General features: G+C 33.8%; 119 protein-coding genes, 4 tRNA genes, 1 pseudogene and 1 riboswitch (1 of these 125 only partly in view). Of the genes and pseudogenes, 75 read left to right on the forward strand and 49 right to left on the reverse strand.

Going from position 1 to position 114219, the window contains the following annotated elements:
• Window positions 1-606: 606 nt before the first annotated feature.
• The 11 genes from thrS to ACNQGG_RS12995 all read left to right on the forward strand — a co-directional run bounded on the left by thrS (window position 607) and on the right by ACNQGG_RS12995 (window position 10402).
• Entirely contained in the window at window positions 607-2553 is a 1947-nt protein-coding gene (gene thrS / locus ACNQGG_RS12945) for a threonine--tRNA ligase (RefSeq protein ID WP_417964605.1), read from the forward strand.
• A gap of 16 nt (window positions 2554-2569) precedes the next feature.
• Window positions 2570-3127: a translation initiation factor IF-3 gene (gene infC / locus ACNQGG_RS12950; protein ID WP_417964806.1), complete on the forward strand. Its 558-nt coding sequence runs from the start codon at window positions 2570-2572 to the stop codon at window positions 3125-3127.
• Between the two features lie 97 nt (window positions 3128-3224).
• The gene (gene rpmI, locus ACNQGG_RS12955) at window positions 3225-3422 is read left to right on the forward strand and encodes a 50S ribosomal protein L35 (protein ID WP_022827375.1); all 198 of its coding nucleotides are present in this window, start codon (window positions 3225-3227) and stop codon (window positions 3420-3422) included.
• A 102-nt stretch (window positions 3423-3524) separates the two neighbouring features.
• Window positions 3525-3869, forward strand: a complete 345-nt coding sequence (rplT, locus tag ACNQGG_RS12960; RefSeq protein WP_039109227.1) for a 50S ribosomal protein L20 — start codon at window positions 3525-3527, stop codon at window positions 3867-3869.
• 206 nt (window positions 3870-4075) lie between these two features.
• Entirely contained in the window at window positions 4076-5752 is a 1677-nt protein-coding gene (locus tag ACNQGG_RS12965; protein WP_417964608.1) for a tetratricopeptide repeat-containing sensor histidine kinase, read from the forward strand.
• Window positions 5753-6482: 730 nt separating this feature from the next.
• Window positions 6483-6701, forward strand: coding sequence for a hypothetical protein (locus ACNQGG_RS12970; protein ID WP_417964610.1), 219 nt, complete (start codon window positions 6483-6485; stop codon window positions 6699-6701).
• 121 nt (window positions 6702-6822) lie between these two features.
• Complete coding sequence (locus ACNQGG_RS12975; RefSeq protein WP_417964612.1) at window positions 6823-7110, forward strand: sensor histidine kinase; 288 nt, start codon at window positions 6823-6825, stop codon at window positions 7108-7110.
• A gap of 79 nt (window positions 7111-7189) precedes the next feature.
• On the forward strand, window positions 7190-7858 hold the full coding sequence (locus ACNQGG_RS12980; RefSeq protein ID WP_417964614.1) for a DNA-binding transcriptional response regulator: 669 nt from the start codon (window positions 7190-7192) through the stop codon (window positions 7856-7858).
• 212 nt (window positions 7859-8070) lie between these two features.
• Entirely contained in the window at window positions 8071-8358 is a 288-nt protein-coding gene (locus ACNQGG_RS12985) for a hypothetical protein (protein WP_417964616.1), read from the forward strand.
• Window positions 8359-8525: 167 nt separating this feature from the next.
• The gene (locus ACNQGG_RS12990) at window positions 8526-8825 is read left to right on the forward strand and encodes a hypothetical protein (protein WP_417964618.1); all 300 of its coding nucleotides are present in this window, start codon (window positions 8526-8528) and stop codon (window positions 8823-8825) included.
• A gap of 725 nt (window positions 8826-9550) precedes the next feature.
• Window positions 9551-10402, forward strand: coding sequence for an endonuclease/exonuclease/phosphatase family protein (locus ACNQGG_RS12995; RefSeq protein WP_417964620.1), 852 nt, complete (start codon window positions 9551-9553; stop codon window positions 10400-10402).
• Here ACNQGG_RS12995 and ACNQGG_RS13000 read toward each other — a convergent pair.
• Window positions 10345-11187 carry an isoaspartyl peptidase/L-asparaginase gene (locus ACNQGG_RS13000; RefSeq protein ID WP_417964622.1) on the reverse strand — a complete coding sequence of 281 codons (843 nt, stop codon included), beginning with the start codon at window positions 11185-11187 and terminating at the stop codon, window positions 10345-10347. The genes ACNQGG_RS12995 and ACNQGG_RS13000 overlap by 58 nt on opposite strands.
• Before the next feature lie 69 nt (window positions 11188-11256).
• Window positions 11257-12129 (reverse strand): cyanophycinase, encoded by an 873-nt coding sequence (locus ACNQGG_RS13005; protein WP_417964624.1) that lies wholly within the window; start codon window positions 12127-12129, stop codon window positions 11257-11259.
• A gap of 263 nt (window positions 12130-12392) precedes the next feature.
• Between ACNQGG_RS13005 and cphA the strand changes: the two genes are divergently transcribed.
• Together cphA and ACNQGG_RS13015 are read left to right on the forward strand one after the other, a co-directional pair.
• Entirely contained in the window at window positions 12393-15017 is a 2625-nt protein-coding gene (cphA, locus tag ACNQGG_RS13010; protein ID WP_417964626.1) for a cyanophycin synthetase, read from the forward strand.
• A 446-nt stretch (window positions 15018-15463) separates the two neighbouring features.
• Window positions 15464-16423: a TerC family protein gene (locus ACNQGG_RS13015; RefSeq protein ID WP_417964628.1), complete on the forward strand. Its 960-nt coding sequence runs from the start codon at window positions 15464-15466 to the stop codon at window positions 16421-16423.
• Between the two features lie 76 nt (window positions 16424-16499).
• On the opposite strand, the gene ACNQGG_RS13020 is transcribed toward ACNQGG_RS13015, so the two are convergent.
• Window positions 16500-16994 carry a hypothetical protein gene (locus ACNQGG_RS13020; RefSeq protein WP_417964630.1) on the reverse strand — a complete coding sequence of 165 codons (495 nt, stop codon included), beginning with the start codon at window positions 16992-16994 and terminating at the stop codon, window positions 16500-16502.
• A gap of 702 nt (window positions 16995-17696) precedes the next feature.
• Between ACNQGG_RS13020 and ACNQGG_RS13025 the strand changes: the two genes are divergently transcribed.
• Window positions 17697-18092: a ribosomal maturation YjgA family protein gene (locus ACNQGG_RS13025; RefSeq protein WP_417964632.1), complete on the forward strand. Its 396-nt coding sequence runs from the start codon at window positions 17697-17699 to the stop codon at window positions 18090-18092.
• 86 nt (window positions 18093-18178) lie between these two features.
• Here the strand turns inward: ACNQGG_RS13025 and ACNQGG_RS13030 are convergent, their stop codons facing one another.
• Window positions 18179-19000, reverse strand: coding sequence for a nuclear transport factor 2-like protein (locus tag ACNQGG_RS13030; protein WP_417964634.1), 822 nt, complete (start codon window positions 18998-19000; stop codon window positions 18179-18181).
• A 538-nt stretch (window positions 19001-19538) separates the two neighbouring features.
• Here ACNQGG_RS13030 and ACNQGG_RS13035 point away from each other — a divergent pair.
• The 8 genes from ACNQGG_RS13035 (at window position 19539) to ACNQGG_RS13070 (ending at window position 24351) form a co-directional block, all read left to right on the forward strand.
• Complete coding sequence (locus ACNQGG_RS13035) at window positions 19539-20042, forward strand: SRPBCC family protein (RefSeq protein WP_417964636.1); 504 nt, start codon at window positions 19539-19541, stop codon at window positions 20040-20042.
• 1 nt (window position 20043) lies between these two features.
• Window positions 20044-20328, forward strand: a complete 285-nt coding sequence (locus tag ACNQGG_RS13040) for a hypothetical protein (RefSeq protein WP_417964638.1) — start codon at window positions 20044-20046, stop codon at window positions 20326-20328.
• 49 nt (window positions 20329-20377) lie between these two features.
• On the forward strand, window positions 20378-20770 hold the full coding sequence (locus ACNQGG_RS13045) for a cation transporting ATPase C-terminal domain-containing protein (protein ID WP_417964640.1): 393 nt from the start codon (window positions 20378-20380) through the stop codon (window positions 20768-20770).
• A 90-nt stretch (window positions 20771-20860) separates the two neighbouring features.
• Entirely contained in the window at window positions 20861-21145 is a 285-nt protein-coding gene (locus ACNQGG_RS13050; RefSeq protein WP_417964642.1) for a rhodanese-like domain-containing protein, read from the forward strand.
• A 1-nt stretch (window position 21146) separates the two neighbouring features.
• Window positions 21147-21467 carry a rhodanese-like domain-containing protein gene (locus ACNQGG_RS13055; RefSeq protein ID WP_417964644.1) on the forward strand — a complete coding sequence of 107 codons (321 nt, stop codon included), beginning with the start codon at window positions 21147-21149 and terminating at the stop codon, window positions 21465-21467.
• A 213-nt stretch (window positions 21468-21680) separates the two neighbouring features.
• Window positions 21681-22250 (forward strand): YciE/YciF ferroxidase family protein, encoded by a 570-nt coding sequence (locus tag ACNQGG_RS13060; protein ID WP_416857744.1) that lies wholly within the window; start codon window positions 21681-21683, stop codon window positions 22248-22250.
• Between the two features lie 213 nt (window positions 22251-22463).
• Window positions 22464-23315 carry a transketolase gene (locus ACNQGG_RS13065; protein ID WP_416849972.1) on the forward strand — a complete coding sequence of 284 codons (852 nt, stop codon included), beginning with the start codon at window positions 22464-22466 and terminating at the stop codon, window positions 23313-23315.
• Between the two features lie 82 nt (window positions 23316-23397).
• Window positions 23398-24351 carry a transketolase family protein gene (locus ACNQGG_RS13070; protein ID WP_416857743.1) on the forward strand — a complete coding sequence of 318 codons (954 nt, stop codon included), beginning with the start codon at window positions 23398-23400 and terminating at the stop codon, window positions 24349-24351.
• A 71-nt stretch (window positions 24352-24422) separates the two neighbouring features.
• On the opposite strand, the gene ACNQGG_RS13075 is transcribed toward ACNQGG_RS13070, so the two are convergent.
• Window positions 24423-25409 (reverse strand): FKBP-type peptidyl-prolyl cis-trans isomerase, encoded by a 987-nt coding sequence (locus tag ACNQGG_RS13075; RefSeq protein WP_417964647.1) that lies wholly within the window; start codon window positions 25407-25409, stop codon window positions 24423-24425.
• Window positions 25410-25487: 78 nt separating this feature from the next.
• Between ACNQGG_RS13075 and ACNQGG_RS13080 the strand changes: the two genes are divergently transcribed.
• Together ACNQGG_RS13080 and ACNQGG_RS13085 are read left to right on the forward strand one after the other, a co-directional pair.
• Entirely contained in the window at window positions 25488-25877 is a 390-nt protein-coding gene (locus ACNQGG_RS13080) for an RNA-binding S4 domain-containing protein (protein ID WP_417964649.1), read from the forward strand.
• A 60-nt stretch (window positions 25878-25937) separates the two neighbouring features.
• Window positions 25938-26438 (forward strand): phosphoribosyltransferase family protein, encoded by a 501-nt coding sequence (locus tag ACNQGG_RS13085; RefSeq protein WP_417964651.1) that lies wholly within the window; start codon window positions 25938-25940, stop codon window positions 26436-26438.
• On the opposite strand, the gene ACNQGG_RS13090 is transcribed toward ACNQGG_RS13085, so the two are convergent.
• Entirely contained in the window at window positions 26430-26948 is a 519-nt protein-coding gene (locus ACNQGG_RS13090; protein ID WP_417964653.1) for a shikimate kinase, read from the reverse strand. The two genes, ACNQGG_RS13085 and ACNQGG_RS13090, sit on opposite strands and share 9 nt — an antisense overlap.
• Window positions 26949-27075: 127 nt before the next feature.
• Between ACNQGG_RS13090 and ACNQGG_RS13095 the strand changes: the two genes are divergently transcribed.
• From ACNQGG_RS13095 to ACNQGG_RS13105, 3 genes are all read left to right on the forward strand, one after another.
• Window positions 27076-27148: transfer RNA gene (locus ACNQGG_RS13095), tRNA-Lys, on the forward strand.
• A 37-nt stretch (window positions 27149-27185) separates the two neighbouring features.
• Window positions 27186-27258, forward strand: a tRNA-Lys gene (locus ACNQGG_RS13100).
• A 42-nt stretch (window positions 27259-27300) separates the two neighbouring features.
• Window positions 27301-27383 (forward strand) — tRNA-Leu (locus ACNQGG_RS13105).
• 639 nt (window positions 27384-28022) lie between these two features.
• Here ACNQGG_RS13105 and ACNQGG_RS13110 read toward each other — a convergent pair.
• Genes ACNQGG_RS13110 through ACNQGG_RS13125 form a run of 4 tightly spaced genes read right to left on the reverse strand, consistent with a single transcriptional unit; the run spans window position 28023 to window position 30056 of the window.
• Window positions 28023-28556 (reverse strand): DUF4252 domain-containing protein, encoded by a 534-nt coding sequence (locus ACNQGG_RS13110; RefSeq protein WP_417964655.1) that lies wholly within the window; start codon window positions 28554-28556, stop codon window positions 28023-28025.
• Between the two features lies 1 nt (window position 28557).
• The gene (locus ACNQGG_RS13115) at window positions 28558-29085 is read right to left on the reverse strand and encodes a DUF4252 domain-containing protein (protein ID WP_417964657.1); all 528 of its coding nucleotides are present in this window, start codon (window positions 29083-29085) and stop codon (window positions 28558-28560) included.
• A 13-nt stretch (window positions 29086-29098) separates the two neighbouring features.
• Window positions 29099-29560 (reverse strand): hypothetical protein, encoded by a 462-nt coding sequence (locus ACNQGG_RS13120; RefSeq protein ID WP_417964658.1) that lies wholly within the window; start codon window positions 29558-29560, stop codon window positions 29099-29101.
• The gene (locus tag ACNQGG_RS13125; RefSeq protein WP_417964660.1) at window positions 29547-30056 is read right to left on the reverse strand and encodes an RNA polymerase sigma factor; all 510 of its coding nucleotides are present in this window, start codon (window positions 30054-30056) and stop codon (window positions 29547-29549) included. Before ACNQGG_RS13125 ends, ACNQGG_RS13120 begins: the two co-directional genes overlap by 14 nt.
• Before the next feature lie 125 nt (window positions 30057-30181).
• Between ACNQGG_RS13125 and ACNQGG_RS13130 the strand changes: the two genes are divergently transcribed.
• Both ACNQGG_RS13130 and ACNQGG_RS13135 read left to right on the forward strand, forming a co-directional pair.
• Window positions 30182-31627, forward strand: a complete 1446-nt coding sequence (locus tag ACNQGG_RS13130; RefSeq protein WP_417964662.1) for a S41 family peptidase — start codon at window positions 30182-30184, stop codon at window positions 31625-31627.
• A 64-nt stretch (window positions 31628-31691) separates the two neighbouring features.
• Window positions 31692-32306 carry an N-acetylmuramoyl-L-alanine amidase family protein gene (locus tag ACNQGG_RS13135; RefSeq protein ID WP_417964664.1) on the forward strand — a complete coding sequence of 205 codons (615 nt, stop codon included), beginning with the start codon at window positions 31692-31694 and terminating at the stop codon, window positions 32304-32306.
• A 72-nt stretch (window positions 32307-32378) separates the two neighbouring features.
• Here ACNQGG_RS13135 and ACNQGG_RS13140 read toward each other — a convergent pair whose 3' ends face one another.
• The 7 genes from ACNQGG_RS13140 to ACNQGG_RS13170 all read right to left on the reverse strand — a co-directional run bounded on the left by ACNQGG_RS13140 (window position 32379) and on the right by ACNQGG_RS13170 (window position 39343).
• Window positions 32379-34289: a TonB-dependent receptor plug domain-containing protein gene (locus tag ACNQGG_RS13140; protein ID WP_417964666.1), complete on the reverse strand. Its 1911-nt coding sequence runs from the start codon at window positions 34287-34289 to the stop codon at window positions 32379-32381.
• Window positions 34290-34365: 76 nt separating this feature from the next.
• Window positions 34366-34618: riboswitch (cobalamin riboswitch) on the reverse strand.
• Window positions 34619-34664: 46 nt separating this feature from the next.
• The gene (gene cobC / locus ACNQGG_RS13145; protein ID WP_417964668.1) at window positions 34665-35201 is read right to left on the reverse strand and encodes an alpha-ribazole phosphatase; all 537 of its coding nucleotides are present in this window, start codon (window positions 35199-35201) and stop codon (window positions 34665-34667) included.
• Window positions 35186-35992, reverse strand: coding sequence for an adenosylcobinamide-GDP ribazoletransferase (locus ACNQGG_RS13150; protein WP_417964670.1), 807 nt, complete (start codon window positions 35990-35992; stop codon window positions 35186-35188). Before ACNQGG_RS13150 ends, cobC begins: the two co-directional genes overlap by 16 nt.
• A 79-nt stretch (window positions 35993-36071) precedes the next feature.
• Window positions 36072-37748, reverse strand: a complete 1677-nt coding sequence (cobT, locus tag ACNQGG_RS13155; RefSeq protein ID WP_417964672.1) for a nicotinate-nucleotide--dimethylbenzimidazole phosphoribosyltransferase — start codon at window positions 37746-37748, stop codon at window positions 36072-36074.
• 135 nt (window positions 37749-37883) lie between these two features.
• Window positions 37884-38528: a Dph6-related ATP pyrophosphatase gene (locus ACNQGG_RS13160; RefSeq protein WP_417964674.1), complete on the reverse strand. Its 645-nt coding sequence runs from the start codon at window positions 38526-38528 to the stop codon at window positions 37884-37886.
• A gap of 90 nt (window positions 38529-38618) precedes the next feature.
• Window positions 38619-39134: a bifunctional adenosylcobinamide kinase/adenosylcobinamide-phosphate guanylyltransferase gene (gene cobU / locus ACNQGG_RS13165; protein WP_417964676.1), complete on the reverse strand. Its 516-nt coding sequence runs from the start codon at window positions 39132-39134 to the stop codon at window positions 38619-38621.
• Window positions 39135-39136: 2 nt separating this feature from the next.
• Window positions 39137-39343, reverse strand: coding sequence for a DUF5522 domain-containing protein (locus ACNQGG_RS13170; protein WP_417964808.1), 207 nt, complete (start codon window positions 39341-39343; stop codon window positions 39137-39139).
• Between ACNQGG_RS13170 and ACNQGG_RS13175 the strand changes: the two genes are divergently transcribed.
• From ACNQGG_RS13175 to ACNQGG_RS13195, 5 genes are all read left to right on the forward strand, one after another.
• A complete protein-coding gene (locus tag ACNQGG_RS13175) occupies window positions 39261-39521 on the forward strand; it encodes a hypothetical protein (protein ID WP_417964814.1) in 261 nt (86 codons plus the stop codon). The genes ACNQGG_RS13170 and ACNQGG_RS13175 overlap by 83 nt on opposite strands.
• A gap of 90 nt (window positions 39522-39611) precedes the next feature.
• Window positions 39612-40754, forward strand: a complete 1143-nt coding sequence (locus ACNQGG_RS13180) for an ABC transporter substrate-binding protein (protein WP_417964678.1) — start codon at window positions 39612-39614, stop codon at window positions 40752-40754.
• Window position 40755: 1 nt separating this feature from the next.
• The gene (locus ACNQGG_RS13185) at window positions 40756-41787 is read left to right on the forward strand and encodes an iron chelate uptake ABC transporter family permease subunit (protein ID WP_417964680.1); all 1032 of its coding nucleotides are present in this window, start codon (window positions 40756-40758) and stop codon (window positions 41785-41787) included.
• Window positions 41787-42569 (forward strand): ABC transporter ATP-binding protein, encoded by a 783-nt coding sequence (locus ACNQGG_RS13190; protein ID WP_417964682.1) that lies wholly within the window; start codon window positions 41787-41789, stop codon window positions 42567-42569. The genes ACNQGG_RS13185 and ACNQGG_RS13190 overlap by 1 nt, the downstream gene beginning before the upstream one ends.
• Before the next feature lie 282 nt (window positions 42570-42851).
• Window positions 42852-43706 carry a hypothetical protein gene (locus tag ACNQGG_RS13195; RefSeq protein ID WP_417964684.1) on the forward strand — a complete coding sequence of 285 codons (855 nt, stop codon included), beginning with the start codon at window positions 42852-42854 and terminating at the stop codon, window positions 43704-43706.
• Window positions 43707-43773: 67 nt separating this feature from the next.
• Here ACNQGG_RS13195 and ACNQGG_RS13200 read toward each other — a convergent pair whose 3' ends face one another.
• The 3 genes from ACNQGG_RS13200 to ACNQGG_RS13210 all read right to left on the reverse strand — a co-directional run bounded on the left by ACNQGG_RS13200 (window position 43774) and on the right by ACNQGG_RS13210 (window position 46554).
• Window positions 43774-45384: a class I SAM-dependent methyltransferase gene (locus ACNQGG_RS13200; RefSeq protein ID WP_417964686.1), complete on the reverse strand. Its 1611-nt coding sequence runs from the start codon at window positions 45382-45384 to the stop codon at window positions 43774-43776.
• Window positions 45385-45496: 112 nt separating this feature from the next.
• On the reverse strand, window positions 45497-45952 hold the full coding sequence (locus tag ACNQGG_RS13205) for a tRNA (cytidine(34)-2'-O)-methyltransferase (RefSeq protein ID WP_417964688.1): 456 nt from the start codon (window positions 45950-45952) through the stop codon (window positions 45497-45499).
• A 26-nt stretch (window positions 45953-45978) separates the two neighbouring features.
• Entirely contained in the window at window positions 45979-46554 is a 576-nt protein-coding gene (locus ACNQGG_RS13210) for a pseudouridine synthase (protein ID WP_417964690.1), read from the reverse strand.
• Between the two features lie 171 nt (window positions 46555-46725).
• Here ACNQGG_RS13210 and ACNQGG_RS13215 point away from each other — a divergent pair, with 171 nt between their 5' ends.
• Entirely contained in the window at window positions 46726-47091 is a 366-nt protein-coding gene (locus ACNQGG_RS13215; protein WP_417964692.1) for a hypothetical protein, read from the forward strand.
• Between the two features lie 33 nt (window positions 47092-47124).
• Here ACNQGG_RS13215 and ACNQGG_RS13220 read toward each other — a convergent pair whose 3' ends face one another.
• Entirely contained in the window at window positions 47125-47766 is a 642-nt protein-coding gene (locus ACNQGG_RS13220) for a Pr6Pr family membrane protein (protein WP_417964694.1), read from the reverse strand.
• 136 nt (window positions 47767-47902) lie between these two features.
• Here ACNQGG_RS13220 and ACNQGG_RS13225 point away from each other — a divergent pair, with 136 nt between their 5' ends.
• From ACNQGG_RS13225 to ACNQGG_RS13240, 4 genes are all read left to right on the forward strand, one after another.
• Entirely contained in the window at window positions 47903-49282 is a 1380-nt protein-coding gene (locus ACNQGG_RS13225; RefSeq protein ID WP_417964696.1) for a DNA recombination protein RmuC, read from the forward strand.
• Complete coding sequence (locus tag ACNQGG_RS13230; protein ID WP_417964698.1) at window positions 49279-49644, forward strand: 6-phosphogluconate dehydrogenase; 366 nt, start codon at window positions 49279-49281, stop codon at window positions 49642-49644. The genes ACNQGG_RS13225 and ACNQGG_RS13230 overlap by 4 nt, the downstream gene beginning before the upstream one ends.
• A 4-nt stretch (window positions 49645-49648) precedes the next feature.
• Entirely contained in the window at window positions 49649-50197 is a 549-nt protein-coding gene (locus ACNQGG_RS13235; protein ID WP_417964700.1) for an acyl-CoA thioesterase, read from the forward strand.
• A gap of 186 nt (window positions 50198-50383) precedes the next feature.
• Window positions 50384-50923, forward strand: coding sequence for a YceI family protein (locus tag ACNQGG_RS13240; RefSeq protein WP_417964702.1), 540 nt, complete (start codon window positions 50384-50386; stop codon window positions 50921-50923).
• A gap of 2 nt (window positions 50924-50925) precedes the next feature.
• On the opposite strand, the gene ACNQGG_RS13245 is transcribed toward ACNQGG_RS13240, so the two are convergent.
• Complete coding sequence (locus tag ACNQGG_RS13245) at window positions 50926-51840, reverse strand: TIGR01777 family oxidoreductase (protein WP_417964704.1); 915 nt, start codon at window positions 51838-51840, stop codon at window positions 50926-50928.
• 119 nt (window positions 51841-51959) lie between these two features.
• On the opposite strand from ACNQGG_RS13245, the gene ACNQGG_RS13250 reads away from it, so the two are divergent.
• The 9 genes from ACNQGG_RS13250 to ACNQGG_RS13290 all read left to right on the forward strand — a co-directional run bounded on the left by ACNQGG_RS13250 (window position 51960) and on the right by ACNQGG_RS13290 (window position 60107).
• Window positions 51960-52619 carry a TetR family transcriptional regulator C-terminal domain-containing protein gene (locus tag ACNQGG_RS13250; RefSeq protein WP_417964706.1) on the forward strand — a complete coding sequence of 220 codons (660 nt, stop codon included), beginning with the start codon at window positions 51960-51962 and terminating at the stop codon, window positions 52617-52619.
• Entirely contained in the window at window positions 52619-53926 is a 1308-nt protein-coding gene (locus ACNQGG_RS13255; RefSeq protein WP_417964708.1) for an ABC1 kinase family protein, read from the forward strand. The genes ACNQGG_RS13250 and ACNQGG_RS13255 overlap by 1 nt, the downstream gene beginning before the upstream one ends.
• Window positions 53926-54060, forward strand: a complete 135-nt coding sequence (locus ACNQGG_RS13260; RefSeq protein ID WP_082014130.1) for a DUF2256 domain-containing protein — start codon at window positions 53926-53928, stop codon at window positions 54058-54060. Before ACNQGG_RS13255 ends, ACNQGG_RS13260 begins: the two co-directional genes overlap by 1 nt.
• A complete protein-coding gene (locus tag ACNQGG_RS13265; protein WP_417964710.1) occupies window positions 54036-55340 on the forward strand; it encodes a DASH family cryptochrome in 1305 nt (434 codons plus the stop codon). Before ACNQGG_RS13260 ends, ACNQGG_RS13265 begins: the two co-directional genes overlap by 25 nt.
• Before the next feature lie 7 nt (window positions 55341-55347).
• Entirely contained in the window at window positions 55348-56832 is a 1485-nt protein-coding gene (locus tag ACNQGG_RS13270; protein ID WP_417964712.1) for a cryptochrome/deoxyribodipyrimidine photo-lyase family protein, read from the forward strand.
• Between the two features lie 54 nt (window positions 56833-56886).
• A complete protein-coding gene (locus ACNQGG_RS13275) occupies window positions 56887-57171 on the forward strand; it encodes a TIGR03643 family protein (protein WP_255409053.1) in 285 nt (94 codons plus the stop codon).
• 53 nt (window positions 57172-57224) lie between these two features.
• The gene (locus ACNQGG_RS13280; RefSeq protein WP_417964714.1) at window positions 57225-57908 is read left to right on the forward strand and encodes an SDR family NAD(P)-dependent oxidoreductase; all 684 of its coding nucleotides are present in this window, start codon (window positions 57225-57227) and stop codon (window positions 57906-57908) included.
• 41 nt (window positions 57909-57949) lie between these two features.
• On the forward strand, window positions 57950-58561 hold the full coding sequence (folE, locus tag ACNQGG_RS13285; protein WP_417964716.1) for a GTP cyclohydrolase I FolE: 612 nt from the start codon (window positions 57950-57952) through the stop codon (window positions 58559-58561).
• Between the two features lie 127 nt (window positions 58562-58688).
• A complete protein-coding gene (locus ACNQGG_RS13290; RefSeq protein ID WP_417964718.1) occupies window positions 58689-60107 on the forward strand; it encodes an SDR family oxidoreductase in 1419 nt (472 codons plus the stop codon).
• 83 nt (window positions 60108-60190) lie between these two features.
• On the opposite strand, the gene ACNQGG_RS13295 is transcribed toward ACNQGG_RS13290, so the two are convergent.
• From ACNQGG_RS13295 to ACNQGG_RS13325, 7 genes are all read right to left on the reverse strand, one after another.
• Window positions 60191-61486, reverse strand: a complete 1296-nt coding sequence (locus ACNQGG_RS13295) for a cryptochrome/photolyase family protein (RefSeq protein ID WP_417964720.1) — start codon at window positions 61484-61486, stop codon at window positions 60191-60193.
• Entirely contained in the window at window positions 61486-61947 is a 462-nt protein-coding gene (locus ACNQGG_RS13300; protein WP_416857686.1) for an SRPBCC family protein, read from the reverse strand. The genes ACNQGG_RS13295 and ACNQGG_RS13300 overlap by 1 nt, the downstream gene beginning before the upstream one ends.
• Window positions 61948-62108: 161 nt before the next feature.
• A complete protein-coding gene (locus ACNQGG_RS13305) occupies window positions 62109-62549 on the reverse strand; it encodes a sterol desaturase family protein (protein WP_282718092.1) in 441 nt (146 codons plus the stop codon).
• 47 nt (window positions 62550-62596) lie between these two features.
• Window positions 62597-63436, reverse strand: coding sequence for a phytoene/squalene synthase family protein (locus ACNQGG_RS13310; RefSeq protein WP_416857685.1), 840 nt, complete (start codon window positions 63434-63436; stop codon window positions 62597-62599).
• A gap of 2 nt (window positions 63437-63438) precedes the next feature.
• The gene (locus tag ACNQGG_RS13315; protein ID WP_417964723.1) at window positions 63439-64908 is read right to left on the reverse strand and encodes a phytoene desaturase family protein; all 1470 of its coding nucleotides are present in this window, start codon (window positions 64906-64908) and stop codon (window positions 63439-63441) included.
• A 36-nt stretch (window positions 64909-64944) separates the two neighbouring features.
• Entirely contained in the window at window positions 64945-65841 is an 897-nt protein-coding gene (locus ACNQGG_RS13320) for a MerR family transcriptional regulator (protein WP_417964725.1), read from the reverse strand.
• Between the two features lie 74 nt (window positions 65842-65915).
• Window positions 65916-66878, reverse strand: a complete 963-nt coding sequence (locus ACNQGG_RS13325) for an ion channel (RefSeq protein ID WP_417964727.1) — start codon at window positions 66876-66878, stop codon at window positions 65916-65918.
• A 518-nt stretch (window positions 66879-67396) separates the two neighbouring features.
• Between ACNQGG_RS13325 and ACNQGG_RS13330 the strand changes: the two genes are divergently transcribed.
• The 8 genes from ACNQGG_RS13330 to ACNQGG_RS13365 all read left to right on the forward strand — a co-directional run bounded on the left by ACNQGG_RS13330 (window position 67397) and on the right by ACNQGG_RS13365 (window position 74724).
• Entirely contained in the window at window positions 67397-68032 is a 636-nt protein-coding gene (locus ACNQGG_RS13330) for a phosphoribosyltransferase (protein ID WP_417964729.1), read from the forward strand.
• 39 nt (window positions 68033-68071) lie between these two features.
• The gene (locus tag ACNQGG_RS13335; RefSeq protein ID WP_417964731.1) at window positions 68072-68716 is read left to right on the forward strand and encodes a dienelactone hydrolase family protein; all 645 of its coding nucleotides are present in this window, start codon (window positions 68072-68074) and stop codon (window positions 68714-68716) included.
• A 529-nt stretch (window positions 68717-69245) separates the two neighbouring features.
• Window positions 69246-69854, forward strand: a complete 609-nt coding sequence (locus ACNQGG_RS13340) for a YkgJ family cysteine cluster protein (protein WP_417964733.1) — start codon at window positions 69246-69248, stop codon at window positions 69852-69854.
• Between the two features lie 79 nt (window positions 69855-69933).
• Window positions 69934-70827, forward strand: a complete 894-nt coding sequence (locus ACNQGG_RS13345) for a dienelactone hydrolase family protein (RefSeq protein ID WP_417964735.1) — start codon at window positions 69934-69936, stop codon at window positions 70825-70827.
• A 143-nt stretch (window positions 70828-70970) separates the two neighbouring features.
• Window positions 70971-72077: a Gfo/Idh/MocA family protein gene (locus ACNQGG_RS13350; protein WP_417964737.1), complete on the forward strand. Its 1107-nt coding sequence runs from the start codon at window positions 70971-70973 to the stop codon at window positions 72075-72077.
• 105 nt (window positions 72078-72182) lie between these two features.
• Window positions 72183-72356 (forward strand): dienelactone hydrolase family protein, encoded by a 174-nt coding sequence (locus ACNQGG_RS13355; protein WP_417964739.1) that lies wholly within the window; start codon window positions 72183-72185, stop codon window positions 72354-72356.
• 383 nt (window positions 72357-72739) lie between these two features.
• Window positions 72740-73108 (forward strand): lipocalin family protein, encoded by a 369-nt coding sequence (locus ACNQGG_RS13360; RefSeq protein ID WP_417964741.1) that lies wholly within the window; start codon window positions 72740-72742, stop codon window positions 73106-73108.
• Window positions 73109-73494: 386 nt separating this feature from the next.
• Complete coding sequence (locus ACNQGG_RS13365; RefSeq protein ID WP_417964743.1) at window positions 73495-74724, forward strand: ATP-binding protein; 1230 nt, start codon at window positions 73495-73497, stop codon at window positions 74722-74724.
• Between the two features lie 212 nt (window positions 74725-74936).
• Here ACNQGG_RS13365 and carB read toward each other — a convergent pair whose 3' ends face one another.
• Both carB and rpmH read right to left on the reverse strand, forming a co-directional pair.
• On the reverse strand, window positions 74937-77789 hold the full coding sequence (carB, locus tag ACNQGG_RS13370) for a carbamoyl-phosphate synthase large subunit (protein ID WP_417964745.1): 2853 nt from the start codon (window positions 77787-77789) through the stop codon (window positions 74937-74939).
• Between the two features lie 165 nt (window positions 77790-77954).
• Window positions 77955-78116, reverse strand: a complete 162-nt coding sequence (gene rpmH, locus ACNQGG_RS13375; RefSeq protein ID WP_007136275.1) for a 50S ribosomal protein L34 — start codon at window positions 78114-78116, stop codon at window positions 77955-77957.
• Between the two features lie 165 nt (window positions 78117-78281).
• On the opposite strand from rpmH, the gene ACNQGG_RS13380 reads away from it, so the two are divergent.
• Window positions 78282-78797, forward strand: a complete 516-nt coding sequence (locus tag ACNQGG_RS13380; protein WP_143387941.1) for a DUF2892 domain-containing protein — start codon at window positions 78282-78284, stop codon at window positions 78795-78797.
• A 202-nt stretch (window positions 78798-78999) separates the two neighbouring features.
• Here ACNQGG_RS13380 and ACNQGG_RS13385 read toward each other — a convergent pair.
• Together ACNQGG_RS13385 and ACNQGG_RS13390 are read right to left on the reverse strand one after the other, a co-directional pair.
• Window positions 79000-79891 (reverse strand): annotated as a pseudogene (locus tag ACNQGG_RS13385) (lytic transglycosylase domain-containing protein).
• Window positions 79892-79918: 27 nt separating this feature from the next.
• Window positions 79919-80602 carry an alpha/beta hydrolase family protein gene (locus ACNQGG_RS13390; RefSeq protein WP_417964748.1) on the reverse strand — a complete coding sequence of 228 codons (684 nt, stop codon included), beginning with the start codon at window positions 80600-80602 and terminating at the stop codon, window positions 79919-79921.
• Window positions 80603-80715: 113 nt separating this feature from the next.
• Between ACNQGG_RS13390 and ACNQGG_RS13395 the strand changes: the two genes are divergently transcribed.
• Together ACNQGG_RS13395 and ACNQGG_RS13400 are read left to right on the forward strand one after the other, a co-directional pair.
• Complete coding sequence (locus ACNQGG_RS13395; RefSeq protein ID WP_417964750.1) at window positions 80716-81438, forward strand: pirin family protein; 723 nt, start codon at window positions 80716-80718, stop codon at window positions 81436-81438.
• Between the two features lie 24 nt (window positions 81439-81462).
• Window positions 81463-81747, forward strand: coding sequence for a GNAT family N-acetyltransferase (locus tag ACNQGG_RS13400; RefSeq protein WP_417964810.1), 285 nt, complete (start codon window positions 81463-81465; stop codon window positions 81745-81747).
• 130 nt (window positions 81748-81877) lie between these two features.
• Here the strand turns inward: ACNQGG_RS13400 and ACNQGG_RS13405 are convergent, their stop codons facing one another.
• The 3 genes from ACNQGG_RS13405 to ACNQGG_RS13415 all read right to left on the reverse strand — a co-directional run bounded on the left by ACNQGG_RS13405 (window position 81878) and on the right by ACNQGG_RS13415 (window position 85355).
• Window positions 81878-83515, reverse strand: coding sequence for an ABC-F family ATP-binding cassette domain-containing protein (locus tag ACNQGG_RS13405; protein ID WP_417964752.1), 1638 nt, complete (start codon window positions 83513-83515; stop codon window positions 81878-81880).
• A gap of 239 nt (window positions 83516-83754) precedes the next feature.
• Complete coding sequence (locus ACNQGG_RS13410; protein WP_417964754.1) at window positions 83755-84930, reverse strand: GlmU family protein; 1176 nt, start codon at window positions 84928-84930, stop codon at window positions 83755-83757.
• 173 nt (window positions 84931-85103) lie between these two features.
• Window positions 85104-85355 carry a type B 50S ribosomal protein L31 gene (locus ACNQGG_RS13415; RefSeq protein ID WP_039109118.1) on the reverse strand — a complete coding sequence of 84 codons (252 nt, stop codon included), beginning with the start codon at window positions 85353-85355 and terminating at the stop codon, window positions 85104-85106.
• A gap of 241 nt (window positions 85356-85596) precedes the next feature.
• Here ACNQGG_RS13415 and ACNQGG_RS13420 point away from each other — a divergent pair, with 241 nt between their 5' ends.
• The 5 genes from ACNQGG_RS13420 to ACNQGG_RS13440 all read left to right on the forward strand — a co-directional run bounded on the left by ACNQGG_RS13420 (window position 85597) and on the right by ACNQGG_RS13440 (window position 91667).
• Window positions 85597-86130 carry a DUF4199 domain-containing protein gene (locus ACNQGG_RS13420; protein ID WP_417964756.1) on the forward strand — a complete coding sequence of 178 codons (534 nt, stop codon included), beginning with the start codon at window positions 85597-85599 and terminating at the stop codon, window positions 86128-86130.
• A 9-nt stretch (window positions 86131-86139) separates the two neighbouring features.
• Window positions 86140-87099, forward strand: a complete 960-nt coding sequence (locus ACNQGG_RS13425) for a glycosyltransferase family 2 protein (RefSeq protein WP_417964758.1) — start codon at window positions 86140-86142, stop codon at window positions 87097-87099.
• Between the two features lie 259 nt (window positions 87100-87358).
• On the forward strand, window positions 87359-89086 hold the full coding sequence (locus ACNQGG_RS13430) for a phospho-sugar mutase (protein WP_417964760.1): 1728 nt from the start codon (window positions 87359-87361) through the stop codon (window positions 89084-89086).
• Window positions 89086-90915, forward strand: a complete 1830-nt coding sequence (locus tag ACNQGG_RS13435; RefSeq protein WP_417964762.1) for an ABC transporter ATP-binding protein — start codon at window positions 89086-89088, stop codon at window positions 90913-90915. Before ACNQGG_RS13430 ends, ACNQGG_RS13435 begins: the two co-directional genes overlap by 1 nt.
• Before the next feature lie 50 nt (window positions 90916-90965).
• A complete protein-coding gene (locus ACNQGG_RS13440) occupies window positions 90966-91667 on the forward strand; it encodes a hypothetical protein (protein ID WP_417964764.1) in 702 nt (233 codons plus the stop codon).
• A gap of 3 nt (window positions 91668-91670) precedes the next feature.
• On the opposite strand, the gene ACNQGG_RS13445 is transcribed toward ACNQGG_RS13440, so the two are convergent.
• From ACNQGG_RS13445 to ACNQGG_RS13455, 3 genes are all read right to left on the reverse strand, one after another.
• Window positions 91671-92390 carry a hypothetical protein gene (locus ACNQGG_RS13445; RefSeq protein WP_417964766.1) on the reverse strand — a complete coding sequence of 240 codons (720 nt, stop codon included), beginning with the start codon at window positions 92388-92390 and terminating at the stop codon, window positions 91671-91673.
• A 127-nt stretch (window positions 92391-92517) separates the two neighbouring features.
• A complete protein-coding gene (locus tag ACNQGG_RS13450; RefSeq protein WP_417964768.1) occupies window positions 92518-94986 on the reverse strand; it encodes a TonB-dependent receptor plug domain-containing protein in 2469 nt (822 codons plus the stop codon).
• A gap of 12 nt (window positions 94987-94998) precedes the next feature.
• Window positions 94999-96696: a M23 family metallopeptidase gene (locus tag ACNQGG_RS13455; protein ID WP_417964770.1), complete on the reverse strand. Its 1698-nt coding sequence runs from the start codon at window positions 96694-96696 to the stop codon at window positions 94999-95001.
• Window positions 96697-96875: 179 nt separating this feature from the next.
• Here ACNQGG_RS13455 and ACNQGG_RS13460 point away from each other — a divergent pair, with 179 nt between their 5' ends.
• The 3 genes from ACNQGG_RS13460 (at window position 96876) to rny (ending at window position 99242) form a co-directional block, all read left to right on the forward strand.
• Entirely contained in the window at window positions 96876-97166 is a 291-nt protein-coding gene (locus tag ACNQGG_RS13460) for a hypothetical protein (protein ID WP_417964772.1), read from the forward strand.
• Between the two features lie 8 nt (window positions 97167-97174).
• The gene (locus ACNQGG_RS13465) at window positions 97175-97468 is read left to right on the forward strand and encodes a cell division protein ZapA (RefSeq protein ID WP_035667727.1); all 294 of its coding nucleotides are present in this window, start codon (window positions 97175-97177) and stop codon (window positions 97466-97468) included.
• Window positions 97469-97676: 208 nt separating this feature from the next.
• Window positions 97677-99242, forward strand: coding sequence for a ribonuclease Y (rny, locus tag ACNQGG_RS13470; protein WP_417964774.1), 1566 nt, complete (start codon window positions 97677-97679; stop codon window positions 99240-99242).
• Between the two features lie 103 nt (window positions 99243-99345).
• On the opposite strand, the gene xerD is transcribed toward rny, so the two are convergent.
• The 3 genes from xerD to ACNQGG_RS13485 form a co-directional block, all read right to left on the reverse strand.
• Complete coding sequence (gene xerD, locus ACNQGG_RS13475; RefSeq protein ID WP_417964812.1) at window positions 99346-100254, reverse strand: site-specific tyrosine recombinase XerD; 909 nt, start codon at window positions 100252-100254, stop codon at window positions 99346-99348.
• 74 nt (window positions 100255-100328) lie between these two features.
• Window positions 100329-100925, reverse strand: coding sequence for an OmpA family protein (locus ACNQGG_RS13480; RefSeq protein ID WP_417964775.1), 597 nt, complete (start codon window positions 100923-100925; stop codon window positions 100329-100331).
• Between the two features lie 175 nt (window positions 100926-101100).
• Window positions 101101-101691: a porin family protein gene (locus tag ACNQGG_RS13485; RefSeq protein ID WP_417964777.1), complete on the reverse strand. Its 591-nt coding sequence runs from the start codon at window positions 101689-101691 to the stop codon at window positions 101101-101103.
• Window positions 101692-102017: 326 nt separating this feature from the next.
• Here ACNQGG_RS13485 and ACNQGG_RS13490 point away from each other — a divergent pair, with 326 nt between their 5' ends.
• On the forward strand, window positions 102018-102581 hold the full coding sequence (locus tag ACNQGG_RS13490) for a porin family protein (RefSeq protein WP_417964779.1): 564 nt from the start codon (window positions 102018-102020) through the stop codon (window positions 102579-102581).
• A 74-nt stretch (window positions 102582-102655) separates the two neighbouring features.
• On the forward strand, window positions 102656-103069 hold the full coding sequence (gene aroQ, locus ACNQGG_RS13495; protein WP_417964780.1) for a type II 3-dehydroquinate dehydratase: 414 nt from the start codon (window positions 102656-102658) through the stop codon (window positions 103067-103069).
• A 69-nt stretch (window positions 103070-103138) separates the two neighbouring features.
• On the opposite strand, the gene ACNQGG_RS13500 is transcribed toward aroQ, so the two are convergent.
• The 4 genes from ACNQGG_RS13500 to ACNQGG_RS13515 all read right to left on the reverse strand — a co-directional run bounded on the left by ACNQGG_RS13500 (window position 103139) and on the right by ACNQGG_RS13515 (window position 106648).
• A complete protein-coding gene (locus ACNQGG_RS13500; RefSeq protein ID WP_417964781.1) occupies window positions 103139-104023 on the reverse strand; it encodes a cation diffusion facilitator family transporter in 885 nt (294 codons plus the stop codon).
• Between the two features lie 112 nt (window positions 104024-104135).
• The gene (gene murA, locus ACNQGG_RS13505) at window positions 104136-105446 is read right to left on the reverse strand and encodes a UDP-N-acetylglucosamine 1-carboxyvinyltransferase (protein WP_417964783.1); all 1311 of its coding nucleotides are present in this window, start codon (window positions 105444-105446) and stop codon (window positions 104136-104138) included.
• Window positions 105447-105548: 102 nt separating this feature from the next.
• On the reverse strand, window positions 105549-106268 hold the full coding sequence (locus ACNQGG_RS13510; protein ID WP_417964785.1) for a DUF4290 domain-containing protein: 720 nt from the start codon (window positions 106266-106268) through the stop codon (window positions 105549-105551).
• Window positions 106269-106351: 83 nt separating this feature from the next.
• Window positions 106352-106648 carry a DUF493 family protein gene (locus ACNQGG_RS13515; RefSeq protein WP_417964787.1) on the reverse strand — a complete coding sequence of 99 codons (297 nt, stop codon included), beginning with the start codon at window positions 106646-106648 and terminating at the stop codon, window positions 106352-106354.
• Between the two features lie 148 nt (window positions 106649-106796).
• On the opposite strand from ACNQGG_RS13515, the gene ACNQGG_RS13520 reads away from it, so the two are divergent.
• From ACNQGG_RS13520 to ACNQGG_RS13540, 5 genes are all read left to right on the forward strand, one after another.
• Window positions 106797-107336: an AAA family ATPase gene (locus ACNQGG_RS13520; RefSeq protein ID WP_417964789.1), complete on the forward strand. Its 540-nt coding sequence runs from the start codon at window positions 106797-106799 to the stop codon at window positions 107334-107336.
• Between the two features lie 83 nt (window positions 107337-107419).
• Window positions 107420-109315, forward strand: coding sequence for a RecQ family ATP-dependent DNA helicase (locus ACNQGG_RS13525; RefSeq protein WP_417964791.1), 1896 nt, complete (start codon window positions 107420-107422; stop codon window positions 109313-109315).
• On the forward strand, window positions 109315-110262 hold the full coding sequence (gene fmt, locus ACNQGG_RS13530) for a methionyl-tRNA formyltransferase (protein ID WP_417964793.1): 948 nt from the start codon (window positions 109315-109317) through the stop codon (window positions 110260-110262). The genes ACNQGG_RS13525 and fmt overlap by 1 nt, the downstream gene beginning before the upstream one ends.
• A gap of 179 nt (window positions 110263-110441) precedes the next feature.
• Window positions 110442-110714, forward strand: a complete 273-nt coding sequence (locus ACNQGG_RS13535; protein ID WP_035667751.1) for an HU family DNA-binding protein — start codon at window positions 110442-110444, stop codon at window positions 110712-110714.
• 118 nt (window positions 110715-110832) lie between these two features.
• On the forward strand, window positions 110833-111393 hold the full coding sequence (locus ACNQGG_RS13540; protein WP_417964795.1) for a YqgE/AlgH family protein: 561 nt from the start codon (window positions 110833-110835) through the stop codon (window positions 111391-111393).
• Here the strand turns inward: ACNQGG_RS13540 and ACNQGG_RS13545 are convergent.
• Window positions 111390-112229 carry an aminotransferase class IV gene (locus ACNQGG_RS13545; protein ID WP_417964797.1) on the reverse strand — a complete coding sequence of 280 codons (840 nt, stop codon included), beginning with the start codon at window positions 112227-112229 and terminating at the stop codon, window positions 111390-111392. The genes ACNQGG_RS13540 and ACNQGG_RS13545 overlap by 4 nt on opposite strands.
• A gap of 54 nt (window positions 112230-112283) precedes the next feature.
• On the reverse strand, window positions 112284-112676 hold the full coding sequence (locus ACNQGG_RS13550) for an START-like domain-containing protein (protein WP_143387973.1): 393 nt from the start codon (window positions 112674-112676) through the stop codon (window positions 112284-112286).
• Window positions 112677-112830: 154 nt separating this feature from the next.
• On the opposite strand from ACNQGG_RS13550, the gene ACNQGG_RS13555 reads away from it, so the two are divergent.
• Window positions 112831-112907 (forward strand) — tRNA-Met (locus tag ACNQGG_RS13555).
• A 100-nt stretch (window positions 112908-113007) separates the two neighbouring features.
• Here the strand turns inward: ACNQGG_RS13555 and ACNQGG_RS13560 are convergent.
• Window positions 113008-114219, reverse strand: partial view of a tyrosine-type recombinase/integrase gene (locus ACNQGG_RS13560; RefSeq protein WP_417964799.1) — the 3' portion only. Its footprint extends 42 nt past the window's final position; only the last 1212 of its 1254 coding nucleotides appear in the window; its start codon lies beyond the right edge, outside the window; its stop codon occupies window positions 113008-113010.

The following is a 114219-nucleotide window of genomic DNA, read 5'->3' on the forward strand; positions in this document are numbered from 1 at the left end:
AGCTTTTCTAAATCTTTTTTAGAAAATAAATTTTCTAGTTTGATTCGTACTACTTGCCAGTTTATAAAAGAACGTCTGCGTTGTTGCGGGTGCAAAAGTAGCCCCTTTATTCGCTTTAACAAGCTTTTTTAAACCTTTTTTTTGACGTTTCTTTAACTTAAACTTTAACTCGCTGGAAACATGCGCCTTGAAACGAAACTATTTTCCTCTACCCTCCCGATGCTTCGGGACTATCCAAAGGAAAGGGTGACTAAATGGATAAGATTAGTGACAATGATTATATATTTAGGTAATGAATACTACGCACATGTGAAAGCTACAGTCCTATATATAAGATAGCAAATGAATAATTTATCCTTTGTCAAAATCATAAAGTCGATGTAACATGACACCATAGCCCCGATAAAAGCGGCATCCTTTGTGTTTTTCCTTTAAAACACAAAGATATAGCGGATAGCGGGAAATAGCTCCTAAACAAAACACTCCCCCTATACCTATATATAAGGACTGTGATTTTGTTTTTACACCTATATAGTAACAAACCTTACATATATATTGTATGTATTTTTGTAATCGTCTATATTTGCATTCTTAAAATAATAAACAATGATTAAGATTACTTTGCCCGACGGGTCAGTTAAAGAGTTTGCTCCAGGGTTAACACCTATGGATGTTGCTAAAAGCATTAGCGAAGGATTTGCCAGAAATGTGATTTCGGCTTCTTTTGATGGCACAACAGTTGAAACCACAACTCCTTTGACTACGGATGGCAGTCTTATATTATACACCTGGAATGACGCTGATGGAAAGAAAGCTTTTTGGCATTCGACTTCACACGTGATGGCGCAGGTTCTTGAGGAATTGTACCCAGGGATCAAATTAACTCTTGGACCAGCAATATCTAATGGGTTTTATTATGATGTAGATTTTGAAGATCAGAAAATTACAGATGCTGACTTTAAAAAAATTGAAGATCGGGTTCTTGAAATATCAAGAGGCAAGCATGAATTCAAATTACGTCCGGTGACTAAAGCTGAAGCTTTAGAACTATATAAAGACAACGTTTACAAAACAGAATTAATTACCAATCTTGAGGACGGAACGATTACGTTTTGCGATCATGATACGTTTACTGATTTATGTCGTGGTGGCCATATTCCAAATACAGGAATCATCAAAGCGATGAAAATCATGAGTGTTGCCGGTGCTTACTGGCGTGGCGACGAGAAAAACAAACAGTTGACTCGTGTTTACGGAACTTCGTTTCCTAAGCAGAAGGATTTGACTGAATACCTAGAATTACTGGAAGAAGCAAAACGCCGTGACCATAGAAAACTGGGTAAAGAATTGGAGTTGTTTGCTTTTTCGCAAAAAGTAGGTGCAGGATTGCCATTGTGGTTACCGAAAGGTGCTGCTCTGAGAGACCGTTTAGAACAGTTTTTGAAAAAAGCGCAGAAAAGAGGTGGCTACGAGCAAGTGGTTACGCCGCATATTGGACAAAAAGAACTGTATGTAACTTCAGGACATTATGCAAAATACGGCGCTGATAGCTTTCAACCTATAAGCACTCCGGCCGAAGGGGAAGAGTTTTTATTAAAACCAATGAACTGCCCTCATCACTGTGAAATCTACAATGTACGTCCTTGGTCATACAAAGATCTACCGAAGCGTTATGCTGAATTTGGTACCGTTTACAGATACGAACAAAGTGGTGAATTACATGGTTTAACCCGTGTAAGAGGATTTACTCAGGATGATGCGCATATCTTTTGTACTCCGGAACAACTGGATGAAGAGTTTAAGAAAGTAATTGACTTGGTACTGTATGTATTTGGTTCATTAGGATTTGAAAACTTTACCGCTCAGATTTCTTTAAGAGATAAAGAGAATAGAGACAAGTATATAGGTAGTGATGAAAATTGGGAAAAAGCGGAAAATGCGATTATCAATGCCGCAAAAGACAAAAATCTAGACACTGTAGTAGAATATGGCGAAGCTGCTTTCTATGGTCCAAAATTGGATTTCATGGTAAAAGATGCTTTGGGAAGACAATGGCAATTAGGGACTATTCAGGTAGATTACAACCTACCGGAACGTTTTGACTTGACCTATAAAGGTTCTGACAATGAATTACACAGACCGGTGATGATTCACAGAGCTCCTTTTGGATCGATGGAACGATTTATCGCTATCTTACTGGAACATACTGCAGGAAATTTCCCTCTTTGGTTAATGCCGGAACAAGCTATTATATTGTCTTTGAGTGAGAAATATGAAATATATGCGAAAAAAGTTTTAGATTTGCTAGAAAATCACGAAATTCGCGCCCTCGTTGATAATAGAAACGAGACAATTGGCAAGAAAATTAGAGATGCCGAAATGCAAAAAACCCCGTTTATGTTGATCGTAGGTGAGGAGGAAGAGAAAAATGGGACTATATCAATCCGTCGTCATGGACAGGAAGGAAAAGGAAATATCAGCGTTACAATAGAAGAATTTGTTGCTATTGTAAACGAAGAAATCAATAAAACATTAAAAGTATTTACAGTTTAACTTAAATTATAAAGTCATAGCAATAAGAAGCAACAGAGGTTACCAACCTCGCGTAGAAAAAAAAGATGCACACAGAATAAACAATCTTATTCGTGGTATACAAGAAGTAAGACTTGTAGGAGAGAATATTGAACCAGGAGTTTTTAAACTTTCAGAAGCTTTAAGATTAGCGGATCAATTTGAATTAGATTTAGTAGAGATTTCTCCTAATGCAGAACCACCGGTTTGCAAAATCATGGATTACAAGAAATTTGTTTACGAACAAAAGAAACGTGATAAAATCTTAAAAGCGAAATCTACACAAGTTGTTGTGAAAGAAATCCGTTTTGGTCCTCAAACCGATGAGCATGATTATGAGTTTAAGAGAAAGAACGCTGAAAAATTCTTAAAGGAAGGAGCGAAATTGAAAGCTTTTGTTTTCTTTAAAGGACGTTCTATTATCTATAAAGATCAAGGTCAAATCTTATTGTTGAGATTAGCTACAGATTTGGAAGAGTTTGGTAAAGTGGAAGCAATGCCAGTTCTGGAGGGAAAAAGAATGATTATGTTCATTGCTCCTAAGAAAAAGAAGTAAACAGTTGGCAGTTTTCAGTTTTCAGACTTTAACCTGAAAACCGAGACTGGAAACTAAAAAATAAGTAAGTAAGAATAAATTAAAACACTAGGAAAAAATGCCTAAAATGAAAACCAAATCTAGCGCCAAGAAACGTTTCAAAGTTACTGGTTCTGGAAAGATTAAAAGAAAGCATGCTTTTAAAAGTCACATCTTGACTAAAAAATCTAAAAAACGTAAATTAGCCTTGACACACTCTGCGCTAGTTCACAAAACAGATATGAAAAGCATCAAACAACAATTAAGAATTATCTAATAATTCTTTAGGTTAAAACAATTTAAAAAATAACCTTGGAGTATGGCTTTTAAGTTCTCTTGATTTAATTCGGGACGCCTGCTACAAAAAAACAATACAATTATGCCAAGATCGGTAAATTCAGTTGCTAAAAGAGCAAGAAGAAAAAAAATAATGAAGCAAGCCAAAGGTTTCTTTGGTAGACGTAAAAACGTTTGGACAGTTGCTAAGAATGCGGTAGAGAAAGCAATGTGCTACGCTTACCGTGACAGAAAAGTGAATAAAAGAAATTTCCGTGCATTATGGATTCAACGTATCAACGCTGGAGCTAGATTGGAAGGAATGTCTTATTCTCAATTCATGGGTAAAGTAAAAAAGCAAAATATCGAATTGAACCGTAAAGTTCTTGCAGATTTAGCTATGAACCACCCAGAAGCTTTCAAAGCAATACTTAATAAAGTAAAATAAACGTTTTATCAACTCAATTTAGATTACTTACTTATATAGAAACCTCAATCGAAAGATTGGGGTTTTTTATTTTTAAATGGTATTTAAATCATCTATAGAAAATAAAAAAATATACTAATCTTATCCTTTTGTATTGTAATTAATTTCTGTACTTTCGGTATATGATACTCAAAAAACTACATTTTCCGATTTATATTATGTTATTGATGTTACTTTTTTTTTCGCAATCATGTGAGAAAAAAAAGCAAAAAAATCCTAAGAAAAAATCCGATGTTACGGAGATTAACAGATTCTTAGCAATAGGCCACAAACATTTTGAAAATGAAGAATTTGACAGTTCTTACTATTATTATAACAAAGCTAAATACGCTGCCGAAATAAAAAAAGATACTTCGAGAATTATTCATTCAATAGCTTGGTTGGCTGAAATCCAAAGATTTCTAACAGATTATTCCAATAGTGAAGCCACTGCTGTAGAGGCATTACCTTTTTTAGAAAACAATGAAAAATATCCCAATGGCAGATGGAATATCTACAACACACTAGGAAACAACTACTTATACACATACGATAACAAAAACGCCCTTTATTATTTCAATAAAGCACTGAATTTAAAAACAGACCCAATTGAAAAGGCTAATATGAAAAATAATATTGCCTTTGTCTATATGGAACAAAACAAACACCAAGATGCCATCCAGATTCTTTCCCCTTTAATATTAAAAAAAGAAGTCTTAGATGATGCAGAAGCTTACTCTAGAATACTGGATAATTTAGGGTATTGTTATTATAAAACTGGAAACCCAAAATCACTTTACTACCTAAATCAATCCAAAAAAATAAAAATCCAAAAAAATGATGACCGAGGGCTTATTGGGAGTTACTATTATCTTTCTCAATATTATAAAAAAACAAATCCAAAATTAGCTACTGAATACGCCCAATTGTCCTATCAAAAAGCAACCAAAGTCAATGCTATAAATGATCGCTTAGAGTGTCTAGAATTGTTAATACAAAACAGTACCGGAAATAAATCGAAAGAATTTGCAACACTCTACCTAAAAGTAAATGATAGTATAAATAAAGTAAGGATAAAAGCCAAGAATCAATTTGCTAAAATCAGATATGATTCCACTAGAGAAAAGGATGAGAATGTTAAACTAAAAGCACAAACTGTGCTTCAACAAGAACAACAACATAATAGTAATCTACTATTATATTTCGTAGTTGGTATTATTATTTTGATAAGTATTTTAATCTCTAATTTTCTTGTTGCCAAAAACAAAAGAGAAAAAATAAAAAGCTCTTACAATACCGAGATACGGATTGCTAAAAAATTACATGATGAATTGGCCAATGACGTTTTTCAAACCATGGCTTTTGCTGAAACACACGATTTATCTACTACTCAAAATAAAGAAATATTACTGAATAATCTAGAAACCATTTATTCCAGAACACGAAACATTTCTAAAGAAAATAGCACTATAGAAGCTGGACCAATGTTTCTATTCAGCCTAAAAGAAATGATGTCCGGCTTTAATAACGTTGAAGTGAACATCCTAACAAATGGTATAGATACAATCAATTGGACTACTTTAGAAAACAATAAAAAAATCACTGTTTACCGTGTACTTCAAGAATTACTTGTCAATATGAAAAAGCATAGTCAAAGCAGTTTAGTAGTAATCTCTTTCAAAAAAAATGAAGGAAAATTACAAATAGAATATAGTGATAACGGAGTTGGAGCTACATCTGAAAAATTAACCTCAAAAAATGGATTACAGAATGTAGAAAATCGCATCAAGTCCATAAAAGGAACTATTACATTTTACACTAAATCGAACAAAGGATTCAAAGTAAGTTTTATGTTTCCAATATAGCAAAAGTCTTAAACTTAATAAAATCTTAGTCCCCAAAGTATATTGCTTCGGCTATTATTTATGTATCTATTTTTTAATAATATACTGAGAAATTGGCTTTAATGTTTTCTCTGTTTCTGGATACAGCCCGAGATGATTGAAATATTCATAATTTCCATCAGACGAAGTGGAAACAACTCCAAACAATAATAAACAACAAATAGCTGCTGACCCAGACAGTGATCCAATTGATGGTCAAATGGTCAAACTCCGATTAGTCCTCCAAAACCAAAATAAAATGTTAATTCGAATGTCTCTATATTTTAATTAATATCTGTATTTTTGGGAAATGATTCTTAAAAGGTTCCATTTTCCCAATTTACATTTTATTACTAGTGCAATTATTTGCACTCCAATCCTGCAAAAAAGAACAGCAAAATATTCCAAAATCTAAAGTTAATACCGATTATGCAAAGCATTTAACGCTCCCTGAAAACTATTTTGAAAATAAAAAAAACGATAGTGTCTTCTATTACTATAATAAAATCTAATTCTGATGTTTCAACAAATAATGAAAAGATAATTTATTCATTATTAAAAATGGCAATCATTCAACAAAATGAAGGTGATCATTCGAGTAGTGAAACTACAGCCACTAAAATTTTACTGATAATTCGAAAAAACACAAACCAGCTTATAAATGTGCCGTTTTTAATTTTTTAGGGATTAATTATGAGAACTTATATGAATTATGACAATACTAATTTATTTTTACAATCAAGCCTATAAACAAGCCGATAATCAATTACAGAAAGTAGTTCTTAAAAACAATATTGCAGTGTTATACATGAATAAAGAAGATTATCAACATGCTATACAAATTCTTTCCCCTTTAGCACTAAATAAAGATATTCTAAACGGTGCCGAAAACAAAGCCAGAGCATTCGATAATTTAGGCTATTGTTATTAAAATTGGTAATCCAAAAAGCCTTGACTTTTTTAATCAATCTTTGAAAATAAGAAAACAGATAAAAGACAGCTTTGGAGTAATGGCCTAGACACGCTCCCTTTTTATATCTAACTTGAAAGAAATGATATCCGGATTCAATGCTAATGCATTTAATATATTTACTAATGGAATTGATACTATCAATTGGACAACTATTGACAATCATAAAAAAATAACTGTTTACCGACTGCTGCAAGAATTACTTGTCAATATGAAAAAGCACAGCCAATGTAGCATCGTCAAACTAACTTTCAAAAAAAATGAAAATAAATTACAAATAGATTACACTGATAACGGCGTTGGAGCAACATTTGGTAAAAAAATTCAAGAAATGGACTACGGAATGTGGAAAACCGTATTGAGGCTATAAAAGGAACTATTACTTTTGATACTAGATCCAACAAAGGATTCAAAGTAAGTTTTCATTTTTCCAATATAATAATACCCATATGTTCCGTAAAGTTTTAGTTGCCGAAGATTTAGACAGTATCAGCATGACAGTTGTTCAAGCACTTGAAGAACTTTCTGTTGTAGAAATCCACCATGCAAAATACTGTGATGATGCTTTTTTGAAAATAAAAAAAGCCCTTCAAGATGAAGAACCTTTTGATTTACTGATAAGTGATTTATCATTTAAACCCGACCATAGAGAAAACAGACTCTCTACAGGTGAGGAGTTAATTGATGCTGTGAAAAAAATACAGACAAACATCAAAACGATAATATTTTCTATTGAAGATAAATCTTTTAGAATAAAATCTCTTTTTAATAATTCTGGAATCAATGCCTACGTATCTAAAGGACGTAATAGTATTCCTCAACTCAAAAATGCTGTTCAAAACATATTTAACAATGATGAGAAAATCATTTCTGCTGACTTGTCTCATTTATTAAGAGACAAGTCAATCTTGGAAATCGAAGCCTATGACATTTCTCTCTTGAAATTTTTATCAAAAGGATTAATTCTAGACGAAATAGCATTGGAATTTAAAAAATCTGGAATCATTCCCAATGGCAGTAGCAGTATAGAGAAACGAATAAATAAACTTAAAATATACTTCAAGGCCAGTAACAATGTACATCTCATTTCCATAACCAAAGATTTAGGATTAGTATAATCTTTCCGTTGCACTCTACAAAAGGAACAAAAATTCTATCGCTAGCTCAACTAATTTTCACTAATTAATTTGAACAATTAGTAATTCCGAATCGTAGGAACTGAATATTTCATCAACTTTTTTTTAAAATAACCATCCCTTTTACGGTTTCCCGTAAAGAATTAATTTTTATTAGAATTATGTTTGGCCTGTTTAACTTTAAAATTTAAAAAATGGCCAATTTTACAACTGAAGACTTAGCATTTACAGGATATTCACAAACAGTCGAGGAAATAAATAATATCAATCAAATTGAAATTTATGATGCTATATATGTAGATAAATCCGAAGAATCTGAAGTAGTTCATTTTTGTAATCAGTTTTTAGAAAAATATAAAGTCCCTCAAACAAAGGCAAGTTTTCAAAGAGTCGAAAGTTTTTTACAACACTCTATTTTAGAACATCAAATTTATCGAGAAGAATTATTAGACTGGATTGCGAGCAACTGGATTAAATTATAATTAATCTTTTATTTCTATGAATTGATTTAGAATGATTAATTCAGATTAACTTTCAATCTTGATTTACATTTTTTCCAGCTTTACGGTTTTCTGTAAGCATGTAATTTTAATTCCGTTTAATTTTTTTTAATAAAAGTAAAATCTAATTTCATCAAAACAAACAAGCCATGATAAAAACAGATGCTGCATTAAATGAAATGCTAAAAAAGGAGAATTCAATCATAAATTACAAATGGGTCAAAAGAGTTGACGATTACTCAAATTATGCCAAAGAATATATTACACATTATAAAAAATCACTCAAGGGAGATTCAATTTCATTATCAAAATATCCATACATGAAAATAAAATGGGAAGCTTTAGGCCTGAAACTGGAGAAAGTCCAAAAAAAGGGACTCTTGACAAATCAGCAAATAAAAAAAGTAACGAAAATTCAGATGAAAATAGTACGTACTTGTTACAACTAAATATCCAATATCAAAACTCCGAATGAAAAAAATTTTACTAATAGGAATTATCATACTCTTCACACTTTCTCCTTGTTCTCCAAAAAAAGTAAAGAAACAACAACGAGTATACTACAATACCTATAATTATAAATATGATGATGAAATAATCAATAGAGACTCTATAAAGTAGATTATCTTAATCGAAAACTATAATTTAGTTATGCTTTGTCACAAATTAAAAATACGAATTTGAAATTTTATTGGAATAAAATATTTGTTCTCGTATCCCAATTTTTACAAGAATGGAGCTTAAAAAAAAAAATTATCAAAAATGAGGTTTTCCGTAAAGAAACTATTTTTAATGAAGCTAAGTTTGGAAGCAATTAAAATCCAAACTTATGAAACCTTTATTTTTTTTAAATTTTAATTTATTCCTTTTAGCACAATTAGCAATACTATTTATTGGTACTATTTGTATCATTTATTTAGTATATAAAATCTGGCAAAAAAGATAAGAATGCGGAAACCCATAAAAAATTGATTTTTAATGGATGTAGGTTTGGGTCAAACTAATTAATATCAAAAATATTATAGAACTAATTATTCAACTCAAATCATTGGCCGACAAAATTAATTTCTGATTTAAAACTAAATACTTCTTAATTTTATCAAGTTTTGAATAACCGATTTTAAATAAAAACACTATTTTGGCTAAAATCAATATTTTGTATTCCATATATTAAATGAAATCCTTCCTTTACCTCCTATTTCTTCTTATTGCTTCAGTTACTTTCTCCCAAACTAAACTCCTGTCCTGGAATCTAGAAAACTTTGGTAAATCAAAATCTAAAGAAACCATAAATTATATTGCAAATTCGCTGCAGGAATATGATCTTATTGCCATTCAGGAAGTGGTAGCAGGTTATGGCGGAGCTCAAGCTGTGGCAAAACTGGCAGATGAACTCAATCGCAAAGGAGCCAAATGGGATTATGTGATTAGTGACCCAACCAGCAGTAATGTTTATAAAACAGAACGCTACGCTTTTATCTGGAAAACAGCCAAGTTAAAGAAAATTGGGAGAGCGTGGCTCGAGAAAAAGTACCATTTGGAGATTGACAGAGAACCTTATTTCTGTACGTTTCAATATGAAAAAAAACAGTTTACTGTGGCTAATTTCCATGCTATAACCAAAAATAAACAACCTGAAACCGAGATTAAATATTTCAAATTTTTACCGGAAGAATATCCTACTTTGAATTTAATTTTTGTAGGGGATTTCAATTGTCCGCAATCACATACGGTTTTCAATCCCTTGAAAAAAATGGGATATCAATCTGTTTTGGTTGACCAAAAAACATCCCTGAAACAAGAATGTAAAAAGGATAAATGCCTTGCGTCAGAATTTGACAATATGTATTTCAAAACTTCGAAAATCAAAACAATAGATTCTGGAATTATTCCTTTTTACAAAAACTTCAATTCACTAAAACAAGCCCGAATAATATCCGATCACATCCCTATTTGGTTTGAATTAAATCATTCAAAAACTTCAAAATTTTCGCCATCAAAACTAGCAAAAACCATACTGGGATAAGAATCCTGATGAAACATATTTCCTTCGCTATCAATAGCAATCGCACCGGCAAAACCATCATAAGGTTTTAATTCGTTGAACGTTTTAGTAAAGGCTTCTTGCAATGTAAAGCCGTCAGTAACCCGAGTGACAATTTTAGCAGCAGTTGCATTACTTACAATATCCTCACCTACTCCAGTCAAACTCACACCACAAAATGCATTGGCATAATTTCCTGCTACAGTTGCCGAATCAGAAATGCGTCCCGGAATTTCAAAACCTTTTCCTCCTGTTGAAGTAGCCACAGCAATTTTTTTGTTTTGATCTAAAGCTACACAACCCACCGTTCCTGTCCCCAGTGCTTTCAGTTTTGCTTCATATTCAGCTCGTCGTTGTGGAATTTCGGTTGAAAAAGATTCGAAACCATGTTGTCGCGCAAAATTAATTGCTCCGCTACCACCTAAAACCCTATCGTCATACTGCATCAATATTTGTGCAACCTGAACAGGATTTTTCACTTCTTCGATATTGATAACACCACTCATTTTCTGAGTTTCACCGTCCATTACCGCAGCGCTCATTCTAATTTTTCCATCACTTTGTATCTGGGAACCAATTCCTGCATTAAATAATTCATCATCTTCCAAAAGGGAAACTGCATAAACAACGGTTTCTAATGCTGAATGTGTTTTTAAAAATGCATAGGAATCTTTTACAATTCGCTCAAGCGCATTTTGCTTGGCAACTTTTGTTTCGTGATTAGTAGAAGATTCTGAGAAAAAACCGCCGTGTATGATTAGTTTCATGGTATGGATATTGAGTACTGGGGATTGAATATTGGGACTAAAGCCTAAAATCAATTACCAAAACCTGAATTACAAGTAATGAGAAGATTGTATATGCATTAAATGCGTTTCTAGATTATAGGTGTCAAATTTGCTCATGACATGTGTCACCAAATGTGAAATTGAAATGGGTTGTCCTAATTCTACTTTCGTCAAATTAGTATCTTTTATTTCTCGACCATCAACCAAAATAACTAATCCGGAACCAATAGCTTCCATCTGAGTATTATTGGTAATCAACAATCCAGTATCTTCTCCAAGCCCTATTCCCAGTACTCTGGGATTCCCTACAACTGCTTGAAAAAGTCGGCCAATTCGTCCGCGTTGTACAAAATGGGTATCGATTATAACACCGTCTATTAAACCCAATCCGCTAGAAATTTTTACCTCCCCTTTGAGTAAAGCTTCAGAGCTGCTGCCTTGATATATCATATTATTAGAAGCTGCCGCCGCTCCTGCAGAAGTTCCTGCATAAATAAACTCTTCATTATGGTATTTGTCCAATAAAATGTCATGAAACGGTGTACCACCAAGAATGGAAGTCAATCGCAATTGATCGCCCCCGGTAAACATCACGATATCAGCGGCTTTTAATCGTGCTAAAACGGTTTCATCGGCAGCTTGTTCGCGTCTTTCTATAGTAAGTATATCCACATTTTTAGCATTCAAATACTCAAATGCTTTGACATATTCTGGTCCAATTTCTCTTGGAATTACGGATGCTGTTGTAATAACTTCTATTCGGGAGTTCTCTTTAAGTTTTGATTCGTTTAGTATCCTTTTTAAAATCCCAGTTTCAAAAAAGTTTAAATTGCTAGTTGCATTTTTATCTAAATCGGTTTCAGTAAAACTTCCTTTATCTACCGCACCTCCTATTATTATTAGTTTTCCTAGTATATTCATTTTGTAAAAATAACCAAAAAGATAAAAAAAGCCAGTGATGTAGCCTTTTTTTTTAAATTATAACAAACGGAATAATTATTGTTTATTTTTAAAGAAATAAATTTTGATTCCCATTTTTAAAAAGCTACTTTAGTTGCATTCTGTACTTTTTAAAAAAAAACTCGATCTAAATACCTGCCTTTTTTTCAAAGTTAGAATCTATCAATTTAAAATCAACCCATTACTCATCCATTTTTTAGTTCAAAAAATAACATTTCCGTTTTATGAAAATAATTAAAGTACAAGCCCTTCGTGGACCCAATATTTGGAGTATCCAAAGAAAAAAATTAATCCAAATGCGATTGGATTTGGAGGAAATGGAACAATTTCCAACTAATAAAATAGAAGGATTTAGAGCACGTATTGAAGCCATGTTTCCTACAATGATTGAACATCGCTGTTCTGAAGGTTGTCGTGGCGGTTTTTTTTCCAGAGTGGAACGCGGTACTTGGATGGGACATGTAATTGAGCATATTGCACTTGAAATTCAATCCTTAGCGGGAATGGAAACGGGCTTTGGAAGAACCAGAGAAACCAAAACTCCAGGGACTTATAATGTAGTATTCAGTTATACTGAAGAAAATGTTGGTCTTTTCGCAGCTGAATCTTCTGTTGCAATTGCCGAAGCCTTAATCGCAGGAACAGATTACGATTTGAATGCCGACTTACAAAAAATGCGTGAAATACGGGAACGTGTTCGACTTGGACCCAGTACAGGAAGTATCGTAGAAGAAGCCGTTTCCAGAAATATTCCCTGGATAAGACTGGGAACAAATTCCTTAGTTCAACTAGGGTACGGAATTAATCAAATGCGTTTTCAAGCAACAATCACTTGTAAAACCAGTAGTATTGCTGTAGATATAGCGTGCAACAAAGAGCTTACTAAAAAAATGCTGGACATGGCTTCGATTCCAGTTGCTAATGGAAGTATTTGCACTGACGAAGAAGGATTGGCTGAAACTATTAAAAAAATTGGTTATCCTATCGTACTAAAACCTTTGGATGGAAATCATGGAAAAGGCGCTTCAATCAATGTTACCAATTGGGAAGATGCCGTTTCAGGCTTGGTATTTGCACAGCACTATGGCAAACGTGTTATCGTAGAAAAATTTATTACCGGTTTCGACTTTAGAATATTAGTGATTGATAATAAATTAGTAGCTGCCGCAAAACGTGTTCCCGCTCACGTAATAGGAAATGGAAAATATAACATTCAGCAATTAATTGACACTACAAATCTGGATCCCAGAAGAGGGTATGGCCATGAAAATGTATTAACCCAAATAGATGTAGACAGAGACACCGAAGATTTATTAGAAAAATTAGGCTATACATTAGAAACCATTCCGAGAATTGGCGAAATCGTATTCCTAAAATCTACAGCCAATTTAAGCACTGGCGGAACTTCAGTAGATGTTACCGATATGATGCACCCAGAAAATATTTTTCTTGCCGAAAGAATTTCTAGAGTAATTGGATTGGACGTTTGTGGTGTTGATATTATGGCCGAGAATTTAACGCAACCGTTAAAAGAAAATGGTGGTGTAATACTGGAAGTCAATGCAGCACCCGGTTTTAGAATGCATCTTGCTCCTTCTGAAGGATTGCCCAGAAACGTGGCTTCTCCAGTTATTGACATGTTATATCCTCCGGGTAAATCCTTTCGTATTCCTATAATTGCGGTTACGGGAACCAATGGTAAAACCACAACTACCCGACTTTTGGCACATATTGTGAAAAATAATGGTTTCAAAGTGGGATTCACCACATCGGATGGGATTTATATTCAAAATCACATGATGGAAAAAGGCGATACTACCGGACCGCTAAGTGCCGAATATGTTTTGAGAGATCCAACGGTGGAATTTGCAGTTTTAGAAACCGCTCGAGGTGGAATTCTTCGTTCTGGTTTGGGTTTTAGCCGTTGCGATATTGGAATTATTACCAATATTCAGGAAGATCATTTGGGTTTAAGTGATATCCATTCTCTTGAGGATTTAGCCCGAGTTAAAGCAACAGTTGTGAAAAGTATCAAGAAAGACGGTTGGGCCGTTTTGAATGGAGACGATGAACATTGCATCAAAATAGGTAAAGATCTTAATTGTAATGTCGCTTATTTCAGTTTGAGTGAAGACGGTGATTTCATTAAAAAACTTTGCGCCGAAGGAAAAACGGTTGCCGTATATGAAAATGGGTATATTACCATCAAAAAAGGAGAATGGAAAATTCGCATCGAACGCGCCACTCACGTTCCTTTAACATTGGGCGGAAAAGCAAAATTCATGATTGCCAATGTACTTGCGGCCACTTTAGCGAGTTATTTATGGGGTTTTAAAACCGAAGATATTAGCTTGTCCTTACAGACTTTTATTCCAAGTGCGGCACAAACTCCGGGGCGTATGAATATTTTTGAGTTCAAAAAATTCAAGGTATTGATTGATTTTGCCCATAATCCATCCGGTTACAAAGGAGTGGAAGAATATTTGCAAAGTGTCGATGCGACCAAGAAAATTGGAATTATTGCAGGTGTCGGGGACCGTCGTGATGAAGATATTAAAGAATGTGCTTTTATAGCAGCCCGAATGTTCGACCACATTATCATTCGACAAGAAAAATACCTGAGAGGAAGAACCGAAGAGGAAATTATTGATTTAATCCTCGAAGGAATTAAAAATTCAGGCAAAATAGTTACTTATGAAATTATTCCTAAAGAAACCGAAGCAATAAAACACGCCATAAATTGTGCCGAAGAAGGAAGCTTTATTACCGCATTAAGTGATGTGGTAACTAATGCTATCGATATTGTACAGGAATATTTAGATAAAGAAAACGAACACGGAAGCGTTTAGAGAGGGTTGATATAAAGAAGGAGCCGAGAAATAGAGCAATATAGCATGGCATTACCAATATGTAAACGCAAAGTACAATAGAATTTTCGCAGTCAACTTAAAAAGAATACTCAAATAATATAGGAAAATGAAAGCTACATACGCAGTACACAGGATGAGCCTATAAAGTCAAAAATCGACTCATATAACCTATAATAAAAAACAATTATAAAAATAAAACGCTTATAACGGATCTTTAAATCCTGTTATAAGCGTTTTATTTATGGTCTAAAAGTGCCTCTAATCAAAATAAGAGATGTTTTTCAGAGGCCTCCTTTTCAAACATCCCCTTTTTTTTAGGATTAACTCGGAATATATTTTTCAACCACAACTTTGTTTAAAATAAGGTTCGAACTTAAAAAATCAAAAAGTATCTTTACAAAAACGTAAAATTAATAATTTAACATATGATAGTCTGGATTTTATTTTTAACTGCCATCTTCCTTTTTCTTGCACTTGATTTAGGTGTTTTCAATAAAACGCCACATATTATTAGCTCTAAAGAAGCAGGTAAATGGACTGCTATCTGGGTAACTTTATCTTTTTTATTTTCCGCAGTTATCTATTGGTTGTATGGCAATAATTATATTTCGAATCCGGATGGATTGAAACCAGCTGCAGCGTCAATAAAATTTATTACGGGATATTTAATAGAACTATCATTAAGCATAGATAATATATTTGTAATTGCTATTATTTTTTCTTCTTTTAAAATACCGCGAAAATACCAACATCGAGTTTTGTTTTGGGGAATTCTAGGTGCTATTGTTTTTAGAGGTCTAATGATCTATTTTGGCGTTTTACTTATCAATAAATTTTCGTGGACAACCTATATTTTTGGAATATTCCTGATATATACTGCAATGCGAATGCTGTTTACTGGTGAAGATGAAAAATTTGAACCCAAAAAATCTTTTGTATACAAAACGTTACGAAAAATCATACCGATCACTAGTCATATCGATGAAGAACATTTCTTCGTAAAAAGACGGCATATTACTGCTGCAACACCCCTTTTTGTCGCATTGGTAATTATTGAAGTTATGGATGTTGTTTTTGCACTTGATAGCGTTCCTGCAATTTTAGCTATCACAAACGATCCTTTTTTAGTTTTTAGTTCGAATATTTTTGCCATATTAGGCTTGCGTTCCATGTATTTCTTTTTGGCTAATATGTTAGAAAAATTTGCCCATTTAGAATATAGTCTTATTGCCATTTTAACTTTTGTGGGACTCAAAATGTTACTTCACGATTTTATCGAAATCCCAGAATGGGTATCATTAGCTTTTATAGCTGTTTCGCTTTTGGCTGGAATTATTGTATCTATAAAAATGAGTAAAGAAGAAGTTACTGAAGAAAATAGTTAATCTGCATATATCATAAAAATAAAAGCATAAAAAAAGGAAATCTTACGATTTCCTTTTTTTATTTATACTTCTAAAATTACATTTGAATTTTTTGAATTTGACTTTCATTTAGTTTTAAAGTCGACATCACCGCCTCAAAACTATTTTTATTGATTGAAGTGGCATAACCTGCAGGTACAATCACAATTCTTAAGACCTGATTCAATCTAAAATCCGTAGAAACTGTTTGCAAATTATTACCAATCATAAATACATTTACATCTCTTGTGGTATGATCTTGGTCATACCCAAAATCTAAAGTCCCGTCACTAAAATAATGAGTTTCAGGCAATAATTTCCAAATGTCATTACCTTGTGAAGTACCGGATAATCGGTATACTAATACTACATCCGAAGAATAAATCGGATAATTAAACGTGATTAATTTACTGTAGTCATTCGTTGAAGTAAACGAAGCATTAACTTCAAATACTTCACTAGTCGTGTTATCTACAATAGGTCCATCGTTTACGGTGCAACTCTGTAAACTAAATAATCCTACAATGGCTAAAAGGGTAAATATCTTTTTCATGTTTTTAAAATTTAAATGGTTAATTTTATTTTCTATATTCATGAATTGTGCCAAACTTTATTTTTGAAAAAAAATGTAGCTTTTAAATTAGAAAAACAACTAAAACTTTATGTTAATGCTGGGCTGTAAGCCAATAGGAAGGTTTATAGAACAGTCCAGTAGATAAGGGGAATGTCATCCCTTACCGCTCACAGAGCCGTATATGGACCTCTCGATTCATACGACTCATATTATGCAGTGGATTTAGTCTTTATTATTAGACCAATTAACCTAGCTCCCAATGATAAAATAAGTTTGGATAGGATTTTGCAATTTGTCGAAGCCATTCAACAGCTTTGATTTTGCTTCCTTTTAAACTTTTGCGTTTGTTTGTTATCCATTTTATCATTCCATGATGCAGATAATAAAAGAGAGGAAATGAACTCCTCTTACTTATATTAGCTAAATAATACATCCAGCCTAGCAACTTGTAATTCAGCAAATTAGCTAAATTTTGTATTGTTCGTTGGGTTTTATTATGAAAATTTAATTTTCAGAGCTCCCCAGTTATGCGTACTTTAGATTTTCGACTCATTTTGTAATCAAACTGTAGAAAATTTCCTCCAGATTTTAACTTTTTCATTATAGGTTGAAAAAATAAATTTTAATTTAATCCCAAACTTCGCCAAGCTTTCGACGATAGACAAAACCTAAATCAACACTATGCTAACATTCAACAAAAATTACTTTGGCTTTGCAGTTTTATTTTTTTTCATTGAGGTTTTGATAGCGATTTTTATCAATGATAGCTTTGTCAGACCATATCTCGGAGATGTTTTGGTTGTTATTTTAATCTATTGCTTTTTAAAATCTTTTCTCAAATTACCTGTTTTAACGGTTGCGTTATTTGTATTGATTTTCTCTTTCACTATAGAATTTTTTCAATTTTTAAATATTGTCGAAAAGCTACATTTAGAAAAGTCAAAAATTGCCAGAACGGTTATCGGAACTTCATTTTCCTGGATTGATTTACTGACTTATATTGCGGGAATTGCAATCATAATTGCGGTCGAAAAGTATGGACTTAAAAAAGAAGAAGTAGAAAACACACGTTTGTGACAAAAATAGCCTACATAAAAACGTCCTAAAATAAGTTGCGTTTTGATCCACTTGTTTTAGGACGTTATACTTAAAAATTAATTTCTTTATTCCATCAATTTTTCGCTGTAATACGCTATCTCAGAAGTTATTTTACCTTTATCATTAAAATTATCAATGAAAAATATTGGCAAAACAATTTTCTTTTTATCTGATTTTCTCGTTAATCTAAAATTCCACCACGACTGCACCGCCATTGCATCACCCATTTCGTAATGCAAATAATCAGGATATCCAACCATGTCAATACTCGTTAGGTCAAATTTATCAAAAAGCTTTTGATCGTTTGCTTTTTGTTCCGCTAATGTTATGCTTTTACCTACAGGTGAATTGATGTCCATAAAAGTTGCTTTTTCATCATAAAAACTATAGGCTTTATCAAAGTCTTTATTTTCAAAAGCGTAAATCATTTTTCTGACAATATTAATATTTTCATGATGATTATAGATTACGCCATTTTCTCTATCATTAAAACTACTGCCTATTTCATCAAAAATACTATTATTTGCATATTTAATAATTGTTTTAATTTTATTGTTTTTATCAACTACAAACAACCGATGCAAAGGCATATCAATTTTCACTCCCGTTTTGCTATGTACTCCTTTTAATTCTTCCCACGTTTGAACCCAGACTACATCTTTATTATTATCCTCTTTATATTCTAAAGCATCCGGATAAGCGCCTAGAGATCTTTTGATACTTAAATAATCAACATTATCTTTCCAAAACTTTACTTCATTCAAAAAAGAAGCTTTGTCACTCCCTTTATCATCTTTATTAGAACTCGTACCATTATGCGAATTAAAATCATCAGCTAAAAAGCTTGCTACTTTATCAGCGTCACCATTTACATAAGCTTGTGTCATGGCTTCTACTGCAGTAATTGCGGGATGCTCTACATAATAGTCCCATTAGTCTTTTTTTGTGCGAAAGTGATGCAAGTAGCAATCAGCAATGCAATTGAGAAAAATTTTTTCATGTTAAGTATTTTTTAGTTAATAAGATATTAAATTTAACAAAAAATACTGATTTACAGATTATTACACTACTTTTTTTTTCTTTAGTTTAAATTAAGAAGCTTTCTAATTATAATTTTTTCACGCCCATTTTGGAATCAATTTTAAACCAATCAATTCTTTATTTATATTTATTACAGTAGTATTCTTTTTCCCATTTTTCTTTTTTAACTCATTTTATCCCGTTTTCCATCATCACATAGTCTTTCATTTTCATCATTTTGGAAACGGATAATCCATACAGTACTTACTATCAGATTACACCAGTGAAATACAGTTCTTGTTTTTGTAATTATAAAACAGCACATAACCATTTAATTACCAAATTATTGAATACATTTTATTTAACTTTATGTGTTATATCCGTAAACAATTAAAAATTATAAAAATGGAAACAACGAATCAATCAATAGCAACCACTGAATCCAATAACCAAAAACTCTTAATCGTAAGAGAATTTGACGCACTCCTAGAGCTTGTTTGGAAAGCTTGGACAGATCATGAAAATTTTATGAAATGGTGGGGACCCAAAAATTTTACTTGTCCGGTCTGTGAAATAGATTTTAAAGTTGGAGGCAAATATCTTAATTGCATGCGATCTTCTGAGGGTCAGGAATTTTGGGGCACTGGAACCTACATCGAAATTGTTCCTTTGGAGCGAATTGTTTACACGGATTCATTTGCAGATGAGAAAGGGAATGTCGTTTCGGGGACACATTATGGCATGGAAGGTTTCCCGTTGGAATTGCTTGTAACAGTTTCATTCGAAGAACATGAAAACAAAACAAGAATGACACTTACTCATAAAGGAATTCCATCAAGAAAAATAACCGATTTAACCAATATCAGCTGGAACGAATCTTTTGACAAGCTTGCGGAAAGTTTAAAATGAATTGCTCTCGGCAAAAGCAAAATCTATTTGGCGTATCGCCTTGGAAGTAGTGAAAGAACCCTTGTTCCTTTTATTGATTAGCTGTGGCGTACTTTATTTTTTATTGGGCAATTACAGAGAAGGCATTATTCTACTTTCTGCGATTTTCGTTATTATTTTCATCTCTTTTTACCAATATCAGAAAACCGAAAAAGCACTTTTTATGGAATTGATAAATGATCCCGTTTATTCCATTGCATTCGAATCAGAGCAAGAAGAAAAAGAAATCATGCAGCGTCCTCCATGAGATCCAAACGAACAGTTTTTTTGGCTGAAGAAAGATTATACTGAGTGTCATGCAAGGCTTTTTATTGTTGGCTATGTTTTTTTCGGTTTATTTATTTTCCAAATTCCAAGAATATCCAGAAGGAGAAATAAGAGCTATTATTTTTTCGGCACTACTGCTTGGAAATATTTTTATCATTTTGACCAATATTTCAAAAACAAGAAATATTATCTTCGTAATAACCGAAAGAAATCCGGTTACAATCCCCATTCTCTTAACCGCCATCATAATGTTGCTGCTGATTATTTCGATTCCGTCGTTACGCCAGACTTTTAATTTTGAAGTAACGAATTACAATCATTTTATGCCTTCTTTTTTAGGAGCAATTGCTATCCTTATCGTTCTTGAAACCATAAAATATTTTAAAAACAGAAGCCGACAAAATAAAGAATCCCTTGTGTAACAAAAGGCACTGTGCAGCACTTATTGTTGCTTTACTTTTGTACAACAATTTAGTTAAAAGCTATTTAACTATTAATTAAAAAATATAAAAATGAGCTTAGAAAAAACAATCAAAGAAAAACAGGGAACAATCGTAGATGTGCGTTCCCCTTCTGAATTTATGGGTGGCCATGTAGCCGATTCCATTAATATTCCACTGAATGAAATTCCGCAAAGAATAGAAGAATTACAAAATCTTAAAGGACCATTAGTACTTTGTTGTGCATCGGGAAACCGAAGCGGACAAGCACAACTCTTTCTGACTGAACATGGAATCGAATGTTACAATGGCGTTTCCTGGTTAGATGTAAATTATCATCAATCTCAAATTAAATAAAATGATTAACACACTCAAAAATTTATTTGGATTTGGTCCAAAAGTAAACTACTCCGATTTAGTAAAACAAGGAACTATTATTCTGGATGTTCGAAGCAAAGGAGAATATTCAGGGGGACACATAAAAGGTTCCCTAAATATTCCGGTTGATACTTTAAGTAACAATCTATTTAAATTGAAAGACAGAAACCAACCCATAATCACTTGTTGTGCGTCAGGTATGCGAAGTGCTTCCGCAAAAAGCATTTTGAAATCAAATGGATTTACCAAAGTCTACAATGGTGGCGGTTGGAGTAGTCTTCAAAATAAAATTAGTCACTAAATTAAAAGCATAAACAGCAAAGAACCAGCCGAAACAGTACGTTAAATTTTGGAAAAAATCATACTATTCGTATTTACAATTAGTTAATTAACAATTGATTCGATGATAGTTTGTTTAATTTTATAGTATTAAAAAAGCAAGTAATCAGTTTGTAAGATACAGGCAACAAATTTAATAGTACTTGCAACAATTAATCTTAAAAAAACAACTATTATGAGACCTGAAAGTAGTAAAAACGAACCTTTTAAAGGAGCTGTTCAAGCAAAATCAAACGCAGCACATGGATTGAGAGATTTATTTGAAGTTGGATTGAAAGACATTTATTGGGCTGAAAAAGTATTGACCAAAACGTTGCCAAAAATGGTAAAAAATGCTTCATCGCCAGAATTAGTTAACTCATTAAAAAACCAGTTAAGTGAGACACAAGAACACGTTTCCCGTCTGGAAAAAATATTTGAAGTAACTGGTATTGCACCTACAGCAAAAAAATGCGATGCCATGCAAGGTATATTAAAAGAGACCAATGGTCTTATCAGAGAAACCGATATTGGTATGGTACGTGATGCTGGGCTTATTGCAGCAGATCAAAAAGTAAAACATTACGAAATTGCAACCTATGGCACTTTACATGCTTTTGCAAAAACGCTAGGTGAAAATAAAGCGGCTGAATTATTGGCTATGAATCTTCATGAAGAGAAAAAAACTGACGCTGCCTTAACCGTAATTGCTTTATCTGCTATCAATAGAGAAGCTTATAGAGCTGATTCAATTACAAATACTTAGAATGTAATTTCATTGGAGAACTGTAATTTCTTACCGTTTCTCTATTTAATATAAAGCCTGCAAATGCGGGCTTTTTTATGGATTAGTATCCTCTAAATTAGTAATTCAGATTATCACAAACCGTAATCTATTGTACATTAAATATTCAAAAAAACGTTTGCTGTAACCCTAAATAAAAATTACATTTGCAGCAGTTTAACTTTTACACACAAAATGAAGCCTAACACACAACAATTAAACGATTTAACTATCCAAGTCAGAAGAGATATTCTTCGAATGGTTCACGCTGTAAACTCAGGTCACCCGGGAGGTTCTCTAGGTTGTACTGAATTTCTTGTAACCCTGTACCAAAATTTGATGGAACGCAAAGAAGGATTTGATATGGACGGAATTGGAGAAGATCTTTTCTTCCTTTCAAACGGACATATATCTCCAGTATTCTATAGCGTTTTAGCTAGAAGTGGGTATTTTCCAGTATCGGAACTAGCAACTTTCCGTTTAATCAATTCAAGATTACAAGGACACCCAACTACTCATGACGGTTTACCTGGAGTACGTATTGCATCTGGTTCTCTTGGACAAGGACTATCTGTAGCGATTGGTGCTGCACAAGCAAAAAAATTAAATGGTGACAACCATATTGTTTACACGCTTCATGGTGATGGTGAATTACAAGAAGGTCAAAACTGGGAAGCAATTATGTATGCTTCTGCAAAAAAAGTAGACAATCTTATCGCAACAATCGACCTTAACGGAAAACAAATTGACGGTACTACAGATGAAGTTTTATGTATGGGAAGTATCCGTGCTAAGTTTGAAGCTTTTGATTGGGATGTTTTGGAAATTGAAAAAGGAAATGACATCGAAGCTATTTTAGCAGGAATGACAGATGCTAAATCAAGAACTGGAAAAGGAAAACCGGTTTGTGTATTGTTGCATACTGAAATGGGGAATGGTGTAGATTTTATGATGTACAGTCATGCGTGGCATGGTAAAGCGCCAAATGACGCACAACTGGAAAATGCTTTAGGTCAAAACTATTCAGAAGACGAAACTGACTACTAGAATTAAGATTGAAGATTAACAATTTCTGATTGCAGAATTTTTTAATCTTTTCAATTTTTTAATCTTTCAATTAAAAAGAATAATGAAAAAATATACAAATACAGGAAGTAAGGATACACGTTCAGGTTTTGGAGCGGCAATGACGGAATTAGGTCAAACCAATGAAAATGTTGTGGCACTTTGTGCCGATTTAATTGGTTCATTAAAATTTGATGATTTCAAGAAAAATCACCCAGAGCGTTTTTTCCAAATTGGAATTGCAGAAGCAAACATGATTGGAATTGCAGCGGGTTTAACTATTGGAGGAAAAATTCCTTTCACAGGAACTTTCGCTAACTTTTCTACAGGAAGAGTTTACGATCAAATTCGTCAATCCGTTGCGTATTCTGAGAAAAACGTGAAAATTTGTGCTTCACATGCCGGATTAACTTTAGGGGAAGACGGTGCAACACACCAAATCCTTGAAGACATCGGATTAATGAAAATGTTACCCGGAATGACAGTAATCAATACGTGTGATTACAATCAAACTAAAGCAGCTACATTAGCAATTGCTGATTACCATGGCCCAGTTTACTTGCGTTTTGGTCGTCCGGTTGTTCCTAACTTTATGCCATCTGACGAGCCTTTCGTAGTTGGAAAAGCTATTGTTTTAAGCGAAGGTTCTGATGTGACTATTCTTGCTACAGGACATTTAGTTTGGGAAGCTCTTATTGCTGCTGAAGCATTAGAAGCAAAAGGGATTTCGGCTGAAGTAATCAATATTCACACCATCAAACCATTGGATGAAGAAGCGATTTTGAAATCATTGGCAAAAACAAAATGTATCGTTACTGCTGAAGAACATAATATTCTTGGTGGTCTCGGCGAAAGCGTTTCTAGAGTATTGGCATTAAACAGTCCAGCTCCACAAGAGTTTGTCGCAGTAAATGACAGTTTTGGAGAATCTGGAACACCAGCGCAACTAATGGATAAATACAAATTGAACAATCAAGCGATTGTTGAAGCTGTAGAAAGAGTTATTAAAAGAAAATAATTTACTTTATTTCTGAACATAAAAAAAATCCCATTCTGACGAATGGGATTTCTCATTTAGTGTCGGTTTTATTATTGACATGCTTTATCTAAATGCTTTTTGATTCTTGCAGGATTAGTAGTGTTACCACTACAGCTTGGAATATCTGCAAATGGATAAGACAATCCAGTCGCTGGATTTTTAATTTCTAGTTTAGTAGTATAATTATCGCCATCATCATCTACATCTACAAAATTAGGAATCCCATCTTTATCTGTATCATCAGGATTATCAACTCCTGTTGCCAATATACGCATGTAGCCATCTCCATTTAAATCCTCTTGGTAAGAGGGAATACCATCTGCATCCTGGTCTAATCTATTCATTTCATACAATTTGAAATTAAATACTAAAGGAGCATAAGAAGGAATAATTCCGCTTCCTGAAGCATAATAAGCTAATCCCGAAGGAATGAACATTACACCTGCCCCAAAACCGTTATGAGTTACTGTTCCGTCAGCATTAGAGCTATAGGTTCCCGTTTTGAATTGTGGAAATATTTCTCCCCATCCTGTGATAGTACTTAATAAACTAAAAAAAGATTGAGGATACTTAACTTCCTCAAATGGCGTTGTTGATAGAGTTGTAACCCCTGATACGGTTGTGCGAGATAAATATTCTCCTTTATATGACGCTAACACTGCATCTACATTACAAGGTGATGCCCCTACTCCTTCTCTAAGCACTAAATAATACAATTTATAGGTTATATTATGAAGACTTACATCTCTGCTCAAAAGCTTAGGAAAAGTGGCTTGATCTTTATAAGACCAAATTGATTTTTGAGTTCCTCCAGTCGGTATCGTTGTAATGGTTACATCTTGATCGTCTGCAAATCCAGGATGATCTATAACGGTTATATAACTTGTTTTTAAATAGTCTTCAATGTCAGTATTATCGGCGGCATATTGTACTGCATAATCTCTAAGTGGCTCAACTGTAGGGGTATCATTCTTCGAACATGAAAATAAAGAGATTGTTGTAATTAATAAAATAAAATAATACTTAAATTTGTTCATTATAGCTAATTTTTAAGTGCGCAAGATACAATATTGATTTATTTTTGTAAACTATTTAACTCCGATTTTAGAAAATTTATGAGAATAGACAAATATTTATGGTGCGTCCGATACTATAAAACGAGAAACATGGTAACTGAGGCTTGTAAAAAAAATCATGTTACAGTAAATGGGCAGGTTGCCAAGCCTTCAAAGGAGGTTTTTCCTACCGATAAAATTACGTTCCGGAAAGATCAAATCACCCAAATCATCACCGTTTTAGACATTCCTGAAAATCGTGTCGGGGCTAAATTGGTCGATATTTATAGAAGAAATGATACCCCGGCAGAAGCCTATCAACATTTAGAACTGTTGAAATTATCCAAAGAGCACTATCGAAAAAACGGAACAGGAAGACCAACCAAAAAAGACCGAAGAGATATTGATGAATTTGGAAATGAGATTAAAGATGATGACAATCTAGATTAAAAAAAAGGCTCTCTAATCCAAACCATATATCTCTAAACTTTAAACTTTTAAACAAAAACAATGAGCAAAAATATCATCTTAACAAATCAGGAAATTGAGCATAAAATAAAAAGAATTGCATACCAAATCTACGAAACCTTTGTAGATGAAGAAGAAATTGTTATTGCTGGAATTGCCACTAACGGTTTTACTTTTGCAAAAAAAATAGCTTTAGCCCTGGAAACAATTTCTCCTCTTAAAGTTTCACTTTGCGAAGTGCAAATCAACAAGCAAAATCCCGAATTACCAATTCACACCTCCCTAGCAAAAGAACAGTACGCAAATAAAGGCTTAGTCCTTGTTGATGATGTACTGAGCTCTGGCACGACATTGATCTATGCAGTGAGGCATTTTATTGACGTTCCTTTAAAAAAGTTCAAAACAGCAGTCCTTGTAGACAGAAACCACAAGAAGTACCCTGTAAAAGCCGATTTTAAAGGAATCTCATTATCCACTTCCCTACTGGAACACGTGCAAGTTGTTTTTGATGAAAATGGAGACAATTACGCCTATTTAAGCTAGAATAGCAACTATATCCATAACCGTCTCGTCGATTGTCTTATCATCAACAATTACCTTATGCTGCGCATGGTTGTAATAAAAACTTCTGTCAAAGAGATGTTTTGCAATAAACTCTTTCATCTCTTCGTCGCTTTTATCGGCAATAAGAGGTCGTTTAGTTTTATTATGAGCCAATCTATCGAATAAGGTCTCTATTGAAGCTTTGAGATAAACAGATACCACACTATCACCTTTTAACAACTCATGATTATTTGCATAGCAAGGTGTTCCTCCACCCAAACCTATAATTAAGTTTTCGGGGGAGTTCAATAATTCGATGAAAACCTCGTGTTCTAGTTTTCTAAAATAAATTTCACCGTGCTTTTCGAAAATGTCATTAATTGACAAATTTACTTTCTCTTCGATCTTTTTATCTAAATCCACAAAAGGAATTTCGATATTTTTTGACAGCTTATTGGCAATTGTGGACTTACCACAACCCATATAACCTAATAATATAATTTTTTTCATCTGAATAAAACCTTACAAATTAAGGTGTTGAGTAATTTTGTTAAAAAAAGACAAATTTATAATAAAATTGCTTGGAAAACTCCAAAATAAGTCCTTATATTTGCACCCGCATTCAAGGAAAGAATTTGACTCGATAGCTCAGTTGGTAGAGCACATCACTTTTAATGATGGGGTCCTGGGTTCGAGCCCCAGTCGGGTCACAAATTTGTGATCAACACATAATTTTCTTGAAGCATTGACTCGATAGCTCAGTTGGTAGAGCACATCACTTTTAATGATGGGGTCCTGGGTTCGAGCCCCAGTCGGGTCACTAAAGGTCGAGTAATTTATTACTTGACCTTTTCTTTTTTAAGGCCACGTGGAGAAACGGTAGACTTGCCAGCTTGAGGGGCTGGTGCTCGCAAGGGCGTGTGGGTTCAAATCCCACCGTGGTCACTTTATGGGACAAAGAAGAAAAATTCTTCCTTGTCCCATTTTTATTTAAGGGTATTCGACTGTTGATTATAACAAACACAAAAGCTTCAAAAATAATCAAGTTCACTTGAGATTATTTTTGAAGCTTTTGTGTTTTCAAAGCGGAGCTTTATTGGAAAAGTTTAAGTAGACCTCATCGCGACAATTAATTTGTGTCGTCTAACAAGTTAAAAAATATTTTAACCTTATTACCAAATCATTTTAAAGCGTCCCACCGAGTCTAAATAAGAAGTGCAATACTATTAAAACTCCTATCGACAAACTCGCTGTTGTAATAAAAAAAGCCCCTAGATAGAAAAATAACGTATTATTTTTATTTTCTTTTTTCATTGGTTTTGTTTATTTAGTTTCTTTGGTCAGTTAACTATTCTTTTACAGTATTAAACCCTCTCAACTTTTCCATTTGAAGGCATTTCTATTCCAAAGTAACAAGTATTAAATCGTTTCCACAATACCAACTTCTAGTGATTTTTTGATTTACCACATTTAATGAATAATGAGAAGATTACAACCTAAATAGCATTAGAAACGCTTTTAATTCAAACGAAAAAACGCCCCAATAATAAAATTATCAGGGCGCTTTCTATTTAATCCAAACACTTATTTCATTAATTGCTGCAAAGGTTTGAGTTGTTCTAAATCAATATTTGATTTTTGCAACACGCTTATCATAGCCATGATATTCGTAGGATTCATATCTTTTCCTAAAACACGAACAATAGCAAAACCAGTTTCTTTTTTATTGGCAAAAAAAACAAACTCTTCAATGTGCTCATCGGAGCCAACATAACTTACAGAAGCACCATCTTTTCCCGAACCAAATTTCATCAGCTGCTGGTACTTTTTATCCTTTAAAATCAAATTGACTTTAGCACGCTCCACTTCAAATTGCACCTTGTTGGAATCATTGAGCTTAAAAGCCAGAACATTCATCTTATCAAAAGATTGCAAAGCTATTTTTTGTTCCAATGTCAATCTCGTTTGATCTACATTCAATATTTCCGGAGAAACATCCAAAGCCAAAAAATTCTTGTTTTCAGTGTTTTCTACGAAGTATTTCTGCAAGGTAGGTTCTTGATTGCAACTGAACAAAAACAAGCTAAAAAGCAGTGCAATACAATAAACAGCTTTCATTTTACTTTTTACCTTTTGTTGCTTTCTTCAAATCGTCACCACCAGGAATTCGCATTTTGTCCGTAAGTATCGAAATTTCACTCAAATCAAAATCACCGGTTAAGGACATTAAAACCGTATCGTCATTTTTAACACCTTCAATAAACATTAACAACTCTCTTATTTGAGAATCTTTTGCTCCTGATTTTACTAAAATTTTAATATTTTTTCCGCTGTCATTTACACGCATCAATTCTTCAAGACCTGCCGTTTTTATGTATTTATCAGCAGCAACTTTCATTTCACCTTCCACTCTGGTGCTTTTTGTAGTAAAGACTTTTAAGTTGTCTAATTTTTTTATTAAATTAAGGTATTGCTGCGTTTCTCTATCGGAAGCATCCACTTTTACTTTGCTCATTAAATCAAACATTTTTTTATTGACTATGATCGAAGTAACATCGTCTTGTCCGTCGAATTTATCGAAGGCTGCTTGCGCGAAAAATGGACTTGAAACTAATACTGCTACTACTGTTATTAAAAACTTCTTCATTTTTTTATATTTATTATTGTTTAAAAATTAATTCTTTTGACTCTTGATATTCTCTAATATAATATACACTTTCTATGCCAACATTTACATGATTTGATAATAATGCCAATGCTTTTTGAGTTTCTCTAAGAGCATCTTCAGGATCATCATACGTTCCTAAATCATGTTTCTCATTTACATTCTCATAATCATAAAACACATACGTCCCAATTCCTAACAAAACAACTACAGAAGCCGCAATAGATAACCACACCACATAATGTTTTTTATCCCGAGGCCTCGGGAGTCGCGGAATTTCTTGCTTTAACATTTGCTCTTTTGGGAGAGAGAAATATCCAAACATAGGCTTGTATTGTTCTAAATGCTGCGCAACATGCAGCGAAGAAAAATAATTACGTAATTCATTTTCTTCGGCAATACTGGTTTCTCCCTGAAAGTATTTTTCTAAAAGTATTTCTATTTTATTTAATTCCATAGCTGTGCGTTTTTGTCATGCTTTCTCTTATCGTTTTCCTAGCTCTTGAAAGCGCTACGCGAATAGCAGTTTCATTCATGTTTACTATTTCCGCAATTGCAGCAAATTCATAATGTTCAATATCCCGCATTTGTATTAATAATCGTTGTTGTTCAGGCAATTGGTTTATTATTTTTTCAACCCAATTCAGGCTATCAATATCTTCTACTTTTTTATCCAAACTAGCTTGGCTATCCGTAAAATTATTGTGAACTATTTTCATATTCCTTGCTCTTTTAGATTTCAACTGATCCAAACAATAATTTTTTGTTATTGTCATTGCAAAAGCTTCGACACTATTAAAATCTTCTAAATTTTTATTTTTACTCCATAATTCAACCCAGACTTCCTGAGTTGCATCTTCTGCCTCTTCAGTACTTATGAGCAGTCGCTTAGCCAGCCGAAAGACTTTGTCTTTGAATGGTGAGATTAGCAGCACAAACTCATTTTGGTTCATAAGGAGTATTTAATAAAGTGGTTATAGAATCAAGACGATTCATATTTCTTTTTGTTACAAAAAAACTATAAATAAAAACTAAAGTTAGTATTTTTACGTTTATAAAAGATATTGAAACCCAAAACATGAAAAAAACATACCTACTTTCGCTTTTATTCCTTCTATCTGTTTTTACTTTCCAAAGTTGTCAAGACAATGACGATGTAGCTGCTCCTACAAACTTAGACATTCAGGATTTCATTTGGAAAGGCTTAAATCAATACTATTTATGGCAAGCTGACGTACCTAACTTAGCTGATGACCGATTTGCAAATCAAACAGACTTAAATACTTTCTTAAAAGGATATCCAGTTCCTGAAGATTTATTTAATGCTTTGAGAGTCGACAAAACTATTGACCGATTCAGTTGGATTGTAGATGATTATTTAGAACTCGAAGGAGCGCTTCAGGGAACCACAAAAAATGACGGTATTGATTTTGGTTTAAGTTATAAACCAGGAAGCAATACTGAAATATTTGGGTATGTCCGTTATATTATTGCAAATTCAGATGCTTCTACCAAAAGCATTAAGCGTGGCGATTTCTTTACTGCTGTAAACGGAACACAACTTACCATAAATAATTACCAAGCCCTATTAGCCGCTGATAGTTACACATTAAATATGGCGGACTACAATGGAACAACGATTGTTTCCAATGGAAAATCAGTGGCATTGACAAAAACAGTCTTATCAGAAAATCCAATTTTAATCAACAAAGTAATAACTTCCGGTTCTCATAAAATAGGATATTTAATGTACAATGGCTTTTATGCTAATTATGACACGCAACTAAATGATGCTTTTGCTTCTTTGAAATCACAAGGGATTACTGACTTGGTTGTAGATTTACGTTACAATGGCGGTGGTTCTGTTCTTACGGCAACACGATTAGCAAGTATGATAACGGGACAATTTACTGGGCAAATATTCGCAAAACAGCAATGGAATGCCAAAATCAATAGCTATTTTGAAACGAATAGTCCTGAATCTTTAAAGAACAACTTCACTGATAAAATTGGGACAACAGCTATCAACAGTTTGAATTTGACCAAAGTCTATATTCTAACGACCAAAAGTACTGCTTCGGCAAGCGAATTAGTGATAAACGGACTAAAACCTCACATTACTGTTGTACAAATTGGTGATGTGACAACCGGGAAAAATGTTGGATCAGTTACACTTTATGATTCCCCCACTTTTGGAACAGCAAACAGAAACCCAAATCACAGGTATGCGATGCAGCCAATTGTATTAAAAATAGTAAATTCAGTTGGTTTTGGTGATTACTTTAATGGATTACAACCGGATTACCTGTTAAAAGAAATCGTGACTACTTATGGAGTTCTTGGGGATAGCACAGAGCCTTTATTGAGTACTGCAATTGGTAAAATCACAGGGACAGCTAAAATGCTGAAACAAAACCCAGAGAAAGGTTTTGAATATTTTAAAGACGTAAAATCTATAAATGGACTGCAAAACCAAATGTATATTGACAAAGCACCCGAAGGTCTTTTGAAAGCTTTAAAATAAATATACAATAAAAAGATGTTTTTCAAGTTAATACCTAATAATCAGTATTTTAAACATTCATAACATGAAAAACGCAACTAAAATATGCTTATTCTTTATCATAATTGCTTCTCTTTCATTTATAAGTCCTAAACCTTTAGAGCCAAAAAAAATAAATATAGTTATTGATGCAAGTCATGGTGGGAATGATTTTGGAGTTATCTCTAATTCCATTTCTGAAAAGCAAATCGTAGAACAGGTCACTAAAAAAATTAAGTCTTTAAATAGCAATGTTGTGATTCATCTTACAAGATCAGATGATACGTTCTTATCCTATGAAGAAAGAACTGATTTTATTAATAAAATCAAACCTGATTTCGTTTTATCTTTACATGTAAATTCAAGCTTAAATAATAAAACATCTGGCTTGGAATTTTATGTTGCTAAAGAAACTGAGTTTTTTGAAAAATCAAGTGAAATTGCCGGAAGACTGCATGACAAATTTTCAAAGGATACAAATTTGAAAATAGCAGGTATAAAAACAGGTCCTTTCTACATTCTTAAAAGATCAGAGGTACCGGCAGTGATTGTCGAACTCGGTTATTTAACCAATGAAAATGACAAAAAATACTTGATTGATGATAAGGAGCAAAACAAAATTGCTAAATCCATTTCAGAATTCATTTCGGAAATGAAATAAAAACAAAAAACCCGTTCCAAATTAAGGAACGGGCTTTAAGTACTAAAACTAAAATATATATTTTTATTTTTTTTAGAATAAGAAATTCAAACCTAATTTAAAGTTTCTTCCTCTAGTGCTATACCCTCTGCTCTCAACAAAATCCTTATCCAGAATATTATCAACCGCACTAAAAACGTTTAATCTGTTTTTGATTAATTCGTAACGAATATTAGCATTTACTAATTGGTAATCTTTCAAAATTTCGGAGTTTAAAATAGGGTCATATGTTGGAGCTGGATAAGTGGTATACTCTAAATATCTATCAGAAACAAATTGGTAGGCTACGTTAAAAGCAAGACGTGGAGTTGCTTGCACATCAATAGCTGCATTTACTTTGTGTTTTGGATTTAGAATACGAGATTGTCTTTCTAATTCTGTGAAGGTATAATTTGCATTGAATTTTATGTTATCATTAAAAGCATACGAAATCATTGTTTCAATACCTTTTGCTTTATTTTTCCCATTAACATTGAAGTATTTATAAGTCATCAAATCAAACCCGATTGCATCTTTTTCTTCCCTTTGAAAAGCAACTGCATTTAAAACAATTTTTTTGTTTAGCAAACTTACTTCAAAACCAGCTTCGGCAGTTGCATCTTTCTCTGGAGATAAATTCAAATCACCATACGGAGAGTACAATTGGTACAAACTTGGAGTAACAAATGCAGTACTATACGAAGCCAATACTTTTAATGATTCTGAAAAGCTATACGATGGATTAACATTATAAACTAAATTATTCCCGTATTTACTATGAATGTTATAACGTGCTCCTGCATTTAAGTTTAATCCAAAGTCTGAATTATAAACAGCAGTTACATAAGGATCAATCATATTGAATTTAGCCACTTCATTTGTAATCGCATCATACTGGCTCATGTTTGACATTTCGTGAAACTGAAATTGTGCTCCTGTTACTACAAATAATTGAGATGAAATTTCATATTTATTAAAGGCATCAACATTGACACTTCTTGACTTCGCCTGAAATAAAGAACCATAACTAAAGATGTCGCGGTTGATTACGTTTGCACTGGAATTGATAACCAATTCTCCTTTATTGTATTTATATTTTGGAGTAAAGCCAACTCTAAATTGCTCCGAAAGACTGAAATTTTTAAGATCATCTGCAAACGAACCTGCATCAAAATCGTTTTTCATTCGATCATAATTAGCAAAGAAATCAAATGATAATTTTTTAGTTGGCGTAAAGCCAATTTTCACTAAAGAATTAACTCTTGAAAAAGCATCATTTTCAAATTTAGTATTTGAATTTAATGGTTTTGCTTCAGAAATCCCTGTAGTTTCAGTACTATTCAAAGAAGCAAAATAATTTACTTTTTCAAAACCACCGTTTACAGCAAAGCCCTGATTGTAATCTTGCACACTATAATTTGCTTTTTCAGCAACTGTTTGTGTACCAATATTCATATATGCATTTCCTGCAATAGCTTTTTTGCTTGCTTTTTTTAGTGTAATATTAATAACACCTGTAGCTGCTCCAGAACCGTACAAAGTACTTGAAGCACCTTTCATAATCTCAATACTTTCAATTTGCTCTACTGGAAGCAATCTCAAATCATACGACAAGCTAATTCCGGAAGCATCTGTTACCGGAACACCATCAATCAAGATTAAAACCTGATGATTTCTTCCACCACGAATGTAAAGTCCCAAATCCTTACCATTACGACTCTGATTTCCATTGATTTCAACACCAGCTACCGTACTTAAAACTGAAGCTACTGATTGCCCAGATTTTTTCTTCAAATCCTCAGCAGTAATTTTGACGATAACTTTTCCTGATTTTTCTTTTGATAATGCAAATTTCGAATCGGAAACAACAACCTCATCAAGCTGTTTTGGCTCTTGTTCTTGTGCATACGTGTTCATTGCAAATAACAATGCAATCGCACTAAAGCGAATGAATTTTTTGTTCATTTTAAAAATGTAAAAATTTAATAAATGGGGAGAAAAGCATAGAATGACCCATACCCAAACCTTTTTTCCCGAAAGTTTGATACTCGATGTAATAGGCAGGTCTCCTGGCTTGCGTCTTGTTGTTTACCTTCTCATTCGCCGCGGCGAACAATGGTTTTGTAGATAACAACAAGCTTGATAGCTTACAGTTGCGGGTACAGCGTGAGATTTTTGAATTTTGAATAATGATTTCGAATTTTTAAATCTGAAATCAAAAATTATTAACTTTCAATCACTCTCTTCCCTTTTAATGTGGTTTGAAAAAACAAACCTCAACCTCAATACGGCGGCAAAGATAAAATTATATTAAGTTAATAACCTAAATAATTGCGAATTTTATAATTCAATTTTAATTACAGCCCCAAAATCTACTTTATTCTGAAAAGCATCCTTAAGCGGTAAATCTGAAATTTCACATAAAAAGCTTCGTATCACTCCAGCATGAGCCACAATAATTACTGGTTTTGAATCGGTTACTGGAAGTTCATTATTTATAAAATCAACTACTCGATCATGTAAATCGGTAAATGACTCTCCATTGGGTACACGAACATTTACAAAATCAGTCATCCAAGGTGTAAAATCATCCGGTGGAATTACATCCCAATTTTTCATTTCCCAATCGCCAAAATTCATTTCCAGCAAGCGGGAATCTTCGTTAACAGTAGTAATTTCTGAATTGTCTTTTATGTAATTTGCCAAAAGCACACAGCGAAGCAAAGGACTGGAATACATCCTTGCGTCTTGAGGCAATTGGCTCAAAAGAGAGTAAAAAACAGCGTCATAAGGCTCCATTATTTTCACATCCGATTGTCCATAACAAATTCCTTTTTCGCAAACCGTTTCCGTATGACGTACTAAATAAACTTCCATAATACAATAACTGATAGATAAAAAACCACTTCACAAACCTGTTGGGTTGCACCCAAACAATCCCCGGTGTACCCGTCAATCCATTTCTGAAAATAACGCGCCATAAAAAATCGGGTCAGAAAAACAGGGATTAAAACCAACAGCATTTGCCACTGAAAATAGGATAAAATAACTAATGGAAGCAATCCAAAAAAGAAAGCTCCCACCACTTCTCTCCAAGAATAACTTTGTGCGATAGGTTTGCTTTTGCTTGAAGCGTCCTCACGAGAATATTCATGGGTAAAAACAATTGAAATCGCTGCTAATCGACTGAGGGAATGCCCTGAAACAAGCAATAATAAAATTATTAATTGTGAATTATAAATTAGAAATTTAGGATTATCCGAGACATCAATTAATTGAGTCAACCCTTGAAATTTAAGCACTAACAACAGCACTACACCTATCGCTCCATAAGCTCCGATGGCACTGTCTTTCATAATTATTAGGATTTTTTCTTTGGTCCAACCGCCTCCAAAACCATCACAAACATCAGCAAAACCATCTTCATGAAAAGCTCCCGTAACTAAAACCGAAGCAATCATAGAGAAGATTACTGCAATTTCAGGCGCAACTAAATAATTAAAAACACAATATACCCCAAAAGCCACACTCCCTACAATCCAACCAATTAATGGAAAATAACGGGATGCTTTATTTAAATAATCTGGATTATGATCGATAGTTGCAGGACATGGAATTCTAGTGTAAAACATTAATGCTGTAAAAAATATGTGGAATTCTTTTTTCATTTTTGGAATTATTTTTTGATTTTATTTCTCACGTAGAGACGCACTGCAGCGTCTCTACAACAATCGGGTATAATGCCGTTTATCGACCACTAACCCCTGCTGATTCAAAACTCTCCATCTCATTCAAGAATGCCACAGCCGACTCAATTATAGGAAAAGCAATCGCGCAACCCGTTCCTTCACCCAAACGCAAATCAAGTTGCAGCAAAGAACGGACTCCTAGGTAATCTAATATTTTCTGGTGCCCTTGCTCAGCAGATGAATGGCAAAAAATAGCATTTTTAGTAATGGATGGATTCTTTTTGAAGGCAATTAAAAAAGCAATAGTACAGATAAAGCCATCAACAAGAATCAACAAATTTCCCTCTTTTGCCTGAAGCATTCCACCTACCATTTGCATGATTTCAAATCCCCCAAAATAGGCTAATTTGCTATCTAAATCATCTGTACCATTATAATTAGCAAGGCTTTTTTTAAGGATCTCAATTTTTTGAATCAACTTTTCCTCATTTACTCCAGTGCCTTTTCCTACGCAATCTTGTATAGGTAATTCTAAAATAATGCTCATTAAAACCGAAGCTGTAGCGGTGTTACCAATACCCATTTCGCCAAAACCAATACAATTACTGCCGGTTTTTGCGATAGTGGCAACAATCTCGCTTCCTTTGATAAAACACAATTCAAGTTCTGTTTTACTCATAGCAGGTCCTTGTAAAAAAGAGCGCGTTCCCTTCCCTATTTTAGCCAAAATCAAATCCGTATTCATAGGGAAATCATAATTCACACCCGCATCCACAATAGCCAATTGGATTTTATTTTGTTTACAAAACACATTGATTGCGGCACCTCCAATCAAAAAGTTATTCACCATTTGTCTCGTTACATCTTGCGCATAGGCACTTACTCCGTGATTTGCAATTCCGTGATCTGCGGCAAAAACAACCAGATTAGGTTTTATAATTTGAGGTTCTAACGTTTGAAATACCACCCCTATTTGTTTGGCGAGCACTTCTAAAATTCCTAATGAACCAGTTGGTTTGGTTTTTTGGTCAATTTTATGTTGTAACGCATTTGCAAAAGCAACAGAATCTATTTCATTTTTAGTATCAAAAAACACTTTCTCCACTGTACTTTCATGTAAAACATTGATTTCCTCAACTAATGGAATTTCTTGTTTTTGTTTCCAATTCAGTTGTTGCAACATGGGCTGATTATCATAGTTGGTCGCCGGTTTTCCCACACAAAAATACCCCAATGGCTCCATATTTTCAGGCAAACCTAATAATTGCTTGAACTGATAGTAATTCAATATGGAAACCCATCCCATGGAATAGCCTTGCTCCGTTAAGGATAGCCAAATATTTTGCGCCGCACAAACGGAACTGAACTTTACTGCTTCATTACTCCCAACGGTTCCAATCGTAAAATTATTCAAAACGGAACGATCATAACAAATCACTAATCCCAGTGGTGCTTCTTCTATTGCTTCTAACTTAAGGGCTTTGTACGCAAGTTTTTGTTGTTCGTTATCCGTTAAAGCAACAGCTTTTTCATCATAATCTAAAAACAAATCTTTAATGGCTTTCTTTATTTCAGTCGACCTGATCAGATAGTATTTTGTGGCATCAGTCAAACCCACAGAAGGCGCCCAATGCCCAGCTTGCAGTGCTTTTTCAAGAACAGCATCCGGTACTTGATCCTCCGTAAAATGACGGGTGTCGCGACGGGATTTTAAAATTTTATCTAAATAAGTCATGTTTTTTTATTTAAAAGTTCAATGGCAAAATTCAATGACAATTGCAAAAATCAATTTGAAAAACATTACTTTGATATTGATTTGATATTGATTTTTGACATTGATATTGACATTGCTTTTTTTGTTTTTGAAAAGTTATTCTTCCCAAACGATGAAACAATAATTTTCATAGGTAATTTTAGTGAATTCTGGCAGTTCAATCGCTTCAGAAAATAACGGACAGTTAATTACCAAAGTATGAAACTCCCCATTTTCACCACAAGGATCTATTCCTTTTTCGTGTAATTCTTGTGCCAATTCTTTGTTCAAAATTTTACCTAAATAGCTCTCACCCATCATTGTATTACAAGAAACAATCATCGTTACAATTCCGTTTTCAAGCATTTGGTTTACCAAAATAATTCGGTCTTGTTGCCACAAAGGTAAAATTGCTTTTAGCAATGCTGCGGCACATACTTTATCTTCCCAATCTTTATGAGGTTGCAAATCAATATCACCAAAAACGGCTGCTTCCAAATCATATTTGGCTTTTAGCATTTTCAAAACTGCAATAAACTTGGCTTCATAATCACCCCAAGTTGCGGGAATTCCTTCAAGAGCTAATCCCATTTTTTTGGCTTGCTGATTCAATATAGACAATGGTAATCCATGAGAACGAGACACTTTCCCGTTTTCATTCATCATATTGAGTAACACTTTTGGAATAAATCCTTGCTGAATTGCTTGCATCATTGCATAACAACTGTCTTTTCCGCCACTCCAAGAAGTTACAAAATTCATATGTAGTTTTTTATTGATTTTTAATTGAATATGTAATACGCTATGAGGCAATATTTTCTTTGAATTTAATATTATAAAATCATAGCTATTTCATTTTTTTTCTTTTATCGTTACAGGAATTCCAGAAACCATAAGTACCACGGTATCGGCAGTTGCAGCGATGTATTGATTCATCCAACCTTGAAGTTCAGTGAATTTTCTACCAATCTGAGTTTCGGCATGAACGCCCATCCCTATTTCATTGGTTACAATAATAATAGTTGCATTTTCTTGATTGGCAATGGCGTCAAATTCGTCTTTAGCTTGTTCTAAACATAAGGAAACATCATTTTTAGTATCCACAAAAAAGTTCGTTAACCAAAGCGTAACGCAATCGACAATAGCTACTTTTCCCGAAAAAACAATTTCGCTCAAGTGTTTTTCTTTTTCGATATTAATCCATCGTTCGTCCCGATCTTTTTGATGGCGATCGATTCGCTTTTGGAAATCATCATCCCATTTTCTGGCTGTAGCCACATACATTGGCTGATCCGATAATCCTTTTGCTAAATTTTCGGCATAACTACTTTTACCGGAGCGTTCCCCACCAGTTATTAAATATATCATTTTTATATTTTTTTAAATCCGTACGGACAATGTCTACATCCATTGCCACAACAATTACCTCTTTTTAGATGAAACCAAGCTTTAAAAACATAATTTCCATTTTCTAAATAATAGTCGATTCCTTCTATGAGATCAGTCGTTTTGGGTAAATCTTTAGCTTTGCTATTCGTTGCAGTTTCAGAAGATAGTGTGGCAACATATTCGTCAATTTTAGTGGAGCAGGCGTTTGTAAAACAACTGGAACACAAGCAATCCACCACTTCTGACGGAGTAAAAATAGGTGGAAAATTGTTGCACCAGCATTTACTTCCTTCAGCTGTGTCCCCACAATTAAAAGGAGTTCCGCAAGTAGAACAGTTTTTGACTTTAATGCTATTCATTTCGTAAAGATAGTATTTGTTCAATTTTTTACTGCTAAAAATAAACAAGAAATTTTATAAATTTGGTATACCTTTGTCGCTATCGAAAAATTAAACCATGAAATTCACCTTTAAATTAATCCTTTTTGTTTTCTCTTTTTCAACTTTAGTTGGATGTAAAAAAAGCGAAACCTTAAAGGTAAAAGAAAGTATAAATTCAAAAAATGCAATCGAATACGCCTCGGGACTTTCTATTAATACCTACGAAGGATATACAATAGTGACGGTTTCCAATCCTTGGCCTGAAGCCAATAAAAACTTCACTTATATCTTAAAAGAAAAAAACGGCAGCATTCCGGATAGCCTGCAAAAATACACCACAATTTCAGTTCCTTTAGAATCAATCGTCGTTACCTCAACGACTAATATTCCTTTTTTGGAAATGCTGGGAGTTGAAAAATCACTGGTGGGTTTCCCGCATACTGATTATGTTTCTTCTGAAAAAACCAGAAAACTAATTGATGGTGGCGCTGTTAAAAACATAGGACAAAACGAAAAATTAAACATGGAGCAACTCATTGATTTGGCGCCTAATTTAATCGTAACTTTTGGAGTTGACAACAACAATCCAATGATTGATAATTTACAAAAAAGTGGTCTTAATGTACTTATACAAGCGGACTGGATGGAACAAACTCCACTGGGCAAAGCAGAATGGATTAAGCTTTACGGTGCTTTATTTGGAAAAGAAAAAGAAGCAAAAACGCTTTTTGATGAAATTGTTAAAAATTACAATGACGCAATACAATTGGTTGCAACCAAAAAACCAACAGCAACCGTTTTGTATGGAGCAATGTATCAAGAGCAATGGTATGTAGCAAGAGGAAATAGCTGGGTAGCCCAATTTATGAAAGATGCCAAAGCAAATTATTTGTGGGCAAATGTGGAAGGAACAGGAAGTCTTAGTTTGCCTTTTGAAAAAATATTAGAGAAAGCAAAAACAGCGCAATATTGGATCGCAACAGGTTCTTTTAAAAGTAGTGCTGAATTCGAAAATAGCAATCCGCATTACAGTCAGTTTGACGCAACAAAATCTAAAAATGTATATACTTTTGAAAGTAAATTAGGTACAACTGGAGGCACGATTTATTATGAATTAGCACCAAGCCGTCCGGATTTAGTCTTGAAAGATTTCATTAAAATCTTCCATCCTGAACTGCTTCCAAATTATACTTTTACTTTTGCACAAAAACTAAATTAAATTGGCGAATCAAAAACGAAATACGATTCTATTTTTCTTGCTTACTTTAGGGCTTGTTCTATTGTTTTTTGTGAACATTAGTTTTGGTTCCATCACGATACCTTTTAAAGAAATTTATACTAGTTTAACTGGTGGTCAAGCGAGTAAATCCACTTGGGAATATATCATCATCAATTATCGTTTACCCAAAGCCATTACTGCAATTCTTGTTGGAATGGGGTTATCTATAAGTGGTTTGCTGATGCAAACTTTATTTCGAAATCCATTGGCGGGACCTTATGTTTTAGGACTGAGTTCCGGTGCCAGTTTAGGTGTCGCTTTTGTAATATTAGGAGCGAGCTTACTTCCACATTTTTTAAGTACAATTTTATTATCCTCTTATGGAGTGGTTTTAGCCTCAACTATAGGAAGTTCAGTTGTATTACTCGCCGTTTTGATGGTTTCACAAAGGCTTCGAGATACAATGGCCATCTTAATTGTTGGGTTAATGTTTGGTAGTTTTACCAGTGCAATAGTAGGCGTTCTTACATATTTTAGTTCCGCTGAACAATTACAAAAATTCACGTTTTGGTCCATGGGAAATTTAGGCAACTTGTCTTGGTCATCCATATTAATTCTAACCGTTTGTGTTGGGATTGGTTTGTTATTAAGTCTGTTTAGTATCAAACCGCTAAATGCCTTATTATTGGGTGAAAATTACGCTCGCAGTTTAGGTTTGAATTTCAAAAAAACACGATTAATTATTATTTTTGCAACAAGTATTTTAGCCGGAAGCATCACCGCGTATGCAGGTCCAATTGCCTTTGTAGGACTGGCAGTTCCACACATAGCAAAATTAGTGTTTCAAACCAGTAACCATTCGGTTTTGTATTGGAGCACGTTACTTTTAGGAGCATCGATTATGCTTATTTGTGATGTAATTTCAGAATTGCCCGGATTGGAAATCACTTTGCCAATCAATGCTGTGACTTCAATAATTGGTGCTCCTGTAGTAATTTGGCTATTGGTTAGTAAACGAAAAATGATTGCCTAATGGAAAACAAAATCATCTTACAAGCATCTCAAATCAGCATCGGCTATTTTCATAAAAAAGAGAAAATCGTAGTGGCTTCAGATATCTCTATTGCTTTAAAAAAAGGAAAACTGATTGCTTTAATTGGTGCGAATGGCATTGGAAAATCAACGCTTTTAAAAACGATAACAGGAATCCAGAAACCACTTTCCGGTACTGTATTTTTAAATGAAAAGAAAATCAGTGATTACGAATCTTTGGACTTGGCCCAAAACCTAAGTATCGTTTTAACCGAAAAATTGCCTCCCAGTAACTTAACAGTTTTTGAACTCATTGCTTTAGGAAGACAGCCCTACACCAATTGGATGGGAACTTTATCTGATATTGATATTGTTAAAGTTAATGAAGCGATGGCATTGACGCAAATCAGTCATTTAGCCACAAAAAAGCATTATGAAATCAGTGACGGACAATTACAAAAAGTATTGATTGCACGCGCTTTGGCGCAGGATACTCCGTTAATAATTTTAGATGAACCTACTACCCATTTGGATTTATTACATAAGGTGGCTTTATTCAAACTTTTGAAAAAACTTACTCATGAAACCGGAAAATGCATTTTATTTTCTACTCATGATATTGATATGGCGATACAATTGAGTGACGAAATGATTATTATGACTCCTGAAACAGTGCTTCAAGACGAGCCTTGTAATTTTATTTCAAAAGGAAGTTTTAATACCTTATTCAAAGACGAGCATATTGTTTTTGACGCTGAAAAAGGAAAATTCATGATTGTTTAGTATCGCCGTAATTCCCCTACTGAAACACAACGTTTTTATAACAAAATTCTACTTTATAAAATCTGTTTTCTAAAAACTATCCTTCTTCCTATCTATAAATTTCACAATAGTTAGAAGATCATTCACGAACCAATTAACACGGAGCGTTTAATTAATTTTAAAATAAAAATAAACTGAATATCAAGTAGTTACGATATTTATTGTATTTTTGTTCTTCGTTTTATTTTCCCCCAAAGCTTAACTTATCTACAGCATTAAAAACAATCTTTTAAAATTTTAATTATGGAAAATTTGTTTACATTGCCAAAAAAAATTATCGTTTTGGGGTCCTTATTTTTGCTTTTTTCTTGCAGTCAGGATGAAATGATTACTGCTGATTTACAAAAAAACGTATCCTCATCATTTACGGCTAAAACGAGTGCTGCTAAACTTACGGTATTTAAAGGACCTCAGGTAGCTCTCGGATACGGAAAAGTACGTTCCTGGATAAGTGTGGATTCAAATGGTCATCCTTACGAAATAGGAATTGAAATCACTCCTGAAGCCTTTAAAAATCTGGATACTGATAATAGTAAATCTGTCCCACCAGATGGCGAAACTATTGTAGTACCATTGCAATTAAAAGCTACTCAATTAACTCCTTTTGATCACATCGGGCTTAACTGGAATCCTCATGGTCACGAACCCGCTGGCGTTTTTAATGTACCCCATTTTGACATTCATTTTTACATGATTTCTGCCCAAGAGCAACTCGCAATACCGGCATGGTCAACAGAAACGGATGCTGCTTTCAACAATTATCCTCCTATAGGTTACATGCCTGCAGATTATTTTACTCCACCTGGTCCAGCAACGGCTGAGCCCCAAATGGGAAAACACTGGCTACCTATAAACTTAGGAGCGTATCTTCCATTTTCTAAAATTATGATTTACGGTTCTTATAATGGTAAATTTATTTTTGTAGAACCAATGATTACTTTAGATTATCTACTTTCTGATGTTGATTTTAGTGCCAATTATTCTCAACCGGAACATTTTGAAAAAGCAGGTAATTATCCAACGAAATATAACATTTATCACGATGCGTTGAGTGGAAATACTTACGTTACATTAAGTAATTTTGTCGCTCGAAATTAACTCTAAATGAGGAAGCGCATCAACTTCCTCATTTTATTTCTTTTTAATTTTTCAATACAAAATGGTACTATCCATTTCCTTTCAATAAATTTATACTCACTGTTGCAATTGGAGAATCAGGAAATCTCCTGAAGAAATTAGCATCCGGATACAATCCCGCTTCAGCAGCGATTTTGTGTAAAACGGGAATTTCAACGATGTATTGATCCGAAAAACCGTGCGTGGCATCATAAGCCGAAGCAGCCGTTTTTCCTAAATTAGCAGCAGTCAAATTTGGAGCAATCGTATGCAATTCAATCATTAATAACCCGAATTTTCGAACGTAAGGCGACCATTTTTTCAAATGTTCCAATAGATTATCTTCGACTAAACTATTACTGATTCGCTCTCCTCTATGCGCAAATGCACCTGTAGAATGACTTACTCTGCCTTTAGTAACATGTTGAGGCATTTCCCAAATTCGGTTATGATCCAAGAAGGTTCTCACATTCAATAAATCTTTCAAATCAATGTTATAATTTTCCAATAAATCATTAGCTAATAAATCGGGCTGCCCAATATCTCCCCAAATCACTTTGGCCCAAATATCGGCTTTGATTAAATTGGTTCGGGTTACTTTCAAGGCTGCCTGATTGTAATCGGCACCAACCAGAAATAAAGGATAATCATCCAGCATTTTTCCGCGGAGGGTTTGTCTTTCGATTACAGTATAAATATGTTCTATAAATGCTCCATTGCCACAACCCATATCGAGAATTCCTTTCGGCTGATCTTCAATTGGTAAATTGAATAATTTGATGATAATCTCATCTACAACTTTAAAATAAGTATCGTGTGCTCCTCCGCTTCCCCAAACATTCATTTCTCGGTCCACATGAATTTCATCTTCCCCTTCGGCCACCGTTCGGAGTATATTTGGGTGACCAAAAAGCAATTCCTCCATTTTACTGAAAGTAGGTAAATAGGAAACTGTCACTCCATAAGCAGAAGCTCTTTTGGCAAAAAACAACCCCTTTTCCGTAAACTGATAATTCCCTTTTTTTTGGGTAAACCAACCTAAATCAACAAAGAAATCGAGAATAATTTTGAAATTTTCGGGGGATTTATGAAATTCTTCGGGACGGAAGGAAATCTCCATAAAATATTTATGAAACATTCCGCTTATACCCAATCTTACTAATATTGGCCCAACCAAAGAACCTTCAATATGGGTTAGAATCTGATGCTGAATTTCATTGGTCAGCGTATCATTCGAAAATGAAATTCCATAATTTTTTTTATACAAATCGAAAATTAAACCCAATCGAGCGAATGGTATATCGTCTAATAATCGTGTACGAAATTGCATCGTGAAATGCAGTAAATCAAGAACATCTTCATACAAATAGAACATTGAAAAAGCAATCGCGCTTTTATTGTTTATGCTGAATTTAATTTGGTCTGTGGTAGTATTGATATGATAATCCAAGAATCCTTGCGAACACAAAACACGCAAACCCACATTGAGATAGCCTTCATTGGCTTTAAAATATTCCGTAAGTTCCGTAAGTGTGACTTCTTTTTTGTCAAGAATATAGGATAGCACTCCTTTTTCAAACAAAACATACGCAACCGGAGCGGTAACCAAGCCATCTAAATGTTTGAAAATGGTACTTCTAAGGATAATTTTATCAATCATAAAAGTAAGTTTTAAAGGAGAAAAAAAACAATTAGATCTAGAATGACCTACTCAAATATATGAAATTCCATCCACAAAATTGCCTTACTTTTTACAATTCAAAATTTACAACTTACCGTTTATTAGTGATTTGCCTCTTTGCTTCGCCAATGACAAACGCGACAGAATTTGCAATATTAAAACTTCTAATTAACGGTGACATTGGAATTGTCAGATGATTGGGAAATTCGTTTAAAACAGCTTCGCTCAAACCCTTACTTTCTTTCCCAAAAACCAACCAGTCACCATCCTGAAAATCATTCTCCAAATACGATTTTTCGGCATGGGAACTCATCAGGAAAACTCGGGATAAATCAGGAATCTGTGTTTTCCATTCGGCTACATTTTGATATTCTGTAACATCAAGGTGTACCCAATAATCCAAACCGGAACGTTTCAGGTTTTTATCATTAATGACAAATCCAAAAGGATGGATTAAGTGCAAACGGCTTTCGGTACCGACGCACAATCGGCCAATATTTCCAGTATTATTTGGGATTTCAGGTTCTACTAAAACGATGTTTAACATTTCTTTTTGGTTAATCGGTTATTTGTTTATTCGGTTATTTGAAAATCTTCAACTTCCAAAACTTCTCCAGCCTGTAAATCATTGAGATGTACGTTTCCTATTCGAACACGAACCAATCGTAACGTTGGAAAACCAACAGCGGCAGTCATTTTCCGGACTTGGCGAAATTTCCCTTCATTCACCGTTATCGAAGCCCAAGAAGTTGGACCGTGACGTTCATCACGAATTTTTTTTCCTCTAGTTCCAAAAGCAGGAACTTCGTTCATCAAGAATGCTTTACACCGTTTCGTGATGTATTTCGTGCCATTGAAACCTATCTCGACCCCTTTTTGCAGTTGCTCAATGGCTTCCTGATGAATAATGCCATCGACTTGAACATAATATTCCTTGTCCACTTTTTTACTTCGAATGATTTCGCTCATCATCCCGTCCGTGGTCAATAACAATAATCCTTCGGAATCTTCGTCAAGACGACCTATTGCCATCGTTCCTTTGGGGAAATCGTGCAACTCGCCCAGCAGTTTCTTTTTTCTTTTTAATTCGTAAATAAACTGACTCAGATACCCGTAAGGCTTATGAATGATGAAATGAGAATGAGCCATTTTAGTGTATTAGTTGTGCGTGCAAAGATAGTTTTGTTTTCGCTGGATTTAAAATAGTGTCGCCATACATTTATTGGTGTAAACCAAAAGCTATGTTAAATAATTGAATTCCTCACTATAAAAGACGTAATATTATAGAAGTTTAGAGTAATAACTTTAAAATTAAAGAGTATGGAAAGCAACGATTTAGGTTCAAAAAAAACAAATAATAAGCAAAATATAAACGAAGGATTTAGCGGTCAGAATCTAGCCCAAAATACGAATCCTGAGGTGTCACATTTGAAATCAGAAGTGGAAACTGATGCACATGGAAATCAAAAAATTGTTCAAAGAGCACGGAATATTGACGGAACTTTAGAGCAAAATGAGGATAGCACTCCAATAAATTTAAGTTCTGATATTGCAAATGTTTCTGAAGAACAAGCTAAAAAAATGGTCGAAAATAAAGATCATAATTCTGATATCATTCCAAACCGTTATCCAAATTCCCATCCGGATAATCAGGAAGACAGAGGGAATATTAAACTGGATGAATAACAATTGATTTTGTTTAAAAAGGCCAATACGAATTTAATTCGTATTGGCCTTTTTAATTTTCCCAATCCCAATGAATAAAGTACCAAAAAAAAGAAAAGCCAACAACATAAAAAAACTATTGAGCAGTACTGTATTGTAGCCCAAAAGAATCACATCGACAAACGGATATGGGTAAAAACTAAAAAAAGCACCACGAATTAACGTGTAAACCAAATACACCGCAGGGAAAATCAACCACGGAAAGATGTTTTTGAATTCCAATTCTTTTTTTGGTACAAACAAAATCCAATACAATAAAACTAATAGTGGAATGACCGAATGCAATAACTCGTCCACTACTTTTTGCAGACCCGTTGGAGCCCATAAAAATCGCAGAATAACATTATAAACTAATCCTACAATGGTGATGTATAACGTAATTGCGGTTGCATTTTTAGGTTTCGAAAAAAATAATCCCCATTTGGATTTTGGCTTTAGCCAAAGAAAAGTAAAACAAACTGCCACCAAAATATTCGTTTGAATGGTGAAAAAACTAAAAAACCGAACGATTGTTTCCGGTAGCAAAGTCATACGATTGAAAATTATGAGATACAATTGCAATACAACCGCAAACCAACTGACAATCGCTATAATTGCAAAAAACCGAGAATTCGATTTTAAAGATTTATCCTGCATATTTTTTAAAGTATAAAATTAATTGGCAACTCTATTTACAAATCCATGAATGCTAAAGCTTGAGATAGTATTTTGATTTCCGGAAGGAAACCAGCAAACTTTTGTTTATTTTTACAAACTTACAAAAAGAAATTCTATGTCAAATATGCTTCCGTTTTTATTGATTTTCATCGTTGCTCTCGTTATTGGTATTTTTATTGGTAAACTCATTTTCTCCGCCAGATTCCAATCGGAAAAAATTAGTTTAGAAGAAAAATTAATTGCTTTTACTTCCCAATTCAATCAACTAAAAGAGCAGATTATTGTTGACAAAACAACTTTTGAAAAACAATTAGAAAACGCCAATGAGGAGAAAGAAACCATTCGAAGTGAAAAGGACAGTTTAGCCATTCAGCTTTCTAAAAAAGAAGTTGATTTTGAGAATCTTTGGGAACGCAACAAAGAACAAAAAGAAGAAGTCGAGAAACTACAGGAAAAATTCACCAAAGAATTTGAGAATCTCGCCAATAAAATATTAGAAGAAAAGTCTAATAAATTCACGGAGCAGAATAAGGAAAATATGAAAAATATCTTGACGCCTTTGCAGGATAAAATTCATTTATTCGAAAAGAAAGTCGAAGACACCCACAAAGAAAGCATTGATTACCATGCAGCTTTGCGCCAACAGATTCTGGGCTTGCGAGAAATGAATATCCAAATGAGCAAGGAAACCCTCAATCTGACGAAAGCTTTGAAAGGCGATAGTAAAATGCAGGGAAATTGGGGCGAATTGGTTTTGGAACGCGTTCTTGAAAAATCAGGATTAGAGAAAGGCCGTGAATATGAAGTCCAACAAGCGTTCACCACTGAAGATGGAAATCGCGTTTTTCCTGACGTTGTGATAAATCTGCCGGACGGCAAAAAGATGATTGTCGATTCTAAAGTTTCTTTGACCGCTTATGAAAAATACATCAATGAGGAAGATGACGATGTAAAAGTTGGATTTTTAAAAGAACATGTTAACTCCATCAAACGACATGTAGAACAATTAGGCAATAAAAACTACCAAGATTTATATCAAATTGAAAGCCCTGATTTTGTATTGTTATTTATTCCAATAGAGCCTGCTTTTGCTATGGCGCTGAATGAGGACACCAGTTTATATAACAAAGCATTCGAGAAAAACATTGTTATTGTTACGCCTGCGACTTTATTAGCGACTTTGCGAACTATTGACAGCATGTGGACGAACCAAAAGCAACAGGAAAACGCTTTGGAAATTGCGCGCCAGGCTGGTGCATTGTATGATAAATTTGAAGGTTTTGTAGGTGATTTAATCAAAATTGGAAAGAAAATAGACGAAAGCAAAATTGAATACAGTGGCGCCATGAATAAACTCGTAGAAGGAAAAGGAAACTTAATCGTAAGTGTAGAGAAATTGAAAAAAATGGGAGCCAAAGCGAAAAAAGCACTTCCGGAAAGCATATTGAACAGGGCAGAAAAAGATGAAAATCAATTATTAAACGAAATAAAATGAAACGAATTTTAGGAATTATTTTAGGAATTGGCACCTTGGTCTTGATTTGTTATTTTGCATTTCTCTATTACGTTCCTTACAGTGAAGGCATTCGTTCCGGTGAACTCATAAAATTGAGTCATAAAGGAATGGCCATAAAAACATGGGAAGGGGAATTAAGTCAGGGAATTTCCGGAGCTCAGATTTTTAGTTTTTCTGTTTTGGACAGCGATAAAAAAGTGATTGAAGATTTGAAAGGGCTTCAAGGGAATTATGTGAAACTAACTTATGTAGAACGATACCGAACATTTGCTTGGTGGGGAGAAACGAGATATTTTGTTACAGCCGTTCAAAAAGAAACTTCCCCTTTTAATCGAAAATAACTTTATGAATACAACTTTTAAAACAGTCGCTTCGTCAAATATCAGTATTTCAGAATTGATGCTGCCCTCTCACACCAATTTTAGCGGAAAGATTCATGGTGGTTATATTTTGTCTTTACTGGATCAAATTGCATTTGCTTGTGCTTCAAAGTTTTCAGGCAATTATTGCGTGACAGCATCTGTTGATACCGTGAATTTCCTTAAACCAATTGAAGTAGGCGAACTGGTTACCATGAAAGCTTGTGTGAATTATGTGGGTAACAGTTCTATGATTATAGGCATTCGGGTTGAGGCTGAAAATATTCAAACCGGAAAAATAAAACATTGTAATTCTTCTTATTTTACTATGGTTGCCAAAGACAAGGAAGGTAAAAGTGTGCTGGTTCCCGGCTTAATCTTATCCAACCTTAATGAAGTACGCCGTTTTTGCAATTGCATCAAACAAATAGCCTTAAAAAAGGAAAAAGACCTACATGAAGAAAAGTTTGATTATAGTTCTCCTGAATCGCTGGCAAGCCTTAAAAAGTACAATGTGCAATTGGAGTTGCTCTAGATTATTTCAGCCTTATTTTTTTAACTAAAATCAATCGATTTAAGATCTAAAAAACCAAAAATCAATGCAATTTCAGATTTATACAAACGACTTAATAAGTTTATATTAATGCGATAATTTATCATTAATCGTAAAAATATTTCCTTGAAATTTCGTAACTTTAAGTAGTTTAATTCATAAAAGGCTATGAAAAAAATTACCCTCCTTTTCCTGATTTTTATAGCTAATACTGCTGTTGCGCAAGAAAAAATGATGACTAATAAAGGAATCATTAATTTTGAGGCTTCGGTTCCTTTCTTTGAAGAAGTAAAAGCAATAAATAAAAAAGCATCCTGTGTTTTGATGACCAAAACAGGGGAAATAACCTGTTTAGCCATCATCAAAAATTTTCAATTTGAAAGAAGTTTGATGGAGGAACATTTTAATGCTAATTACATGCAGAGTCATCGTTATCCTAAAGCCATTTTCAAAGGTAGAATTCAAAAATTTGATTTAAAAAACGTTAACTCAAATGCAACAGAATATCAAATTACAGGAAAAATTACCATGCATGGAAAATCAAAAAAAATCATTGTTACGGGTATAATCAAAAAAGGAACTCAAGGAATCGAATTAATTACTAATTTTCCTTTAAATACTGATGATTTCAAAATCGAAATTCCTTTTATCGTGCGCAGTAAAGTATCCAAAAACGTGAACACTCAACTTTATTGCGTTTTACAATAAAGTTATTTAGTTAAACAATTCCTAAGAGCTTCCTCCAAGTTTTTGTATTTAAACTGGAACCCTAATTTTTCCAGTTTTTCTGATGACACTCTTCGTCCATATAATACAATTTTTGACATTTCACCCAATACTAATTTTAATACAAATTCAGGGACGTTGGGCAACCAAATACCATAACCCAAAACTCGCGCCAGTGTTTTAGAAAAGATTGCATTATTCGTATTATCATTAATGGCTGCATTATAAGGTCCATTCATTTCCTCATTTACGACAGCCTCAAGATATACATTACACAAATCATCGACATGTATCCACGGCATATATTGCTTTCCTGATCCTAATACTGAACCCAATCGATACTTAAATATAGGAACCAATTTCTTTAAAAAACCATCATTCTTTCCTAGTACTAATCCAGTTCGGATTTTTACCGTACGAATATGCAAGTTTTCAATAAAATCTATTGCATTTTCCCATTTTTGACACGTAACACCCAGAAAGTCATGAGCCAAAGGTGTTTCTTCTGTGCAAATTTCTTCTCCATTCACAGCCCCATAAATCCCAACTGCCGAAGCCGAAACAAAGGCATCCAGTTTTTTATTGTTTTTCTTCAAAACAGAATAAATCAATTGTGTTGACTTTTCTCTACTTTCAATAATAGCTAATTTGCGTTTAGCAGTCCATCTTTTTTCAGCGATATTTTCACCCGCTAAATGGATTATATAATCCGCATTTAGTACTGCCGCTTCATCAATTGTTTGATTAGAAACGTCCCATTTAAAATAAGAAATATCGGTTGTGTTTTTCTTATCACTTCGACTCAATATTGAAACTGAGAATCCTTTCTCAATTAATAAATCAGTTAAGTGTCTACCGATAAATCCTGAACCTCCGCTTATTAATATATTTTTTTTCATAACAAAACAAATCTAGTCATTTTAAGGCATATAAACATTAACATTAATTTTTGTTTAACATTATTAGATTTTAGTTAAACATTCATTACCTTTATCCTCTAATTTGAAATACAACAAAAATGGCTACTAAAAAATCAACAATATCAAAAGAAAAAATAGTTTCTATGTATATGAATTATACATTGGAAAATAATGACAAACCGAAATCCGTTTATAATTTCACTAAACTGAATAACTTTTCAGAAGCTGAATTTTATAATTTTTTCGGAACCATGGAGAGTGTAGAGAAAGAAATCTTCAAAATGTTTCTAGAAAAAACGGTCGAATTACTTCAAAAAGACCAGAACTATGAAACCTATGATATGAAAAGTAAAATGTTGAGTTTTTACTTTACTTTCTTTGAATTATTGTCTGCTAACAGAAGTTATGTAACCATGAGTTTGAAACAGCATCACAATGATTTGAAAAATTTAATGCTGTTATCCGGTTTGAGAAGCAGTTTCAAAAACTATGTCGCAGGAATCATTTCAGATGAATACCGAATCAAGCAGGAAAAATTTCAAAACTTTCAGGAGAAAGCAATTCAGGAAACTTCTTGGATACAACTTTTATTAACCTTGAAATTTTGGTTGGAAGACTCCTCTCCTGCTTTCGAGAAAACAGACCTATATATAGAGAAGTCAATAAAAGCCACATTTGAATTGATGAACATCACTCCGCTAGAGAGCTTAATAGACTTTGGAAAATTTATTTTCAAAGAAAAAATACACAACAAATAATGAAAACCATAGACTATATACCCACGTCAAAAATTGAAAGAGCAACCAAACTGGTGCAAACCGGCGCAAAAGTTGGTGTAAATTATCTCAAATATTACGGAGAAAAAATGGTTAATTCTGATTTGACTCGTGACAAACTCAACGAAGATAACGCAGAAGACATCTACGACGGACTGAAAAGTTTGAAAGGAAGCGCGCTGAAAGTAGCGCAAATGTTAAGCATGGACAAAAGCTTTTTGCCACAGGCTTATGTAGAAAAATTTTCTCTTTCTCAATTTTCCGTTCCGCCACTTTCAGCACCATTAGTACTAAAAACGTTCAAGACGAATTTTGGAAAAACACCTTATGAGATTTTTGACGAATTCAACGCAAACTCTGTTAACGCCGCAAGTATCGGACAAGTTCATGTTGCAGTAAAAAACGGTAAAAAACTGGCGGTAAAAATTCAATATCCTGGCGTTGCCAATAGTATTTCATCTGATTTGGCTTTGGTGAAACCAATAGCAATCAGAATGTTTAACCTTAAAGGGAAAGATTCTGATAAATATTTCAAGGAAGTCGAAGACAAATTGATTGAGGAAACCAATTATTTATTGGAATTAAAACAAAGCCAAGAAGTTGTTGAAGCCTGTAAAAAGATTGACAATTTAGCTTTCCCAAATTACTATCCAAAATTTTCATCGGAGAAGATTATCACGATGGATTGGATGACAGGAATTCATCTTTCGGAATTTACCAATAAAAATGACAATCAAGAAATTGCAGACAAAATTGGTCAGGCATTGTGGGATTTCTATATGTACCAAATTCATATTCTGAAAAAAGTACATGCTGATCCGCATCCGGGAAATTTTTTGGTAAACGATGAAAACCAATTAGTGGCACTGGATTTTGGTTGTATGAAACAAATTCCCAATAACTTCTATATTCCTTATTTCGAATTAATAAACAAAGAAGTGATTGATAATAAGAAACTTTTTAGCCAAAAATTATTCGAATTAGAAATCCTTAGAGTCGATGACACCAAAGAGGAAGTGGAATATTTCACTCAAATGTTTTACGATTTATTATCCCTGTTCACTAAACCTTTTCAAACCGAAACTTTTGATTTCTCGGACGCAGCATTTTTTGAAAGCATCGCACAATTGGGCGAACGATTCTCAAAAGACACTAATCTTAGGAAAATGAATGGTAATCGAGGTTCCAAACATTTCATTTATATGAACAGAACCTTTTTTGGATTATACAATTTGATGTTTGATTTGAAAGCAACAATCGTTGTCCATGAATATCAAAAATACAACTAGTGAAAAAGGAAAATCTGCCTTCAAAAATGTGTTTGGTTTGTAACCGACCTTTTAGTTGGCGGAAAAAATGGGAAAAAGTTTGGGACGAAGTCAAATATTGTAGTGAAAAATGCAAAAGAAACAAAAAGGGTTAGTTTGGTTTAGAAATGATCTTAGAGTCAATGATAATGAATCGTTGTCAAATGCTATTGGCGAAAATGATACTTTAATTGCAATGTATTGTTTTGATCCAAGGCATTTTGAAAACACAAGATTTGGTTTTAAGAAAACAGAAAAATTTCGAGCTAAATTCCTAATTGAATCGGTAACAGCTTTGAAACAAAATCTGGAAAAAATAAATATTCCGCTTTTGGTTTATCACCAAAAACCAGAAGAAATTATTCCGGAAATTATTGCTCAAAATGGAATCAATTCTGTTTACTTGCAAGAAGAATGGACGAGTGAGGAAATAGAAGTTTTAGAGAACATAAAATCGAAAATTTCGGATTCAGTAGCGTTCAAAAGCACTTACAATCAGTTTCTATTTCATCCTGCAACTATTCCGTTTGACATTCCTTCGATTCCAAATGTTTTTACACAATTCAGGAATCAATGTGAAAAATCAACGAAGGTCAGACCTGAATTCGCAGTTCAACCGATGTCTGAAGAAAATTGGATCACAAACGAAACTGTAATTCCTACGATGGAAACATTGGGATTTAGTGATTTTGAAATGGATTCCAGAACTGCTTTTCCTTTTGGTGGCGGTGAAAACGAAGCAATGAAAAGGTTGCAAAATTATTTTTGGGAAACCAAAAAACTAAGTGTTTATAAATTGACTCGCAACGGATTAATTGGGACTGATTTTAGTTCGAAATTTTCTCCTTGGTTGACCAATGGCTCTATTTCGGCGAAAACTATTTATTGGGAGATTGTCAAATACGAACAACAAATTGAGAAAAATGATTCGACGTATTGGTTGATTTTTGAACTGATTTGGAGGGATTATTTTAAATACGTTTCGATGAAAAACGGAGATTCGATTTTTAAAATTGGAGGGATTTTAGATAAAAAATACGATTGGAAGAACAATCAATCAGCGATAAAAAATTGGATTAACGGCACGACAGAAGAGCCTTTTGTAAATGCCAACATGATTGAATTACAACAAACCGGTTGGATGAGCAATCGCGGGAGACAAAATGTAGCTTCTTATTTTGCAAAGGAGCTGCTGTTAGACTGGCGCATAGGAGCTACGTATTTTGAAGCGATGCTTATTGATTACGATGTACACAGCAATTACGGGAATTGGATGTATGTTTCAGGAGTTGGTAACGACCCAAGAGATCGAAAATTTAATATTAAGCTACAAGCTGAAAATTACGACGGGCAATCAAAATTCCAGAAATTATGGCTGCAACAACAATTATTTTAAAAATTAAATGAATACAAACAAGAAACATATCAATGTAGTTTGGTTTAAAAGAGACCTTCGTTTACAGGATAACGAAGCGATTTTTAATGCTACACAAACTGATACACCTACTTTATTGCTTTATGTATTCGAAAAATCTTTAGAAAACGATTCGCATTACAGTCCGAGACATTGGAATTTCATCAAGCAATCGCTTGTAGATATCAATAAACAACTGGAACAATCGAATACACACGTTTTAGCGGTGTCCTCAGAGGTGCTGCAAGTACTTAATACGATACAAGAAATATATAAAATAGATACGGTTTTTTCGCATCAGGAAACTGGTTTAAAAATCACGTACGAAAGAGATAAAACCTTCAAACGATTTTGTAAAAACAACCAAATTCATTGGGTTGAAAATACCAATAACGGAATTTTCAGGGCGCTAAAAAACAGAACGGATTGGGTTTCAAAATGGGAAAAATACATGAACGAACCTCAATTTATTTTTGATTCAAAAGCAAAAAATTTCCTCAATACTGATGCAATAACCGAACTCGAAAAAGCATTAGAAAAGACAAATTTAGAAACTGTTCCCGATACTATTTTTCAAAAAGGAGGCAGCACAATGGCTGGTAAATATTTACAAAACTTCTTTGACGAGCGCTATCACAATTATAGCTTGCATATTTCGAAACCTTTATTGGCTCGAAAAAGTTGCAGCAGATTATCCCCATACATTGCTTGGGGAAATCTATCATCCAGACAAGTTTTGCAAAAAGCAGCTACGTTCAGATTGACGTGCAGTCATAAAAAGCAAATTGATTCTTTTATCTCCAGACTAACTTGGCAGGCACATTTCATACAAAAATTTGAAATGGAAGAAATCATGGAGTTTGAAAGTGTCAATAAAGGCTTCCATTCGTTGAAAAAGAAAGTCAATGAAAATTATATTGAAGCCTGGAAAACGGGACAAACTGGATTTCCATTAATCGATGCTTCCATGCGCTGCTTGAATGAAACCGGTTATTTGAACTTTCGAATGCGTGCGATGTTAGTATCGTTTTTTACACATAATCTATGGCAGCCTTGGCAAGAAGCAACACAACATTTATCACAAATGTTCTTGGATTTTGAACCCGGAATTCATTTTCCCCAGTTGCAAATGCAGGCTGGTGAAACCGGAATCAATATGTTGCGTATCTATAATCCAATAAAGAACAGTTACGAACACGATCCTGATGGAGAATTTATAAAAAAATGGGTGCCGGAATTACGCAATTTGCCAAGAGGATTTATACATGAACCGTATAAAATGACCTATTTAGATCAGAAATTTAATGATTTTGAAGTAGGCATCAACTATCCGAAACCAATTGTAAATATGGAACGAACTAGGAAATTTGCCAGTGATTTTTTATGGAAAATGAAGAAAAACACATTGGTAAAAGAGGAAAGTTCACGCATATTAAAATTACATACTATGGCCGATATTGGCGACAGTGAATAATTTTTCAATAGCAATCTCATAAAAACAATAGCAACTTCAAATAAATAAAATATCGTGACTGTAAAAAAAGAACTGACTGATTTAGATAAAGACCGAATCATAGAAATGGCTTGGGAAGACCGAACCACTTTTGATGCGATTTTAATGCAATTTGGACTAAAAGAACAAGAAGTAATCGACTTGATGCGTACCGAAATGAAACCTTCAAGTTTTAGAATGTGGCGAGAAAGAGTGCAAGGCCGCAAAACAAAACATGAGAAATTAAGGGATTTTCGGGAGGGTCGTTTTAAATGTACGATGCAAAGACAAATTAACAACAACAAGATTTCTAAGCGTTAAAAATTAGTTTTCAGTAAACAATAATCCGTTAAAACAACAACAACATATAAAAAATGAAAAACATAGTAATCATTGGTGGTAGTAAAGGAATTGGCAATGCTATTTTGTTGCAACAATTAGAGACAAACTTGGTCTACAACATTAGCCGAAACACGCCAGATATCACACATCCCAATCTGAAACACTTTTCTGCAGATGTATTGCAGGATTCGCTTCCGGAAATTGAGGCTGTAGACACCTTGATTTACTGTCCGGGTTCCATCAATTTGAAACCCATAGGAAGTCTTAGTATAGATGATTTCAGGAATGATTTTGAAATTAATGTCATTGGCGCTGTAAAAGCCATTCAGAAATATTTACCTGTTTTAAAAAAGGGAACTAATCCATCAATTGTTTTGTTTAGCACGGTAGCCGCAAAATTAGGAATGCCGTTTCATGCTAGTATTGCTACCGCAAAAGCTGGAGTTGAAGGACTAGTGAAATCGTTGGGAGCAGAATTGGCTTCGGTAGTACGCATCAATGCCATTGCTCCCACGATTACCGAAACATCACTTTCGGCAGGTATTTTGAGAAATGATCGAATGAAAGAAAATATGGTAGAACGCCACCCGATGAAAGGCTATTTGAAACCAGAAGAAGTAGCTAGTATGACTGACTTCCTGATTTCGGAAAATGCGAAATCAATTTCTGGTCAAGTATTCGAGATGGATTACGGAATAGTGACTTTTAAAATCTAAAAAAACAATTAGCCAAACTTAAAATTGAAAGACAGCATACCATGATAAAAGAAATGAAAAGTTACGAGAAAATTGAACAATACGACACTGAAATAACGGAAGCACTAGCTGATAATTATAGAGTAATAATTGAAAATTTAGGGGAAGACGTTAACAGAGAAGGTCTCGAAAAAACACCGGAACGTGTTGCAAAAGCAATGCAATATTTAACTCATGGTTACGGACTGGATCCTTTGGAAATACTTAAATCGGCAATGTTCACTGAAGACCATAAACAAATGATTGTGGTGAAAGATATCGAAGTATATTCCATGTGCGAACACCATATGTTGCCGTTTTTTGGAAAAGCACATGTCGCTTATATTCCAAATGGTAAAATTGTAGGCTTAAGTAAAATCCCAAGAGTCGTAGATGCTTTTGCCAGAAGAATGCAAGTACAGGAACGATTGACAGACCAGATCAAAAATTGTATCCAGGACGCTTTGAATCCTCTTGGTGTAGCAGTTGTGATTGAAGCCCAACACATGTGCATGCAAATGCGAGGGATTCAAAAACAAAACTCAGTTACAACAACATCATCTTTTACCGGTGCTTTCGAAAAAGACAAAACCAGAAAAGAATTTATCAGTTTAGTTTCTAATAAACTGAGTTAATTTTAATTTTTACAACTAAGAAAACGGATTAAAATGGCCACAAAGGCACAAAGACTCAAAGAAAAATCTGACCAATTAAAGCAATTAGCTTAGTACCTATGGGCTTAGTAACAAAAAAACAGAAATCATGACAATTCTCTTAACAGGCGCAACAGGTTATATCGGGAAGCGACTTTTGCCGTTGTTGGTGGCACAAGGTCACGAAATAATCTGTTGCGTAAGGGATAGAAACAGGTTTTATTGTCCTATCGAATTTCAAAAAAGTGTTACAGTAATTGAAGTTGATTTTCTCAAACAAGAAACATTGATAGCCATTCCAGATGCTATTGATGCCGCTTATTATCTGATTCATTCCATGTCAGGATCCGCTAATAATTTTGATGAATTAGAAAGCGTATCGGCACTGAATTTTGTGCAACGATTGAATGAAACCAAAGCAAAACAAGTTATTTATTTGAGCGGAATAGTCAATGACAAATCGCTGTCGAAACATTTATCATCCAGAAAAAAAGTAGAAGAAATTTTAAATATTGGAACGTTTGCCGCGACAACTTTACGAGCTGGAATTATTGTGGGTTCCGGAAGTGCATCGTTCGAAATCATTAGGGATTTAGTAAATAAATTGCCTATTATGATTACTCCAAAGTGGCTCAACACAAAATGCCAACCGATTGCAATTCCAGATGTTCTTGATTTTTTATCTAAATCTTTATTAAATCCGCTTACCTATAATCAGAGTTTTGACATTGGCGGGCCCGATATTTTAACGTACAAAGAAATGCTGTTGGGTTTTGCAGAAGCAAAAAAACTAAAGCGATGGATTTTTACTGTCCCAATAATGACTCCAAAATTATCCTCGTATTGGTTGTATTTTGTAACCTCAACATCATATAGACTCGCGTCAGCACTGGTTAGCAGTATGAAAGTCGAAGTGGTTTGCAGCGATAACAGAATCAATGCTTTATTGAATGTTACGCCTATGACCTACAAACAAGCGCTTTCCCGTGCTTTGATAAAAGTAGACGAAGATAAAGTAGCTTCGAGTTGGAAAGATTCCTTAATCAGTGGGCGTTTTAGCAGCAATATGTCGGAATATTTGAAAGTTCCAAAAAAGGATTGCTACATCGACCGCCGTAAAATGGAAATCATTGACCGCGCTTTTACCATCAGCAGAATTTGGTCCATTGGTGGTGATTCGGGTTGGTATTATGGCGATTGGTTGTGGAATTTACGTGGTTTTATTGACAAATTATACGGTGGCGTGGGTTCCCGAAGAGGAAGAACGAATCGACATGATATTCATTCTGGTGATGCTTTGGATTTTTGGCGTGTTTTGTATGCCAATAAAGAAGAGGGAAAATTAATTTTATTTGCCGAAATGAAATTACCAGGTGAAGCTTGGCTAGAATTCAAAATAATAGGAAATACTTTGTACCAATCCGCAACATTCAGACCAAAAGGGATTTGGGGAAAATTATACTGGTATTCCGTTTTGCCATTTCATGGATTTATTTTCGAAGGAATGCTGAAGAAATTGATCCAGTAACTGCCGTTTTTTTTTAACTATATATGTCATATAAATTTTTAGGTTATGTCTTAAAACTTATATGACTTATATGTTAATTTTTTTTATTTCAAAATCCCTACTTTATATCTGGCAATCGCTCTATCCCTAGCCATAGCATGCTCTACCATTGGTTCTCCATATCCTAAATCGAATTCTTTTATCCATTTTCGGATGTAGATACCTTTTTCGTCGAATTTTTTTTGTTGAATCTCCGGATTGAAAACACGGAAATAAGGTGCTGCATCACAACCGGTTCCTGCTGCCCATTGCCAATTTCCAACATTGGCAGACAATTCGTAATCCAATAATTTTTCGGCAAAATAGGCTTCACCCCATTGCCATTGAATTAATAAATGCTTGCAGAGAAAACTCGCCACTACCATTCGGACTCTGTTGTGCATGTATCCGGTTTCATTGAGCTGACGCATTCCGGCATCAACCATAGGATATCCGGTTGTTCCCGAACACCAACGCTTGAAATCGGCTTCATCATTACGCCACTGAATCCCATCATACGCTGATTTGAAGTTCTGGGTAACAACTTTTGGAAAACTGAATAATATTTGCATGAAGAATTCTCTCCAAATCAGTTCACTCAAAAAAATATCATTTTTGTGAAATGCCCAATTGACCAGTTTCCGAATGCTTACGGTTCCAAAACGCAAATGTGGTGAGAGATAGGAGGTTTTATCCAAAGCTGGAAAATCTCTTATATCTTGATAATTTGCAATGAATTTTAAGTTGTGCGGCTTTACTTTTATTGGACTTTCTTCGAAATCTATTTGTTCCAAAGTTGGAAAAGTAAAACTATTTCTATGAAAATTAGAAAACATATCCGTGGCATCATATTCTGGAACCGGAGCCATTGATTTGTACTTTTCTAACCATTTATTTTTAAAAGGAGTATAAACAGTGTATGGCAATCCATCGGCTTTTGTGATTTCTTTTTCTTCGAAAATAACTTGGTCTTTAAAAGAAAAGGAAATGGTATTGTTTGCTTCTAACATTTCACAAATAATGGTGTCACGTTTTATGGCGTAGGGTTCGTAATCTTTGTTGAAGAAAACTTCCTTGACATCGAATTCTTCTAAAAGTGATTGCCAAACGTCAATAGTTTTTCCTTTTTTTACCAAAAGAGTACTTCCTATTTCCTGTAATTGGGTATCTATTTTCGAAAGTGAATCGTGAATGAAACCTACTCTGGCATCGTTTTTTGGTAAACTGTCTAAAATGGAATCATCAAAAATAAACAATGGAACAACAGGAAATTTAGATTTTAAAGCATGAAATAATCCAATATTATCTTCTAAACGTAAATCGCGTCTGAACCAAAAAAACGATACTTCTTGTTTTTCCATTATTTACCATTAAACATTTTATCCACCATAATGCGTCTGTGATCAAAGATGGCTTTCAATTTATTTTTTACGATAAGTGTGTTCATAATGCGACCGATGAAACCCAAAGGCAAAGCATAATGAACCAAATCAGTCATTTTCACTCCGTTTTCAGTAGCTTCAAAAAAATGTTTGTGATGCCACAATGCATAAGGTCCAAAACGTTGTTCGTCGATAAAATAACTATTCTCTTTTACGAATGTGATTTCGGTAACCCAAGGCAATTTTAATCCCAAAAGTGGAGACACTTTGTATTGTATTATTTGCCCAGCGTACATAGATTTATTATCGAAATCAGTGATTTCGAAACCCATTGTTACCGGTGTGATTTTTTGAAGATTACTTGGACTGGAAAAAAAAGCCCAACATTCTTCTAAACTTGCATTTACATACTGAACAGTTTCTTTTTTATAGAGTTTCATCGGTGATACTTGTTATTTTAATCGAAAATTGTATTGAAATGCGGGTTGCGTGAGGGATGGCAGTGGAGCTCTTTTTATAGCTGGCTTTTTTTCCAGGTATAAAAAAGCGGGAACGTACAGCCCGACCCGATTTTTCATCGGGTCACGCCCAAATGGAATTGTTAGATTTTATAGTATTTGAAAGGTACAAATAACATTCCGAAACACTCACCGTGTTCCTTACCCAAATGTTTGTGATGCACTTTGTGGGCTTTCCGCAAGCCTATTAAATACTTGTTGTTGGTGTTTTTGAACCACTTGAAACGTTGATGAATCAAGACATCGTGAATCATGAAATAACAGAATCCGTAAAATGTGATTCCGAGTCCAATGAAAAAAAGATAGTTCATTCCGCCTTGAACTCCAAAGTAAAAAAGAACGATGCTGGGAATGGCAAAAATCACAAAGAAAACATCGTTCCGTTCGAAAACATTCGCGTATTTAGGTTGGTGATGATCGGCATGAAAATACCACATCAAACCGTGCATAATGTACTTATGCGTCAGCCAGGTCACACATTCCATGAAAAGGAAAACACCTAAAAAGATTAAAAAGGAAATCATTATTCTGTTATTTATTTAAAATATTGGTTTTAAAAGTAAGCACTGTTTTATACTAATTTCAACTTGTAAGTTACAAAAGATTGCGCCAATAGTCCCGCTTTCGTATAATTTGAAACCCGAATTCTGGCGTTCCCAATTTCATGACAAGGTGTGTTTTCAAGTTTTTTCAAGAGTTTTTTATAATATACAAATGCAGTGTAAACTCCAAATTTAGCTTCGATGGGCAGTTTCAGAATTCCTTGATATGCGACATTAAAATCTTCCTGAATTTCCTTTATAATCATTTTTTTGGCATTTTCATCGAATGAATTCAAATCAACTCCCGGAAAATAATTCCGATTCAAAACCAGATTATCGTCCTTCAAATCTCTCAGAAAATTAACTTTTTGGAAAGCAGACCCCAATCGCATGGCTTCATCTTTCAACTGTTCGTATTTTTGCTCTTTTCCGGCTACAAAAACTTTTAGACACATTAGTCCAACTACATCTGCAGAGCCATAAATGTATTCATCATATTCGGCTTTGCTGTTGTAATCTGATTTCACTAAATCTAATTTCATACTTTTCAAAAAAGCCTGAATCAAGTCATCAGTAATGTTGTATTTCTTAACCGTATGCTGAAAAGAATTCAAAATTGGGTTCAGACTTATCCCAGAATTATACGATTTGTAGTATTCTTTTTCGAAATCATTAATCAAATTTTCTTTGTCGAAACCATGAAATGAATCCACAATTTCATCCGCAAAACGAACAAACCCATAAATGCTGTATATCGCATCCCTAATGATTGGCGAAAGCATGTATACCGCCAATGAAAATGAAGTACTATAGTTTTTGGTAACCAGTTTACTGCATTTGAAAGATACATCATCGAATAATTGCTTCATGGTTATTGTTCTAAAAATTGCTTATTTATTAATTCCGACACTAATTTTCCTGAGATTAATGCAGGCGGAACACCCGGTCCTGGAACGGTTAATTGTCCCGTGAAATATAGATTCTTTACTTTTTTACTTTTTAATTTCGGTCTTAAAAAAGCGGTCTGTAATAAGGTGTTTGCCATTCCGTAAGCATTTCCCTTATAGGAATTGTATTCGGAAACAAAATCATTTTTACAAAACGAATGCTTAAATATAATATTATTTTTCACGCTTTGCTGTGTTAAATTTTCAAAACGTTCCATTATTTTATTGAAATATTCTTCTCGCAATTCTTCGGTATCTGTGATTCCGGGTGCTAATGGAACAAGAAAAAATCCGGTTTCCATTCCTTCCGGAGCGGCAGTTTTATCTGTTAAAGAAGGAAAATTCGCATAAAACAAAGGTTCCTTTGGCCACTGCGGTTCATCATAAATATCCTTGGCATGTTGATAAAAATCAACATCAAAAAACAAGGCATGATGCGATATATTTTCTATTTTTTTATTAAACCCAACGTAAAATAATAATGACGAAGGTGCAAAAACACGACTATCCCAATATTTCTCGGAATACGCTCGATGTTCCTTATCCAGTAACGTTTCGGTGTGATGATAATCCGCTCCACTCAAAATCAAATCAGACGCAATCGTTTCGCCATTTACGACTATCGCTTTTGCCGTTTTATTCTCAACGATTATTTTCTCAATATTTGAATTCGTGTGAAACGCAACTCCTAATTCTCTTGCTAAACTTTCCATAGCACGAATTACATCAAACATTCCAGTTTTAGGATGCCAAGTACCAAGACCAAAATCGGCGTAATTCATAAAACTGTAAAACGATGGTGTATCTGAGGGTTTTGCTCCAAGAAATAACACTGGAAACTCCAATATTTGAATTAAGCGCTCGTTCTTAAATTTCTTGCGCACCTCTTTACTGATATTAGTAAAAAACTGTCCAACTTTCAAAGCGGTTTCTTTAGTTACCAGCTCCAATGGAGAAACTCCGGGACGATACACTAAATCTTTAATAGCAATGTCATAATTGCTTTTGGCTTCCGCCATAAATTTATTTAGTATTTTGCCGCTTCCTTTTTCAATCGCTTCAAAAGTGAATATAATATCCGGCAAATTATCAGCAATTGCGATAAAATCATCTATACCATAGTACACTCGGTATGCCGGAGATAATTTTATGAGCTCATAGTAATCAGTTGTTTTTTTATCAAAATCAGCAAAAAAACGCTCAAATACATCGGGCATCCAATACCAACTCGGTCCCATATCAAATGTAAACCCCTCTTTTTTTAATTGTCTGGCTCTTCCGCCAACAGTGGCATTTTTTTCGAAAACAGCAACTTCATGACCACTTTTTGCCAAATAGCAAGATGCTGCCAAAGCTGAAAATCCCGAACCTATAATTGTAATTTTTTTTCTCATCTGTTTAACAAATATACAAAATTATTAAACAGAAAATTAAATTCGGTCTATTAATTCCGAAATGGAATCGAAAATTGATATTTTATCAGAAAGTTCTTCTTTATTAATAAATTCAACCAACCTACCGGTGAACCATAACTCAGTGTTTTCGTCCACCAGTTCATCGGTCATTTTAGTCACATATTCATTTATGGAATCTCTATCAGGCTGAACGGTCAAGTAGGATACGAAAACAATCGAATTGAAATGTTTCTTTAGATCTTTCAAATTTTCAATTGGCATACTCTCTCCCAAGTAAATCGTTTTATATCCGTTTAAAAGGATTTCATAATTCAGATACATCAATCCTAATTCATGTATTTCATTCATAGGAAGCGACAAAACAAATACCCTATCAAATTTGGTCTGCTTCAAAACCTGCAATTTTTCGGTATTAACGAGTAGTTTTTGTTTGATTAAATAACTGACAAAATGCTCGTGTGCCGGAGTAATTGTATCAGACTGCCACAGCAATCCGAGTTCATTCATCAAAGGAATAAAAACTTGATGAAAGATTTCCTTGAAAGATTTTTCGGCAATTAACCAATTGTAAGTATTAAAAAATAACTCCTGATCAAAGTTCATCATCGCCATTTTAAAAGCACTGATAGCATGATTTTTAGCATTTTTTGTAGAAATAATTTCTCTTACAAGAGATGGTATTTTTTCTTGGGGATAAGTGGCAATTTTAGAAATTTTATACCCATAATCATGCAATAAAGTAATATTTAAAAGCTTTTGTAAGCTAGCCAAATCATACAACCGAATGTTCGTATCCGTACGCATGGGTTGCAGTATATCGTATCTTTTCTCCCAGATTCGTATGGTATGCGCTTTTATTCCAGAAAGATTTTCAAGATCTTTTATACTGAAAACGCTTTTTATATTGTTCATTGTTTATGTAAATTTAATAAACAAATGTAAAATATTTTTCCTTATTAATTTGAAATAATCTGAAAACTATTGTTTTATTCTAAAGTGACACTGTCAAATGCATCCAATTTATCTAAATTCAAAATTGTTTTAGAATTATCGGTACTTCGGGCGTACATCGGTTCAAATTTTGCTCCATATACTACTTCATTAAAGGTATACGAAGTACGAATAGCAACGGTATTACTGAACATATCATCAAAAGTTTTAATGAAAACAAGAATTTCTCCATGAATATTCTCAAAATCGGCTGCCGTAAAATTATAGAGCGGGCTGTTTTCGGTAATTGGGTGAACCAAAGTCCAGCTTAAGGTTAATGCATTTATTTTATCCAATTCCAATTCCAAAGAGTAGAAATTATTAGTCATTATCCCATTTTCTTCAACACTCATTCCAAGAGTCATTTTAGCCTCAGCATCAGTAAAATTGGTGTTCTTAAAAGGGGTGGTTCTAATCATTAAACCAGTAATTTCGCCGTAAGGTGCAATCAGGGCATTGTGAGAAAACTTCAAAAATGCTGTTGGTTTACTAAATCTCCCGAAGAATAAACCCGTAGCAATAGCAAAACTCAACAACCCAATTAAGGCTTCGGCAGCAGAAACAAGACTTGCCATAAAACCTGAAGGACTAATATGTCCATATCCTACTGTGGTGAACGTTTGAGCACTAAAAAAATAAGCTTGACCAAACTGTACCCAATCTGACCCTGAGGCATCAATACCATTCAAATACTCAATTCCTATAGCATAATAGATAAAGGCAAACAAAAAATTAATTCCAACATAAAACAACAGTAGAACTAACATGAATTTCCATCGTGGCATATCAATCATAGTATGATACCAACTGATGCGGTGCAAAAAATGAATTCCCCGTTTCTCGATATTAGCAGTCCCGTTTTTATTAATAAAACGACCTCCATAATTATTTGCATTCGTCCCAAAGCCAGTATTTTTATCTGTTTTAGCTTTTATATTGATATTTTTTAAAGAGGCCATTTCATTTCAAATTAGTTATGAGGTAAAAATAGCTAAAAATATTTTTATAAAAACGATGTGCTTTTTGGCTATTAAAGACCGTTTTAATTTGATTGGAAATAATTTTATACGCCTACGGTATGGGCACATCTGGAAATAGAAAACAGGTAACACGGATTGAACAAATTAACACAAATTTAAATTTGTTCTTTTCTATTTTAACTACCAAAACATGTTCTGAAGTGTCATATTTATGTTGGGTTTTTCATGTTATAATGAAAAAATCTATAAAAATCCGTCTAATCTCTCAAATCCGTGCTCTATTCTAATGCATCAAAATTGTATCCTGACGATATAGTCTTGTACTCTATCTTTTTTAAACTATAAAATTTCCAAATTGATTTCTTTCTAATTAAGCAATAAAATATTTTAAAACATCTTTTGAAAAGAGGTGAAATAAATTTACCAAAACAAATCAAAACAACTGAAAATCAGTACCTTTATGTTAAATTTTTCTTTTTTGTATAAAACTTAATGTTATGTATAACGAGATGTTAAAAGATAGAATTGAAGCAGGTTTACTCCTTGCAGAAAAATTAAAAAAATACGAGAATAGCAATACAGTTGTTCTTGCTGTTCCCAGAGGCGGAGTACCCGTGGCTCATATAATAGCCAAAAGCTTACACCTTCCCTTAGACATTGTGCTCTCTAAAAAGATTGGACATCCTTACAACAGGGAATTTGCCATAGGTGCTGTATCAATAGATTCTACAATTATTGATGAACATCCTGGTGTTTCCAATGAATACATAGAAGAAGCTATCATCAGACTTCGAAAAATACTACAGGAAAAATACGGACTCTACATGGGCAATCGCAAGCCTATTGATATAAAAGGCAAAAACATAATTGTGGTAGATGATGGTATTGCAACAGGGAATACCTTACTGGTCAGCATCAGTATGTTGCGAAAAAGAAATCCTGCAAAAATTATTGTAGCAGTGCCAGTTTTACCTCGTGAGACCGTAACAGTATTTGAGAAAAATGCAGATGAGTTTATCTTCCTGATTGCCTCTAAATCTTTTAGAGGAGTCGGCGGATTTTATGAAGATTTTAATCAAGTAGAAGATGACGAAGTGATTAAATTGTTGAATGTTTCAAGCCCTATTGAATAGCATTACAAATCTACTATTGTTTATTTTAAAAAATCAATCATGGAAAAATTAGATTTGGACATCCCTTTGTCATCTGTCACACTGAAAGGGGATTTAGTAATTCCTGAAAATGCAATTGGGATTATTGTTTTTTCACACGGAAGCGGTAGCAGTAGATTCAGTCCTCGAAACAGAATGATTGCAGAACTGATTCAGCAACAAAGAATAGGTACATTCCTGTTTGACTTACTCACAGAGGAAGAAGATCGCATTTACGAAAACCGATTTAATATCGATTTATTATCGATCCGACTGATAGAAACTACATTATGGCTTATGTCCAATAAAGGTGCCAAAAATCTACCCATAGGCTACTTTGGAGCCAGCACCGGAGCAGCAGCTGCATTGCGGGCAGCTGCCCATTTTGGAAAAAAAATAAAGGCGGTGGTATCACGCGGCGGTCGCCCTGATTTAGCCATAACCGAATTGCCCTTAGTAACTGCTCCCACACTACTCATTGTGGGTGGAGAAGATGTTCCGGTTATTGGGATGAATAAAATGGCTTATGATGAACTGGGATCCGTAAAAGAAATGAAAATAATTCCAGGAGCTACCCATTTATTCGAAGAACCACGAAAATTACAGGAAGTAGCTGATTTAGCGATTGTCTGGTACAAAAGATATTTGACAAAAGAAGACGAGTAAGAATGTAAAAACTTGACCTATACTTTCCAATAATTACAGTTATTTATTACTGTGATTTAAAATTATCCTAAATATTTTTTTTCATTTCCTTAAATACAAAAATAGTTGAGCCGAAAACTGCATATTGAAAGAGTAGGCAAAAAAAAACGTACTATCATGAAAAAGACGATTACTTTTCTAATGCATTTACTTTTTGCAGTAAATGCATTTAGCCACACAATACCAAATAATGAGTTTTCTAAAGAATATTCTTTTACACCACTACAAAAATGAAATGGTAGCTTTTGGTCTAATAACTCCCCTTTGGGGTATTATTTTTGGAACAATGCCGAAAGATAAAAAACTTGAATAAACCCAAAACGTTTTAAAATGTCTAAATATAACGGAATGGCAATCGCAATTGCCTAGCTATACTTCCTTTCTTTTTTATAGCTTTGCAATTGAAAAACAACCTTATAAATTATAAACGATAAGAAAAACTTAATTATACAGTTCCCCCTTTTTAATAGACTACCTTACACAAAAATCAATGTCTATAGAACATAAGGTTCGGCTGGTTGAAGAATTATTCGACCGTCTTGAAAATGAAATTACTGCTTTCCAATCAGAAACTAATTTACATTGTCGCACTGGCTGCGGCCAATGCTGTTCTACACCAGACATCGTTGCTTCTCCTTTGGAGTTTTTGCCTTGGGCATTATATCTGTTTTTAAACGGCAAAGCCGACGAAATACTTGTTGAATTAAACAACAAATCCGATAACAATTGTCATTTATACCGACCGATTGCTGTTTTGGACCGCAGCAACGGAAGCTGTAGCAACTATCGCTATCGCGGATTGATTTGCAGGCTTTTTGGGTATGCCGCCAGCAGAGATAAATATGGCAAACTGCGACTAGCCACTTGCAAAATAATCAAAGAAGAGCAGCAACAAAACTATAAGGATACTGAAGAGGCCATTAGCAATGGATTGTACGTACCCATTTTCTCTGATTATTACATGCAGCTTTCCCAAATTGACAACAGGCTAGCCATCACTTTACTCCCAATAAACGAAGCCTTAAAGATGGCCATTGAAGAAGTCTTGCATTATTACGCCTATAGACCGTTTCCGGGCGGACTAGAGAATATTGCCTAAAATAAAAGTAACAAGTAATGCACGAACGGATTAAAACAATCGCTTTTTTTCCTAAATTAGTTAGATTAAAATAATTTTTATGAAAAAGCTAACCAAAGAAGATATCAGTCAAGAGATTTTTGATTTATATGACGACTATGCCCATAATAAAATAGAAAGAAGGCAATTTGTTGAAAAATTATCGCTGTTTGCAATTGGCAGCGTTACGCTTCCATCATTGCTAAGCTTTATGACGCCTAATTACATCGAATCTATCTTGATAAAACCTGGAGATCCACGGTTGAAATCAGAATTTATCACCTACGATTCTCCTAAAGGCGGAGGAAAAATCAAAGGGCTTTTATCCCAACCCACGGGAACCAAAAAGAAACTACCGGGAATCATTGCCGTACATGAAAACCGAGGACTGAATCCTTATATCGAAGATGTAGGCAGAAGAGCCGCAATAGAAGGATTCATCACTTTGGCACCAGACGCTTTATCGCCTTTAGGGGGTTATCCCGGAAATGATGATGCCGGAAGAGAACTACAAAAAAAACGTACCCGTGAAGAAATGCTCGAAGACTTCATTGCAGCCTACGAATACCTAAAATCCCACAAAGATTGTAATGGACATATTGGTGTGGTAGGATTTTGTTTTGGCGGTTGGATTGCCAATATGATGGCGGTGAAAATCCCAGATTTATGTGCCGCAGTTCCTTATTACGGCGGACAACCCACAGCCGAGGAAGCCGAAAAAATAAAAACGCCCATCATGGCAAACTATGCAGGATTAGATACCAAAGTAAATGAGGGTTGGCCTGCTTTTGAAGCTATACTTAAAAAGAACAAAGTAGAACATACCGCTTATTTCTATCCCGGAGTGAATCATGGTTTTCACAACAATACCACGCCTAGATATGATGAAGCGGCTGCCACTTTATCATGGACACGAACGATTGATTTTTTCAAGGAGAAATTGAAGAAGAAATAATTAGAGTATTTTGATTTTTAAAAATCCCTTAATTCGGACTTTTTTTACTTAAGATTCTAACTATTTGCAAAAAAATGTCGTGTCTATTTTATGAACGAGCAGTAATTTTAACAAAAACAATTTCAAATTAAACAATGCTACCTATGTCACAAAAATTTCTTTACGCTTTCTTCGTAATTATAGTAACATCACTAAACGTTTTAGCTCAGAAAAAGCCGCTCAAAGTTGGAATTATTGATCTCACGCATACCCACGTACATGGAATTCTGGGTCGCGAAAATCTTGGAGATATTCAAATTGTAGGGATAGTAGAACCTAATCGCGGTTTAGCACAACGATATTCCAAAGAACACAAATTCCCAATGAGTATTGTTTTTAATACGATGGAAGAAATGATTGATAAAACACATCCAGAGGCAGTTACTGCTTTCGGTTCCATATATCAACATTTAGAAGTCGTTGAAGCTTGTGCTCCAAAGGGAATTCATGTAATGGTTGAAAAGCCATTGGCCGTGAGTATGGAACATGCTAAAAAGATGGAAATGCTTGCTAAAAAGCATAACATTCACCTACTTACTAACTACGAAACCACGTGGTATCCTTCAAACTATAAAGCATATGATTTATTAAAAAAAGATAATGTAGGCGATTTACGCAAAGTTATAATTCGTGATGGGCACAAAGGTCCTAAAAAAATTGGTGTTAATAGTGAATTTTTAGAATGGTTAACGGATCCTGTCCAAAACGGAGGAGGTGCTATTATAGATTTTGGTTGTTATGGTGCAAATCTAATGACTTGGATAATGGAAGGCAAAAAGCCAAATTCAGTAACTGCAATAACACAGCAACTACAGCCTGAAAATAATCCAAATGTGGATGACGACTCAACAATAATTTTAACGTATGACAATGCAAATGCATTAATTCAAGGATCCTGGAACTGGCCAATTGGAAGAAAAGATATGGAAATTTATGGTTTAAATGGAGCTATATATGCGGACAATAAAAGTAACTTGCGGGTGCGCATTGCCGATGGTTATGACGGATTCAAAGAAGAATCATACCCGATTAAAGAATTAGAAGCACCTCGTAATGATCCCTTTTCCTTTTTGGCTGCTGTTGTAAGAAACGAAATCACCATAAAACCTTACGAACTTTCCTCTTTGGAAAACAATATGATAGTGATGGAAATACTTGATGCTGCATTAAAAAGTGCTAAAACTAAAAGGACAATTGAAATCAATAAATAGAAAGTGCATCCATAAGAAAGTGGGAATTCTTAATACTTTGAAATAAAAAATAATTATAGTCCGCTAAATTGTCGTACATGAAAACCGAGGGCTGAAATTGCCAATATGATGGCGGTCAAGGTTTCTACTTTAGCTGCAACAGTTCCTTATTACGGAGGACAACCAACAACTGAAGAAACTGAAAAAATAAAAACGCTCATAATAGCACATTATGCCGGTTTAGATACCAAAGTAAATGAGGGTTGGCCTGCTTTTGAAGCCATCCTCAAAAAAAAATAAAGTAGAAAATACCGCTTATTTTTATCCCGGAGTCAATCATGGTTTCCATAATAATACGACTCCCAGCTCTCCGAAGAGTTACTTTAATTACGCTGGGCAAATGTCTCCGACTTTGACCCATAAAATTTAAGAGAATAAAATACTATCCCACAAAAAAAGCTCCAAGGGGCTTTTCAATATATAAATTCAAGTTTTTATTTACTCAAATACATTTTTCTTCTGGAGTACAATTCGTAGAATTGATCACCCCGCTCTCCGATATGTTCATCGGAAACGCTGGGCAAATGTCTCTAACTTTGACCTGCTAACGGCTAGAGTCATGAGAACATTGGGCGATATTAGCACTCGCGAAACGAATATTTAACTTAAATAACTAAAATCAAATGACCCGATTAATTATAATATTTATCTTTTTTATATGGAGCATGGCTATAAATGCTCAAAGTTCCGAACTTTTAAACGGAAAATGGATTTTTAAAAAGGCTTTAAATAAAGAAGTCGATGATCTCGGTAGACAAACTTTGAAATCAGATATAATTAATAAAATGACTTTTGAATTTAAAAATAGTGGTGAATTTGTGGCGTTTGCTTTCGGACAAAATATGATTGGAAAGTGGACACTTTCTAAAAATTCAAAAATGATAACTTTAAATACAGGAAAAGACAAGTTAGATTTCTCAGTTCTTAAATTAACTGAAAGCGAATTAATATTAAAATTAGGATTGGGCGAATTTCTAATGAAAAAAATCTAACATCCCCCCCCCGCTCTCCGAAGAGTTAATCGGAAACGCTGGGCAAATGTCTCCGACTTTGACCCCATAACAATGAGCCACTAACACAAAATAATCCACAAAAAAAAGCCCGAAAATTTCGAGGCTTTTTCAATATCAATAAATTCAATTTTTTATTTACTCAAATACATTTTTCTTCTAGAGTACAATTCGTAGAATTGATCATCTTTCAAGTCATCAATAAACAAGATGCTTTCTCCTGTTGATTTCATTTCTGTTCATAATTCTATGTTTACTTGACATTTAAATAATTCACACTATCGATTATAAAACAATTTAGGCGAATTAAAATTATCAAAACTTGCGTTTTTTGCAACTTTTGATAATTTATTCATTATCTTTATCCTATGAACAATTACACAAACCGCAAAGAATACATAGAAAAACTATTGTCGTACAAAGACAAAGACCTTATAAAAGTAGTAAGCGGTTTACGTAGGTCAGGCAAAAGTACACTTCTGGAACTTTATCGAGAGCTATTACTAAAACAAGGTGTTGGCAAACGTCAAATTCAGTTCTACAACTTTGAGTTGCCTGAAAATTACTTAAACAAAACGTGGGACGACATTTACTTTGAAATAAAAAAGAAACTGCAAGCCGATAAGCTTAACTATGTTTTTTTAGACGAGGTGCAAAATATTCCACTTTTTGAAAAATTAGTGGATGGACTTTTTGCTACTGAGAACACAGATGTTTATATAACAGGTTCAAATGCCTTTTTATTGAGTAGTGAGTTGGCAACTTTATTGAGCGGTCGCTACATCGAAATTTCTATTTTACCTTTTTCGTTTAAAGAATACTTAACGGCACGCAGCATTGACACAAGCAACAAATACCTTAATTACGAAGCCTTGTTTTTTGATTACGTGAACGAAACATCATTGCCAAAAGGCGTAGAATTGCGTGAAGAAGGTTTCGATAAAATATACGAATATTTGGAAGCCATTTACACAACAATAATAGAAAAAGACATTACTCAACGCCACCAAATAAATGACAAACGGGCTTTTAGCAACATTGTAAAATTTATAGCCTCAAACATTGGCAATTCGCTTTCGCCAAGCAACATTTCAAATACCTTAAAGCAAGACAAACAAAGCATACATCACGCCACTGTAGAAAAATATTTAGAATATTTAGTGGCAAGTTTTGTGTTTTATAAAGTAAATCGATTCGATTTAAAAGGTAGAAAACAACTCGCCACACAAGAAAAATATTACTTGGTGGACACCGGTTTGTTAAATATTTTGGCAGGTAAAGAAAGAACCACCGACAGAGGACACATATTAGAAAACGTTGTTTACCTCGAATTACTCCGCAGAGGCAACAAAATTTGGACAGGTACAACACGTAATACTGAAGTAGATTTTGTATGCAAATCCCCAACAGGCGACATCGAATACTATCAAGTAGCTTGGCAAATGACAAACGAAAATACCGTTGAACGTGAGTTTGGCGCATTAGAAAAAATCAACGATAACTACCCAAAATATTTACTCACGACAGATTCTTTTACCCAAAACAGAAGCGGAGTAAAACACCTAAATGTTTTTAATTGGTTGCTTGAAACTAACTAAAAGCAAGAATAACTACTGGGTATAACAGCAATATGCTGGGTTTAGGCTTACTTAATCCGCCACATCGCCAAGCCTGATAACGTTAATTCTCCGCTCTCCTATACATTCATCAGAAACGCCGCAAATATCTCTGATTTTGAGTCCACAACGAACAACATTACCCCACAAAAAAAGCCCCAATCGGGGCTTTTTACATATAACAAATTCAAGTTTTATTTACTCAAATACATTTTTCTTCTAGAGTACAATTCGTAGAATTGATCATCTTTCAAGTCATCAATAAACAAGATGCTTTCTCCTGTTGATTTCATTTCTGGTCCTAATGCTTTGTTCACATTATGGAATTTACTGAAAGAGAAAACCGGTTGCTTGATAGCATATCCTTTCAACTGTGGGTTAAAAGTAAAGTCGGTTACTTTATTGTGACCTAACATTACTTTAGTCGCATAGTTCACATAAGGTTCTCCATACGCTTTTGCAATAAATGGAACCGTACGAGACGCTCTAGGATTCGCTTCAATGATGTAAACGATATCATCTTTGATCGCAAACTGAATGTTGATTAAACCAACCGTTCTCAAAGCCAACGCAATATTTTTAGTATGGTCTTTTATTTGTTGCATTACAAATTCGCCTAAGTTAAACGGTGGCAAAGTTGCGTTACTATCTCCAGAGTGCACTCCGCAAGGTTCGATATGCTCCATAATTCCTATGATGTACACATTTTCTCCATCGCAAATCGCATCCGCTTCCGCTTCAATTGCACCATCTAAATAATGATCTAGAAGCAACTTATTTCCTGGAATCGTTTTCAACAAATTGATAACGTGTTCTTCTAATTCTTGTTTGTTGATTACAATTTTCATTCCCTGACCACCTAACACATAAGAAGGACGAATCAATAATGGGAAGTCTAAAGTATCAGCCAAAGCAGACGCTTCATCAGCGGTTTCTGCAATTCCAAATTGTGGAAAAGGAATTTTTAAATCGGTTAAAAGTTCTGAGAAACGTCCTCTGTCTTCGGCTAAATCCAGAGCATCAAAACTCGTTCCTATAATTTTAATACCGTATTTAGACAGTTTTTCAGCTAATTTCAAGGCAGTTTGTCCACCTAATTGTACGATAACACCTTCTGGCTTCTCATGTTGGATAATATCGTAAATATGCTCCCAGAAAACTGGTTCGAAATACAATTTATCGGCTGTATCAAAATCAGTCGAAACCGTTTCTGGATTACAGTTGATCATGATCGTTTCGTAGCCACATTCTTTGGCGGCAAGCACCCCGTGAACACAAGAATAATCAAATTCGATTCCTTGTCCAATTCTATTTGGGCCTGACCCAAGAACAATTATTTTCTTTTTATCCGTAACAACACTTTCGTTATCAACGTAACGTGTTCCGTCAGCTTTTTCGATTTCGGCTTCAAAAGTCGAGTAATAGTAAGGCGTTTTTGCTTTGAATTCCGCAGCACAAGTATCAACCAGTTTGAATACACGGTTGATGTTCATTGTAGTACGCAACGTATGCACTTGACTTTCCAAGCAACCTACCATGTGCGCGATTTGTCTGTCGGCAAAACCTTTTTGTTTCGCTTCAAGTAACAATTCTCTTGGCAAAGATTCCACTTTATAGTTAGAAATTTCTTTTTCTAACGTCTGAAGTTCTTCGTATTGTTTCAAGAACCACATATCGATTTTAGTGATTTCATGAATGCGGCTCAATGGAATCCCCATCGCAATAGCATCATAAATCACAAAAACACGATCCCAACTCGCAAAAGTCAGTTTCTCGATAATTTGTTCGTAGTTAGTGTATCCTTTTCCGTCAGCGCCTAAACCATTTCTTTTGATTTCCAATGATTGAGTCGCTTTGTGCAATGCTTCTTGGAACGAACGTCCAATTCCCATTACCTCACCAACGGATTTCATTTGAAGTCCCAATGTTCTGTCAGCTCCTTCGAATTTATCAAAGTTCCAACGTGGAATTTTTACAATCACATAATCCAAAGTTGGTTCGAATAAAGCCGAAGTCGATTTGGTAATTTGATTTTGTAATTCATCTAAGTTGTACCCCAAAGCCAGTTTGGAAGCAATTTTAGCAATAGGATACCCCGTTGCTTTTGATGCCAAAGCGGAGGAACGAGACACACGAGGATTTATTTCAATCGCTACAATATCTTCTTTATCGTCAGGCGAAACGGCAAACTGCACGTTACAACCTCCAGCAAAATTTCCGATGCTACGCATCATCAAGATCGCATAATCACGCATTCTTTGAAAAGTCGTGTCAGACAAGGTCATGGCAGGCGCCACCGTAATCGAATCTCCGGTATGAATTCCCATTGGATCCATATTTTCGATAGAACAGATAATCACAACATTATCATTCTTATCTCTCAAAAGTTCCAATTCGTATTCTTTCCAACCCATCAATGCTTTATCAATTAAAACTTCGTGAATGGGTGAAGCTTCTAAACCTCTGGTTAAAAGTTCGTCAAAATCTTCTTTTTTATAAACAATAGCAGCTCCAGTTCCACCTAAAGTAAAGGACGGACGGATTACTAACGGGAAACCAAATTCCTGAGCAATTTCTTTTCCTCTAAGATAAGAGGTACATATTTCTGCAGGCGCAGATGGAACTCCGATTTTTTTAAGAAGGTTTTTGAATTGCTCCCTGTCTTCGGTAATATTAATGGCATTGACATCAACCCCGATTAATTTTACTCCAAAATCAGCCCAAATTCCTTTTTCATCAGCTTCCAGACACAAGTTCAAAGCGGTTTGTCCACCCATAGTAGGTAAAACGGCATCGATTTGAGGATGTGCTTTAAGGATTTCAATAATGGATTTAGTCGTTAATGGTTTCAAATATATGTGATCGGCCATACTTGGGTCGGTCATAATCGTAGCCGGATTGGAGTTGATTAGAATCACTTCAATTCCTTCTTCACGAATAGAACGTGCAGATTGTGATCCTGCATAATCAAATTCGCATGCTTGACCAATAACAATTGGGCCTGAACCTATTATTAAAACTGATTTTATGGATGTATCTTTTGGCATTGTATTATAATTGTAGTTAGTTTTTTTTATTTAAAGTTTAAGGTTTATGGTCAGTTGCGCAACATTAAACCTTTAAACATTAAACTTTTAATCTTATTTTAACGATAAGGTATAAAAAAAGGCGATACTAAAAAAAGTAACGCCTTATATATGTTTATAAAAACATTATTTTTTGTGTCTTGGTTCGCAAGAAACAGTCAATTTATGTCTTCCTTTAGCTCTTCTACGCGCTAGAACTTTTCTTCCATTAGCAGAAGCCATTCTGTCCATAAATCCGTGCTTATTTCTTCTTTTTCTTTTCGATGGTTGAAACGTTCTTTTGCTCATTGCTTTGTATCTTTAAAAATCTTATTTATATGTCTTCCTAATTTCGAATAACTGTTATTCTAAAACCGAGTGCAAATATACAAAGACTTTTTTTTCTCACAAGCAGTTTTGTAAAAATATTTTCAATTCCTTTTACTATATTTGTGATCTTAAAATAAACACACTATGTTTCACAGAAATATTAAACTTATTATCGCCGGACTTATTATAGCTACTGGCATTTGGCAATTTACTGAAGGAAATATCGGCAACGGAATATTCCTTATTTTATTGAGTGCAATTCCTATTTTTCTTTACTTCAAAAACGAATTCATCTTACTTGCCTTCTTAAAACTAAGAAAACAGGATTTTGAAGGGGCTAAAAAATGGTTGGCTTACATCAAAAACCCAGAAACTGCTTTAGTAAGAAAACAACAGGGATATTTCAATTACTTACACGGAATCATGCTTTCGCAAACGAATATCAATCAAGCAGAGAAATATTTCAAGAAAGCGATTGAATTAGGATTGTCAATGGATATGGATTTAGCTGTAGCCAAATTGAATTTAGCTGGAGTTGCCATGACCCGTCGCCGAAAATTAGAAGCTACTTCCTTATTGAATGAAGCTAAAAAATTAGACAAACAGAATATGTTGAAAGATCAGATTACGATGATGAAAGATCAAATGAAGAAAATATAATTTTTACAATTATCGAAAAAGGGTCAAATGATACACATTTGACCCTTTTTTATTTCGTTCAATCCTACTTTGAAAGAATAAAACTAATCCACTTTTTTCATCAACCACATAAGAAATATAAGTTCATTTAAGTATTTTGCTGATCTTAGTTTTACCGTAGATTATATTTTCTTAATGCCTTATATGGTTTAAAAAAAAATAGCTAATATCCCTTCAAAGGAATTTCGATTTGGTATTTTTTACCGGTATCATTTATTAATTTCGTTTCCCTGAGCCAAAGATTGTGTTTTCAAAATCTTATAGTTAATTCCTTGGCTTATTGCAAAACTGGCCAAATCAGTAATCGAACTGTCAATTTCGATTTTCTTAGTTGGTAACGTTGCATATAAATCTTCCGAAGCAATGGCAAATCCATATTTTACCGGATTCTTCATAATTTCTTTCAACGCTAAAATCCTGAAAACATAGCGAGACGTTTCTTCCGTAAGCAACAAATCATAATAATTAGACACTTTTTGAATATCAATTTGCTTATTCACACCTGTCATTCCGCCATTATAAGAGGCTGCCGCCAAGGTCCAACTACCAAATTTTCCTTTGGCACTCAAAAAATAACTGCAAGCTGCTTCTGTAGATTTTTCTAAATCATAGCGTTCATCAACGTTATCATTGACTTCCATTTTTCTTTCTTTGGCAGTCTCCGGCATGAATTGCCAAACGCCTCTGGCTCCTGCTGGCGAAACCACATTCACTAAACCACTTTCTATAACCGCCAGATATTTAAAATCATCCGGAATTCCGTTCTTTTTCAAAATAGGTTCAATTACAGAAAAAGCACGATTGGCTCTTTTTATGGCCAAAATAGTGGACGCATGCAGATTTATATTTACCAGCAATTCCCTATCCAAACGTTCCTTAACATCCGATATTTTCAACGGTGTTTCTTCCCCTGCAAAATCTAGTTTTACAGGAAAAATAGAAACTGATTCTTTTTTTAAGTCTTTTTCCTCGTCTTGATTTGCAGCTGCAAAAATAAATATCCCACTCGCAAAAATTACGGTAAAGAGTAGCGTAAACTTATTTATCAATTTCATTTTTTCTTTTTTTAGTCTTTCATTTCCTTACAAAAGCACATTTACTTCATTTTTTGTTTCCAATATAATGGAAGGCAAATTTTCATTCAACCACTTATACTTATTCAAAATCATAATATGCGTCCCTCCTTTAACAACGACACAATTTTTAATATTTTTTATTGGAAAAACATCATCCATATCGCCATGAATATGAATTACGTTTTCATCAACAACTGTTCTGTCCCAAAGAATAACTTGTTCAACTGCCCAGTTCAAATAACGAATATCCCGGACCGAAAGAAATTTTTCATACAATTTCAATCTTTGATTCACTTTTTCCCCAAAGGAAAATTTAGCCAGACTTTCGATATTTGCAATCAGACTCATAGGAATCAGCTTATAGGCTTTCGTGGTTTTGGCAATTTTCAATCTTCGGGGGAATTCCAAATTACTTCTTACACTCGAAATGACAATAACCTTCCGGGCATCAACATATTTTGCCATTTCCTGCACCAAAATACCACCGAAAGAAACTCCAATCAAAACAGGATTTTTATGCTTAATTTTCTGAGCGATTCGCTTGGTATAATCCATTAAAGATTCATTATCCAGCGGAATCTCCCATTCTAATAGATGCGTTTCAAAAACATCCTCCGGAAGTGCAATCCGTTCAAAAATTGCAGTACTTGCCGCTAATCCAGGCATCAGATAAACTGGTATTTTACTCATAATTGTTTTAACGATTTTATAAGGGCATTCCGATTTTTTATAACGAATTTTGTATAAAAATAATTTTTTTATCGGAAACTACTGGAATTTTCACCTTATATTATCAATAATTTATGACAACACAACTATTTGAATCGAACACAAGAGGCAAAGCAGATTTTGGCTGGCTTAAAGCCAATTTTTCCTTTTCATTTGGAAATTATCACAATCCGGAACGCGTACAATTTGGCATGTTACGCGTTTTAAATGACGACACTATTGCAGGAGGAACAGGCTTTGGTACGCATGGTCATGCCAATATGGAAATCATAACCATTCCACTTGAAGGCGGATTGATACATAAGGACAATATGGGAAATGAAGGTGTAATTCGTTTTGGAGAAGTACAAGTAATGAGTGCTGGAACCGGAGTGGAACATTCTGAAATGAATGCCAGTCAAAAGGACAATGCCAAAACATTACAACTATGGGTATTCCCTGACAAAGAAGGCGTTACACCAAGATACGACCAAAAATCATTTGATATTGAGAATCAAATCAATACCTTTGTAAATATTGTATCGCCAAAAGACAATACTGACGGAAATGCGCTTTGGGTCTACCAGAAAACCTTCTTTTATTTAGGTATTTTCGACACTAACACCACTACGATATACCCAGTTAAAATTCCTAAAAACGGAGTCTATTTATTTTTAATTGAAGGCGAAATAGAAGTTAATAATCAAATTTTGAAGGCAAGAGATGCCATGGGAATAACTGATTTCGATCAATTTGAAATCAAGATTATCACCAAATCAAAAATACTTTTGGTAGAAGTACCAATGAATCACAGTTAAATCAGTATGGAAGCAGCAATCAACATGGAAATCAAGGACAATACTTTTGCAAGGCAATTTGAAACTATAATTGACGAAAGATTAGTTTCTGTTGAGTATTCGTTTCAAGAGAAAAAAATATTTTTAACAAAGATCAATGTTCCTGATTCATTTGAAGACGAAGAATTCATTTCTAATTTTCTAAAAAACATAATGGAGATTGCGATGGAACGAAAATTTAAGGTCGTCCCTATTCTTCCTAAAATAGTGCTGTTTTTTAAAAAAAATCCTATTTATAAAGAATTACTGCCTCCCGGAATACGGTTATAAAAAAATGTCAAAAAAGAATGTGTTTTTTGAAATCCAAAATTCAAATTAGCAATAAAAAAAGGCATACGCTATTTCCGTATACCTTTTTTTTATTCTTCAGAATGCAAATTCCGTTTGCTAAAACTGAATACTACTTCTTCTCTATCTCTCTCATACTGTCCATTTTTTTATTTGCCAAGAAACCAGTAATATCTTCGAAATGCTCCACTACTCTTTTGTTTCCAAATTCAAAAACCTTAGTCGCCAATCCATCCAAGAAATCCCTATCGTGAGAAACCAAAATTAATGTTCCGTCAAAATCACGTAGCGCCTCTTTGATTATATCTTTGGTTTTCATATCCAAGTGATTCGAAGGCTCATCCAGAATCAATAAATTCACCGGTTCCAACAATAATTTTATCATTGCCAAACGGGTTTTCTCACCACCGGAAAGCACTTTTACTTTCTTGGTTACATCATCACCATGAAACATGAAAGCTCCCAAAATATCTTTAATTTTAGTTCGAACATCACCCACGGCAATATCATCAATGGTTTCAAAAATAGTGGCATTTTCATTTAATAAAGAAGCTTGGTTTTGGGCAAAATAACCAATTTGTGCATTGTGACCGATCTCTAAGCTCCCGCCATCAATGTCAATTTGCTTCATGATTGCTTTAATCATCGTCGATTTTCCTTCACCATTTTTTCCTACGAAAGCTACTTTCTCGCCTCTTTCGATCACCACATTCGCATCTTTAAAAACAACATGCTCGCCGTACGTTTTAGACAATTCTTTCACAATCACAGGATATTGTCCAGAACGTACTGCAGCAGGAAACTTTAATTTTAAAGCCGAAGTATCTACTTCGTCAACCTGCACAATAACCAATTTCTCTAACATCTTAACTCGAGATTGAACAGCATCTGTTTTAGAAAATGTCCCTTTAAAACGGTCAATAAAAGTCCTGTTATCCGCAATCATACGCTGTTGCTCGTCGTACGCTTTTTGCTGGTGCACCCTACGGTCTTTTCTCAGTTCCAAATAATGGGAATATTTTGCTTTATAGTCATAAATACGCCCCATGGTAACTTCAATGGTACGATTCGTAATATTATCTACAAAAGCCCTATCGTGAGAAATCACCACCACCGCTTTGGCGGAATTAATCAAGAAATCTTCCAGCCATTGGATACTTTCAATATCCATATGATTGGTAGGCTCATCCAGTAAAATTAAGTCTGGTTTTTGCAAAAGGATTTTAGCAAGTTCTATTCGCATTCTCCATCCTCCAGAAAACTCCGAAGTTTGACGGCTAAAATCTTCGCGAACAAAACCCAAACCAATTAATATTTTTTCTACTTCGGCCTCATAATTTATTTCTTCGATAGCATAAAATTTCTCGCTTAAGTCAGAAACTCTTTCGATTAATTTCATGTAAGCGTCACTTTCATAATCCGTACGAATCGTCAATTGCTCATTGATTTCATCAATCTCCGCTTTCATCCCAAAAACTTCACCAAAAGCTTTAGAAGTTTCTTCCATTACCGTCGCACCATCAGTAGTCAATAAATGCTGGGGCAAATAAGCTACAACAGCATCTTTTGGTGCCGAAATATTCCCGGTTGAAGGCTTACTTTGACCCGCAATAATTTTAAGAAGCGTCGATTTTCCTGCTCCATTTTTACCCATAAGGGCAATTTTATCATTTTCATTTATGGCAAAAGAAACATCACTAAAAAGTGTTGTGCCACCAAATTGTACGGAAATATCGTTAACTGTAATCATTGTTTTTGTTTAAAGTTTAATGTTCGAAAATTTAAAGTTATATTAACTGATGAACATTTTTTTTGAAAGTGCAAAGATAGATTAAATTGATAATTAGACAATTTGCCAATTAGAAAAGTTTTTAAGGAATCTATACAACTAAAATTGTCATTTCGACAAAGGAAATCCCAAGTGAGATTTCTCCTTTGTCGAAATGACAAAATGATGGATTGTTCAGAAGTTAGTTTTAAATGCTACTGCTATTCTTTTCTCCACTTTTTAGATTCCTCAAAAACGTGTTCTAAAATTGCGGCTTCTCTTTCGTCAAAGTCAACATTTCTGCGTGCCATTACTAATCGAGCCGTTTCAAACGCTTTTTTGGTTATATAAGTGGTAAAACCAGAAGCGCCTCCCCAAGAAAAACTCGGTACAAAGTTGCGGGGAAATCCGCTGCCAAAAATATTAGCGCTTACCCCTACTACCGTTCCGGTATTGAACATCGTGTTAATCCCGCATTTACTGTGGTCTCCCATCATCAATCCACAAAACTGAAGTCCGGTTTTAGCAAAACCTTCAGTTTCATAACTCCACAATTTCACTTCTTCGTAATTATTTTTTAAGTTCGAATTATTACTGTCGGCACCAATATTACACCATTCGCCAAGAACAGAATTTCCTAAAAACCCGTCGTGTCCCTTATTCGAATAACCAAACAATACCGAATTATTAACTTCTCCACCAATTCTGGAATGCGGACCAACAGTTGTTGAGCCGTACACTTTGGCAGCCATTTTTACAGTTGCATTTTCGCACAAGGCAAAAGGGCCTCTGATTACGGAACCTTCCATAATCTCAGAATCTTTACCTATATATATAGGACCTGTAGCTGCGTTTAAGGTAACAAATTCTAACTTTGCTCCTTCTTCTATAAATATATTTTCTGGCGCAATAACATTAACACTTTTAGGGATGGGCTGTGATTTTCTGTCTTCGGTTAAGAATTCAAAATCCTCTCGAATCGCTGCATCATTTTTGGAAAAAATATCCCAAGTATGCTCCACCGTTAAGCAATCGTCTTGATATTCTATAATTTCATAGGTATCAAAATCGACTTCTTCCTGGTTTTCGTTCGTATAAAAAGCAATTACTTCTTCTCCTTTAAAAATAGCCTGATTCGACTCCAAATTACTGACCATTTCGACCAAAACATCGTTAGGAAGAAAGGAAGCATTTATCATTACATTTTCTTCCAGTTCTACCATTGGATATTTTTCGGACAAATATTCTTCTGTTAATGTAGTTGTGGTAGAACCCAAACGCATTTCCCATTTTTGACGAATGGTCATTATCCCAATAAGAATATCAGCAACCGGACGCGTGAAAGTAAAAGGCAATAATGCATTTCGTGAAGGACCATCAAAAAGTATGTAATTCATAAAATTGTTTATTTGTGGATTCGTTATTTGTTGATTCGAAAATTTATTTTACCAACCTGCCGTTTTAATATATTGACACCAAAGTTACAAAGTTTTCAAATAGATAAAAATAAAAAAAGCCTCCCATCCCGAAGTGTTGGGAGGAAGGCAATATTTTAGAAAACAAGTTAAAATTATTTAACGTGTTTAGCGTATTTAGTTTTGAATTTATCAATACGTCCTGCAGTATCGATAAGTTTAGATTTACCTGTGTAAAAAGGGTGAGAAGTTCTAGAGATCTCCATTTTTACAACTGGGTATTCAACACCGTCAACTGTTAATGTTTCTCTTGTATCTGCAGTAGATTTAGTGATAAAAACTTCGTCATTTGACATGTCTTTAAATGCAACTAATCTGTAATTTTCTGGGTGAATTCCTTTTTTCATCTTGTTAATCTTTTTTTATTTGTCAATTATAACTTGTTTTGAAGCTTTTCTTCTAACAGAAAAGGTATAAACTCCTTATAACTTTTTGTTTTACAATATTATTTTGAGTTTGCAAATTTACAATTTTTTTTCAATAATCAAATCTTTGCATGACTTTTTTTATATAATCGTAAAAAGCGATTTTTATCCTCGAATATATTGGGAATTGCTATATTTGTGGATTAATAAATAACAGCTACTAATGGTTAATGAAATTATAAAAAGAAACGGAATTACATTTGGGATAATCACAGGAGTAATATTATCATTAATTACTACTTTAATGTATGCAATAGACATAAAACTATTCATCGCCTGGTGGACTACACTTTTAAGCTTTTCTGTTTTTATCATTGTTCCAATTGTATCGCTTTCTAAAACAAAGAAAGAATTAAACAGCATTTTTCCTTTTAAAGAAGCCTTCACTACCTATTTTATTACCGCAGTAATTGGCGTTATTATTTCAGTCGCTTTCAAAATCATTTTGTTCAATTTCATAGATCCTTCAGTAAAAGCTACTCTTCTGGATTTAACCATAAAATATTTGATCAGTACTTCTGAAAAATTTGGAGTAGCGGCATCCTCTTTAAATGAAACCATTTCAAAGTTAAGAGAAACGGATCCTTATTCCATAGTTGAACAATTAAAAGGGTCAATTTTCAACATCTTTTTTTGTGCCATCTTAGGATTGATCATGGCAGCATTTTTTAAAAGCAAATCTTCATCACAAGAATAAATATTAGGAATGAATTTATCTATACTCATACCACTTCTTAACGAAGAGGAATCACTTAAAGAACTTTACACTTGGATCATTAAAGTGATGCAATCGTATAATTACAGCTATGAAATCATTTTTCTGGATGATGGAAGCACAGATAATTCATGGCCTATTATTGAAGAATTTGCCAGTAAAAACCCTCATGTGAAAGGCATTCGATTCATGAAAAACTTTGGAAAATCGCAAGCGTTGCATGCTGGTTTTGCAAAAGCCGAAGGCGATGTCATTATCACCATGGATGCCGACTTACAAGACAGTCCAGAAGAAATTCCCGGATTATATGAAATGATTGTAAATGGTAAATATGATTTGGTTTCCGGTTGGAAAAAGAAACGTTACGACTCCATAGTTGCCAAAAATTTACCTTCAAAATTATTCAATTGGGCTGCCAGAAAAACTTCGGGAGTTGAACTGAATGATTTCAATTGTGGATTGAAAGCCTATAAAAATGTTGTTGTTAAAAACATTGAAGTTACGGGTGAAATGCACCGATACATTCCTGTTTTGGCAAAAAACGCCGGTTTTGGAAAAATTGGCGAAAAAGTGGTCCAACATCAAGCCAGAAAATATGGCGAAACCAAGTTTGGAATGGAACGTTTCATTAATGGTTTCTTGGATTTGATTACCATTTGGTTTCTTTCCCGTTTTGGAAAACGACCGATGCACTTGTTTGGTGCAATAGGATCTCTAATGTTTATCATTGGTTTTATGCTTGCTGGATATATTGGTATTTCAAAATTATACCATATGTATAATGACATGCGTTATAGCTTGGTGACTAACAATCCCTGGTTTTATATTGCACTAACCACAATGGTATTGGGAACTCAATTATTTTTGGCTGGATTTCTTGGCGAAATAATTTTGCGTACCAAAAACAATGAAGAGCGTTACAAAGTTTCAAGTGAGGTTAATTTTTTATAATTTTTACTCTAAATAAAAAATTAATGCAAATCATATTGATTGATTTTGCAAATTGCATTGGGATAATTATTGAAATTATAGGAACCATTTCTCGTCAGTACACGAACTAGCCCTGATAGCAGCGGCATCCTTTTTCTTTTTTCAAGAAAAAGATACAGCGGATAGCAGGAATAGCTCCTAAAAAAATTGAAATTGATTCGTCAAAATAACTATATTTAAATTTTAAACTAAGAATTTAAAACCTAAAAAACATACAAAAATGGATATCAAACAAAACATTTTGGATGCAGTAAATGAATGGCTAACACCAACATTTGACACAGCAACGCAGGAATCTATCAAAGAATTGATGACTACATCGCCTAAAGATCTGGAAGAAAGTTTTTATAAAAATCTTGAATTTGGAACCGGTGGAATGCGCGGTGTGATGGGCGTAGGAAACAATCGCATCAATAAATACACCCTTGGAAAAAGTACACAAGGTCTTTCCGATTATTTGCATACGTCATTTCCTAATCAGCCCATAAAAGCAGTTATTGCTTATGATTGTCGTCATAATAGCGATACATTGGCCAAAGTGGTTGCGGATGTTTTCTCAGCAAATGGCATCCATGTTTATTTATTTTCTAGTTTGAGACCAACACCAGAATTATCATTTGCCCTTAAATATTTAGGTTGCCAATGTGGAATTGTTCTTACTGCTTCCCACAATCCACCAGAATACAATGGTTATAAAGTGTATTGGGAAGATGGAGGACAAATTGTTCCGCCGGAAGACGAGGGAATTATCAATGTAATTGAAAATTTAAATTACAACCAAATCAAATTTACAGCAAATGAAGGTTTGATAGAATATATAGATACCGAAGTAGATCAGGCTTTTATTAAATCATCGATTGAAAATGCCAGTTTCAACACTCCGGCTGCAGCCAAAGAAAATTTGAATATTGTTTTCACTTCGTTACACGGAACTTCAATAACATTGGTTCCAGATACATTATCTCAAGCGGGTTATACGAATGTGCATATTGTTGAAGAACAAAGAGTCCCAAATGGTGATTTCCCAACTGTAAAATCTCCTAATCCTGAAGAGCCGGAAGCATTGGCAATGGCGTTGGCATTAGCGGATAAAACAAATTCTGACATTGTAATAGGTACCGATCCGGATTGTGACCGATTGGGTGTTGCTGTTCGAAATAATGAAGGACAAATGACTTTGTTGAACGGAAACCAGACTATGATTTTGATGACCGCTTTCTTATTGGAAGAATGGAAAAAAGCAGGAAAAATCAATGGGAAACAGTTTGTGGGTTCTACGATAGTTTCAACACCTATGATTATGGAACTGGCTTCAGCTTATGGCGTACAATTTAAAGTTGGTTTAACCGGTTTTAAATGGATTGCCAAAATGATAAAAGATTTTCCTGAACTACAATTCATTGGTGGTGGAGAAGAAAGTTTTGGATATATGGTTGGCGATGCGGTTCGTGATAAAGATGCCGTAGCAGCGACCTTATTAATTTGTGAAGTTGCGGCTCAGGCCAAAGCTAAAGGAAGTACCGTTTACAAAGAATTATTAAAACTTTATGTAGCACATGGTTTTTACAAGGAATATTTGATTTCTATCACTAAAAAAGGAATGGAAGGCTTAGCCGAAATCAATCAGATGATGATTTCTTTACGCGAAAACCCTGTAAAGGAAATCAACGGACAAAGAGTAATCATGTTAGAAGATTACAAATCATCTGTTGCCAAAAACTTACTTACCGGTGAAGAAGAAATCATCGATATGCCAAAAGCCGATGTATTGATTTATTACACTGAAGACGGATCCAAAATTTGCGCCAGACCTAGTGGAACAGAACCTAAAATAAAATTCTATATCAGTGTTAATACTGCATTGGATTCGGTTGAGAATTTCACGAAAGTGGAGGCTGTATTAAACGACAAAATAAAAAATATTATTATTGCAATGCAATTGAACTAATGGACAAAAGCTTATTAAAATTAATTCCTTACACAAAACCTTATAAGTCTCATATTATCTGGAATGTGGTATACAATGTTCTGTATGCGTTGTTCAGTACCATATCTATGCTAACTCTTCTTCCTGTACTTGAAGTGCTGTTTGGCAAAACCAAAACAATCGAAAAAGAACCTGTATACACGGGAATAGGAAATATAAAGCAGTTTGGTTCCGATTTTATGTATTATAAAATTTCAGAATTAACAAAGGAAAATAGCATTCAAGTTGCGCTGTTATTTGTTGTTTTAATGGTTATTACAACATTTCTATTCAAAAATTTATTCAATTATCTCGCTTCACATCACATCATGCACCTCAAAAATGGGGTTTTAAGAGATTTGAGAAAATCAATGTATAATAAAATAATAGAATTGCCCATTTCCTATTATTCTGAAAAAAGAAAAGGAGATATTATGGCTCGAATGCTTGGCGATGTCAATGAAGTCCAAAATTCCTTTTTTTCTATATTAGAACTTGTCGTAAAAGAACCCTTAACCATCGTTTTTGCTCTAGTAACCATGTTTTTTATAAGCACAAAACTGACTTTATTTGTTTTGATTTTTATCCCGATTTCCGGATTAATCATTTCAAAAATCGCTAAAAATTTAAGAGCAAAATCGTTACAGGCACAACAAGAAAGTGGTTTCCTAATTTCTATCGTCGATGAAAGTTTGAGCGGGTTGAAAGTGATAAAGAGTTACAATGCAGAGACTAATTTCAAAAACAGATTTAACAATTCTGTAACCCGATTGTTAAATTTATCAAACAGCATCGGAAACAAAAATAATCTGGCCACCCCATTAAGTGAATTTTTAGGAATCACAACAATTTCAGTCTTACTTTTTTATGGTGGGAATTTGGTGTTAGTAGAAAAAACATTAGAAGGCTCTGCCTTTATTGTTTATCTGACATTAGCTTTTAATATTCTTACGCCCGCCAAAGCCATTTCTAAAGCTTCATATTCCGTAAAAAATGGATTAGCCGCTGCTGAACGTGTTTTTGAAGTCTTAGAAGTCAAAAACGAAATCACTTCTAAAGAAAATGCGATTGACAAAAACACTTTTGATTCTAATATAACAATCCAAAACATCAACTTTAAATACGAAGATGAAGCTGTTCTAAAAGACTTTTCATTGGAAGTAAAAAAAGGACAAACTGTAGCTCTTGTTGGACAATCCGGAAGCGGAAAAAGTACCATTGCCAATTTGCTTACCCGTTTTTATGATGTTAATGAAGGAACAATTTGTATCGATGGAATTGACATCAAAGACATGAATATTCATTCACTTCGTGATTTAATGGGATTGGTAACCCAAGACAGTATTTTATTTAATGATACCATAAAAGCAAATATTTCTTTAGGCAAATTAGATGCTACTGATGAAGAAATAATTGAAGCCTTGAAAATTGCCAATGCATATGAATTTGTAAAAGATTTACCTCTAGGAATTCATACTAATATCGGCGACAGTGGAAACAAACTTTCTGGTGGTCAAAAACAACGATTGTCTATTGCGAGAGCAGTTTTGAAAAATCCTCCGATTATGATACTCGATGAAGCGACTTCTGCATTAGATACCGAAAGCGAAAAATTTGTACAAATCGCTCTGGAAAACATGATGCAAAATAGAACCTCTATTGTAATTGCACACCGTTTATCCACTATTCAAAAAGCCGATTTAATTGTGGTAATGAAAAAAGGAAAAATTGTAGAACAAGGCAAACACGAGGAACTAATTGCTATGGATGGCACTTATAACAAATTAGTAACCTTACAATCATTTGAATGATGATTTAAAATTAGTAGTTTTATGTTCAATTGTGTATTAAATTCTAAAAAATGTATCTTAATAATCCAAACATAAAACTTCCTGAAGATTCTAACACCATCGTTTGGAAATACCTTGATTTATCAAAGTTTCTAGACTTACTGATGTCGCAAAAACTGTTTATGTCGCGCTCTGATAAATTTGAAGATCAATATGAAGGTACTTTTAGCGAACCTACATTTGAAGAAATAAAAAAATTATCGATTGACAATCCTGAATTTCTCAATTTTTATAAAACACATCGGGAAAAAGTAGCGATTAGCAGTTGGCATATCAATGAATATGAATCCTTTGCGATGTGGCAAATTTTCACACAAAACAGCGAAGGATTGGCTATTCAATCCACGATTGGCAGATTACAAAAGGCACTTCATCCTGAGGCCAATTTCAATCAATACATTGGAGAAGTAAATTATATCGATTATAAAAAAGAGTACATTCCGTTTGATGATATGTTTTTTCCTTTTTTATTCAAAAGAAAGAGTTTCCAATACGAACGTGAAGTACGAATTATTTCAGATGTTGCAGACAATACCATCAAAATCAACGATGGTCTAAAGATCAATGTTGATATCAACGAATTAATCGAAAAAATATACATTCATCCAAAATCCGAAAACTGGTACAAAAACCTCGTTATTCAATTAGTAAAACAATTGGGATTTGACTTTACGATTGAAAAGTCCGACTTAGAAAGTGATATTTTAATTTAGGTTTTAAACGGGTTTGTAACTAATTATTTTCCAGTCCTTATTTGACAAATCTACATAGTTATAATGCACTACATCCATTTTATCAAATTGTCCATTTTTATTGGTATCCTCAACGGTTCTAAAATACAAACGATTATTTGATTCAATCAAATTCCAATCGATTAATTCCTGATAACTATCCGATAATTTAGTCAATTTATCACCGCTAATTTCACTTAGATACAATGCCTTAATATCACTCGTATCAAGCTTCCCGTCCTTATTGGTATCCATATCAACCATCGTGTACACCATGATTTGATTTTTAGTTTTGTCAGAAACTGATTTTAAATAAGTTGCAGTTTGAATCAAAACAGGTTTATCAGTTAATGCTTTTATAGAATCTGAACCTATTTTTTGGAACTTTATATTTTGTAAAAACCCGGTAATTTCGTTTTCTCCATAATTAGATATGGTAAAACTTAAATCATTCACACTGGAAGATCCGTATCTTGTTTTTATTCCTTTTTCTCGAATGCTTAAATCTCCCACAGGATGAATCAGATAATTGGTTCCATCCATATGAATGGGCAAATCGGCTATTTCGATATCTGTCGAATCAGTTTTGGCGACGGCTCTTCCCCTAGAAGCATCGTAAGTTACTTTGGGTTTTTCTGAATCTTCTTTGCAACTGGTTAAAAGCAGAACAGAAAGTCCTAATAATGCTATATGTAATTTTCTCATGATGCTATATTATTAAAAAATAAATTCAAATGTAATCATTTTTAAAAATGCTGATGTCATTCTGTAAATGATTTATGATATATAAAGGGCTTAAAACTGCAATAAAAAAGTTCTTATTTCTTTTCTATTACAACTTCGCGCTAAATTTAATATTAAAAACCCTAGTAGTCATGTAATTAGGAATAGCATATTGATTTTTTGAATATACATCCCGAACCCAAGTATTCGTAATTGCATTTTGATTATCAAAGAGGTTAAAAATTTCTAAGCCTATAGCTAACTCCTTAAAGCTTTTAAGCCAACCTTTATTGCCGTTACCCGAACTATTTTGTAAAAACACTTTAGAAAAACCAACATCCGCTCTCCGATAATCCCTCAATCTGTTTTGGTACAAATACGGATCCGCATACGAAGGGGAACCACCTGGCAAACCGGTGTTGTAAACCAAATTCAAGTATATTTTCACACTCGGAATATTAGGCATAAAATCTTGGAACAAAAGCCCAAATTTCAATCTTTGATCTGTTGGCCTGGCTATAAATCCCCTGCTATTGCTATTTTCTTCCGTTTTAAGATAACCAAAACTAAACCAAGATTCTGTTCCTGGCACAAACTCCCCATTCAACCGAACGTCCAATCCCTGCGCATATCCTTTGGCATTATTATTAGCCGCGTAACGTATGCGGACATTATCTATCGTATACGTATTTACATCCGTCAATGATTTATAATACAATTCTGAAACTAGTTTAAAAGGGCGATTCCACATTTTGAAACTATAATCATTACTTAGAACCAAATGAATGGATTGTTGTGCCTTAACATTTGGTTGCACTACTCCATCTGCATCCCTAAGTTCCCTATAAAATGGCGGTTGGTGATACACACCTCCCGAAATCCTGAAAACCATATCCTTTTCCCAATTTGGTTTTATGGCAAATTGTGCTCTTGGACTAAAAGTAACTTGAGATTTACTCCTTGCATTATCTCCAGAAACTTCCCAATTATGCATTCGCACTCCCGTATTATACCAAACTTCACTCGAACCTAAATTATCTTTTCTACTCCATTGTGAGTAGCCTGAAAATCTATTAATCGTATTGAAATTAGTTGCTCTCACATTTTGATAAGGTACTAAAGGTCCTGTATAAGGCGAATACGGCTGTTCATTTTTAGGCATAATAATAATTGGTGGATTTATGGAAAACCCAGCCGAATCAATTACTTCCCACTCCACTACTCTGTCTCGAATAGATTCACGTGTATATTTCACACCCCATTCGAATTGGTTTTCTTTCCAATCGTGAAATCCTTTTACTTCCGTATTTACAATTAATGCATCTAAATCGTTTCGTGCATGATTAAGTTGCGAACCAATTCCTCTTGAAAAAGAAACATCTCCATACGTATCAGAACCGATATTAGCATCCACTTCACCCAAGCGGTATTGGGCAAAAATATCAAAATATTCCTGTTCTAAAGTATGAAAAATAGATCCGATAAATTTCAATGTAAAATTATTCGAAGCATTAAAAGTTGTCTTTAGAGCTCCAAAATAAGTATTAAATTTATCTTTTTCTTGGCCTTCATAATAAATAGAAAGTGCCATAGGACTATCAATAGTTCCAAAATTAGTTTGACGCGTCAATGGTTGATACTGGTATTTATTTTGAGAAATATTCCCCAGAAAACTCCATTGCCATTTAGCCGAAGCCTGATAATTAATATTCGTTTGAATATCAGCAAATATTGGCGTAAAATTCGTTTGTGTTTCTTGGCTTTTTACCAAAAGACTATTGTTACGATACCGAACTCCAGTTACTGCCGACCATTTATTACTTTTAGAAACGGCATCTACCGAAAGGCTTCCGCCAAGAAAACTCGCTTCAAGACTAGCCCCAAATTTTTCTGGTTTTCTATAGGTAATATCTAATACTGAAGATAATTTATCGCCAAATTTCGCCTGAAAACCTCCGGCAGAAAAATCAATATTTTGAACCAAATCGGTATTTGTAAAACTCAATCCTTCTTGCTGACCTGAACGAATTAAAAAAGGACGGTATACTTCGATTTCATTCACATAAACCAAATTCTCATCATAATTTCCACCACGAACGGCGTATTGTGTACTCAGTTCATTATTAGAATTCACTCCAGGTAAGGTTTTCAAAATATTTTCGATTCCCGCATTGGCTCCGGGAATTTTTCGGATAACCTCAGGCTCAATTGTAGTAATCCCCTGAACTCTTTTTCCATTTTTTGCAATAACGATAACTTCGCCCATCTGTTCTTGGTAATCACTCATTACCAAATTGAACTCATAATCTTCATTTGATTTTAAAACAATCGAAACCGTCGTCTTTTTCAAAGAAATATGCGTAAAAATAACCACCAATTTTTGATTGGCAGGAACAGCCAAATCAAAAAACCCATTTACATTAGATTGTGTTGTTTTGTCAAGACACAAAACATTTACATTCTCTACAGGTTGGTTATTTTTATCAAGAATAATTCCTTTAATCCTAGCCGATTGGGCTGATAGAGAAAGCCCAACAAAGAAAAAAAAGAAAACAACTATTAATTTATGAGTACTCAAATGGTTTGGTTTTTATTTTTTTTGGCTTCGAAAAAAATGAGTTTCAAAGATAGTTGAATTTCCTACATTATCAATTACAACCACTTTTAAATCATTGGCACCTTCATAAACAATCCCATCACTGAAATTATGAATTAGTTTTTTAGTTTTATTATCGTATTCGAATAATATCCAGTTTCCATTCAAATAGCCATTATATGATTTTATCCCTGATAATTCATCATTTATAGTAAGCTGAATTGTCTTTTGATCGCTCAACCATTTCCCTTCAATTGGTTTCGTAATAGTGATTTTTGGCGCTATAGTATCTAAAACCAAAGTATACTTTCCTAACGTTTTCACTTTTGTATTAAAAACGTTCTCTTTTCTATACGTTGAATTATAAGTCACTTTCTTACCATCGATTAAACCTATAAATATTTTTTCTCTTTGAGCTTCCGTATATTTATTGTCTTCTATAGAAATTGTAAAATTAGTATGCGCCGGAACAGTATCATCATGAAGATACAAAATATCATTTTTGACATCAAAATTCATATCAAAATCCTCATAAAAAGTTCCTGCAGGAAAAAAAACCGACATGTTATCTTTGGCAAAATTACTGTCTTTGTTCGCTCTTACAAAATAGTTAGACACAACAGGCTCTTGCTCAATAATAGTGGACAATAAATCATATTGAATAGGGATGGAAACCGTACTTTTATTTCCATAAAAATCCGAAACTTCAACTCGATAAACAGAAGTCAAGTTAGGAACTACTGAAATGATTCCGTTGTTTTCACCAGCCTGAATAATACTTAAGCCATATTTATTTTTCATGAATAATTTCTGAATTCTTTGCTGCGTTTTCTTATACTTCGAATAATCTATCAGCGCATTTACATAACGCATATCATCAAAAGAATAGGTGTCGAACTGATACCCAAAATTTGGTTTCCCGTTGTAAAAAGACTGGACTTTAAAAAGACCGTTTTTGTTAAAAGAAACATCGTCATAATCAACAGCAGTTATTCCAAAACCTATTTTCCCATTGGCGACCACTTTTTCAGACAAATAGGTTCCATTTTTTTGTAATGACAAATTAAGCAACAAGGGGCGTTTCGAATGATTTACCGAAGTTTTTGTATCCAAAGGATATACATAAACAGAGGAAATGACAGGCTTTTTTGTGTCCTTAATGTTTTTATCAAATCCGAAAAACATTGGATTAATAATTTTCTCTGTTTTAGTATCTCGAATTTCAAAATGTAAATGTGGTCCCTCTGAGCCTCCTGTGTTTCCAGAAAAAGCGATTATTTGTCCTTTTTTAACAATCAATTCCTCTGGTTTAGGAAACAATTCGATTTCAAAAGATTTCAACGCATAATGGGATTTTTTGTTGTAAACTTCAATACCGTCATTAGCTCTTTGCAAGTGACCATAAACTGATGTATACCCATTAGGATGTGTAATATAAATCGCTTTTCCGTTTCCAAAAGTAGAAATTTTTATTCTTGATATATAGCCATCGGCAACAGCGTAAACCTTTAATCCTTCTTTCTGTTGTGTTTTTAAATCAAAGCCTGCGTGAAAATGATTGGGTCTCAATTCACCAAAATTCCCTGAAAGTTGCATTGGGACATCAAGCGGCGAACTAAAATAATCTTTGGGATAGCCAACTTGAGCAAAAAGAGGACTGCAAAAAAACATAAGAAATATAAAAATTTTCATGGGGTTCATTTTTGCTAAGATAAAAAAAAGTAGGTAATAAAAAATTATAAACGAAATCAAATCCCAACGTATTGAATTACATATAATTGATTTTTTTAACGTAAAAAAATCAATAAAATATTGTAATAATAAAAAGGAATACTAACTTTGTAAGATTAAGTAATGAATTAGAATTAATAATGAGTGTAATTGCAGAAATAATTGATACTCTTGAAAATAAGGTTGAAAAACTTTTCAGTAAACTGAAAGGTTTGGAGAAAATCAATCAAGATTTAAAAATTGAATTAACGAAATCTGCAACAACCATACAAACTCAACATCAAGAGATTGAAGCGCTGAAAACGCAATGTGAAACACTCAAAATTGCTAATACATTATTAGGCAGTGACGATAATAAAAGAGATACAAAGCTTAAAATAAATTCATTAATTCGCGAAATTGATTACTGTATAGCGCAACTATCAGATTAATAATAAATATGGACGATAAGCTTAAAATTAAAATATCAATCGCAGACAGAGTTTACCCGTTAACGGTAGAATTGTCTCAGGAAGAAGGCCTTAGAAGCGCCTCAAAAAAAATTGATGTGATGATAAAGCAATTTGAAGAAAATTATGCTGTTCGGGACAAGCAAGATGTATTAGCCATGTGCGCTTTACAATTTGCCTCACAAGTAGAACAAAAACAAATTGATAATGCAATTGATGGTGAAGCAACCATTGAAAGATTAAAAAAAATCAATGCAGTTTTAGACCAATATCTCGACAATTAAACGTTCTTTACAAAGACTAAGATACTGCCTACATTAGTTCATATTTGGTAAACTCAACACTAACAATTTAGAATGAGCAAATCATCACTACTAAAGCATGCCACGCTTCGGCGAGGAAACTTGAACAGTGAGTTAGCTCAAAACTTGTCTTTCCGAGTTTATTCAATTACCCTAATGTAGGCTTTTTTATATATAAATTTTAACAAACATGGACAACATATTAACGATCATTATTACTGGTTTTATAGGTATTGCAGGAGGTTTTGGAGTAGCCAAACTAATAGAAAAAAGCAATATTTCTAACTTAATTAAAAACGCAAAAAAAGAAGCCGCATCGATTCTAAAAGATGCTAATCTTGAAGCTGAGAACATAAAAAAAGATAAAATTCTTCAAGCAAAAGAAAAATTTATCGAATTGAAATCAGAACATGAGCAAGTAATACTTTCGCGTGACAAAAAAGTAGCAGAAATAGAAAAAAGAGTTCGTGACAAAGAATCTCAAATTTCTAATGAACTATCTAAAGCAAAGAAAGTTAATGATGATTTTGAATCTAAAACTTTAGAATACAGCACTAAAATAGAAGTTTTAGACAAAAGACAGTCTGAAGTAGACAAATTACACAAAAGCCAATTACAACAACTGGAAGTAATCTCTGGTTTATCTGCTGAGGAAGCTAAAAATCAACTCGTAGAGGGATTAAAAGCCGAAGCTAAAAGTAAAGCGATGTCTCATATTCAAGATACGATTGAAGAGGCTAAATTAACTGCACAGCAAGAAGCTAAGAAAATTATAATCAACACGATTCAAAGAGTTGGAACAGAAGAAGCAGTTGAAAACTGCGTATCTGTTTTTAACATTGAATCCGATGACGTAAAAGGTAGAATCATTGGTCGTGAAGGTAGAAATATCCGTGCACTTGAAGCTGCAACCGGAGTTGAAATCATTGTGGATGACACACCAGAAGCTATTATTCTTTCTTGTTTCGACCCTGTACGTAGAGAAATTGCCCGTTTGGCATTACACAAACTGGTAACTGACGGAAGAATTCACCCAGCACGTATTGAAGAAGTTGTTGCTAAAACAGCGAAACAAATTGACGATGAAATTATAGAAGTAGGTAAACGTACCGTTATTGATTTAGGGATTCACGGTTTACACCCTGAATTAATCAAAGTTGTGGGACGTATGAAATACCGTTCTTCTTATGGACAAAATTTATTGCAACACTCTCGTGAAGTTTCTAAACTTTGTGGAATCATGGCAGCTGAACTTGGCTTAAACGTAAAACTGGCTAAAAGAGCTGGTTTATTGCACGATATTGGTAAAGTTCCAGATGCAGAAAGTGATTTACCTCATGCGTTATTAGGAATGCAATGGGCTGAAAAATACGGTGAAAAAGAAGAAGTTTGTAATGCAATTGGAGCGCATCACGACGAGATTGAAATGAAATCGCTATTATCTCCTATTATTCAGGTTTGTGACGCTATTTCAGGTGCGAGACCAGGTGCAAGAAGACAAGTATTAGATTCTTATATTCAACGTTTAAAAGATTTAGAAGAAGTAGCCTACGGATTTAACGGTGTAAAAAACGCTTATGCTATTCAAGCCGGTAGAGAACTTCGTGTTATTGTAGAAAGCGAAAAAGTTTCTGATGAAAATGCAGCTAATTTATCTTTTGAAATATCACAAAAAATTCAAACAGAAATGACTTATCCTGGGCAAGTTAAAGTAACTGTAATTAGAGAGACAAGAGCAGTTAATATTGCGAAATAATACTCCCTTAACCACTTCGAAGGGGAATAAAAATGCATAAACAGTAAGGCTTATTGATTTAAAAATTGATAAGCCTTTTTTTTGCAGCAGAAAGATTCTTCCATTAGAAATCTGATTTTTTTCTGGGATGAAATGTATTAATTACCTGCGATAAAAATTTTCGATCAAGATGAACATAAATCTCAGTTGTAGTGATCGATTCATGCCCCAGCATCAATTGAATGGATCGTAAATCGGCACCATTTTCCAGAAGATGTGTGGCAAAAGAATGTCGCAACGTATGTGGACTGATGTTTTTATTTAAATCTATTTTTACAGCTAAATCTTTAATAATCGTAAAAATCATGGCTCGTGTCAATTGATTTCCTCTTCTATTCAAGAACAATGTATCTTCAAATCCCTTTTTAATATTTAAATGGACTCGCATCGTATCTTTATAAATTTGAATGTATTTTTGAGTCAAATTTCCAATAGGAACAAACCGTTGCTTATTCCCTTTTCCGGTGATTTTAACAAAACCTTCCTCAAAGAACAAATCGGAAATTTTCAAAGCTGTCAATTCAGAAACCCGTAATCCACAACCATAAAGTGTTTCGAGCATGGCACGATTACGCTCCCCTTCATTAGTGGTTAAATCAATAGCGGAGATCAGATTATCAATTTCAGTAACAGATAATGTATCCGGAAGTTTTCGACCCGTTTTAGGCGTTTCAATCAATTCTAAAGGATTAGTATCTCGAAAGTCTTCGAATATTAAATAGCCGAAAAAACTTTTAAGTCCCGAAATGATTCTAGCCTGTGAACGCGGATTAACTTGCTTTGAAATATCATAAATAAACTGCTGAACAGTTTCCTCATCAATATGTAATGGTGAAATAATTGTTCCATTTTTTTCAAGAAAGTGGCATAACCGTTCTATGTCGAAAGAATAATTTTCAATAGTATTCTTTGACAAACCCCGTTCGATTCTTAAATAAGACTGATAACTTTTTATATAAGTATTCCAATTCATATCCCAAAGTAAAGCATTTTTTAGACATAAAAAAACCACGCTTTTAAACGTGGTTTCTTTAATCAAATCAAAAATTATTTTCTCCATTTACCTCCGCCAACATAAAATCCTAAATGAATTCCTAAATAAGTATTAGAAACAGTTCCAACTTTATCTCCATTTAGATTTTGCAAATCAGATTTTGGCACAAGATTATATTCTACCCCCATTCTGAATTTACCCCATTCAAAACCACCTCGCAATAAGGCTCCCATTTTACCGGTTGCACTTACAGAAACTTGATTCGAAGTATTATCTACATCATCAAATTCTACATTTGCAATAGAATAATATCCTGCTCCTGCTCCAATGTAAGGAACGAAAGATTTTCCGGCTTTATTAAAATAATAATCATAAGTTCCTACATAAGAACCATTAGCTGAAACTTTTGCGCTAGTGGTAGTGCCATTATCTTGAATATCGCGAATCATTGCCGCAGCACCTATTCGTAATCCGATGTTCATATTTTCCTGTATATTATATTTAGGTTCAATAGAAAACAACAAACCTCCTCCACCATTTGAAGGGACAGTATATCCTAAATCCAATCCAACTCTAAACCCACCTTTTTTTTGTGAATAACCATTGGTACAAGCCAATGCGATAAATGCTGCTAAAATTACTTTTTTCATATTTTATTTTAAATGTTAATTAAAATAAAAATACGAATAAATAATTATTTAAAATTCTTACTAAATAAAATTACAAACAGATTTATCAACAGCAAAACTACACTAGACTTTTAAAGACCTACATATAAAAAACCTCCCGAATTGGGAGGCATAATATATTGTATTTATAAAAAAATTAAAATTTATATCCTAGGGAAATTAAGAAAACAGAATTTTTAGATTCTGATTCTCCTGGAAATAAATCTTTTTGCACTCGTGTTAAACCCAAATTATAACGTGCGCCAAACATAAAATTTTCAGCAAAATTATAATTGGCACCAAAACCCAAACTTACATCTATTGACTTAGTGTCATCCTTAACATCAATAGATTCTCCCCCAGATTTTGCTTTGGAAGATACCAGAAACCCAATCTGCGGTCCTAATTCAAGACTAAAAGCGTCAGCTAGATAATATTTAGCCATAACTGGAACGTTGATATAATCTAATTTCAAATCTCCCTTATCTCCATCAACTTCTAATTTAACTCCTTGAGTAGAATACAGCACTTCAGGTTGAATGGAAAATTCATCACTTATCATAAATTCTCCAAAAAAACCTACATGAAATCCTATTAAGGACTTTGAATTCATACCATCTTGATCCCCATTAGTAATTGAGGAAATGTTTAAACCTCCTTTAACTCCAAAGGACATAGCTTCTTTGTCTTGAGCATTCACAATCCCAAATGTGAAAACTGTTACTAATAATAAAGTAATTTTTTTCATGATTAATTATTTAAAATTTATAGATCTAAAGTTAAAAAAATCAAATATGACTTTCTTCTTTAGACCATAAAACTCGTTGACTGCCTAATTAATCCGTTTAAATACAATGAAAAATAAGATTTAACTTATTGACTATTAGGTATTTAAAAAAAATAAAACTAAATTTACACAAAAAATAGCTAATTAAAAGCTTCGAAACATTGCAATATTGAAATTAAATTTAAGTGAATATTATAAGTAAAAAACATAAAATTGTAATATTTCTTTACATTAAGAGTTTTACCTTGGATGTTACAAATTAAGAACAATAATTAAATACCAATATTATGAAAAAGACAATTTTAGTTGCCGCTTTACTGCTAGCTATTTCAAGTAATATGCAAGCTCAATTAGTTAAGTTTGGAATCAAAGGAGGTTTAAATTATGCAAATCAAAATGGCTCTGAAGTAACTATTAACAATTCTAATTATAGCACTTCGGCTATTACGAGTTATCATGCAGGTTTAGTAGCTGAAATAAAACTTATCGATAGTTTCTCTATACAACCAGAACTACTTTATTCAACCCAAGGAGCGACTTACAAAAATGCAATTGAAGAATTTAAAAATGAATTAGGCTATTTATCAATCCCAGTTTTGGCAAAAATCAATTTGAATAAAGTGGTTAGTCTTGAATTAGGCCCACAAGCTTCTTTTTTATTGAGTGAAAGAAACAACTTTGATGTCAAAGATGCAAATACTTTTGATTTTGCGGTAGTTGGCGGTTTAGGTCTAAGTATTACAAACCATTTTTTCATACAAGGACGTTATGGATTGGGATTAACAGATGCCTCAAAGGATGCCGAAGTTAAAAACTCAGTTGTTCAAGTTTCAGCAGGTTTTAAATTCTAAGAAAATTAAAATAAATTTATTAAAACCGTTCCATAAATTGGAACGGTTTTTTTATTTTTACCAAAATAACAATTATGAAAATAAGTATTATCAACGGTCCAAATCTTAATCTTCTAGGGAAACGTGAGCCAGAAGTCTACGGAAGCCAAACTTTCGAAGAATATTTCACCACTTTACAAATAAAATTTCCATCAATTGAATTTACTTATTATCAAAGCAACATTGAAGGAGAATTAATTGACAAGATTCAAGAATTTGGCTTTTCTTATGAAGGTATAATTTTAAATGCCGGTGCTTACACACATACTTCCATAGGCATTGGAGATGCAATAAAAGCAATTACAACACCAGTTGTTGAAGTGCATATTTCGAACACATTTTCTCGCGAAAGTTTCCGCCACCAATCCTATATTTCAGGAAATGCAAAAGGAGTTATATTAGGCTTTGGATTAAAAAGTTATGAATTAGCGATACAATCTTTTTTGTAGTTTAAATAGATTTTCAAGAAAACGAATGAATTTACAGACAAAAGGCACAAAAAATTTTGTGCCTTTTGTCTATAAAATCTCTAATTCATTATTAGGTTCTACATGAATTAACACATGACCCAATTCGGGAATTTCTTGTATTAAAGTATCTTTTAATTTATGGGCTAAATCATGACCTTCTTTTACCGAAATATTCGCATTTACTATAGCATGAAGATCTACATGATATTGCATTCCTGCTTTGCGAATAAAACATTTTTCGGTATCAATAATTCCGTCAACTCGAAAGGAAACCTTTCTAATTTCACTAATTAAATCATCGTTCAGATTTTCATCCATAATTTCTCCAAGAGCAGGTCTGAAAATTAGATAACTGTTGTAAAGAATAAATCCAGATGCAAAAAGTGCTGCCCAATCATCGGCAGCTTCGTATCCTTTACCTAAAAGTAATGCAATTGAAATCCCTAAAAATGCCGCAACCGAAGTGATTGCATCACTTCTATGATGCCAAGCATCTGCTCGCAATGAGGAGCTATTCGTTTCTTTACTGCGCTTCATAACTATACGGAACGAATACTCTTTCCACATAATTATTGCGCCAAGAACAAAAAGAGTCCAAGATTCAGGCAATTCATGGGGTGTTCCAATATTATAAATACTTTCATATGCTATAATAGTGGCTGATGTTATCAAAAACCCTACAACCAAAAAAGTTATTAAAGGTTCCGCACGACCGTGTCCGTAAGGGTGATTCTTATCGGCCGGTCTATTAGAATACTTGATTCCGAATAAGACTAAAAAAGAAGAAAAAATATCAGTCGTAGATTCAATCGCATCAGCTATTAAGGCATATGAATTTCCAAAAAAACCTGCTAACCCTTTTACAATCGCTAAACAGATGTTCCCTACGATACTAAAATGAGTTGCTTTGATTGCAGTTTGCTCGTTTGACATTGTATTTTGTAATAATTTAATAAAATAAAAAATCGTTTAAATAATCCCTAGAATTTTGAATTTACACATTCATTCGATGGATTTTTTAAACGATTTTTTTTATAAAATAGTATTATGCTCGAATAATATTAGCGCCAATCGCTCTTAATCGTTCATCAATTCGCTCATAACCTCTATCAATTTGTTCTATATTTTGAATGGTACTGGTCCCTTTTGCCGAAAGTGCTGCAATCAACAAGGAGATCCCTGCACGAATGTCCGGTGAAGACATGGTCGTTGCTTTCAATTGTGATTTAAAATCATGCCCCATAACTACCGCTCTATGCGGATCACACAACATAATTTTTGCTCCCATATCAATTAACTTATCTACAAAAAATAACCTGCTTTCAAACATTTTTTGATGAATTAATACATCTCCTCTTGCTTGTGTGGCTACAACTAAAACGATACTCAATAAATCAGGTGTAAATCCTGGCCAAGGTGCATCAGCAATCGTAAGAATAGAACCATCAATATCCGTTTTCACTTCATATCCATCTTCATGGGCAGGAATATAAATATCATCACCTCTTCGTTCTAAAGTAATTCCTAATTTTCTGAAAGTATTTGGAATAACACCAAGGTTTTCCCAACTCACATCTTTAATAGTTATTTCACTTCTGGTCATAGCGGCTAATCCAATCCATGAACCAATTTCAATCATATCCGGAAGAATTCTATGCTCACAACCGCCTAGACTTTTGACTCCTTCGATAGTTAATAAATTAGATCCAACTCCCGTAATGTTTGCACCCATAGCGTTCAACATTTTGCAAAGTTGTTGCAAATAAGGTTCACAGGCTGCGTTATAAATTGTTGTTTTTCCTTTTGCCAAAACAGCAGCCATAACAATGTTAGCTGTTCCGGTAACTGATGCTTCATCAAGTAACATATCAGTTCCAGTTAATCCTTTTGGAGCTTCTACACCATAAAAATGATCTTCTCGATTGTAACGGAATTTTGCACCCAGATTGATAAACCCTTCAAAATGCGTATCTAATCTTCTACGACCTATTTTATCTCCTCCGGGTTTTGGAATATATCCTCTGCCAAAACGAGCCAATAATGGCCCAACAATCATAATAGAACCACGAAGTGAGCCACCTTCTTGCTTAAATGCTTCGGTTTCTAAATATTGTATATTAACATCATCTGCTTGAAAATTATAAGAGCCAGATCCATTTTTTTGAATTTTAACTCCTAAGTTCCCTAAAAGTGTTATCAATTTATTGATATCAATAATATCAGGAATATTATTAATTGTAACTTTTTCAGGAGTCAAAAGAACTGCACATAGAATTTGCAATGCTTCATTTTTAGCTCCCTGTGGCGTGATTTCTCCTTTTAGACGAATGCCACCTTCTATTTTGAAAATTCCCATATTATTTTTTTAAGGTTCTGAGGTTCTAGGTTACAAAGGTTCTGAAGTTTTTCCGATTAATTAAAAACAGCCTTTCAGAATCTAAACAACTTATTACCCATTTTATTTTGGATTATTATTTTTTACGAAAGGTTTTGCTTTACCCGTTTTTAAATTCTTATTACTTAGAATTTTTGGCTGCCCAACAGGAGTGATTTTATTGGAAACTCGTTTATTAGTTCGCAATAAATCGGTAGTATTTAAAAGTTCTTCGGTGCTTTGAATCAAATTCAATTTACCATCAGATAATTCATACAAGTGTTCGAAAATAACATCATCCTTTACGGTATCTTTATTCCAACTCAAATAAGATTTTTTCATGTGATTGGCAATTACTTTTACCAATGCATTTTTCATTTCGCCATCTTCCCATTTATTGGCGACATCAATCATATATTTTATGTTGTTACCATAATACCTGTATTTGGGGAAATTTTGCGGGTATTTTAAAACATCCGGTTTTAATTGCAAGACTTCACGAGATGGAATTGGGTATGGCGAATCGGCCACTAATTTAAAATCAGACATAATAAAAATCTGATCCCATAATTTATGTTGAAAATCAGGAACATCACGCAAATGAGGATTCAAACTCCCCATCACCTGAATAATATATCTTGCCGCTTTGTTGCGCTCCACATCATCTTCGATATGAGTCGCCTGATCAATTAATTTTTGCAAATGACGGCCGTATTCCGGAATAATTAAATGGGATCGCTCCGCATTATATTCCAAATGATGAACAGTGTCGTTCGCGTTTTCTTTTATATATTTTGAATTCATATTCGAATGTATATTTTTTGATCATATATGCCACATTTCCGAAGATTTAAATCATTCAAAATGTATCAAAAATTTATTTTATATTACAGGGAAATAATACCTTTAATTGTAGAAACTTCTAAGTATTTATCTACTATTTCTTGTGAATCTTTTACGGTAACGTCAACAGATATACTTGTGAATTTACCAGTTTTGGATTTTGTCGTTTTTATAACCGCTCCCATACAGTCAAAAGCCAGTTCAACACGCTCCACATTATCCTTTTCTGTTGGTACAATAAACTTAAATAAGTACTCTGCTGGCCATGTATTACTCATATCCAGCTCTACTTTTAATCTTTCGTAAAATTCCGCAGTCTCTTTTTCTTTATCGTTATCCATTTTCAATTTAAAAATAAAAGCAAATATACGGTTTCAAATGTAAATTTTGAATATTTGAAATATGATTTTTTGTCAAATTATGCTTTTACGACAATCATTTTTTCAAATTCCAATAAGTTTGAGTAATTTCGCGCCTTATTTGTAAAAAGTGCAGAAAGAAATCATAGTTATCATTGGCGGTCCCGGAACTGGAAAAAGTACAATCATAGACGGATTGGTAGCTAATGGATATTGCTGTTATCCCGAAATTTCCAGACAAGTAACGTTAGAAGCTCAAAAACAAGGTATCGAACAATTATTTCTGACAAATCCTTTATTGTTTAGTGAATTACTTCTGGAAGGCAGAAAAAAGCAGTTTCAAAGCGCACTTGAAGAACCTCATCAAATTGTATTTATTGATCGTGGTATTCCGGATGTTGTTGCCTATATGCATTACATTGGAGACAGTTATCCTACTTTTTTTGATTTGGCTTGCCAAGAATACAAATATACAAAAATTTTCATTCTTCCGCCTTGGAAGGAGATCTATACTAGTGATACTGAACGATATGAAAATTTTGAACAAGCGAAAGATATCAATAGTCATCTTGTTACAACTTACAAAAAATATGGTTACGAACTTATAGAAGTGCCTAAAGATAGTGTTGATAACAGAATTCTTTTTATCTTAGATAAAATTTCTAAATAATTTAAGGATTACAAATTGGGATTTACGATTTTTTCATCAAGTATAAATTATAATCTAAACCCGAAGCTTTGGGAACCAAATCTATGCCAGAAGCACTACAAATTCTACAAAAATATTGGAAGCATGGCAAATTTAGATCGCTACAAAACGAAATTATAAATTCTGTTTTAAGCGGTGAAGATACTTTTGCGATAATGCCTACCGGTGGTGGAAAATCCATCTGTTTTCAAGTTCCTGCATTGATGCAGGAAGGAATTTGTTTAGTAATTTCTCCATTAGTGGCATTGATGAAAGATCAAGTCGCTAATTTGCAAAAACGAAATATTAAAGCGATTGCATTGACTGGTGGAATAAAATCAGATGAAATGATTGACTTATTGGACAATTGCCAATTTGGGAATTATAAATTTTTGTATTTATCTCCGGAACGATTACAATCGGATTGGATTCTTGAAAGAATAAAGAACCTTCCTATCAGCATGATCACCATTGACGAAGCACATTGCGTTTCACAGTGGGGACACGATTTCAGGCCTGCTTATTTGAAGATTTCAGGATTAAAAAAGCATTTTCCAAAAATCCCTTTCTTGGCTTTGACCGCAAGCGCAACTCCAAAAGTTAAAGAAAGCATCATCACTGATTTAGGATTGCATAATCCAAAAATTTTCGAGAAATCATTTGCCAGAGAAAATATAGCCTACATGGTTTTTGAAGTTGAAGACAAACTTTTTAGAATAGAACAAATTCTAAAGAAAAACCCCCAGCCTTCTATAATATATGTAAGAAATAGGAAATCGTGTTTGGATATTTCCTCACAATTACAATCTTTAGGATTCAAAGCAACGTATTATCACGGTGGACTTTCGTCCAAAGAAAAAGATAAAAACATGCAGTCTTGGATGAATGAAACAGTACAAGTTATTGTTGCTACCAATGCGTTTGGAATGGGAATTGATAAAGCCAATGTAAAAACAGTTATCCACATTCAGCTTCCGGAAAATTTAGAAAATTATTACCAGGAAGCAGGTCGGGCTGGGAGAAATGGCGAAAAAGCATATGCCGTATTATTAACCAGTTCATCGGATATTCTCCAAACTGAAAATCAGTTCATCAATGTCCTTCCTGATAAAAAGTTTCTGAATGTAATGTATCTCAAACTCTGTAATTATTTTCAGATTGCATACGGAGAAGGTATCGACGAGCAATTTAATTTCAATTTACATCATTTTTGTCTAAAGTATGAGTTTCCAACATTGAAAACCTACAATGCCATGCGGTTTTTGGACAGACAAGGAATTATTAGTTTGTCCCAAGAGTTTTCGGAAAAAATTACGCTGCAATTTCTTATTCCTTCCAAAGAAGTAATCCGTTATATGAGTTTAAATCCTAATGACGAAGAAATTATTTTGGCAATATTGCGAACCTATCCTGGAATTTATGAGATCCAAACTGCTTTCAACTTAGAATTGATTGCAAAAAAGTCACATCACGGTACAAATGAAATACAGGCAGTTTTAAATAAATTAAAGGAAAAAGATATTATTGAGTATCATTCGAAAAATAATGATGCTACATTAATTTTTAATGAAATTCGCGAAGATGAAAGAACGATAAATAGAGTTTCTAAATATTTAGAAAATCAAAACGAATTAAAAAAAGAACAACTCAAGTCTGTTATTTATTATATAAGTGAGAAAAAAAATTGTAAAAGCAAATTGATTTTAGATTATTTTGGCGAAAAGACAAACGTTGATTGTGGTATTTGTTCCTATTGCATCACTAAAAAAAATAAGAAAAGGGATGTGACTTCGCTTTCAAAAGAGATTGTTGCTTTATTACAATCAGACGATTTGAATTCTAGAGACATCCAAAATAACACTAAAAATAGCCCAGACGACGTTATCTTTGTACTACAACATTTATTAGAAAACAATATTATACTTGTAAAACCAAACAATAAATACACTTTAAAATCATAATGGAAAAATTACGAATTGTTTTTATGGGAACCCCAGAATTTGCTGTTGGAATTTTGGATACTATAATCAAAAATAACTATGAGGTTGTTGGCGTTATTACAGCAGCTGATAAACCTGCTGGCCGCGGACAAAAATTAAAATATTCGGCGGTAAAAGAATATGCGCTTGCCAATAATCTTACTTTGTTACAACCAGTAAACCTAAAAGACGAAACTTTTTTAACAGAATTAAAATCTTTGAATGCCAATTTACAAATTGTTGTTGCTTTCAGAATGTTACCAAAAGTAGTTTGGGAAATGCCCTCATTAGGAACATTTAATCTTCATGCTTCCCTCCTACCGAATTATCGTGGAGCAGCACCAATAAATTGGGCTATCATAAATGGAGAAACTAAAACAGGAGTGACTACTTTTTTTATCGATGACAAAATTGATACTGGCGCCATGATTTTAAGTTCACAAACACCAATATCAACGACTGAAAATGCAGGACAATTGCACGATCGATTAATGTTTTTGGGAAGTACGACCGTTATTGAAACTTTAGAAATGATTGAAAAAGGAAATGTAACGACCATTATTCAAAAAGACGATGCTGATATTAAAACGGCCTACAAGCTAAATAAAGAGAATTGCAAAATAGATTGGACAAAATCAGCTTCAGAAATAAATAACTTAATTCGAGGTTTGAGTCCTTATCCAGCTGCTTGGTGTTTCTTTGGAGACAAAAATGAAGAATGGAATGTGAAAATATATGAAGCAAAAATCATCTCAGAACATCACAATTACCCTGTGGGTAGTTTGATTTGTAACAAGAAAGAGATGAAAATTCCCGTAAAAGATGGATTTATACAAGTACTTAGTTTACAGTTTCCGGGAAAAAAGAGAATAAGTACTGCGGAATTGTTAAATGGAATGTCTTTTTCTGAAAATGCGAAGGTCTATTAACATCAGTAAAAACGGGTGGTTCGATGATTTTAACAAGAAATAAGCCTTGTTTTATGAACAAAAAAAATAAGTTATTAACAAAACAAACTAAAATAACACAAAACGCTTGCAAGGAACGGATTTCCTACTAAATTTGTGTATTAACAATTTTTTTAACCAACAATTAATAACTATTTATTATGAACAAATCAGAATTAATCGATGCTATCGCTGCAGATGCAGGAATTACAAAAGCTGCAGCTAAATTAGCTTTAGAGTCATTTTTAGGAAATGTAGGCGGTACTTTGAAAAAAGGTGGAAGAGTATCTTTAGTAGGTTTCGGATCTTGGTCAGTATCTGCTAGAGCAGCTAGAGATGGTAGAAATCCTCAAACAGGAAATACTATTCAAATTGCAGCTAAAAACGTTGTGAAATTTAAAGCTGGTGCAGAATTAGAAGGAGCGGTAAACTAATCATAAGTTTTCCATTATAATAAAACCTTCCACATGGAAGGTTTTTTTATGCATTTAAACGACTTTGTTTGGTATTATCAATAATTATTCCTTAATTTTAATAAAAAAACTAGCCGTTATGATTTCAGAAAAATTAAAAAAAGGACATCTTCTTATAGCAGAGCCTTCTATATTTGGAGATTTATCATTTAGCAGATCGGTAATATTATTAGCAGACCACAACAAGGAAGGATCTGTTGGTTTTATTATAAACAAACCTTTGAAATATACCATCCACGACTTGATACCTGATATAGATGCACGATTCAAAATCTACAATGGTGGACCGGTAGAACAGGATAATCTTTATTTTATCCATGATATTCCAGAATTAATTCCTAATAGTGTAGAAATTTCAAATGGCATCTATTGGGGTGGGGATTTCGAATCTACAAAAGATCTTATCAATTCGGGAAAAATAAGTAAAAAGAATATTCGCTTTTTTCTAGGATACACCGGATGGGAAGAAGACCAACTGGAAACAGAAATGGAATGCAATTCATGGATTATCACTGAAAATAATTATGAAAATAAAATCATAGGAAAATCTCCAGCTCATTTCTGGAAAGAACAAATTATGGAACTGGGAGGAGAATATCTTATCTGGTCTAATGCTCCAGAAAATCCATATTTAAATTAAACAACACGTACCTCTTCGTTTAATTTTTCAACTAATTCATATGCCAATTTAGTTGCAAACTCCTTTTTACGATATTTTGTGATGGGCTGTATGCCTTTTATAACATTCGTAAGAAACAATTCATCAGCTTTTTGAAGATCAAATGGAGAAATTACTTCTTCCACTACCTCCAAATTTACTGTTTTTTTTGCCAGACCTAAAATTTGTTTCCTCATAACACCATTCAAACAGCCTTCAGAAACAGGTGGTGTGATGAGCTTATTACCTAGTAGCATAAAAATGTTTCCTTGCAAAGCTTCAACAACATTTTTACTGTCATTCAACAAAATGCAATTATCTAATCCATTTTCATTTGCATAAATACTAGCGGTTATGTTTAAGATTTTATTAGTTGTTTTTATGGAAGACAGCAATTGTTTAGTCACATAAAAATCTTTATACAAATCAACTTCATATTCTTTTTTGTCAATGGAATAGAACTTTTCTTCAAGTGCTATTGCATGAATTAAAAAAGAAATTGTATTGTTCTGTGGTAAATAATAACCACCACCATTTCTATAAATGGTAATTCTGGCTCGCGCCGAATCATCTAAAGAATTATTTTTAACGAGAGAAAGTATTTGTTCTTCAAAATATTCCATGGTAAAATTCATTGGAATCTCCATTCGAACTACTCGCATAGAAGACATTAATCTAAAATAATGGTCTTCTAAAAAAAGAATTTTATTATTTATTATTTTAACCGTTTCGAAAACAGCATCACCATATAAAAAAGCACGGTTCTGAGTCAATATATTTGCGTCCTGAGACACTATAGTTCCATTAAAATTAATCATAAAAAAGCCCTAAATAAAATTTAGGGCAAATATAAGTCATAAAATATGATTTTACTATACAGAACCTATCAGATGTTTCAAATCCGAAATTTGATTTTCCCATAGTTGTGTTGCCTCATCAACTTCATTTTTATCGGCAAAGTCAATAACCATTAAAGACACATCTTTAGTAAGTTCATCAACTAAAATATGCAGTTCAAAAAAGTACTCCGTGTCTTTACTATTTTCATCAACCCATTTGAACTTTACTTTTTCACCTGACTTCTTAGAAGCAAGCCTAGCTTTTTCTTCGGAGTCATTCCAAATGAAAGTAAAAAACTCTCCACGAGAATTTACATTATCAGCAAACCATTCTGACAGACCAGATGGAGTCGATATATATTGATATAATAATTGAGGCGAAGAATTTATAGGGAATTCGATTTCGTAACGTACTTTTTGGTCCATGAGCTACATTTAATTTTTGTGAAATATAAGAATATAAGTCCGAAAAAAAAGGATTTTTAAAAATATTTTTTTTTATTAAAAAAACGCTTGCAACCTGTAATATTATTTTTATATTTGCACCCGCATTCAGGGATGGTTTTCCACCCTCAATCATGGCGAGATAGCTCAGTCGGTTAGAGCGCAGGATTCATAACCCTGAGGTCCCGAGTTCAAATCTCGGTCTCGCTACCAAAGCAAAAACCCTAACAGCAACACGTTAGGGTTTTTTTATGCTTGAAATTTGAAATATTCTTCAGACCTCAACCCCAGGAGTGACGAAAAGGAGTGACGTTTATGTTCCAAAAACTGAAATTTTCAATGCCCCTTCTTCAATTACAGTTAAAATAGCTGGGTCAATATAATACCTTTCGAGTATCTCATAAGTTGAATGTGATGACAAAATACCAGTGTCTTTATTCATTACTGCATTCACCCAAGATAAATAAGTTTTCCTTAAATTCTTAAAACTTACTTTTTTATCAATATTTGCCATTTTTTTATAATGAGTAAATCCTTTAGACAAGTCATTCATTATAGTCTTTGTTAATACTTGTCTCTCTGGAAAAAGTATAAAATCATTCGTTTGTTTTTTATCGTTGTAACCGAATTCAAGTAGTAAGTTCATCAAATCCGTATTAATTGGAATATATTTCCAATGATCTTCATCAGTTAACAATTCAACTTTGATATTTTTAATTTTAAAAAACTTAACGTCTTTCACAGTTGTAAATATGTCACTCCATTTTAAGTCTACCACTTCTTCTCGACGGCCACCCGTAAGCAACGAAAGTTTAAACCCATCGATAAGATAATTTCGGTACATATTCTTCTTCTCCCCTCTTCCACCTAACGTAACAATCGGATTTGCACTATGTACTGCTTTTAAAATATCTTCAAACTCTGACCTATCCAATGTGTAAATATTACTTTTAGTCACTTTTTTACTCACATAAACTTCAAATGGATTTTTCATTTCAATCTTTTCGACTTCAATAATAAACTTAAAGAAACTTTTTATTTCACTTAAACACTTATTAAAAGTTTTCTCTTTATAATGTTTTTCTGTCCAAGAGTAAAATCTAGCAACGTCATCTTGACTCACATCCCGTATACTGGTTTCGGAAACATTTTTCACACCTTTAAATGTATCTAGAAAATATTTGCAATACCTCATACATTCATCTTGATACCCTTTGCTTATATTTTTAACCATGTGAGTATACCTGTGTTCGCCCGATAAATATCGACGATATTCGATCAAAGCACCTAACATGGTGAAGTTATTCTCTTCAACTACGATAATTGGCTTGTTGAAATTATTTGCTTCTAGTTGTTCTTTAAATTTGATGGCCTCTTTAACGGCCTGAGCATAATCCTTTGAATCCAGAACTTTTGTTTTCTTCTTATTGTCCCCACCAGGAATATGGATTTTCACTTTATATTTGTGAATGTCGTAATGATCACATGATGGATTATCTCGCTTACACTTGTGGCAAAAAATTTT

The organism is Flavobacterium esculini (genome assembly GCF_048284325.1).
GTDB lineage: Bacteria > Bacteroidota > Bacteroidia > Flavobacteriales > Flavobacteriaceae > Flavobacterium.

What these genes read in the sequence shown, in the direction of transcription:
- ACNQGG_RS13525 (WP_417964791.1), top strand. Translation starts at nt 107,420, where the DNA reads ATGCCAGAAGCACTACAAATTCTACAAAAATATTGGAAGCATGGCAAA.
- ACNQGG_RS13430 (WP_417964760.1), top strand. Translation starts at nt 87,359, where the DNA reads ATGGATATCAAACAAAACATTTTGGATGCAGTAAATGAATGGCTAACA.
- ACNQGG_RS13400 (WP_417964810.1), top strand. Translation starts at nt 81,463, where the DNA reads ATGGAAATCAAGGACAATACTTTTGCAAGGCAATTTGAAACTATAATT.
- ACNQGG_RS13360 (WP_417964741.1), top strand. Translation starts at nt 72,740, where the DNA reads ATGACCCGATTAATTATAATATTTATCTTTTTTATATGGAGCATGGCT.
- ACNQGG_RS12965 (WP_417964608.1), top strand. Translation starts at nt 4,076, where the DNA reads ATGTTACTTTTTTTTTCGCAATCATGTGAGAAAAAAAAGCAAAAAAAT.
- ACNQGG_RS13455 (WP_417964770.1), bottom strand. Translation starts at nt 96,696, where the DNA reads ATGAAAATTTTTATATTTCTTATGTTTTTTTGCAGTCCTCTTTTTGCT.
- ACNQGG_RS13305 (WP_282718092.1), bottom strand. Translation starts at nt 62,549, where the DNA reads ATGATTTCCTTTTTAATCTTTTTAGGTGTTTTCCTTTTCATGGAATGT.
- ACNQGG_RS13025 (WP_417964632.1), top strand. Translation starts at nt 17,697, where the DNA reads ATGCTAACATTCAACAAAAATTACTTTGGCTTTGCAGTTTTATTTTTT.
- rpmH (WP_007136275.1), bottom strand. Translation starts at nt 78,116, where the DNA reads ATGAGCAAAAGAACGTTTCAACCATCGAAAAGAAAAAGAAGAAATAAG.
- ACNQGG_RS13535 (WP_035667751.1), top strand. Translation starts at nt 110,442, where the DNA reads ATGAACAAATCAGAATTAATCGATGCTATCGCTGCAGATGCAGGAATT.
- ACNQGG_RS13545 (WP_417964797.1), bottom strand. Translation starts at nt 112,229, where the DNA reads ATGATTAATTTTAATGGAACTATAGTGTCTCAGGACGCAAATATATTG.
- ACNQGG_RS13220 (WP_417964694.1), bottom strand. Translation starts at nt 47,766, where the DNA reads ATGCAGGATAAATCTTTAAAATCGAATTCTCGGTTTTTTGCAATTATA.
- ACNQGG_RS13340 (WP_417964733.1), top strand. Translation starts at nt 69,246, where the DNA reads ATGTCTATAGAACATAAGGTTCGGCTGGTTGAAGAATTATTCGACCGT.
- ACNQGG_RS13325 (WP_417964727.1), bottom strand. Translation starts at nt 66,878, where the DNA reads ATGGCCTCTTTAAAAAATATCAATATAAAAGCTAAAACAGATAAAAAT.
- ACNQGG_RS13315 (WP_417964723.1), bottom strand. Translation starts at nt 64,908, where the DNA reads ATGAGAAAAAAAATTACAATTATAGGTTCGGGATTTTCAGCTTTGGCA.
- ACNQGG_RS13540 (WP_417964795.1), top strand. Translation starts at nt 110,833, where the DNA reads ATGATTTCAGAAAAATTAAAAAAAGGACATCTTCTTATAGCAGAGCCT.
- ACNQGG_RS13005 (WP_417964624.1), bottom strand. Translation starts at nt 12,129, where the DNA reads ATGAATATACTAGGAAAACTAATAATAATAGGAGGTGCGGTAGATAAA.
- ACNQGG_RS13335 (WP_417964731.1), top strand. Translation starts at nt 68,072, where the DNA reads ATGGAAAAATTAGATTTGGACATCCCTTTGTCATCTGTCACACTGAAA.
- ACNQGG_RS13460 (WP_417964772.1), top strand. Translation starts at nt 96,876, where the DNA reads ATGAGTGTAATTGCAGAAATAATTGATACTCTTGAAAATAAGGTTGAA.
- carB (WP_417964745.1), bottom strand. Translation starts at nt 77,789, where the DNA reads ATGCCAAAAGATACATCCATAAAATCAGTTTTAATAATAGGTTCAGGC.
- ACNQGG_RS13085 (WP_417964651.1), top strand. Translation starts at nt 25,938, where the DNA reads ATGAGCAAAAATATCATCTTAACAAATCAGGAAATTGAGCATAAAATA.
- ACNQGG_RS13550 (WP_143387973.1), bottom strand. Translation starts at nt 112,676, where the DNA reads ATGGACCAAAAAGTACGTTACGAAATCGAATTCCCTATAAATTCTTCG.
- ACNQGG_RS13235 (WP_417964700.1), top strand. Translation starts at nt 49,649, where the DNA reads ATGAATACAACTTTTAAAACAGTCGCTTCGTCAAATATCAGTATTTCA.
- ACNQGG_RS13240 (WP_417964702.1), top strand. Translation starts at nt 50,384, where the DNA reads ATGAAAAAAATTACCCTCCTTTTCCTGATTTTTATAGCTAATACTGCT.
- ACNQGG_RS13490 (WP_417964779.1), top strand. Translation starts at nt 102,018, where the DNA reads ATGAAAAAGACAATTTTAGTTGCCGCTTTACTGCTAGCTATTTCAAGT.
- cphA (WP_417964626.1), top strand. Translation starts at nt 12,393, where the DNA reads ATGAAAATAATTAAAGTACAAGCCCTTCGTGGACCCAATATTTGGAGT.
- ACNQGG_RS13075 (WP_417964647.1), bottom strand. Translation starts at nt 25,409, where the DNA reads ATGAACAAATTTAAGTATTATTTTATTTTATTAATTACAACAATCTCT.
- ACNQGG_RS13125 (WP_417964660.1), bottom strand. Translation starts at nt 30,056, where the DNA reads ATGAACCAAAATGAGTTTGTGCTGCTAATCTCACCATTCAAAGACAAA.
- ACNQGG_RS13255 (WP_417964708.1), top strand. Translation starts at nt 52,619, where the DNA reads ATGAAAACCATAGACTATATACCCACGTCAAAAATTGAAAGAGCAACC.
- ACNQGG_RS13065 (WP_416849972.1), top strand. Translation starts at nt 22,464, where the DNA reads ATGAAGCCTAACACACAACAATTAAACGATTTAACTATCCAAGTCAGA.
- ACNQGG_RS13150 (WP_417964670.1), bottom strand. Translation starts at nt 35,992, where the DNA reads ATGAAAAAAGAATTCCACATATTTTTTACAGCATTAATGTTTTACACT.
- ACNQGG_RS13515 (WP_417964787.1), bottom strand. Translation starts at nt 106,648, where the DNA reads ATGGATAACGATAAAGAAAAAGAGACTGCGGAATTTTACGAAAGATTA.
- ACNQGG_RS12975 (WP_417964612.1), top strand. Translation starts at nt 6,823, where the DNA reads ATGATATCCGGATTCAATGCTAATGCATTTAATATATTTACTAATGGA.
- ACNQGG_RS13510 (WP_417964785.1), bottom strand. Translation starts at nt 106,268, where the DNA reads ATGAATTCAAAATATATAAAAGAAAACGCGAACGACACTGTTCATCAT.
- ACNQGG_RS13035 (WP_417964636.1), top strand. Translation starts at nt 19,539, where the DNA reads ATGGAAACAACGAATCAATCAATAGCAACCACTGAATCCAATAACCAA.
- ACNQGG_RS13410 (WP_417964754.1), bottom strand. Translation starts at nt 84,930, where the DNA reads ATGAATTACATACTTTTTGATGGTCCTTCACGAAATGCATTATTGCCT.
- ACNQGG_RS13465 (WP_035667727.1), top strand. Translation starts at nt 97,175, where the DNA reads ATGGACGATAAGCTTAAAATTAAAATATCAATCGCAGACAGAGTTTAC.
- ACNQGG_RS13060 (WP_416857744.1), top strand. Translation starts at nt 21,681, where the DNA reads ATGAGACCTGAAAGTAGTAAAAACGAACCTTTTAAAGGAGCTGTTCAA.
- ACNQGG_RS13310 (WP_416857685.1), bottom strand. Translation starts at nt 63,436, where the DNA reads ATGAAGCAATTATTCGATGATGTATCTTTCAAATGCAGTAAACTGGTT.
- ACNQGG_RS13230 (WP_417964698.1), top strand. Translation starts at nt 49,279, where the DNA reads ATGAAACGAATTTTAGGAATTATTTTAGGAATTGGCACCTTGGTCTTG.
- ACNQGG_RS12970 (WP_417964610.1), top strand. Translation starts at nt 6,483, where the DNA reads ATGACAATACTAATTTATTTTTACAATCAAGCCTATAAACAAGCCGAT.
- ACNQGG_RS13045 (WP_417964640.1), top strand. Translation starts at nt 20,378, where the DNA reads ATGCAAGGCTTTTTATTGTTGGCTATGTTTTTTTCGGTTTATTTATTT.
- ACNQGG_RS12990 (WP_417964618.1), top strand. Translation starts at nt 8,526, where the DNA reads ATGATAAAAACAGATGCTGCATTAAATGAAATGCTAAAAAAGGAGAAT.
- ACNQGG_RS13435 (WP_417964762.1), top strand. Translation starts at nt 89,086, where the DNA reads ATGGACAAAAGCTTATTAAAATTAATTCCTTACACAAAACCTTATAAG.
- ACNQGG_RS13300 (WP_416857686.1), bottom strand. Translation starts at nt 61,947, where the DNA reads ATGAAACTCTATAAAAAAGAAACTGTTCAGTATGTAAATGCAAGTTTA.
- rpmI (WP_022827375.1), top strand. Translation starts at nt 3,225, where the DNA reads ATGCCTAAAATGAAAACCAAATCTAGCGCCAAGAAACGTTTCAAAGTT.
- ACNQGG_RS13270 (WP_417964712.1), top strand. Translation starts at nt 55,348, where the DNA reads ATGAATACAAACAAGAAACATATCAATGTAGTTTGGTTTAAAAGAGAC.
- ACNQGG_RS13115 (WP_417964657.1), bottom strand. Translation starts at nt 29,085, where the DNA reads ATGAAGAAGTTTTTAATAACAGTAGTAGCAGTATTAGTTTCAAGTCCA.
- cobU (WP_417964676.1), bottom strand. Translation starts at nt 39,134, where the DNA reads ATGATATATTTAATAACTGGTGGGGAACGCTCCGGTAAAAGTAGTTAT.
- ACNQGG_RS12985 (WP_417964616.1), top strand. Translation starts at nt 8,071, where the DNA reads ATGGCCAATTTTACAACTGAAGACTTAGCATTTACAGGATATTCACAA.
- ACNQGG_RS13480 (WP_417964775.1), bottom strand. Translation starts at nt 100,925, where the DNA reads ATGAAAAAAGTAATTTTAGCAGCATTTATCGCATTGGCTTGTACCAAT.
- ACNQGG_RS13395 (WP_417964750.1), top strand. Translation starts at nt 80,716, where the DNA reads ATGACAACACAACTATTTGAATCGAACACAAGAGGCAAAGCAGATTTT.
- ACNQGG_RS13020 (WP_417964630.1), bottom strand. Translation starts at nt 16,994, where the DNA reads ATGAAAAAGATATTTACCCTTTTAGCCATTGTAGGATTATTTAGTTTA.
- murA (WP_417964783.1), bottom strand. Translation starts at nt 105,446, where the DNA reads ATGGGAATTTTCAAAATAGAAGGTGGCATTCGTCTAAAAGGAGAAATC.
- ACNQGG_RS13485 (WP_417964777.1), bottom strand. Translation starts at nt 101,691, where the DNA reads ATGAAAAAAATTACTTTATTATTAGTAACAGTTTTCACATTTGGGATT.
- ACNQGG_RS13055 (WP_417964644.1), top strand. Translation starts at nt 21,147, where the DNA reads ATGATTAACACACTCAAAAATTTATTTGGATTTGGTCCAAAAGTAAAC.
- aroQ (WP_417964780.1), top strand. Translation starts at nt 102,656, where the DNA reads ATGAAAATAAGTATTATCAACGGTCCAAATCTTAATCTTCTAGGGAAA.
- ACNQGG_RS13050 (WP_417964642.1), top strand. Translation starts at nt 20,861, where the DNA reads ATGAGCTTAGAAAAAACAATCAAAGAAAAACAGGGAACAATCGTAGAT.
- ACNQGG_RS13210 (WP_417964690.1), bottom strand. Translation starts at nt 46,554, where the DNA reads ATGGCTCATTCTCATTTCATCATTCATAAGCCTTACGGGTATCTGAGT.
- ACNQGG_RS13080 (WP_417964649.1), top strand. Translation starts at nt 25,488, where the DNA reads ATGAGAATAGACAAATATTTATGGTGCGTCCGATACTATAAAACGAGA.
- ACNQGG_RS13070 (WP_416857743.1), top strand. Translation starts at nt 23,398, where the DNA reads ATGAAAAAATATACAAATACAGGAAGTAAGGATACACGTTCAGGTTTT.
- ACNQGG_RS13000 (WP_417964622.1), bottom strand. Translation starts at nt 11,187, where the DNA reads ATGAAACTAATCATACACGGCGGTTTTTTCTCAGAATCTTCTACTAAT.
- ACNQGG_RS13380 (WP_143387941.1), top strand. Translation starts at nt 78,282, where the DNA reads ATGTTTCACAGAAATATTAAACTTATTATCGCCGGACTTATTATAGCT.
- ACNQGG_RS13440 (WP_417964764.1), top strand. Translation starts at nt 90,966, where the DNA reads ATGTATCTTAATAATCCAAACATAAAACTTCCTGAAGATTCTAACACC.
- ACNQGG_RS13175 (WP_417964814.1), top strand. Translation starts at nt 39,261, where the DNA reads ATGAGATCAGTCGTTTTGGGTAAATCTTTAGCTTTGCTATTCGTTGCA.
- ACNQGG_RS13280 (WP_417964714.1), top strand. Translation starts at nt 57,225, where the DNA reads ATGAAAAACATAGTAATCATTGGTGGTAGTAAAGGAATTGGCAATGCT.
- cobT (WP_417964672.1), bottom strand. Translation starts at nt 37,748, where the DNA reads ATGACTTATTTAGATAAAATTTTAAAATCCCGTCGCGACACCCGTCAT.
- ACNQGG_RS13250 (WP_417964706.1), top strand. Translation starts at nt 51,960, where the DNA reads ATGGCTACTAAAAAATCAACAATATCAAAAGAAAAAATAGTTTCTATG.
- ACNQGG_RS13350 (WP_417964737.1), top strand. Translation starts at nt 70,971, where the DNA reads ATGTCACAAAAATTTCTTTACGCTTTCTTCGTAATTATAGTAACATCA.
- cobC (WP_417964668.1), bottom strand. Translation starts at nt 35,201, where the DNA reads ATGGAAGTTTATTTAGTACGTCATACGGAAACGGTTTGCGAAAAAGGA.
- ACNQGG_RS13245 (WP_417964704.1), bottom strand. Translation starts at nt 51,840, where the DNA reads ATGAAAAAAAATATATTAATAAGCGGAGGTTCAGGATTTATCGGTAGA.
- ACNQGG_RS13390 (WP_417964748.1), bottom strand. Translation starts at nt 80,602, where the DNA reads ATGAGTAAAATACCAGTTTATCTGATGCCTGGATTAGCGGCAAGTACT.
- ACNQGG_RS13265 (WP_417964710.1), top strand. Translation starts at nt 54,036, where the DNA reads ATGCAAAAGAAACAAAAAGGGTTAGTTTGGTTTAGAAATGATCTTAGA.
- rplT (WP_039109227.1), top strand. Translation starts at nt 3,525, where the DNA reads ATGCCAAGATCGGTAAATTCAGTTGCTAAAAGAGCAAGAAGAAAAAAA.
- ACNQGG_RS13290 (WP_417964718.1), top strand. Translation starts at nt 58,689, where the DNA reads ATGACAATTCTCTTAACAGGCGCAACAGGTTATATCGGGAAGCGACTT.
- ACNQGG_RS13420 (WP_417964756.1), top strand. Translation starts at nt 85,597, where the DNA reads ATGGTTAATGAAATTATAAAAAGAAACGGAATTACATTTGGGATAATC.
- ACNQGG_RS13015 (WP_417964628.1), top strand. Translation starts at nt 15,464, where the DNA reads ATGATAGTCTGGATTTTATTTTTAACTGCCATCTTCCTTTTTCTTGCA.
- ACNQGG_RS13365 (WP_417964743.1), top strand. Translation starts at nt 73,495, where the DNA reads ATGAACAATTACACAAACCGCAAAGAATACATAGAAAAACTATTGTCG.
- ACNQGG_RS13130 (WP_417964662.1), top strand. Translation starts at nt 30,182, where the DNA reads ATGAAAAAAACATACCTACTTTCGCTTTTATTCCTTCTATCTGTTTTT.
- ACNQGG_RS13120 (WP_417964658.1), bottom strand. Translation starts at nt 29,560, where the DNA reads ATGGAATTAAATAAAATAGAAATACTTTTAGAAAAATACTTTCAGGGA.
- ACNQGG_RS13355 (WP_417964739.1), top strand. Translation starts at nt 72,183, where the DNA reads ATGATGGCGGTCAAGGTTTCTACTTTAGCTGCAACAGTTCCTTATTAC.
- ACNQGG_RS13190 (WP_417964682.1), top strand. Translation starts at nt 41,787, where the DNA reads ATGGAAAACAAAATCATCTTACAAGCATCTCAAATCAGCATCGGCTAT.
- ACNQGG_RS12980 (WP_417964614.1), top strand. Translation starts at nt 7,190, where the DNA reads ATGTTCCGTAAAGTTTTAGTTGCCGAAGATTTAGACAGTATCAGCATG.
- ACNQGG_RS13090 (WP_417964653.1), bottom strand. Translation starts at nt 26,948, where the DNA reads ATGAAAAAAATTATATTATTAGGTTATATGGGTTGTGGTAAGTCCACA.
- thrS (WP_417964605.1), top strand. Translation starts at nt 607, where the DNA reads ATGATTAAGATTACTTTGCCCGACGGGTCAGTTAAAGAGTTTGCTCCA.
- ACNQGG_RS13425 (WP_417964758.1), top strand. Translation starts at nt 86,140, where the DNA reads ATGAATTTATCTATACTCATACCACTTCTTAACGAAGAGGAATCACTT.
- ACNQGG_RS13195 (WP_417964684.1), top strand. Translation starts at nt 42,852, where the DNA reads ATGGAAAATTTGTTTACATTGCCAAAAAAAATTATCGTTTTGGGGTCC.
- ACNQGG_RS13200 (WP_417964686.1), bottom strand. Translation starts at nt 45,384, where the DNA reads ATGATTGATAAAATTATCCTTAGAAGTACCATTTTCAAACATTTAGAT.
- ACNQGG_RS12995 (WP_417964620.1), top strand. Translation starts at nt 9,551, where the DNA reads ATGAAATCCTTCCTTTACCTCCTATTTCTTCTTATTGCTTCAGTTACT.
- ACNQGG_RS13330 (WP_417964729.1), top strand. Translation starts at nt 67,397, where the DNA reads ATGTATAACGAGATGTTAAAAGATAGAATTGAAGCAGGTTTACTCCTT.
- ACNQGG_RS13345 (WP_417964735.1), top strand. Translation starts at nt 69,934, where the DNA reads ATGAAAAAGCTAACCAAAGAAGATATCAGTCAAGAGATTTTTGATTTA.
- rny (WP_417964774.1), top strand. Translation starts at nt 97,677, where the DNA reads ATGGACAACATATTAACGATCATTATTACTGGTTTTATAGGTATTGCA.
- xerD (WP_417964812.1), bottom strand. Translation starts at nt 100,254, where the DNA reads ATGAATTGGAATACTTATATAAAAAGTTATCAGTCTTATTTAAGAATC.
- ACNQGG_RS13180 (WP_417964678.1), top strand. Translation starts at nt 39,612, where the DNA reads ATGAAATTCACCTTTAAATTAATCCTTTTTGTTTTCTCTTTTTCAACT.
- ACNQGG_RS13415 (WP_039109118.1), bottom strand. Translation starts at nt 85,355, where the DNA reads ATGAAAAAAGGAATTCACCCAGAAAATTACAGATTAGTTGCATTTAAA.
- ACNQGG_RS13030 (WP_417964634.1), bottom strand. Translation starts at nt 19,000, where the DNA reads ATGACACAAGCTTATGTAAATGGTGACGCTGATAAAGTAGCAAGCTTT.
- ACNQGG_RS13320 (WP_417964725.1), bottom strand. Translation starts at nt 65,841, where the DNA reads ATGAACAATATAAAAAGCGTTTTCAGTATAAAAGATCTTGAAAATCTT.
- ACNQGG_RS13215 (WP_417964692.1), top strand. Translation starts at nt 46,726, where the DNA reads ATGGAAAGCAACGATTTAGGTTCAAAAAAAACAAATAATAAGCAAAAT.
- ACNQGG_RS13295 (WP_417964720.1), bottom strand. Translation starts at nt 61,486, where the DNA reads ATGGAAAAACAAGAAGTATCGTTTTTTTGGTTCAGACGCGATTTACGT.
- folE (WP_417964716.1), top strand. Translation starts at nt 57,950, where the DNA reads ATGATAAAAGAAATGAAAAGTTACGAGAAAATTGAACAATACGACACT.
- ACNQGG_RS13500 (WP_417964781.1), bottom strand. Translation starts at nt 104,023, where the DNA reads ATGTCAAACGAGCAAACTGCAATCAAAGCAACTCATTTTAGTATCGTA.
- fmt (WP_417964793.1), top strand. Translation starts at nt 109,315, where the DNA reads ATGGAAAAATTACGAATTGTTTTTATGGGAACCCCAGAATTTGCTGTT.
- ACNQGG_RS13140 (WP_417964666.1), bottom strand. Translation starts at nt 34,289, where the DNA reads ATGAACAAAAAATTCATTCGCTTTAGTGCGATTGCATTGTTATTTGCA.
- ACNQGG_RS13405 (WP_417964752.1), bottom strand. Translation starts at nt 83,515, where the DNA reads ATGATTACAGTTAACGATATTTCCGTACAATTTGGTGGCACAACACTT.
- ACNQGG_RS13135 (WP_417964664.1), top strand. Translation starts at nt 31,692, where the DNA reads ATGAAAAACGCAACTAAAATATGCTTATTCTTTATCATAATTGCTTCT.
- ACNQGG_RS13225 (WP_417964696.1), top strand. Translation starts at nt 47,903, where the DNA reads ATGTCAAATATGCTTCCGTTTTTATTGATTTTCATCGTTGCTCTCGTT.
- ACNQGG_RS13445 (WP_417964766.1), bottom strand. Translation starts at nt 92,390, where the DNA reads ATGAGAAAATTACATATAGCATTATTAGGACTTTCTGTTCTGCTTTTA.
- ACNQGG_RS13205 (WP_417964688.1), bottom strand. Translation starts at nt 45,952, where the DNA reads ATGTTAAACATCGTTTTAGTAGAACCTGAAATCCCAAATAATACTGGA.
- ACNQGG_RS13110 (WP_417964655.1), bottom strand. Translation starts at nt 28,556, where the DNA reads ATGAAAGCTGTTTATTGTATTGCACTGCTTTTTAGCTTGTTTTTGTTC.
- ACNQGG_RS13160 (WP_417964674.1), bottom strand. Translation starts at nt 38,528, where the DNA reads ATGAATTTTGTAACTTCTTGGAGTGGCGGAAAAGACAGTTGTTATGCA.